The organism is Streptomyces achromogenes subsp. achromogenes (assembly GCF_000720835.1).
In the GTDB taxonomy this organism is placed as follows: Bacteria; Actinomycetota; Actinomycetes; order Streptomycetales; family Streptomycetaceae; genus Streptomyces; species Streptomyces achromogenes.
This window is the reverse complement of the sequence record NZ_JODT01000015.1, coordinates 111,229-218,848: the sequence shown is the minus strand read 5'-3', so window position 1 is coordinate 218,848 and position 107,620 is coordinate 111,229. Positions and strand designations below refer to the sequence as shown.

Genomic DNA, 107,620 nt, shown 5'->3' with positions numbered 1-107,620 from the left:
GGACCCCGTCTACGGCTACCAGGTCACCAACGTCGAAGCCTCCATGTCCTCCCCCTCCTCGCTGCTGCACTGGACCCGCCGGATGATCGAGATCCGCAAGCAGAACCCCGCCTTCGGACTCGGCTCCTACACCGAACTGCCGTCCTCCAACCCGGCGGTGCTCGCCTTCCTGCGGGAGTACGAGGACGACCTGGTGCTGTGCGTGCACAACTTCTCCCGCTTCGCCCAGCCCACGGAGCTGGACCTCAGCCGGTTCGGCGGGCGGCATCCCGTCGAGCTGTTCGGCGGGGTGCGCTTTCCCGCCATCGGCGAACTGCCGTACCTGCTCACCCTCGCGGGGCACGGCTTCTACTGGTTCCGGCTGCGCCGCGAGGCCGCGTAACCCGGCGCCCGGTGGGGCGGTTTCCACCGTCCCACCCGGGGCACCCCTCAGTAACACCCCGACTACTCCCCGGGGAAAGGACGTGACGCCATGGCGGAAACGGTCACCCCCTTAGGCACCGCAGATTCACTCCTCGCCTCGCTCGACCCCCTGCTGCGCACCTGGCTGCCCCGGCAGCGCTGGTTCGCGGGCAAGGGGCGCCCGGTCACCGCCTTCACCCCGGTGACCGTCACCGAACTGCTGCCGTCCGGCGGCCGGCTGGGCCTGTACCACCTGCTGCTGCGGGTCCACCAGCCGTCCGTGCCCGGCGGCGAGCCGCACCCCGGCGACTGCTATCAGCTCCTCGTCGGCGTGCGCCGGGCGCTGCCGCCCCGGCTGGCACCCGCGCTGATCGGTCACGTCACCGAGGGCCCGCTCGCCGGGTGCACCGTGTACGACGCGCTGCACGACCCCCGGCCCGCCGAACTGCTCCTGGAGGCCCTGCGCGGCCGGAGCCGGATCGGCGTGCTGCGCTTCGAGCGGGACGGGCGCCAGGAGATCCGGCCCGGCCTCGTGGCCCGGCTGATGACCGCCGAGCAGTCCAACTCGTCCGTCGTCTATGGAGATACGTTCATTCTCAAGGTGCTGCGCCGGGTGGTGCCCGGCGTCAACCCCGACCTGGAGCTGCCGCTCGCCCTGGCCCGGGAGGGCTGCCCCCGGGTGCCCGCGCCGACGGGCTGGCTGCGGGCCGAGCCGGGCGGGGAGCCGTACGTGCTCGCCGTGCTCCAGCCCTATGTCAGCGGGGCGAGCGACGGCTGGGAGCTGGCGCTGCGCGAGCTGGCCAAGGGCGAGGACTTCGCGGCGGAGGCGCACGCCCTGGGCCGGGCCACCGCCGAGGTGCACACCGCGCTCGCCCGTGCCCTGCCCACCGTCACCCTCGGCCGCCCCCAGCTGGAGCTGCTGGTGGACGGCATGACCGAGCGGCTGGCGGCGGCCGTGCAAGCGGTGCCGGCCCTGACGCCGTACGAACCCGGGCTGCGCTCGGCCTACACCGCGCTGGCCGACCTCGCCGCCGAGGGCCGCACCTGGACCGCCCAGCGGGTGCACGGCGATCTGCACCTGGGGCAGTGCCTGCGGGCGCCGGCCGGCGGCTGGTCGCTGATCGACTTCGAGGGCGAGCCGGCCCGGCCGCTGGCGGAGCGGCGCATGCCGCAGCCGACGGTGCGGGACATCGCGGGGATGCTCCGCTCCTTCGACTACGCGGCCCGCTCGGTCCGCCCGCCCGCCCCCGACTGGGCGCACGCCTGCCGGGCGGCCTACTGCTCCGGGTACGCGGAGGCCTCCGGCCGCGATCCGCGCACCGATCCGGTGCTGCTGCGGGCCTACGAGACCGACAAGGCGGTCTACGAGGTCGTCTACGAGGCCCGGCACCGGCCCGACTGGCTCCCCGTACCGATGTCCGCGATCCGCCGCCTCGCGGTGTCCGACCCGACCTGACCGACCCGTTCCTCGTCCGGGAGACTCGCTCGTGACGTCCAAGAAGCCAGCCGCCGGGAACACCGGCGGACAATCCCGAGCCGCGCGGACCGACGCCGCACGGACGCGGTCCGCGCAGGTGCCCGCACAGTCGGTGCCCGCACAGTCGGTACCCGCGCAGTCGGTGTCCGCGCAGTCGGTGTCCTCCGGGCGGGACGACGCCCCCGCCCCGGTGGCGCCCGCCCCCGCGCCCGTCGTCTCCGCGGCCCCCGCCGCCGTGGACCCCGACGACCGCGCGCGGCTGCTGCACGGCACCCACCACGATCCGCACACCGTCCTCGGCGCCCATCCGGTCCCCGGCGGGGTCGCCTTCCGGGTCCTCCGCCCGTACGCGCGGACCGTCACCGTGGACTGCGGCGAGCTGCGCGCCCGGCTGCACGACGACGGCGACGGCTTCTTCTCCGGCCTGCTGCCGCTCTCCTCGGCCCCCGACTACCGGCTGCTCGTGACGTACGACGGCACGGTCCTGGAGACCGAGGACCCCTACCGCTTCCTGCCCACCCTGGGCGAACTGGACCTGCACCTGATCGGCGAGGGCCGGCACGAGCAGCTGTGGCGGGCGCTCGGTGCCCACGTCCTCACCCACCAGGGCGTCACCGGCACCCGGTTCGCGGTGTGGGCGCCGAACGCGCGGGGCGTCCGGGTCTGCGGCGGCTTCAACTTCTGGGACGGTTCGGGCTTCCCGATGCGCTCGCTGGGCGGCACCGGGGTCTGGGAGCTGTTCGTGCCGGGGGTCGGCGAGGGGGAGCTGTACAAGTTCGAGATCACCCGCCCGGACGGCTCGCGCACCGTGCGCGCCGACCCGATGGCCCGCCGCACCGAGGTCCCGCCCGCGACCTCCTCCCTCGTGGACGTCTCGCACCACGAGTGGGGCGACGCCGAGTGGCTGGCGCACCGCGCGGACACGCCGGTGCACGAGGCCCCCTTCTCCGTCTACGAGGTCCACCTGCCCTCCTGGCGGCCCGGACTGACGTACCGCGAACTGGCGGAGGAACTCACCGCGTACGTACGGGAGATGGGCTTCACGCACGTGGAGCTGATGCCGGTCGCCGAGCATCCCTTCGGCGGCTCGTGGGGCTACCAGGTCACCGGGTACTACGCCCCGACGGCCCGCCTCGGCACGCCCGACGACTTCAAGTACCTGGTGGACCGGCTGCACCAGGCCGGCATCGGGGTGCTGATGGACTGGGTGCCGGCGCACTTCCCACGCGACGAGTGGGCGCTGGCCGCGTTCGACGGGCGCCCGCTGTACGAGCCCCAGGACCCGGCGCGGGCCGCCCATCCGGACTGGGGCACGCTGGAGTTCGACCTCGGCCGGCGGGAGGTGCGCAACTTCCTGGTGGCGAACGCCGTGTACTGGTGCGAGGAGTTCCACATCGACGGGCTGCGGGTGGACGCCGTCGCCTCCATGCTCTATTTGGACTACTCACGCGACTCCGGGCAGTGGACGCCCAACGAGCACGGCGGCCGGGAGAACCTGGACGCCGTGGCCTTCCTCCAGGAGATGAACGCCACCGTCTACCGGCGCTGCCCGGGCGTGGTGACCATCGCCGAGGAGTCCACCGCCTGGGACGGCGTCACCCGCCCCACCCACCACCGGGGCCCGAGCGGCTTCGGCGGTCTCGGCTTCGGCCTGAAGTGGAACATGGGCTGGATGCACGACTCGCTCCAGTACATGAGCCACGACCCCGTGCACCGCAAGCACCACCACCACGAGATGACGTTCTCGATGGTGTACGCCTACAGCGAGAACTACGTCCTGCCGATCTCCCACGACGAGGTGGTGCACGGCAAGGGGTCCCTGGTGTCGAAGATGCCGGGCGACTGGTGGCAGCAGCGCGCCAACCACCGCGCCTACCTGGGCTTCATGTGGTCCCACCCCGGCAAGCAACTGCTGTTCATGGGCCAGGAGTTCGCCCAGGGCGCCGAGTGGTCCGAGGCACGCGGCCCGGACTGGTGGCTGCTGGATCCGGGGTACGGCGCGGCGGCGGACCACCGGGGCGTACAGGACCTCGTCCGGGACCTGAACGCGGTCTACCGGGCGACCCCGGCGCTGTGGCAGCGGGACACCGACCCGGCGGGGTTCGAGTGGATCGCCGGGGACGCGGCGGACGACAACGTCTTCGCGTTCCTGCGCCGCGCCGCCGACGGCACCCCGCTGCTCGCGGTCTGCCACCTGGCACCGGTGGTCCGCTCCGACTACCGCATCGGGGTGCCGGAGGACATCCCGGCCTGGGTGGAGGTCCTGAACACCGACGCGGCCCGCTACGGCGGCAGCGGCACCGTGCACCCCGACCCGGTCAAGCCGGAACCCCACGGCACCCACGGCCGCCCCGCAAGCCTCCGCCTGACCCTCCCTCCACTGGCTACGGTGTGGCTGCGGCCGGCATAGCACCGAACGGCCGGACCAGGCCAGAGCTGGAGTTTTGTGGTCGTGGTCTCTGCCTGGGTGTCGGCTGTCGTGCGTGCGTCGGGCTCCATCTCGGAGCCCGACGCTCTTTCGGTTCCTGCCTGCTCGAGTTCCTGGCTACGCCTCGGTTCCCGCCTCGGTTCCGGTTGCCGGCTCCGTTTCGCCTTCAGCCAGCCCCTCCACCAATTCCGGCAGTTCGCGGAGTACGTGCAGCGCCCTGGAGATATCGCGGACGATCGCGTCGGCCTTCCCACGGGCGAAGACCGTCATGACGCCCTCGTCACGCGCCCGTTTATCCATCCGGCCCAGGAGTTCCTTGGCCAGCCGGGCCTCTTCGAGCAGACGGCCGACCCGTGTCCTCAGCTCTTCGGCCCACTGCTCCAGACCGGAAGCTGTCGAGGCTCCGTGGGGATGGGAAAGCTGCTGAGTCCCGTTGGGCCCAGCGGCTGTGGGCGGAACCTGTCCCTGAGGGCGCGGGCTCGGGATCGGCGCCGGCAGCATGGCAGCGGTCACCTGAGGTGTCGGCAGCTGTGGTGGCTTGGACGTCGAACTCGCGCTCGCCGCAGCAGGGTTGGCCGCCCGGCTGGGGCGCCTTCCAGTCTCCTTGGGGAACTCGCGGTTGAACCATGCTGCTTTCATCGGCACCACATCGGTCTGCCCCGAGCGGTTCACCCTACGTGGCGGCCGGTCCCCCTGGTCCATGGCCTGGGCGAGTTCCCTGAGAACCGCTACCGCCTGCTGCCTGTTGTTGCGCATGGCGTTGAGCGTGTTCCGGACTGTACGCCGCACGCGGGTGGCCTCAGTGCCGTCGTCCTCATCGGCCTTCTGACCGGTCAGCGAGCCCCGGTCCGCGTCGATGATGCCGAAGGCGGCCAGCCAGTGCGCGGCCCGGTAACTGATCAGTTCCTCGAACGCCTCGTCATCCGTGTCGGCCACCGCCAGAAGGGTTCGCAGTGGCCGGCCAGAGATCCGGAGGCCCTCCCGAACGTCTCCCACCTGGAACATCTCACCGATCCGCGGGTTCCAGGCCTTGGGATAACTCTCCGAGGTCAGTGCTGACCAAGCGCGGGCGCGCCGGTTCACCTCACTGGCAGTGAGCTGCGACGGAGGTGACTCGCTCAACACACGGCGGATGACGAAGCGCTTCTCACGGTCGACCGGAAACATTTCGCTCAGGAGCATCATCGACCGCAGGTCTCTTAGCTCGCTGACCGTCGCGTTGCTCGCCGCTCCTGGCAGATCCGTAACCGGAGCCGAACCGGAGAGCACTTCCGCCGTCCGCTCGTCCAGCTTCCCGGCAGCGACGTAGGCGCCGAGAACGCTGCGAGCAAGGGCACGACTTCGATCGTTCTGAGTGAACTCAAGGGGCGGGTGCACATGATCACGCCGATTACTCATCTGCACAATGCGATACAGGCGGTGCGGCGTAGTGCTTCCGATGACCAATTGAGCTTGGACGACCGCGACCTTTACGGCCCGTACAGCACGGGAGTCGCTGTCGGGTTCCCAGCCACCCGCATCCAAGTACTCCTCGTTCAGCGTTTCCGACAGCTTTGTCAGCCAGTCTGCGGGGTGAAACACCAGCTCGTCGCTGTCTCCACCCAGTTTCCTCAGAGGGACGCCAGCCAACACTTCGGCCGATGTCACACCGAAGATTTCCTGGCGTTCCTTGGTCCGGTTGTTTCCCCGGACCGCCATCCAGCCCCAGTGCTCGGCTGGATGCAAGGGTTTGCCGTCCTGATCGACGAGAGGCGGCTCGTCCAGCTGAAAGTTCTGAGCAACGTAGAGACCCGGCTCCTGCTGGCCATTGAGGACAAGATCTTGTTTGAGGTCGTAGGGGCGGTGGCCCACGCGGGCTTTCAGGGCGTCTACGGCCAGATCGACGTTTGCGATGAGTTCTTCGCGGCTGGCGACGGTGCTGTGCAGTGCCGCTTGGACCTCTTTTCGGCCATCGGACAGCACCTCGGTCCAAGGACGTACTTGAGTCAGCGGTCGCCGGTCCTCCGTGATCCCGGAGGGGTCGGCCAACGAGTGCCAGGCGGAGCTGATGCGTTCGTTGTTCTCCCAGACAACCCCGCCCACGCCGTGCATCCGAACGGTGACAATCGTCATGTCACCGGCCTCGGTGTCGATTCGCCGCAGCGTATGCGCCTCCAGCCTGCGCCGCCCGGCAGCGTCGGCTGCGCTCAGCAGCTCTCTGGGCGCGACCAGAAAAGGAGCGATGTTTTGGAGCGCCCCCCGAGGGACATTCACCCCCGGGGTCGCAAGTGCCGCCTCGACCCACTCTTCCTGCTCCACGGCGGAAGCGGGAAGAGGGAATGGACGTTCGATCACGTTCACCACACCCCTCAATTATTCACATGAGTGACAGCATTAGAAGATGACAGCGGATTCCGTGTCCATCCATGCTTGCCAGCATCACCTAAACGAGGGATATAGCTGATGAATAGTAACCGAATATGATCGATAACGATCATTCTTGCTCAAGAGGTTACAGCCTGCATGATGATGTCCAAAAGATCCAACAGATCTGCGAGATCCGGGAGATCAAAGAGGATCGCGAGGCAGCTAATACCGAGACGTCTTCTACGCCTACCCCTCTCCATCGTCTCTATTCGACTCAGCAGCTCCCGTAACAGCGCTTCAGACTGCCCACATCGGCCGTCACGGTCAGACGGGTCATCGTCGCTAGGTCCGGGCATTGCGCTCCTCATGGCCGGGCACCTCAACGCCGGACTCCCATCCGGCAGCCAGCACATTGGCATCCCCAGCGGCCGGTGTCGACCGCTCCCCCAAGCCGATGCTTCCGCCCGCCGCGCCACATCCGGAATAGAACATGCCCGTTCAGGTACTGGTCATGTACTCATTTTGATCACTCGCGCGCGATTCCATCAGATTATCGCGTGAGTTCATCAGCAAAGGCCAAAGCTTAGGATTCCTAAGTCGCCTTGGAAGTCCACCCGGCGCAGTGACTCATAGAACACATGAGCCCGCGGCCGACGAGGTGATTCTGACTGCGCCGACCGCGGGCCCACCATCATCCGGCTGTCTCCGCCAAACCGGCCGGCAGCGACCCCGTGTGCAGGACGCCGAGGCGCTGTGTGGCGCGGGTCAGGGCCACGTACAGGTCGCTCGTGCCGTAGGTGGCGGGTTCCACCACCAGGACCGAGTCGAACTCCAGGCCCTTGGCCTGGCGGGGGTCGAGCAGGACGACCGTGCGGGTGAGGTCGGGTTCCGTGTCCGCCGTGATCCCGTCCAGGCGTGCGGCCAGGGCGCGGTGCAGCGCGCGGGGGGCGATCACCGCCAGCCGGCCCTCGTCGGGGGTGAGTTCGGCGACCGCCTCGGCGACCGCGCCGGGCAGGTCGCCGGAGGCCCGCCGCACCCAGGGCCGTACGCCGGTGGAGCGGACCGAGCTGGGCGGCTCGAAGTCCGGGTGCTCGGCGCGGACCACGGCCGCCGCCAGGTCCATGATCTCCGCCGGGGTGCGGTAGTTGACGCCCAGCCGGGTGTGCTCCCAGCGGTCCTCGACATAGGGGGCGAGGATGTCCGCCCAGGAGCCGACGCCGGCCGCCTCCGCGGTCTGGGCGGGGTCGCCGACCAGGGTCATCGAGCGGGTCGGGCTGCGCCGCATCAGCAGCCGCCAGGCCATCGGTGACAGTTCCTGCGCCTCGTCCACGATGATGTGCCCGAACGCCCAGGTGCGGTCGGCGGCGGCGCGTTCGGCGGCGCTGCGGTGGTCGGCCTCCTCGTGCCGTTCGGCGAACCGCTCGGCGTCGATGATGTCGTGCGCGGACAGCACCTCGCTCGCCTCCGGGTCGCTGTCCTCCTTGTCCTCGAACTCGTAGGTCCGGGAGGCGTACGACACGTCGAGCACGCCCTGCGCGTAGGCCACCTGGGTCTCGCGTTCGCGTTCGGCGCGGGCGCGGGCCTGCCGGTCGTCCTCGCCGAGGAGTTCGGCCGCCTCGTCCAGCAGCGGCACGTCGGCGACGGTCCAGGCGCGGGTCACCGGCCGGCGGATCGCGTCGGCGTCCTCCTTCGGCAGATAGCCGTCGGGCTCGGCGAGGAAGTCGGCGACCAGCCGCTGCGGGGTGATCCGCGGCCACAGCCGGTCGATGGCGTCCCAGACCTCGGGGTTCTCGGCGAGTTCGTCGCGGATCTGGGTGATGTCGGAGGCGTCGAGCAGGCTGCTGCCGTCGTAGGGGTCGGTGCCCACGCGCTCGGCGTACAGCTCGGTGAGCGTGTTGAGGATGTAGCCCTCGAAGTGCTCGCGGGCCGCGTTGTGCGGCAGTCTGGCGGCGCGGGTGCGTTCGCGGGCGACGTTCACCAGGCCGTCGTCCAGCATCAGCACCTCCCGGTCGTGTTCGATCGCGATCACCGGGTCCGGCAGGGCCTGCCGGTCGCGGACGACGGCGGCCAGCACCTCGGCCATGCCGGCGCGGCCCTTGACGGCGGCGGCCTCGGGGGTGTCGGCCGCGGTGGCCTTCACCCCGGGGAACAGTTCGCCGACCGTGGCCAGCAGCACCCCGGTCTCGCCGAGCGAGGGCAGCACCTCGCCGATGTAGCCGAGGAAGGCGGGGTTGGGGCCGACGATGAGGACCGCGCGGCGGGCCAGCAGTTCCCGGTGCTCGTAGAGCAGGTACGCCGCCCGGTGCAGGGCCACCGCGGTCTTGCCGGTGCCGGGGCCGCCCTCCACGACCAGCACCCCGCGGTGCGGCGCCCGGATGATCCGGTCCTGCTCGGCCTGGATGGTCTGCACGATGTCGCTCATCCGGCCGGTGCGCGCCGAGTTCAGCGCGGCCAGCAGCACGGCGTCGCCGTTGTGGTCCTCGTGGCCGGTGCGGGTGGCGTCGCCGAGGTCGAGGATCTCGTCGTGCAGGGAGGTGACCGTCCGGCCCTCGGTGGCGATGTGCCGGCGGCGCCGCAGGCCCATCGGGGTGTGGCCGGTGGCCAGGTAGAAGGGGCGGGCGACATCGGCCCGCCAGTCGATCAGCACGGGGGTGCGCTCGGCGTCGTCCTCGCGCAGCCCGATCCGGCCGATGTGGTGCGTGGTGCCGTCGGCCAGGTCGATCCGGCCGAAGCACAGCGAGCCGTCCACGGCGTTCAGCGCGGCGAGCAGCCCCGAGCGCTCGGCGACCAGGATGTCCCGCTCCAGCCGCGCCTGCATGGGCTTGTCCCCCTGGGCGAGCGCGACCGCGACGGAGGTCTCGGTCTCGCCGCGCAGGACGTCCACGCGCGCGTACAGTCCGTCGATGAATTCCTGCTCGCCGCGCAATTCATCGTCGGGAAATTCGCTGTTCGACAGATCCGCGTTTGACAATTCTGCTCCCGCCCGCATATACTGTGGTCACTGGACTTCTCCGCGATCTCTTGAAATAGCAGTCGCGAACCACCGAATATACGCAGAGAAATCCCCCGAGCGCAATTGCCCGGGGGATTTTTGGTGTCCGGCCGCGCCGCCTCACAGCACGTCGGCGAGCTCCTCCAGCAGTCGCCGCTGCGGGCGCGCCCCCACCATCGCCTTCACCGGCTCACCGCCCCGGAAGACCATGAACGTGGGCATCGACAGCACCTTGTAGGCGTTCGTGGTGTCGGGGTTGTGGTCCACGTCCAGCTGGACGACCTTGAGCCGCTCCCCCTCCTCGGCCGCGAGCCGGCTGAGCACCGGCGCCATCTGCCGGCACGGCGGACACCAGTCGGCCGTGAACTCCACCAGCACCGGCAGCTCCGATGCCAGGACCTCGGTCGCGAAGTCCGCGTCCCCCACTTCCGCCACACCCGCCGCTTTGCTCATCACTGCCGCCCTCCCAGTTCGCACACAGGTTCCGGACCCCCCGGAACCAGCGCCTCGGCGGCCAGCTCGTCGCGGGCCCGCTCGGCCCGCGCCAGCTGCCCCGCGACCGTCTCCCGTACGGCGCTCAGCTGCCCGATGAGCGCGTCCAGCTCGGCCAGCTTGTGCCGGTAGACCACCAGCGAGGCCGGGCAGGAGTCGCCCTCCGGGTGCCCGGCCCGCAGACACTCCACGAACGGCCGGGTCTCCTCCAGGTCGAAGCCGAAGTCCCGCAGGGTGCGGATCTGGGCCAGCAGCCGCAGATCGCCCTCGTCGTACGTCCGGTGTCCCTGGGCGTCGCGCCGGGCCGGCAGCAGCCCGCGGGACTCGTAGTAGCGCAGGGTGCGGGTCGTGGTTCCGGCCCGTGCGGCCAGCTCGCCGATTCGCATGCCCCGACGGTACGGGTTGACGTCGGCGTCAACGCAAGACCGGCCGGGACGTCGGTCCCGGCCGGTCTCGCGCTCCCCCTCGGAGGGTCAGGCGGTCTTGCTGTCCGCCAGCTCCTTCTCCGCGTCCTGCTTGTCCGCGGTCGCGGCTTCCCGGCGCGGCAGCAGGACGGCCACCAGGACCGTGCCGACGCCGAGGATCACCGCGCCGACCAGGCTGGTGTGGGCGACCGCGTCGGAGAAGGCGGAGCCGACCGCGTCGGCCATCTGCCGGGCGCCGGTGGCCAGCTCGCCGGCCTGCTGCTTGAGCTGCGCGGCCTGCTGCGGGTCGGTCGCCTGCTGGGCCCGCGCGGCGGCCTGGTGGGCCTTCTCGCCGATGCCCTGCGCGACGGCGTACCCGGCGCCGACCGAGTCCTGCGCGGTGTCCAGGGCGCTCGCCGGGAGCTTGCTGCCCTTGGTGGCGTCGGACAGGTGGTCGCTGTAGGAGGTGGCCAGCAGGGAGCCGAGGATGGCGATGCCGAGCGAGCCGCCCAGCTCCAGCGAGGTGTCGTTGACGGCGCCGCCGACGCCCAGCTCCGACTCCGGGAACGCGCCCATGATGGCGTCGGTGCAGGGCGAGAGCGCCAGGCCTATCGCGAGGCCCAGGATGATCAGGGGCGCCACGAAGTCGCCGTAGGTGGAGCCCGCGTCGACCCGGGTGAGCAGCGCGAGGGCGATCGTGCCGCCGGCCATGCCCGCGCCGACGGTCCACTTCATGCCGACGCGCGGGGTGAGCAGGGCGGTCAGGGCCGAGCCGACGAAGACCGCGCCGGCCAGCGGCAGCATGCGCACACCGGTCTGCAGGGCGTCGTAGCCGAGGACGAACTGCAGGTGCTGGGTCAGGTAGTAGAAGGCGCCGAAGACGGCCAGGAAGAACAGGGCGACGGCGAGGTTGGAGCCCGCGAAGCGGCGGGCGGTGAAGCGGCGCACGTCCAGGATCGGGCGCGGGTGGCGCAGCTCCCACAGCACGAAGGCGACCAGGCCCACGCCGGCGACGACGGCCGCGCCGATGGCCTTGGCGCCCCAGCCGAAGTGCGGGCCCTCGATGATCATGTAGACGAGCGCTGCGGTCCAGATCACCGACAGCACGCCGCCGACGTAGTCGATGCGGTCGTGGTGGCCCGCCTTGGACGGCGGGACGAGGACGAAGGCGGCGACCAGCGCGACGGCCGCGACGGGCACGTTGATCAGGAAGGTGGAGGACCAGCCGTGGTCGCGCAGCAGGGCGCCGGCCACCACGGGTCCGGCGGCGATGGCGAGGCCGGCGGTCGCGGTCCACAGGGTGATGGCCTTGGCCCGCTCGGCGCGCGGGAAGGTCGCGGCGAGCAGCGAGAGGGTGGCCGGCATGATCAGCGCCGCGCCGACGCCCATCACGGCGCGGGCCGCGATGACGGTCGCCGCGCTGTCGGCGAGGTAGCCGAACACGGCTCCGCCGCCGAACACCACCAGGCCGAGGACGAGGGCGCCGCGCCGGCTGTACTTGTCGCCGATCGCGCCGAGCAGCAGCATCAGCGCCGCGTACGGCACGGTGTAGCCGTCGATCACCCACTGCAGGTCGGCGCTGGAGAGCCCGAGGTCCTTCGTCATGTCGGGCGCGGCGACGGTGAGGGCGGTGTTCGCCATCACGATGATCAGCAGGCTGAGGCAGAGCACCAGCAGCGCCCACCATCGCCGGGCGTAGGGGCGCTCCATCCTCTCGACCGGTTCGGTCATGACGAGTCGCATGGCAGGGATCGCCTTCCTCGGGGTACGCGACGGACTTGCACAGTAACGTGCAATTGCACAACTATGTGCAATGTACGACGTTGCACAGGACTGTGCAAGTCCAGTCCGAAGGGGGTCGGGAAGGCACAATGACCGCCATGACCACGGGTAACACCAGCCGCGCCGACGCAAACCGGCGCCGCATCCTCGACGTCGCCCTCGCGGAGCTGCTGCGCGATCCCGACGCCTCCATGGACCAGATCGCCCGCGCGGCAGGCGTCGTACGACGGACGGTGTACGGCCACTTCCCGAGCCGTGAGGCGCTGATCAGCACGCTCGTGGACGAGGCGGTGCAGGCGCTGGCGGACGCCGACGCGGCGGTGCGGGCCGGGGTGACGGACCCGGCGGAGGCGGTGGCCCGGTCGGTGCTCGCGATCTGGCAGACCGCCGACCGCTACCGGCTGCTGATCGCGCTGGCCCAGCGGACGGTCACCGTCCAGGGCATCCGCGACCGCCTCGCCCCGCTGCGCGAGGCGAAGGTACGGCTGCTCCAGCGCGGGCTGGACACGGGCGTGTTCCACTCGCCGCTGCCCGCGCCGGCGCTGGCGTACGTCCACGAGCAGATGCTGTTCGCGCTGATGGAGGCGGTGAACGACGGGCTCCTGGCGGCGGCGGAGGCGGGCCGCTCGGCCACGGTCGCCGTCCTGACCGCGGCGGGCGTGCCCGCCTCCCGGGCCATGGAGCTGGTGGCCGAGGTGGCCTAGAAGTGCCTTGCGGGCGTCGTACACGTGCCGTGAAAAGGCCGTGGACCAACGGAAAACCGGCCGCCCGGCCCCGGTTCAGGCGGGGCCGGACGGCCGGAGAACAGTGGCCGGCGCTCAGGCCTTGACCAGGTCCTCCGCCCGGGCCTGCGGGGTCTCGCTCACCGAGGGGCGTCCCTCGTCCAGCAGCGTGGTCTCGTCGAACGGCACCTCGCCGGCCAGCACCCTGCGCACCCGGTCCTTGTCGATCTCCTTGGTCCACGTCCCGACCAGGACCGTCGCCACCGCGTTGCCCGCGAAGTTGGTCAGGGCCCGCGCCTCGCTCATGAAGCGGTCGATGCCCACGATCAGGCCGACGCCGTCGACCAGGGCCGGCTTGTGCGACTGCAGGCCGCCGGCCAGCGTGGCGAGGCCCGCGCCGCTGACCCCGGCCGCACCCTTGGACGCCAGCAGTAGGAACAGCAGCAGCGGGATCTGCTCGCCGACCGACATCGGCGTCCCCAGCGCGTCCGCGATGTACAGCGACGCCATGGTCATGTAGATCATCGTGCCGTCGAGGTTGAACGAGTAGCCCGTCGGCACGGTGATGCCGACCACCGGCCGGCTGACGCCCAGGTGCTCCATCTTCGCGATCAGCCGGGGCAGCGCGGACTCCGACGACGACGTGGACAGGATCAGCAGGAACTCGCGGGCGAGGTACTTGAACAGGGAGAAGACGTTCAGCCCCGCGACGATCCGCAGCAGCGCGCCCAGCACCAGGAAGACGAACAGGAAGCAGGTGACGTAGAAGCCGAGCATCAGCACGGCGAGGCTCTTGAGCGCGTCCACGCCGGCGGAGCCGACCACGGCCGCGATCGCGCCGAACGCGCCGACCGGCGCGGCCCACATCACCATCGACAGGATGCGGAAGACGAGCCGCTGGAGGTGCTCGATCCCGCGCAGCACCGGCTGCCCGGCCGGACCCATGGCCTGGAGCGCGAACCCGGCGAGCAGCGCCACCAGCAGCGTCTGGAGCACCTGCCCCTGGGTGAACGCGGACACGAAGGTGTTCGGGATGATCGACAGCACGAAGTCCACCGGCGGCAGCGCGTGGCTCTCCACCTGGGCGTGCCCGCTCTTGCGCAGCGCGTCGGTCAGGTGCAGCCCGTCGCCGGGGTGCAGCACATTGCCGACCACGAGACCGATGGCCAGCGCGACGAGCGACATCACCAGGAAGTAGCCGAGGGCGATGCCGCCGACGGCTCCGACCTTCGCGGCCTTCCGTACCGAACCGATACCGAGCACGATCGTGCAGAAGATGATCGGCGAGATCATCATCTTGATCAGGTTCACAAAGCCGGTGCCCAGCGGCTTCAGCTCCACCGCCGCGTCGGGCCAGATCAGGCCCACGGCGATACCGAGCGCGACCGCCGCGATGACGGCGATGTACAGGTAATGGGTCCGGTCGCGCTGGGCGCGGGGTGCGGCAGGTGCCGTATCGGCGGGGCTGGCGGCCACGACTGCCCTCCTTGACGTCTTCGTCGGCGAACAACCGGCGTGCGGCTCACGTCCGGGCGTTGTTGGGAACGCCGTGACTATCTCCCGGCCTGTGAGGGCGGTCACCCTTCCGTTCATTTAGTTCACGATCGGACGGAGAGGCACACTGCTGGCATGCGTCTGCCCGCCCTCCCCCGACCCCGCAGCCTGGCCGGCCAGCTGTTCGCCATGCAGGCCGTGCTGATCGCGGTGGTCGTGGCCGGGTACGCGCTGTTCACCTACGTCAGCGACCGGCGGCAGGCCGAGGAGTCCGCCGCCCGGCAGGCCACGGCGGTGGCCCGGTCGGTCGCCGACGCCCCCTCGGTCCGCTCGGCGATCCGCGGCCCCGACCCCACGGCCCGGCTGGAGCCGTACGCCCTCCAGGTCACCCGGGACGCCAACGTCGACTTCGTGACGATCATGGACCCGTCCGGCATCCGCTGGACCCACCCGGACCGCGCGCAGATCGGCAGGCGCTTCCTCGGCACCATCGCCCCCGCCCGGCACGGCCGTACCTTCACCGAGACCTACACCGGCACGCTCGGCCCGTCCGTCCGCGCGGTGACCCCGGTCAGGGACGGCGGCCGGGTCGTCGGGCTGGTGAGCGCCGGCATCAAGGTCGAGACGATCAGCGCCCGGCTCCAGGACCAGGTCACGGCGCTGCTCGGGGTGGCCGGCGGGGCGCTGGCGCTGGGCGCGGTCGGCACCTACGTGATCAACGCCAGGCTGCGCCGCCACACCCACGGCATGAACGCCACCGAGCTGAGCCGGATGCACGACTACCACCAGGCGGCGCTGCACGCGGTCCGGGAAGGGCTGCTGATGCTCGACGGCCAGTACCGGGTCGCGCTGGTCAACGACGGCGGCCGGGAACTGCTGGGGCTCGACGGCACCCCGGACGCGGAACTGATCGGCCGCTCGGTGGCCGGTCTCGGCCTGCCGGCCCCGCTGACCGGCGCCCTGCTGTCCTCCGAGCCCCGGGTGGACGAGGTGCACCTGACCGCCTCCCGGGTGCTGGTGGTGAACACCTCGCCGGTGTCCGGGGGCGAGCGCCGGGGCACGGTCGTGACGCTCCGGGACGTGACCGAGCTCCAGTCCCTGATGGGTGAGCTGGACTCCGAGCGCGGGTTCACCCAGGCGCTGCGCTCGCAGGCGCACGAGGCCGCGAACCGGCTGCACACCGTCGTCTCCCTGATCGAGCTGGGCCGGGCGGAGGAGGCGGTGGAGTTCGCCACGGCCGAGCTGGAGCTGGCCCAGGCCCTCACCGACCAGGTGGTGGCGGCGGTGAGCGAGCCGGTGCTGGCCGCGCTGCTGCTGGGCAAGACCGCCCAGGCGCACGAGCGGGGCGTGGAGCTGGTGGTCTCCCCGGACAGCCGCCTGGACGACGGCCTGCTGCCGGCCGAGCTGCCGGCGCGGGACCTGGTCACGATCCTCGGCAACCTGATCGACAACGCGGTGGACGCGGCCCAGGGCAGCGTCCGGGCGCGGGTGACCGTGACCGCGTACGCCGCGGGCGCCGAGCTGGTGCTGCGGGTCGCGGACACCGGCCCCGGTGTCGACCCAGCGCACGCCGGCCTGGTATTCCAGCGGGGGTTCTCCACCAAGCCGGCCGGGCCGGGCGGGCGGGGACTCGGGCTGGCCCTGGCCCGGCAGGCGGTGACCCGCCACGAGGGCACGCTGAGGGTGACGGGGTCCGGCGAGGACGGCGAGGGCGGAGCGGTGTTCGAGGTGCGGTTGCCTTTGCGCAGGTCGCTGGGCGGCGACGGATGCGCGTCGCCGGGCGATGGCGGATGCGCGTCCCCCGGCGGCGACGGAGGGATGTTCCCGGACGGCGACGCATCCAAATCCCCGGGTGCCGACGCATCCACGTCCCCGCGTGCCGACGGGTGTACGTCTCCGGGTGGCGGCCGATGACGGACGAAGAACAGCCCATCCGCGTCCTCGTCGTGGAGGACGACCCGGTGGCCGCCGACGCGCACGTGATGTACGTCGGCCGGGTGCCGGGATTCGTCGCGGTCGGGAAGGCGCACACGGGCGCGGAGGCCCGGCGGATCCTGGACCGCACCCCGGTGGACCTGCTCCTGCTGGACCTGCACCTGCCGGACGTGCACGGTTTGCAGCTGGCCAGGTCGCTGCGGGCGGGCGGGCACCACGCGGACGTGATCGCGGTGACCTCGGCGCGGGACCTGGCGGTGGTGCGGGAGGGCGTCTCGCTGGGCGTCGTCCAGTACGTCCTGAAGCCGTTCACGTTCGCGACGCTCCGGGACCGGCTGGTGCGCTACGCCGAGTTCCACGCGGCGGCGGGCGAGGCGAGCGGCCAGGACGAGGTCGACCGGGCCCTGGCGGCCCTGCGCGCCCCCACCCCGGCGGCCCTGCCGAAGGGCCTGAGCGCACCGACGCTGCGACGGGTGACGGACACGCTCCGGGAGGCGCCGGACGGGCTCACGGCGGCCGGGCTGGCCGAGACGGTGGGCATCTCCCGCATCACGGCCCGCCGCTACCTGGAACACCTGGTGGACACCGGCCGCGCCGCCCGCAGCCCGCTGTACGGGCAGGTGGGGCGGCCGGAGCTGGTGTACCGGTGGGTTCGCCAGGGGCGGTGAGGACGGCCGGCGGCCCGTTCCGCCCGCCGGGCGGGCGCTATCACCCCGCAGACGCATTGACCTGACCGGACCAGCGCTCTTACCTTCACACGGCAGTCATCTCCGCGCCACCCCCACGTGCGCTCAGGAGGTCATGCCCGTGCGCCCCACCGCCGCCCTCTCCGCCCTCCTCACCGCCGCCCTCTCCGTCACCGCGCTCACCTCCTGCGGCAGCGGCAGCGGCCGCGACCCCGACACGGTCAAGGTGTCGTACAAGCAGTCCACCGACAACTCCGTCAAGGTGGCGGACACCTACCTGGCCGGTGTCAAGGAGCAGTTCGAGCGCGAACACCCCGGCAAGAAGGTGGAGTTCGTGCCGATCAAGGCGCCGGACGCGGAGTACTACACCAAGCTCCAGCAGATGCTGCGCTCCCCGCGCACCGCCCCGGACCTGGTCTACGAGGACACCTTCCTCATCAACTCCGACATCACCAGCGGGTACTTGAGGCCGCTCGACGCCTATCTGGCCAAGTGGCCGGACTGGCGGCGGTTCATCGGCAGCGCGAAGGCGGCGGCGAAGGGCCGGGACGGCAAGACGTACGGGGTGCCGGACGGCACCGACACCCGCGGACTCTGGTTCGACAGGCGGGTGTTCAGCAAGGCGGGCCTGCCGCGGGACTGGCAGCCGCGGAACTGGGAGGACGTCCTGGCCGCCGCCCGCACCATCAAGCGCAAGGTCCCCGGGGTGATCCCGCTCAACGTCTACACCGGCAAACCGGCGGGCGAACGGGCCACGATGCAGGGCTTCGAGATGCTCCTGTACGGCACGGGCGACGGCTCCTCCGATCCGCTCTACGACGACACCGCCGGCAAGTGGGTCGTCGGGTCCCGGGGCTTCAAGGACGCGCTGGCGTTCGTGGAGACCGTCTACCGGGAGAAGCTCGGCCCCGACGTCTCCGACGCCCTCGACCCGAACTTCAACACCACCGTCAACGGCGAACTGCTCCCCCAGGGCAAGCTCGGCATCGCCCTCGACGGCTCCTGGCTGCCGCAGACCTGGCAGCCGGGCTCCGGGCACGCGTGGCCCGACTGGTCCCGGCAGCTGGGGCTCGCCGCCATGCCCACCCAGCACGGCCAGGCGCCCGGCAAGGTGAGCATGTCCGGCGGCTGGACCTGGGCCGTCCCGGCGAAGGCGGCCAACCCCGGCCTCGCCTTCGACTTCGTCAAGACGCTCCAGACGAAGGACAACGCCCGCAAGTGGTACCTCGCCAACTCCGGCATCGCCGTACGCCAGGACGTCGCCGCGGACCCCGCCTACACCGGCGCCCAGCCCGGCCTGCGGTTCTTCACCGGCCTGGTGGCCCACACGCACTACCGGCCCGCGTACCCGGCGTACCCGAAGGTGTCGACCGCCGTCCAGGAGGCCATGGAGGGCGTCACGACCGGTGACCTGTCCGTGGCGGAGGCGGCGCGCGGCTACGACGCCACCGTGGAGGACGTCACCGGCGGCCGAGTGGTCCGCAAGTGAGGCGCGCGCACCCGGCCGTCCGGACCCTGCCGCTCGTTCCCGCGCTGGTCGTGCTGCTGCTCTTCCTCGCCGGGCCCATCGCCTACTGCGTCTGGATCGCCTTCACCGACCTCCAGCTGACCGGCCAGGCCCACTCCTCCTTCACCGGCCTCGCCAACTTCCGCCGGGCCTTCCGGGACGACGCGTTCCTGAACGCCGTATGGCTGACCCTGGTGTTCACGGTGCTGTCCTCGCTCGTCGGGCAGAACACCCTCGGGCTCGCGCTGGCCGCCCTGATGAAGCGCGCCTCGAAACCCGTCCGCACCCTCACCGGCGGCGTGGTGATCACCGCGTGGGTACTGCCGGAGGTGGTGGCGGGGTTCCTGCTGTACGCGTTCTTCCGCCGCGAGGGCACGCTGAACGCCGTCCTGGACTGGCTGGGCCTGCCCCGGCAGAACTGGCTGTTCACGCTGCCCATCCTCGCCGTGTCCTTCGCCAACGTCTGGCGCGGGACGGCGTTCTCGATGCTGGTCTACTCCGCCGCGCTGGACGAGATCCCCGCCGAGATCACCGAGGCCGCCGAGGTGGACGGGGCCGGCGGCTGGCGGCGGCTGTGGCACATCACGCTGCCGATGATCCGCCGCTCCATCGGCACCAACCTGATGCTCAACACCCTCCAGACGCTCTCCGTCTTCGGGCTGATCTGGGTGATGACCCGGGGCGGGCCCGGCGGCCGCAGCCAGACCCTGCCGCTGTTCATGTACGAACAGGCCTTCCAGAACAGCATGATCGGGTACGGCACGGCGGTCGCGCTGCTCCTGCTGCTGGTCGGCTCCCTGTTCTCCGTGGTCTATCTGCGGCTGCTGCGGACGGAGGTCTGATGCCCCTCCGGCACGCTTACCGCCGCCGTCCCTCCCGCCGGCGCGCCACCCGGCGGCTCGCCGCCGACCTCGCGCTGCTCGCCATGGCCGCCGCCTTCGCGCTGCCGCTGGCCTGGGTGCTGCTGTCCGCCGTGGACCCGGGCGCCGGCCTGCGGGTACGGATCCCGGACGGGCTCACCCTGGACAACTTCCGCGCGGTCCTCACCCCCGACATCACCTACACGCCGCTGCTCAACAGCCTGCTGCTGTGCGGGGGCGGCACGGCGCTGACCGTCGGCTGCGCGGCCCTCGCCGCGTACCCGCTGTCCCGGTTCCCCTCCCGGCTGAACCGGCCGTTCCTGCTGACCATCCTGTTCGCGACCAGCCTGCCCATCACGGCGATCATGGTGCCGGTGTACGCCCTGTTCGTCCGGGTGAACCTGATCGACACCCTGCAAGGCACCGTCTTCTTCTTCGCCGCCTCCCAACTCCCGTTCGCCATCTGGCTGATGAAGAACTTCATGGACGGCGTGCCGAAGGAGCTGGAGGAGGCGGCCTGGACGGACGGGGCCTCGGCCGCGCAGTCGCTGGTGCGGATCGTGCTGCCGCTGATGGGGCCGGGGCTGGCCGTGGTCACCGTGTTCTCGTTCGTGATGATGTGGGGGAACTTCTTCGTCCCGTTCATGCTGCTGCTCAGCCCGGACCGGATGCCGGCCTCGGTGAGCGTCAACGACTTCTTCGGCAACCGGGGCATGGTCGCCTACGGGCAGCTCGCCGCGTTCTCCGTGCTCTACTCCACGCCCGTGATCCTGCTGTACGTCCTGGTGGCCCGGCGGCTGGGCGGCGGCTTCGCACTGGGCGGGGCGGTGAAGGGATGACGCCGTGCGGGGAGGTGACACCGAGTGCCTGGACATACCCGGTGATCACCCCGTACGTTCCTACGATCCGTGATCTCGGTGGAACCGACCGTGGTCAGAGCCCCTCCGCACCCCTACGTTGTGCGGGGTGCGCCAACCCTCAGCCCAACCGAACCCCCCGGCTCTCCCGTTCGACGCCCCGGCCGCCCGCAGGCTCCGCGCCGCGCTCGGCATGGGGCCCGAGCACGTCGCCCACGGGATGCGTGTCTCGTACGGACTGTCGTACGTCACCCCTGACCTCGTGATCGCCTGGGAGCGCGGCACGGTCTCCCCCGGCAACCCCGAACTCACCGCGCTGGCGGGCGTGTTGTGGTGTTCCCCGGGTGAGCTGATCAGCCGGCCGCGGACCCTGCGCGAGCATCGCATCGCCCGGTCCGTGGCACCCGAGGACGTCGCCCACGCCGTCGGCATGGACCTGCGCGCGTACCTGAAGGCGGAGGAGAGCGGGGTGTGGCGGGGCAACGAGCGCCAGTCGGCCGCGCTCGCGCGGATCCTCCGGCTGGCGCTGCCCGACTTCGTCGCCGTCACCGGCCGCGAGGCGAAGCTGGCGGAGCTGCTGCGCAGCGCGGTGACGACCCGCTGGCAGGCGTATGTGCGGCCGCTGCTGAAGCTGGTGCCGCTGGACAAGGACGTCCTGGAGCCGGTCCTGCAGGAGCTGCACCAAGACTACCAGGGGCACATGGCCGCCACCCTCGGCTGGGGCGGCGGCAGCCGGAGCGCCGGCGAACCGGGGCAGCGGTTCCTGGACGCCATCGTAGAGGCGTTCTGGCGGTCCGTGACGGACCGGACCGCCTGACGGGACGGGACCGCCTGACCGACGGGACCGTGACCGGTTCCGGGCGACCGCGGCCGGTTCCGTTTCCGGTGTCCGCGACCGGTCCTAGAAGACCGACTCGGCCTCGTCCATGCGGTCCTTCGGCACCGTCTTCAGCTCGGTGACGGCCTCCGCGAGCGGCACCATCACGATGTCGGTGCCGCGCAGCGCGGTCATCCTGCCGAACTCGCCGCGGTGCGCGGCCTCGACGGCGTGCCAGCCGAAGCGGGTGGCGAGGACGCGGTCGTAGGGGGTGGGGACGCCGCCGCGCTGGACATGGCCGAGGATGACCGGCTTGGCCTCCTTGCCGAGGCGCCGCTCCAGCTCGTAGGCGAGGGCGGTGCCGATGCCCTGGAAGCGCTCGTGGCCGTACTGGTCGATCTCGCCCTTGCCGTAGTCCATGGTGCCCTCGGCGGGGTGGGCGCCCTCGGCGACGCAGATGACCGCGAACTTCTTGCCGCGGGCGAACCGCTCCTCGACCATCTTGACCAGGTCGGCGGGGTCGAAGGGCCGCTCGGGCAGGCAGATGCCGTGGGCGCCGGCGGCCATGCCGGACTCCAGGGCGATCCAGCCGGCGTGCCGGCCCATGACCTCCACGACCATCACCCGCTGGTGGGACTCGGCGGTGGTCTTCAGGCGGTCCATCGCCTCGGCGGCCACGCCCACGGCCGTGTCGAAGCCGAAGGTGCGGTCGGTGGAGGAGATGTCGTTGTCGATGGTCTTCGGTACGCCGACGACCGGCAGGCCCGCGTCGGAGAGCATGCGGGCCGCGGTGAGGGTGCCCTCGCCGCCGATCGGGATCAGCGCGTCGATGCCGAACTCCTCGACCATGTCCGCGGCGCCCTCGCAGGCCTCGCGCAGCCGGTCGCGCTCCAGCCGGGAGGAGCCGAGGATGGTGCCGCCGCGGGCCAGGATGCCGCTGACCGCGTCCAGGTCGAGAGGCCGGTAATGGCGGTCGAGCAGGCCGCGGTAGCCGTCCTCGAAACCGATGACCTCGTCCCCGTACTGGGCGACCGCCCGGTGCACGACCGAGCGGATCACGGCGTTCAGGCCGGGGCAGTCGCCGCCTGCGGTGAGAACTCCGATGCGCATCGTGCTGTGTCTCCTGCTCGCTGTCGTGTGCCGGTGAGCCAGTGACGATTCTTTCACGTCCGCCGGAGCGGTGAAGTCCTGACGGGCGCCTTATCCGTCAGCAGGGGTATTGTCAAGAGGGTTCGGCTCACCTCGGTGGGCGATTTTTATGCCGAAGAGGCGACAGAAGCGACATGAGGAACGGAGTGGACACGTGACGCGCAGCGTGTACGTGACCGGGATCGACCGCGGTGACGGCCGCCAGGTCGTGGAGCTGGGGGTCATGGAACTCCTCACCCGGCAGGTCGACCGGGTGGGCGTCTTCCGTCCGCTCGTCCACGACGGACCCGATCGGCTGTTCGAGTTGCTGCGGGCCCGGTACCGCCTCGCGCAGGACCCGGCGACGGTCTACGGCATGGACTACCAGGAGGCGTCCGCGCTCCAGGCCGAGCAGGGCGCGGACGAGCTGGTCGCCACCCTCGTCGACCGCTTCCACCGGGTGGCCCGGGACTACGACGTGGTCCTGGTCCTCGGCACCGACTTCGCCGGCACCCAGCTGCCGGACGAGCTGTCCCTGAACGCCCGGCTCGCCAACGAGTTCGGCGCCTCGGTCATCCCCGTGGTGGGCGGCCGCAAGCAGACCGCCGAGTCGGTGCTGGCCGAGACCCGCAACGCCTACCGCGCCTACGACGGGCTCGGCTGCGACGTGCTGGCCATGGTCACCAACCGGGTGGCCCGCGAGGACCGCGACGAGATCGCCGGGCGGCTGGCGAACCGGCTGCCGGTGCCCTGCTACGTGGTCCCGGACGAGCCCGCCCTCTCCGCGCCGACGGTCGCCCAGATCGCCCAGACCCTGGACGCCAGGGTGCTGCTCGGCGACGACTCCGGCCTCGCCCGGGACGCGATGGACTTCGTCTTCGGCGGCGCCATGCTGCCCAACCTGCTGGGCGCCCTGACCCCGGGCTGCCTGGTGGTCACCCCCGGCGACCGGGCCGACCTGGTCGTGGGCTCGCTGGCCGCGCACAGCGCCGGCACCCCGCCGATAGCCGGTGTGCTGCTGACGCTCAACGAGGTGCCGCGCGACGAGATCCTCACCCTGGCCGCCCGGCTCGCTCCCGGGACCCCGGTGCTGTCGGTGTCCGGCAACAGCTTCCCCACCGCCGAGCAGCTGTTCTCCCTGGAGGGCAAGCTGAACGCGGCCACCCCGCGCAAGGCGGAGACCGCCCTCGGCCTGTTCGAGCGCCACGTCGACACCGCCGAGCTGGCCCGCCGGGTCTCGGCGCCGAGCAGCGACCGGGTCACCCCGATGATGTTCGAGCACAAGCTGCTGGAGCAGGCCCGCTCCGACAAGCGGCGGGTGGTGCTCCCGGAGGGCACCGAGGAGCGGGTGCTGCACGCGGCCGAGGTGCTGCTGCGCCGGGGCGTGTGCGACCTGACCCTGCTCGGCCCCGAGGACCGGATCCGCAAGAAGGCCGCGGACCTCGGCATCGACCTCGGCGACACCCAGCTGATCGACCCGGCCACCTCCGCGCTGCGCGACACCTTCGCCGAGAAGTACGCGGCCCTGCGCGCCCACAAGGGCGTCACCGTCGAGCTGGCCTACGACGTCGTCTCCGACGTGAACTACTTCGGCACGCTGATGGTCCAGGAGGGCCTGGCCGACGGCATGGTCTCCGGCTCGGTGCACTCCACGGCCGCCACCATCCGGCCCGCCTTCGAGATCATCAAGACCCGGCCGGACGCCTCCATCGTCTCCTCGGTGTTCTTCATGTGCCTGGCCGACAAGGTGCTGGTCTACGGCGACTGCGCGGTCAACCCGGACCCCAACGCCGAGCAGCTCGCGGACATCGCCATCCAGTCGGCGGCCACCGCCGCCCGGTTCGGCGTGGAGCCGCGGATCGCGATGCTGTCGTACTCCACCGGCACCTCCGGCTCGGGCGCCGACGTGGACAAGGTGCGCGAGGCCACCGAGCTGGCCCGCTCGCGCCGGCCGGACCTGAAGATCGAGGGCCCGATCCAGTACGACGCGGCCGTGGAGCCGTCCGTCGCGGCGACCAAGCTGCCCGACTCGGATGTGGCCGGGCAGGCAACGGTTCTGATCTTCCCGGACCTCAATACAGGCAACAACACCTACAAGGCCGTGCAGCGCTCGGCCGGCGCGATCGCCGTCGGCCCGGTCCTGCAGGGCCTGCGCAAGCCGGTCAACGACCTGTCCCGCGGCGCCCTCGTCCAGGACATCGTCAACACGGTCGCCATCACGGCGATCCAGGCCCAGACCCCCGCCCACACCCCCACCGAGAAGGCGTCCCAGCAGTGACCTCCCCCACCCGTGTCCTCGTCCTCAACTCCGGCTCCTCGTCGCTGAAGTACCAGCTGCTGGACATGCGGGACAGCAGCCGCCTCGCGGTGGGTCTGGTCGAGCGGATCGGCGAGCAGACCTCCCGGATCGAGCACACCTGCCTCACCGGCGGCGACACCCGCGAGCACACCGGCCCCATCGCCGACCACGAGGCCGCCCTCAAGGCCGTCGCCGAGGAGCTGAGCCGTGACGGCCTCGGCCTGGACTCCCCCGAACTGGCCGCCATCGGGCACCGGGTGGTGCACGGCGGGATGTTCTTCACCGAGCCCACCGTCATCGACGACGAGGTGCTCACCGAGATCGAGCGGCTGATCCCGGTCGCCCCGCTGCACAACCCGGCCAACCTCACCGGCATCCGCACCGCCCAGGCGCTCCGCCCGGACCTGCCCCAGGTGGCGGTCTTCGACACCGCGTTCCACACGACGATGCCGGAGTCCTCGGCGCGCTACGCCATCGACCCGAAGATCGCCGACCGCCACCGGATCCGCCGCTACGGCTTCCACGGCACCTCGCACGCCTACGTCTCCCGCGAGACCGCGCGGCTGCTGGGCAAGGACCCGTCCGAGGTCAACGTGATCGTGCTGCACCTGGGCAACGGCGCCTCCGCCTCCGCCGTGGAGAAGGGCCGCTGTGTGGACACCTCCATGGGACTGACGCCCTTGGAGGGGCTGGTGATGGGTACGCGGTCCGGTGATCTGGACCCTGCCGTCATCTTCCATTTGGCCCGGGTTGGCGATATGTCCATGGACGAGATCGACACTCTCCTCAACAAGAGGAGCGGCCTGTTCGGTCTGTGCGGGGACAACGACATGCGGGAGATCCGCCGCCGGATCGACGAGGGCGACGAAGAGGCCGCGCTCGCCTTCGACATTTACATTCACCGGATCAAGAAGTACATCGGCGCCTATTTCGCGGTGCTCGGCACCGTGGACGCGGTGGCCTTCACGGCCGGCGTCGGAGAGAACGCGGCTCCGGTGCGGGAGGCGGCGGTCGCGGGCCTCAAGGGCCTGGGTCTGGCGGTGGACCCGGAGCGCAACGCCGTGCGCGGCGGCGGGGCCCGGCTGATTTCGCCGGAGTCCGCCCGGGTGGCGGTCGCCGTGGTGCCGACGGATGAAGAACTGGAGATCGCGACGCAGACCTACGCACTGGTCGGAAAGAACAACTGAATAGCACCTGAGCGGTGTGGCACTCATTTGTATCTTCCGCCAGACGGAATATTCCGTAGCGAAACAAACCGATAGGATCGCCCCATGCGCCGTTCGAAAATCGTCTGTACTCTCGGCCCCGCGGTCGACTCCCACGAGATGCTCGTCGCCATGATCGAGGCGGGCATGAACGTAGCCCGCTTCAACTTCAGCCACGGCACCCACGCCGAGCACCAGGCGCGGTACGACCGCGTCCGGGCCGCGTCCAAGGAGACCGGCCGCCCCATCGGCGTCCTCGCCGACCTCCAGGGCCCGAAGATCCGTCTGGAGACCTTCGCCGAGGGGCCGGTCGAGCTGGAGCGCGGTGACGAGTTCGTCATCACGACCGAGGACGTGCCGGGCGACAAGCACATCTGCGGTACGACGTACAAGGGGCTGCCGGGCGATGTCTCGCGCGGCGACCAGGTCCTGATCAACGACGGCAACGTCGAGCTGAAGGTCCTGGACGTCGAGGGTCCGCGGGTGCGGACGATCGTCATCGAGGGCGGTGTCGTCTCCGACCACAAGGGCATCAACCTGCCCGGCGCGGCCGTGAACGTCCCCGCGCTGAGCGAGAAGGACGTCGAGGACCTGCGCTTCGCCCTCCGCATGGGCTGCGACATGGTCGCGCTGTCCTTCGTCCGGGACGCCAAGGACATCCAGGACGTGCACCGCGTCATGGACGAGGAGGGCCGCCGCGTCCCCGTCATCGCCAAGGTGGAGAAGCCGCAGGCGGTGGAGAACATGGAGGACGTCGTCGCGGCGTTCGACGCCGTGATGGTCGCCCGCGGTGACCTCGCCGTCGAGTACCCGCTCGAGAAGGTCCCCATGGTGCAGAAGCGCCTGATCGAGCTGTGCCGGCGCAACGCCAAGCCGGTGATCGTCGCGACCCAGATGATGGAGTCGATGATCACCAACTCCCGGCCGACCCGCGCCGAGGCCTCGGACGTGGCCAACGCGATCCTGGACGGAGCCGACGCGGTCATGCTGTCGGCCGAGTCCTCGGTGGGCGCGTACCCGGTCGAGACGGTCAAGACCATGTCGAAGATCGTCACCGCGGCCGAGCAGGAGCTGCTGTCCAAGGGTCTGCAGCCGCTGGTGCCGGGCAAGAAGCCGCGCACCCAGGGCGGTTCGGTGGCCCGCGCGGCCTGCGAGATCGCCGACTTCCTCGGCGGCAAGGGCCTGATCGCGTTCACCAAGTCCGGTGACACCGCGCGCCGGCTGTCCCGCTACCGGGCCACCCAGCCGATCATCGCCTTCACCACGGACGAGGCGACCCGCAACCAGCTCACCCTGAGCTGGGGCGTCGAGTCGCACGTCGTGCCGTTCGTGAACACCACGGACGAGATGGTCGACCTGGTGGACCAGGAGGTCGCCAAGCTGAGCCGGTTCGACGCGGGCGACACCGTGATCATCACCGCCGGTTCGCCCCCCGGCGTCCCCGGCACCACCAACATGCTCCGCGTCCACCACCTGGGCAACCAGAGCAGCTGACCCACCGGTCCGGCGACACACCGAGGGCGCCCCCTGCGACAGGGGGCGCCCTCGGCCTTGTGCGGCTCCCGGACCGGCTTGTGCGACCGTTCAGTCGGTCGTGTACATGTGCATGCCAGGGATGTGCAGATTGCCGCCGAACTGGGCCGCCTGGACCACCTTGACATGGGTGAAGTAGATGATCGGGATGTTCAGCGGCGGCGGGCTGTCGGGGCTGAAGGTCACCGGGAGCAGCCCGAACAGGTTCCCGGAGATGCTCTCGGTGTACATCACCGTGTCGCCTCCGGTGATGGTGGACTTGGAATTCTTGGCGGCCTGGACGTGGTAGGTCTTGTTCGCCTGCTTGTCCTTGACCGTCTGGTGCAGGTCACCGATCTCGGTGCCGTCGGAGATGACGTACTTCAGCACCTTCTTGGTGGTGCCGTCCGCCCGCCTGACCTCCACGACGCCCTGGTAGTCGGCGCCCTTGAGGAGCAGCGAGCTGGCGTCCAGGTACCAGGGGTCGTTCGCCACCGCCACCGTGTTGTCGACGCCGCCCTCGTCGTCCGTGGCCACCGGGCAGTCCTCGACGGAGGCGGACTCGCTCCCGGACGGGCTCGGCGTGCCCGAAGGGCTGGACGACGGGGTGCCGGACGGGGTGGACGAAGGGCTGGACGACGGGGTCGGGGCCGTCTCCCCGGCCGGCTCGGTGGTGTCCTTCTCGTCGGCCTCGGCCCCGGTGCCGGCGGTGTCGCCGGCCGCCTTGACCGTGTCACCGGCCGCCTTGACCGTGTCGCCGGCGGTGTCCTCGGCGGCGCCGCCGCCGGAGCCCGTGCCGGAGTTCTCGGCCTTGGGCGACCGGGACGCCGTAGGAGCCGGGTCCACGGTCTGCGTGGAGGTGCCGGCGCCCTTGTCCCGGCCGCCGGTGAGGATGTCACCGACCGTGTCGCCGATGGTGTCCAGGAGGTTCCCGTCCCGGGTCTCCGCCGGCGCGTCCGTGTCACCGCCGGTGCCCGAACCCGAGCCCGCCGTACCGGAGTCCGACCCGGAGGAGCCGGAACCCGTGCCGGACGAGCCGGAGCCGTCCGCGTCCGGTCCGGCGGGAGCGGGGTCCGAGGTCGCGGTCGGGTCGGGCGTGGCCTTGTCGTCGGAACCTGAATCCGACGAAGAGGTGCCGCCCTCCTCCCGCGTCTTCTCGCTCTCTTTGCCGGTGGTCTTCTTCCGTGCCGGCGCGTCCGACGCCTTGTCCGAGGCGGACGGCGACGGCGACTGAGCGGGGTCCTTGTCCTCGTCCGTGCCCTTTTCCTCGTCCAGCGCCTTGACGCAGGCCTCGTACTCCTCGCGCGTCAGGTCCTTGGCCGACGCGGAGGTGGACGGGTGCGGGGTCGGGGAAGAAGAGGAGTTGCCGTTGTTGTCGGCGAGGGCCAGCGTGGACGTGAGGCCCATGCCCATGAGCACGGCCGTCGGCATCGCCACGGACGCTATGGCCTTGCCGGCCGGCATGTGGAACCTGGTGAACAGTGACTTCCTGGGGGCCGCGTGGCGGGGCCCGGATCTCGCGCGGGACCCGTCCACGTCACTCCCGCGGGTCACCTCGTCAGCCGGCACTGTGCCTCCCGTTCGCCCCGTTGGCCGGGATCGTTCCTGACAGGTCGTTCGATTCCTGCGCCCCGTGGGCCGTCCCTGACCCCCCGTCCTCAGGAGCACCGTCGCCGTCGGCCGGTGCCGCCGCCCGCCCCGCCGACTTGTCCGGCGCCCAGGACACCGCCATGGCACCGCCGAACAGCGAGAGCAGGAAGCCGATGATGAAGCCACCGAAATTGGAGACCGGGAGGGACACCAGTGCCAGCAGGATCGCGGCGACGCCGGCGAAGACCCGCACGTGCTGCTGGAACCACAGGGTCAGACCCAGGACGACGAGGAGCACGCCGATGATCAGGGACCCCGCTCCCGCGGTGGTCGCCATCGCCACCGTGAGCTGACCGAACTTGATGTGCGCGTACGGGAAGTACATGATCGGAAAGCCGCCGAGCATGACGTACAGACCCGCCCAGAACGGGCGGCGGCCCCGCCAGGCGCGGAACTGCAGCCTCCGGCGGGTGAACTGACCGGGTACGGCGGCAGAAGTCTCGGCGCTCATGGACAACAGCTCCCTGGTGCGGCGTTGCTCTGGTGATGTGGTACTGGCTGGGAAGGCCAAGGGGTGAGGGGAGGGCGGGGAAACCGGTGGCTCCCCCGCCCGTCATCGTGTGCCTAGTAGCACTCGATTCCCTCGCCGCTGCCCCAGCTCAGACCCATGTGCAGGTTGGACAGCTTGAACGTGCCGGCGGTGGTCGCCCACGCCGTCTGCTTCACGTCGGTCAAGATGGCCGTGTCGGCCTGCTGCGCGAACCCGAAGGGGCTGGCCTTCTTCTGCTTGTACTCCTCGGGATTGGGCCGAGGGCCCTTGGTGGCACTGCCGGCCGCGACGCCGATGTCCATCCCCTTGAACAGGGCCTCCTTGGCATCGAGGTTGGCGACGTCGATGTAAAGCTGCGACGCCTCCACCTTCTTGCCCTTGTCACCCGCGGTCAGCTTGAGGGTGACTTGCTTGTTCAGGAACGGAATCGGAGTGACCACGGACTGGCACATGTCGGTGATCTCGGCCGTGTTGAAGGCCGAAACCGCCACCGGGTGCGCCTCGTCCTTGCTGCCGTCGAGGGACTTGCCCGTGTCGACCGCGCCGTACTGGGTGAAGCCATGGCCTTCAAGCTGGCCGGCCCGGACCTTGAACTCCTGCCCCGACACACTGAACGAAGCCGCGAGAGCGCCCTGCGCGAGGGCGACACCTATCGCGGCTGTAGCGGCCACGCTGGGCACCATGACCACAGCGAACCGCTTCCATCTGGTCCCGCCACGCACCTGGGACTCCATATTTCCTCCTTCTCGGACGTACATCTCCTGGCCCGGACTCGCCCTCGGTCGGCGGCTCAGCCGGGCAGGGATGGGAGAAGTGCTACGTCCTCGGAAAGGAGAGCGCCCGCACTCGGCGGCGCACTGCGCGCCCGAATCACCGGCGATCACCCCCGAGCGACAACCACTGGGTCGCGCCTGACACACATCACGCACAACCTTGCTGGACAGGCTTCGCCGGGGTGGCGAAGACCCCCCTGCCCTGGACCCGGCGCCACTGCCGCCGGCCCCGCTCGGTGGGGACCCAGATTGCCCCGTGACCCGGCCGGCTGCCGGGGTGCGGGAAGGGACCGAGCGTGGCCGATCGTGGTGCATTCTCGGCCCGGACACAAGGGGGTTCGTTACTGGCTAGTAACGGCGAGATAACCGGAGGACGACCTACCGGTCTCGGAGCGCGACGTACGGTGGCACCGCTGGGCAGAGCAAAGCCGTTGATCCCTGGACGAATCCAGACAGACCAACGGCCTCAGTTTACTCGGAGTAACAGCGGCCACGTTTCCCAAGATTTGGTAAAGCGCGGCCGCCATGTCGCCTTGGCGGAGAATCTTTCACCACGGCATCACAAGCCGTGGCCGGGTACCGCCCCTCAGAAAAGGGCGCGTGCGAGGGCCCGGCGGGCCGCCACGACCCGCGGGTCCTCCGGGCCCACGACCTCGAACAGCTCCAGCAGCCGGCGCCGTACGGCGTCCCGGTCGTCACCCGCCGTGCGCTGCACGGTGTCGATCAGCCGGCTGAAGGCGTCCTCGACATGACCGCCCACCAGATCCAGGTCGGCGGCGGCGATCTGCGCCTGCGCGTCCTTGGGCTTCTCGGCGGCTTCCTGACGGACCTTCTGCGGGTCCATGCCCTGCACCCGCCGGAGCAACTCGGCCTGCGCCAGGCCCAGCTTGGCCTCCGGGTGGGCCGGGTCGTCGGCCAGCACGTTCTGGTACGCCCGCACGGCCCCGTCGAGGTCGCCCGCGTCCAGCGCCTGGGCGGCGGCGTTCAGCGCCGCGTCGTACGGGCCCTCGGCCGGCGCGGCCGTCGGCGCACCGCCCGGCTCGGCCTCCGGGTCGACGGTCAGACCGGTCAGCCCGAAGCGCTGCTCGGCCACCGCCACCAGCTGGTCCAGGGTCTCGCGGATCTGCTGCTCGCCGGCCGCGCCCTGGAACAGCGGGAGCGCCTGGCCCGCGACGACGGCGAAGACGGCCGGGATGCCCTGGATCCCGAACTGCTGCATCAGCATCTGGTTGGCGTCGACGTCGATCTTGGCGAGGAGGAAGCGCCCGTTGTACTCGACGGCCAGCCGCTCCAGGACCGGGCTCAGCTGTTTGCAGGGCTGACACCACTCGGCCCAGAAGTCGATGACGACGGGGACTTCGGCGGAGCGCTGCAGGACGTCCCGCTCGAACCCTGCCTCATCGACGTCGATGACGAGATCGGCCGGGGAGACGGCCCCCGTCCCGCCCTGCCGGGCGGCTTCGGCGCGCGCCTGCTCGGCCTTGGCCTTGGCCTCCTGGGCCGCCTTCACGGCGGCGAGGTCGACGACACCGCTCATGGACATGTTCCGTGGCTGCATGCGTCTATCCTCCCCCGAGCCGGCGCCTGAGTGAAAAAGCGTGGTGTGGCGCCGGGTCCCCACCCGCGCCTTGTGGCCATCGCCCGTGTACGTCCCTCACGAGCTTTCGCTACGAGTCGTAGCGTAATGCCACGAGGGCGTCGCGCGACACCACACCCCGGTGATCTCCCTCACGGCCCCCCGGGACCCGCCGGTTATGGTCGGGGAATGCAGAGCCGCACCCCCGCCAGCCGTACCGGACGCCCGCGCAGCGCCGCCGCGGACACCGCGATCCTGGCCGCGACCCGGGAGGCTCTGGTCGAGCTGGGCTGGTCCAAGCTCACCCTGTCGGACGTCGCGACGCGGGCCGGGGTTGCCAAGACGACCCTGTACCGCCGCTGGGCCGGCAAGAACGAACTGGTCGTGGACGCCGTCGCGGAACTCTTCGACGAGCTGGAGCTCCCCGACCTCGGCAGCCTCGCCGCCGACATCGAGGGCGTGGTCCTGCAGTTCGCGGCCATCCTCGCGCGCCCGGAGGCCCGGAGCGGGCTGATGGCGGTCGTCGCCGAGTCCACCCGCGACGACGCGCTGCGCGAACGCATCCGCGCCTCGATAGTGGACCGGCAGATGCGCCTGGTCCTCCAGGGCCGCGCCCGCGCCCAGCACCGCGGCGAACTCCCCCCGGAGCCGGACCCCGAGCAGGCCGCCCGCACGGTCGACCTGATCTTCGACATGGTCGCGGGCGCGGTGGTCCACCGCACCCTGGTCAGCGGCAAACCGGCCGACGAGGAGTGGGTCCACAGCTTCATCCGGATCCTGCTGCTGGGCCTGGTGGGAGCGGCCCGCACGCCCTAGGGATACCCCCGGCACCAGCGCGCCGCCCGCCGGGACACTCCCCGGCGGGCGGCGCGTCGGTGGTCCGGTCAGAAGCCGGCCGGCTCGGTGTAGACCCCCCACTCGTCCCGCAGCACCCCGCAGATCTCGCCCAGGGTGGCCTCGGCGCGCACGGCGTCCAGCATCGGCTCGATCATGTTGGCCCCGGAGCGGGCCGCCGCCAGCATGCCGTCGAGGGCGGCGCGCACGGCCGCCTCGTCGCGGGCGGCCTTGCGCTCGGCGAGGACCCGCACCTGCTCGCGCTCCACCTCGTGGCTGACCCGCAGGATCTCCAGGTCGCCGGTCACCGACCCGGTGTGGACGTTGACGCCCACCACCCTCTTGTCGCCCTTCTCCAGCGCCTGCTGGTAGCGGAAGGCGGACTCGGCTATCTCGCCGGTGAACCAGCCGTCCTCTATACCGCGCAGAATCCCGGAGGTGATGGGCCCGATCGGGTGACGCCCGTCCGGGTGAGCCCTGAGGCCCCGCTCCTTGATCTGCTCGAATATCTTCTCCGCGTCCGCCTCGATCCGGTCCGTCAGCTGCTCGACGTACCAGGAGCCGCCCAGCGGGTCGGCCACATTGGCGACCCCGGTCTCCTCCATCAGCACCTGCTGGGTGCGCAGCGCGATCTCCGCGGCCTGCTCGCTGGGCAGCGCCAGGGTCTCGTCCAGGGCGTTGGTGTGCAGCGAGTTCGTCCCGCCGAGCACGGCGGCCAGCGCCTCCACGGCCGTACGCACCACGTTGTTGTACGGCTGCTGCGCGGTCAGCGACACACCGGCCGTCTGGGTGTGGAACCGGAGCCACTGCGCCTTGTCGCTCTGCGCCCCGTACACGTCCCGCATCCACCGCGCCCAGATACGCCGGGCCGCGCGGAACTTGGCGATCTCCTCGAAGAAGTCCACGTGCGCGTCGAAGAAGAAGGACAGCCCCGGCGCGAACACGTCCACGTCCAGGCCGCGGCTGAGCCCCAGCTCGACGTACCCGAACCCGTCGGCCAGGGTGTACGCCAGCTCCTGCGCGGCCGTGGCCCCGGCCTCCCGGATGTGGTAGCCGGAGACCGACAGCGGCTTGTACGCGGGGATGCCCGCCGCGCAGTACTCCATCAGGTCGCCGATCAGCCGCAGATGGGGCTCCGGCTGGAAGAGCCACTCCTTCTGCGCGATGTACTCCTTGAAGATGTCCGTCTGCAGGGTTCCGTTGAGCACCCGCGGATCGACGCCCTGCCGCTCGGCGGCGACCAGGTACATGCAGAAGACGGGCACGGCCGGACCGCTGATGGTCATGGAGGTGGTCACCTCCCCCAGCGGGATGTCCTTGAACAGCACCTCCATGTCGGCGGCCGAGTCGATGGCGACCCCGCAGTGGCCGACCTCGCCGAGCGAGCGCGGGTCGTCGGAGTCGCGCCCCATGAGCGTCGGCATGTCGAAGGCGACGGACAGCCCTCCGCCGCCCGCCGCGAGGATCATCTTGTAGCGCTCGTTGGTCTGCTCGGCGTTGCCGAAGCCGGCGAACTGGCGGATGGTCCAGGTGCGTCCCCGGTAGCCGGTCGGATGGAGCCCGCGCGTGAAGGGGTACTCCCCGGGCCAGCCGATCCGCTCGAATCCCTCGTACGTGTCACCCGGCCGGGGACCGTACACCGGTTCCACGGGGTCACCGGAGAGTGTGGTGAAGTCCGCGTCCCGCTTGCGCGCGGCGTCGTAACGGGCCTGCCAGCGGCGGCGGCCCTCCTCGATGGCGTGAGCGTCCATACCCTCGAATTTACTTGGACGTCCTAGTAAATGTCGATGGCAGACCGCCGCACGGCATCCGTACGGCGGTGTCGCTACGCCTCGGCGACGGCCGGCGCCTGCCCGGCGACCTTGGCCTCCAGCTCGCGGCTGATCCTGCGCTCGACGAAGAAAGCGGCCGTGGGAATCGTGCCCGCGATCAGCACCCACAGCTGCTTGCCGACCGGCCACTTCGCCTTGGAGCCCAGGTCGAAGGCGAAGACCAGGTAGACGACGTACAGCCAGCCGTGGGCGATGGCGACGACCCGCGTGAAGTCGGCGGCGCCGTTCATGTCCAGCCCGTACTTCGCGATCATGCTCAGGCACAGCAGCACCAGCAGGACACCGGTGGTGTAGGCCAGGACGCGGTAGCGGGTCAGCACGCTCTTTTTCATGGAGTCGAGCGTAACCACCCGTTCCGGGAGATCTTGTCCCGGGTCACTCCTCCGTGAAGTCGTGTGCGGCGATCCGCAGCGGGCGGAACATCGCGAAGATCTCGCGGCACTCCTCCGCGTCGTACACGCCGAGCCCGAAGTCCATGGCCATCAGGTCCCGGGTGGCCGCGTCGACCACCTCGCGGCCCTTGTCGGTGATGACGGCGAGCGTGCCCCGGCCGTCGTTGGGGTTGGGGCGCTTGGCCACCAGCCCGGACTTCACCAGCCGGTCCACGGTGTTCGTCACGGACGTGGGATGCACCATCAGCCGCTCGCCGATCTTGGACATCGGCAGCTCACCGGCCTTGGAGAAGGTGAGCAGGACGAGCGCCTCGTAGCGGGCGAACGTCAGCCCGTACGGCTTGACCACCGCGTCGACCTCCGCGAGCAGGATCTGCTGGGCCCGCATGATGGAGGTGATCGCGGCCATGGACGGCACGTTTCCCCATCGCTGCTTCCACAGCTCGTCGGCGCGGGCGATGGGGTCGAACGGAAGGCTGAGAGGCTTGGGCACGTCATCAGACCCTACCGGCCGGTCATATGCCGGTCAGCCCTGTCTCGGCTTTCGGTCACCGGCCGTTCGGCCCGGGCGCGCAGGGCGAGCGCACGGCAGCACAGGGTGCCGAGCGCGCCGGTGCCCGTGACGGCGGCCCGCACCCCCACCGCCTGCGCCGCCGGCCCGGCCGGCGCCATGCCCGCGCCCTGGACCGTCATCAGCCCGGTCATGGCCCGCCCGCGCGGTTCCTCGGGCACCGCCCGCACGACCCACTGGTCCAGCCCGGACAGCACCAGGAGCAGCAGGGAGCCGGTGAGCCCGGGGCGCAGGGCGAAGCCGAGGTACGGCAGCAGGGTGAGGCAGAGCAGCGGCAGCACGGCGCGTTCGCGGACCGGGGGACGCAGCCGGGCCCCGGCGAGCGCCGGCGACGGGAGGGTGACGGCCCCGGGACGGGAGGGGCGCGGGCAACCGTCGTGACACGCCCGCCCCCCCCGCCGCACCCCGCCGGCCCCCGCTACTGGGTCCGCCGCCGCAGCTGGTGCCGTACGGCGCGCTGGGCGACCGGGCCCAGGGACTCCACCGCGGCGACCAGGGCCCCCAGCTGCTCCAGCGCGTCCAGCGCCGCCCCGGCCCCGGCCTCGTCCACCCCTTCGTACAGCTCGATCCCGACGAAGGACGCGGCGACCGCGCGCGCCAGCCCCGCCGGGTCGGTGAACTCGCCGAACGGTGTCGCCGCCAGGACCCGGCGGAGCACCTGTTCGATCTCGGTGATCCACAGATCGAGCCCGGCGGCGGTGGCCGGGCCCAGGCCGGGGTGGGTCGGGGCGCCGGCCAGCAGCTGGCCGAGCAGGGCGACATGGCCCCCGGCCCGCTCGCGCTCGTGGATCTCGCGGCCGACGGTCAGGAGCTCGGAGAGCGTGCCGACCTCGGCGAGCCGCTCCCGGTAGCGGGCCACCGCCTGCTCCGCTCCGTACCGGCAGGCCGCGGCGAGCAGTTCGTCCACGGATCCGAAGTGGTAGAAGACCAGCGCCTGGTTGACTCCGGCCGCCGCGGCCACCGTACGGGCCGAGGTCTTGGCGATGCCCTGTTCGGTGAGGGTGCGCAGGGCGCCCTCCAGCAGTCGGGTCTTGGTCTCCTGGGACCTCGCGGTCTCCGGGCTCATGCGCGCGCCTCCTCCCGCACCGGGCGCAGCCCGGGCCGTACGCCGCAGCCGCGGATGCCGGTGTACGAGGCGGTGAAGGAGCCCTCGTAGCCGAAGAGCGGCCCGAAGTACCGGTTGACCACGCGCACCCGGATACGGAAACGGCCGGTGGTGTCGTCGTAGGACTCGCGCACCTCGGCGGTGGCGCCGACGAGGTCGGGGACGCGGAGGTCCACCGGGCCCTCCCGGAACCGGTGTGTTCCGGAGCGGATGAGCAGGGAGCCGTCGGGTTCGGCGTGGAAGTGCAGATCGGTGGCGAGGTGCTGGTGGGTGCCGAGGTAGTCCAGGACGCGGTCGCCGCTGGGGCCGAGGACCATCTGCGCGTCGAAGCGGCGGGGCCGGCCGGGCAGGTCGAAGGTGCGCACGAAGCTCACCGTCTCACGGCCGAAGCCGTCGGTGTACGGCACGTTCTCGATCATGAAGGGGACGTTCCGGCCGGCCCGTGGGACGAGGATGTTACGGGTGCCGCCGAGGGCGAGGAACGGCTTCACGAACGCCGGTCCGTGCCAGATCCGGTCCATCACGCCCCGGCCGGTGCATGCCTCGCCGCTGGTCAGGCCGACGGAGAAGCGGCGGCGCAGGGCGGGGTGGAGGCGGTCGAAGGCGGGGCCCATCGCGGTGCGGAAGATCGAGGTCATCGGTGCTTCACTTCTCCAGGGGCGTCGTGGGTGCGTGTCGGCGTTTGTCCGGGGTGCGCTTCGCGGGGGATGTGATCCGCGCTTCTCCGGGAGCGTGATCCGCGCTTCGCCCGGTGTGTGATCCGTGCTTCTCCGGGGACCTGTCCGTGCTTCGCCGGGCACGGGATCGTGCTTCCGCGGGCGCGGAATCCGTGCCTCTCCGGACGTCGTCGCGGTCTCCGGGGCGCGTCATCCGCGTTTCTCCAGCGCCTTCAGCAGGCTCGGCGTGCGCGTGCGGGTGGTGGGGGCGCGCAGGCAGCGGCGGGCGGCCGGGGTGCCGGCGAGGGGCGCCTTGAACAGGGCGAGGAAGACGCCGGGTACGAGCAGCAGCGGGCACAGGTAGGCCGTCGCGTCGGTGAAGGGGCCGGGCAGGCCGGGGGGCGATCCGTGGGCGAGCACGGTCAGGCAGAGGGCGAGGACCAGGGCCCGGACGGCGAGTTCGGCGAGCCAGTTGCGGCGCGCCCGCTCCGGGGTGATGCCCCGCTCCAGCCAGAGTCGGAGCCGGTCGAAGGACCAGGCGGTCGCCCAGCCCATGAGGGGCCGGAACAGCAGGCGGTCGGCGAGGGCGCCGACGAGACCCCAGCGCGGGCGGTAGTCGTAGCCGGTGAGGAAGCGGACGCCGTGGGCGTCGGGCACGTAGCGCCAGTAGCCGCTGCCCTCGGCGATGAGGGAGAGGGGGTGCGGGGAGGCGAAGCGCAGGGCGGAGGTGCGGGTGCCGTCGGCGCGTTCCTTCTCACCGGCGGCGACACCGGTGCCGGAGACCGTGAGGAACGGCAGCACGCGCGCGGCGTACCGGAAGCGCTGCGGTTCGCCTTCCGCGCGCGGGAGGTAGTCGATCTCGGTGAAGCGCAGGTCCCAGCGTTGGTGCCGGGCGGGGTCCTGGGTGCGCGCCCACAGCTCGTCGAGGTCGGCGCGGATGTGCGTCTCTATGTAGAGACCCATGTGTTCCCCCACGTGGGCGCGGTGTTTGAGCGACTGCTCAAAACGTCTGGCGCGAACGTACACGCCTTTGAGCGATCGCTCAAATATCGGGGACGCGAAAACCCCGGCCCAGCGGGACCGGGGTTTCGCGGAGGCGGGTCGCGCTACTGGGCGAGGTACCGCTCGACGGTCTCCACCTTGCTGGTGAGCCCGTCGGTCACGCCGGGGCGGATGTCGGCCTTGAGGACGAGCGACACGCGCGGGGCGCGGGCCTCCACGGCGGCGACGGCGCGCCTGACGACGTCCATCACCTCGTCCCATTCGCCCTCGATGGAGGTGAACATGGCGTCGGTGCGGTGGGGCAGGCCCGACTCGCGGACCACGCGCACGGCGTCGGCGACGTACTCGCCCACGTCCTCGCCGACGCCGAGGGGCGTCACGGAGAAGGCGACGATCATGCGTTCACGACCCCTTCCTTGCGGGCGCGGGCGGCGATGACGGCGTCCTCGGCCTCGCGGCGCAGCTTGCGCTCGGCGAAGAAGCCGCCGGTGGGCAGCACCGACAGGACGAAGTAGAGGGCGGCCGTCTTCAGGGGCCACTTGGTGCGGTTCCAGGCGTCCGCCCAGAAGATCACGTACAGGACGAAGAGGACGCCGTGGATCGCTCCCATCACGGGGACCGCGTCGAAGTCCGTGGTCCGCTTCAGCACCGAGCACACGAGCAGGATCAGGAAGGACACGGCCTCCGGGGCCGAGACCAGGCGGAGGCGGCGGAGGGCGGTGGCGGTCTTGATGTCCACGGGTCACCTTCGGTGGGAGGGTCGACGACGGTCTGCCGGTTACGGACTGCCGGTTTGTGCGAGCCGGCGCGTGCCGGACCGAGCCGGCGGCGGAACCGGTTTGTGAACGCACGCACAAGCGTTCCCCCATTGTGGCAAACCGCGCCCCTAGGGGTCGGCTCAGGGTGGGTTTCCACCCGTGGGCCCTGTTCCGTCCACCCGCGCCGCCGCTAGTTTCGCACCGTGGCGATGTTCCGACTCCAGGGCAGCAAGGTGCTCGCCGTCGACATGACCGGGGATGCCGTGAAGGCGAAGAACGGCTCGATGGTCGCGTACGACGGGCAGATGGCCTTCAAGAAGCTGAGCGGCGGCGGCGAGGGGCTGCGGGGGATGGTGACCCGGCGGCTCACCGGCGAGCAGATGACGGTGATGGAGGTGAAAGGGCAGGGGACGTGCTGGTTCGCGGACCGGGCGTCCGAGATCAACCTGGTCTCCCTCCAGGGGGACAAGCTCTACGTCGAGGCGGGCAATCTGCTGGCGACGGACGCGGCACTGCGCACGGGCACGACGTTCACCGGGGTGCGCGGCGCCTCCCAGGGCAACGGCCTGTTCACGACGACCGTGGAGGGACACGGGCAGGCGGCGATCCTCTCCGACGGCCCGGCGGTCGTCCTCCGGGTGACCCCGCAGTATCCGCTGACCGTCGACCCGGGCGCCTATGTCGCCCACCAGGGTGATGTCCGGCAGTCCTTCCAGTCCGGTGTGACCTTCCGCACGTTCCTCGGAGAGGGCGGCGGCGAGGCCTTCCAGATCCGCTTCGAGGGCGACGGGCTGGTGTACGTGCAGCCGAGCGAGCGGACCACGATCGCGGGGGACGTGTGATGACCTTCCGGGAGATCAACTCCAAGATGGTGGAGGCGACCGTGGCGCCGGGGCAGCGGCTGTTCAGTCAGCGCGGCGCGATGCTCGCCTACCGCGGGGACGTGTCCTTCACGCCCAACATCCAGGGCGGCCAGGGCGGGCTGATGTCCATGATCGGGCGCCGGGTGGCCGGCGAGGCGACCCCGCTGATGACCGTCGAGGGCAGCGGCACGGTCTTCTTCGGGCACGGCGGCCACCACGTCCATGTGATCACCCTCTCCGGTGACACGCTCTATGTGGAGGCCGACCGGCTGCTCGCCTTCGAGGGCACCCTGCGGCAGGGCACGATGTTCCTGGGCGCCCAGGGCGGGGTGATGGGCCTGGTGCGCGGGCAGGCCACCGGGCAGGGCCTGTTCACGACCACGCTCCAGGGGCACGGCTCGGTGGCGGTGATGGCACACGGCGGCGTCTTCGAGGTCCCGGTCACCCCGCAGCGCCCGGTCCATGTCGACCCGCAGGCGTACGTCGCCCATCACGGCGAGCTCCGCAACAGGCTGTCCACCGCGCTCGGCTGGCGCGACATGGTGGGCCGCGGCTCCGGCGAGGCCTTCCAGCTGGAGCTGAGCGGCAACGGCACGGTGTACGTCCAGGCGTCGGAGGAGAAGCTGTGAGCACCTACGGAACCCCGGGCGCCGGACCGGTCGTGCACGACCCGCTGTCGCTGCCCGCCGACGACAACGTCAACGCGTACACCTTCTGCGTGGAGCTGAAGAGCGCCCAGTGGTTCCTGCAGAAGGGCAAGATGATCGCCTACTACGGGTCGATCGAGTTCAACGGCATCGGGCATGGGCGACTCGACCGGCTTGTCCGTACGTCGTTTCATTCGCCACTGCACGCGAGCGACTGGGTCGTGGCGGAGGGCTCGGGGAAGATGCTGCTGGCCGACCGGGCGTTCGACGTCAACTCCTACGACCTGGACGACGGGAACTTGACCATTCGCGCGGGCAATCTGCTCGCTTTTCAGCCAAGTCTGGCGCTCAAACAGTCGATCGTCCCGGGATTTCTGACCCTTATCGGAACCGGAAAGTTTGTAGCCGCATCAAACGGTCCGGTGGTGTTCGTGGAACCTCCGATCCGGGTGGACCCGCAGGCGCTCGTCGGGTGGGCCGACTGCCCGTCCCCGTGCCATCACTACGACCATGGGTACCTGACGGGTGTACTGGGCGGTCTACGTGCGATGACGGGCTTCGGCGGGGTCTCCGGCGAGGAGCACCAGTTCGAGTTCGTCGGCGCGGGGACGGTCCTGCTGCAGTCGACCGAGACCCTCATGGCCGAGGTGGCGACGGGGGCGGTTCCGCCCGAACCCGGGGTCCCGGGAGGTGGCGGAATGACACCGGGCGGACACGGTCCGCAATCGTCGGGTGCACCGCGCCTTCCCGGACAGCTGGGAGACCTCCAGCGTCGCTTCGGGCTGTGAGCGGTAGTCTGCGGAGTGTGACGTCGAACGCGTGCGCACGTCACACCGCCCAAGTTAGTTCGCCATTCAACTTCTTAGGTAGACTTCATTCATGGAGACCGAGACGGCCACGCGCTGGCTGACCGATGCGGAGCAGTGCGCTTGGCGCACCCACCTGGAGGTCAACAGGCTGTTGACGTACCAGCTCGAAAAGGATCTGCAGCCGTTCGGCCTGACAATGAACGACTACGAGATCCTGGTGAACCTGTCCGAGTCGGAGGACGTACGGATGCGGATGAGCGACCTGGCCTCCGCGACCCTTCAGTCCAAGAGCCGGCTCTCGCACCAGATCACGCGCATGGAGAACGCCCACCTGGTCCGCCGCGAGAACTGTGACACCGACCGGCGGGGGCTGTACGCCGTGCTCACGGACCACGGCATGGAGATGATGCGGAAGGTCGCCCCGCATCACGTGGCCTCGGTGCGCCGGCACTTCATCGACCTGCTGTCGCCGGACGCGCTGATGGAACTGGACAAGGCGCTCAAGCCGGTCGCCGAGCACCTGAGAGGACAGCGGGGACGCCCCTGAGCCCCCACACGCACGGACGGGCGGCGGCAACACCACCCACCGCCGCCCGCGCGAGCCCGCCCGGCACCGGCATAAGCCCGCCCGGCACCGCTCACCGGCGCCCACCCGCACAGCCGACGGCCTCCTGGGGCACCGGCCGGAACGCATCACAACGGCCGGTCACAGGCGACCGCCCACCGGCAGACCGGGGCCGCGCGGAGAGCACCTCGCCCGGCGTCCGCCGCACACTCACACGGCCACCCGCACCACCACCGCCGCCGTCGCCGGAGCCCGGCGGACCGGCGGGCCCCGGTGGCCGGGGGGTGGTGGTGCGCCCGGTCAGCCGTGCTCGCCGGATGCCGGGGCGGGTGTCGGCTCCGGCGTGGGCGTACGGCCCGGTGCCGCCGTGCGGCCGACGGCGGCGGCGGCCGTGGCCAGGGCGGCGGTGCCCGCCAGGGCGAAGCACAGCGGCAGCGGCAGGCGGTCGATCAGCAGCCCGGCCGCCAGTGCCCCGGCCGAACTTCCGGCGTTCACCCCGGTGTTCACCCAGGCCCCGGCCTGGATCCGGGTCTCCTCGGTCGCCGTCTCGTCGGCCAGCAGATACGCGGTCGTCAGCGCCGGGGCGATGAACGCGCCCGCGAGGGCCAGCACGCCGGCCAGGGTCCACAGGCCGGGGGCCAGCCCCGCCGCCGCCAGCACCAGTCCGAAGGCCGCGGCGAACCGGCACAGCCGGGCCCGGGCGGGCGTACGCCAGCGCACCGCCCCGACCGCGAGTCCGCCGAGCGCGCTGCCCACCGACAGGGCGCCCAGGACCCAGGGGACCATCGTGGTGGCGTAGGAGCGCTCCTCGGCGAAGGCCAGCACCAGCAGTTCCACGGCGCTGATGGCCAGCCCGAGGCCCAGTGCGACCACGACCGCCGGCAGCAGCCCCCGCACCGGGACGGACCGTCGCCGGCGGGTGGCGGGGCGCGGGCCGGGCAGGGCCGGGGAGGTGACGAAGGCACAGGTGCCGGCCACGTTCAGGGCCGCGCTCAGCAGGATTCCGGCGGCCGCCGGGGCGACGCCCAGCAGCGCGCCGACCAGCGCCGGACCGGAGACGTACAGCAGCTCTTCGGCGACGGCGTCGAGGCTGTAGGCGCGCCGTGCCATGTCCTCGTCCGGCATCAGCGCGGACCACAGGGCGCGCATGGCCGGGCCCAGCGGCGGCGCGCAGCAGCCCGCGAGCGCGGCCGTGCCGGCGACGGCCGCCGCGGGGGCGCCCGGATGCCAGGTCAGCGCGGCCAGCAGGGCGAGCAGGGCGCCGTACAGCAGCGCCATGGGCAGCAGGACGCGACGCGGGCCGTGGCGGTCGACCAGGGCGGCGCGCAGCGGCATCAGCAGGACCGTGGTGGCGCCGAACAGGGACAGTACGACGCCGGAGACGGCCCAGGAGCCGGTGGCGGCGGTGACGGACAGCGGCATCGCCAGGCCGACGGTGGCGTAGGACAGCCGGGCCGTCAGGGCGGCGGAGAAGGTGCGGCGGGCCTGCGGCACGCGCAGGACGGCGGCGTACGAGGGCCGCGACAGGGGCGTGGACACGCGGAAGTTCCTCTGGAGAGGCGGAAGAAGGGGACACCTGAGGGCGCGGTGGCCGTCTGCGCGGCCCCGCGTGCCGGGTGTGGCCCTACGCCATGATGAGGAACAGCATGCCGGTCACGGTAGCAGGGTGATCACCGCACCGGCCAGGGGTCAGTTCCGGGTCAGTTCCGCGACCAGTTCGTCCGCGGCGCGGTAGGGGTCCAGCTCGCCGGCGACGATGCGTTCGGCGAGGGCGCCGAGCCGGCGGTCGCCGTGCAGGTCGCCGATGCGTTCGCGCAGCGCGGTGACGGCGATGGTCTCCACCTCGCGGGCCGCGCGGGCCGTGCGGCGCTCGGCGAGGACGCCCCGCTCCTCCATCCAGGCGCGGTGCTTCTCCAGGGCCTCCACCACCTCGTCGACGCCCTCGGCGCGGGCCGCGACCGTCTTGACGATGGGCGGGCGCCAGTCGCCGGGGCCGCGGGACTCGCCCAGCCCCAGCATGTGGTTCAGCTCGCGGGCGGTGGCGTCGGCGCCGTCCCGGTCGGCCTTGTTGACCACGTACACGTCGCCGATCTCCAGGATCCCGGCCTTCGCCGCCTGGATGCCGTCGCCCATGCCCGGAGCGAGCAGCACCACGCTGGTGTCGGCCTGGGAGGCGATCTCGACCTCCGACTGGCCGACGCCGACCGTCTCGACCAGGATCACGTCGCAGCCCGCCGCGTCCAGCACCCGGATGGCCTGCGGGGCGGCCCAGGCCAGCCCGCCGAGGTGGCCGCGGGTGGCCATCGAGCGAATGTAGACACCGGGGTCGGAGGCGTGGTCGGACATCCGGACCCGGTCGCCGAGCAGGGCGCCGCCGGAGAACGGGGAGGACGGGTCGACGGCCAGGACGCCGACCCTCCTGCCCTGCTTGCGGTAGGCGGTGACCAGCGCGGAGGTGGAGGTCGACTTGCCGACGCCGGGCGAGCCGGTCAGGCCCACCACATAGGCGTTGCCGGTCAGCGGCGCCAGCGCCGCCATGACCTCCCTGAGCTGCGGGGACGCCCCCTCCACCAGGGAGATCAGCCGGGCCACGGCCCGCGGCCGGCCTTCCCTGGCCTGGGCCACCAGAGAGGAGACGTCCTGCATCACAGCTCCGTTCACTTCACCGACGTACCGGAATCGGACCTACGGGGTTGTCAGGCCTACGGGGTTGTCAGGCCTTCGGCACCCGCACGATCAGCGCGTCGCCCTGGCCGCCGCCACCGCACAGCGCGGCGGCGCCGATCCCGCCGCCCCGGCGCTTGAGCTCCAGCGCCAAGTGCAGCACGAGGCGGGCGCCGGACATGCCGATCGGGTGGCCGAGGGCGATGGCGCCGCCGTTGACGTTCACCTTTTCCGTGGACACCCCGAGGTCCTTCATTGACTGCACGGCGACCGCGGCGAACGCCTCGTTGATCTCGATGAGGTCCAGGTCGGAGACGTCCAGCCCCTCCTTCTTCAGCGCGTGCCGGATGGCGTTGGACGGCTGGGACTGCAGGGAGTTGTCGGGGCCGGCCACATTGCCGTGCGCGCCGATCTCGGCGAGCCACTGAAGGCCCAGTTCCTCGGCCTTGGCCTTGCTCATCACGACCACGGCGGCGGCGCCGTCGGAGATCTGCGAGGAGGTGCCGGCGGTGATCGTGCCGTCCTTGGTGAAGGCCGGGCGCAGCTTGCCCAGGGACTCCACGGTGGTGTCGGCGCGGATGCCCTCGTCCTTGCTGAAGAGCACCGGGTCGCCCTTGCGCTGCGGGATCTCCACCGGGGTGATCTCGGCCTCGAACAGGCCGTTCTTCTGGGCGGCGGCGGCCCGCTGGTGGGACAGGGCGGCGATCTCGTCCTGCTCGGGGCGCTTGATGCCCAGGCGGGTGTTGTGCTTCTCGGTGGACTCGCCCATCGGGATGTTCTCCCACGGGTCGGTCAGGCCGTCGTAGGCCATCGCGTCGAGCATCTCGAGCGCGCCGTACTTGTAGCCCTCGCGGGAGCCGGGCAGCAGGTGCGGGGCGTTGGTCATGGACTCCTGGCCGCCCGCCACGACGATGTCGAACTCTCCGGCGCGGATCAGCTGGTCGGCGAGGGCGATGGCGTCGAGGCCGGAGAGGCACACCTTGTTGACGGTGAGCGCGGGGACGTTCATCGGGATACCGGCCTTGACGGCGGCCTGGCGGGCCGGGATCTGGCCCGCGCCGGCCTGCAGCACCTGGCCCATGATCACGTACTGCACCTGGTCGCCGCCGATCCCCGCACGGTCGAGGGCGGCCTTGATCGCGAAGCCGCCGAGGTCGGCTCCGGAGAAGGACTTCAGGGAGCCCAGCAGTCGCCCCATGGGCGTCCGGGCGCCCGCGACGATCACCGAGCTGGTCGTTCCAGAAGACATGAGGTGCGATCCCCTTCCAGCTGCGCGCAGCCGAGGAGTGAACGAGGGTTTACTTCGAATGTACTGAGCGGTTGGACAGGTCGTCACCGGCCTGTCGGTGTGATCGCGCGCACGTTGCGTAACCACCCCGGGAGCGCTGCACTGAATCCATGCTGACGCGAATCGACCACATCGGGATCGCCTGCCACGACCTCGACGCGACCGTGGAGTTCTACCGGGCCACGTACGGCTTCGAGGTGTTCCACACCGAGGTCAACGAGGAGCAGGGCGTGCGCGAGGCCATGCTCAGGATCAACGGCACCTCCGACGGCGGCGCCTCCTACCTCCAGCTGCTGGAACCGGTCCGCGAGGACTCCACGGTCGCCAAGTGGCTCGCGAAGAACGGGGAGGGCGTCCATCACATCGCCTTCGGCACCGCGGACGTGGACGCCGACTCCGAGGAGATCCGGGACAAGGGCGTGCGCGTGCTCTACGACGAGCCCCGGCGCGGCTCCATGGGCTCGCGGATCACGTTCCTGCACCCCAAGGACTGCCATGGCGTCCTCACAGAACTGGTCACTTCGGCCCCTGTTGAGTCGCCCGAGCACTGACCCCCGTACATAAGGGCCGGTAGGGTTGGGGGCGGTCGTCCCGTCAACCGGGGCGACCGGGTCCTGCCGTTGCCGGCGGGACCCGGCCGGGGTCCGGGTTTCGGGGGACGAGCGTCGGGGCAGCAGCCCGTGCTCCGCCCTCTGTCCGACACCCTTCCCCGGGGGCCCCGTTCGGCGGATGGACGGAGCTCGTTGGAGAAGCTGACCAGGGGACGGATGGGACCGCGCAGTGCGGGGCTACGAGAGCCAGGAGCGAGAGCCGGCGGCTGACGTCGACCACCTCTCTCGGTTCGAGGCCGAGATGAAGCGGCTGAGGACCGAGCGGGAGAAGGCGATCCAGCACGCCGAGGACCTCGGCTACCAGGTCGAGGTGCTGCGCGCCAAGCTGCACGAGGCGCGCCGCACCCTCATGACCCGGCCCGCCTACGACGGCGGTGACATCGGTTACCAGGCCGAGCAGTTGCTCCGTAACGCCCAGATGCAGGCCGAGCAGCTGCGCCAGGACGCCGAGCGGGAGCTGAGCCAGGCCCGGGCGCAGACCCAGCGCATCCTCCAGGAGCACGCCGAGCAGGCCGCCCGGCTCCAGGCGGAGCTGCACCAGGAGGCGGTGACCCGGCGCCAGCAGCTCGACCAGGAGCTGGCCGAGCGCCGCGCCACCGTCGAGTCGCACGTCAACGAGAACGTGGCGTGGGCGGAGCAGTTGCGCGCCCGCACCGAGCAGCAGGCCCGCCGGCTGCTGGAGGAGTCCCGCGCGGAGGCCGAGCAGGCGATGGCCGCCGCCCGCGCGGAGGCCGAGCGGCTGACCCGGGAGGCCCGGGAGCGGCTGCGCGACGAGGCCGAGTCCGCCCGCGCCGAGGCCGACCAGATCCTGCGCCGGGCCCGCGCGGACGCCGAGCGGCTGCTGAACGCGGCCTCCACCCAGGCGCAGGAGGCCACCGAGCACGCCGAGCAGCTGCGTACCGCCACGGTCACCGAGTCGGACGCGGCGCGCCGGCAGGCCGCCGAGCTGAGCCGGGCCGCCGAGGAGCGGATGGCGGCGGCCGAGGAGGCGCTGCGCAAGGCGCAGGCCGAGGCCGAGAAGGTGGTCACCGAGGCGAAGGAGGCCGCCGCCAAGGCGCTGGCGAGCGCCGAGGCCGCCAACGAGACGCGTACGCGCACCGCCAAGGAGCAGGTCGCCCGGCTGGTCGAGGAGGCCACCAAGGAGGCCGAGCACACCCGGTCCGAGGCCGAGCAGTTGGTCGCGGACGCCCGCGCGGAGGCCGAGAAGCTGGTCGCCGAGGCCGCCGAGAAGGCCCGCACGATCACCGCGGAGGAGACGGCCACCCAGCTGTCCAAGGCGGCCAAGACCGCCGAGGACGTGCTCGACAAGGCGTCGGAGGACGCCCGCAAGACCACCCGGGCCGCCGCCGAGGAGGCCGAGCGGATCCGTTCGGAGGCCGAGGCGGAGGCGGACCGGCTGCGTGCCGAGGCGCACGACATCGCCGAGCAGCTCAAGGGCGCGGCCAAGGACGACACCAAGGAGTACCGGGCCAAGACGGTCGAGCTCCAGGAGGAGGCGCGCCGGCTGCGCGGCGAGGCCGAGCAGCTGCGCGCCGACGCGGTCGCCGAGGGCGAGTCGATCCGTGCCGAGGCGCGCCGCGAGGCCGTCGCCAAGATCGAGGAGGCGGCCAGGTCCGCCGAGGAGCTGCTGGGCAAGGCCAAGGCGGACGCCGAGGAGCTGCGGCAGAGCGCGACGGCCGACAGCGAGAAGGTCCGTACCGAGGCCGCCGAGCGCGCCACCGCGCTGCGCCGGCAGGCCGAGGAGGCGCTGGAGCGTGCCCGCGAGGAGGCCGAGCGGCTGCGCGCCGAGGCCGTCGAGCAGGCCGAGGCGGCCCGGGCAAACGCCGAGAAGGCCGCGCGGGAGCTGCGCGAGGAGACCGAGAAGGCCGTCGAGGCCCGCCGGGCCGAGACCGCCGAGGAGCTGTCCCGGCTGCAGACCGAGGCGCAGGAGCGGCTGGCGGCGGCCGAGCGGGCGCTGACCGAGGCCCGCGAGGAGGCCGCCCGGGTCCGCCGGGAGACCGCCGAGGAGAGCGAGCGGCTGCGCGCGGAGTCCGCCGAGCGGATCCGTACGCTCCAGGAGCAGGCCGAGGCCGAGGCCGAACGGCTGCGCACCGAGGCCGCCTCCGACGCGTCCGCCTCCCGTGCCGAGGGCGAGGCCATCGCCGTACGGCTGCGGTCGGAGGCCGCCGCGGAGGCGGAGCGGCTGAAGGCGGAGGCCCAGGACACCGCCGACCGGGTGCGCGCGGAGGCGCAGGCCGCCGCCGAGCGGCTGGGTGCCGAGGCGTCCGAGACGCTGGCCGCCGCGCAGGAGGAGGCCGCCCGGCGCCGCCGCGAGGCCGAGGAGCTGCTCGGTGCCGCCCGCGAGGAGGCCGGCCAGGAGCGGCAGCGGGCCCGGGAGCAGAGCGAGGAGCTGCTGGCCGCCGCCCGCAAGCGGGTCGAGGAGGCACAGGCCGAGGCGACCCGGCTGGTGGAGGAGGCCGACCGGCGGGCCGGCGAGATGGTCGCCGCCGCCGAACAGCACGCCCAGCAGGTACGGGACTCCGTCGCCGGGCTGCACGAGCAGGCGCAGGAGGAGATCGCCGGGCTGCGCTCGGCCGCCGAGCACGCGGCGGACCGTACCCGGCGGGAGGCCGAGGAGGAGGCGGACCGGGTCCGCTCCGACGCCTACGCCGAGCGGGAGCGGGCCGGCGAGGACGCCGCCCGCATCCGGCGCGAGGCGCACGAGGAGTCCGAGGCCGCGAAGGCGCTGGCCGAGCGGACGACGACGGAGGCGATCGCCGAGGCCGAGCGGCTGCGCGCGGACGCGGGCGAGTACGCGCAGCGGGTGCGCACCGAGGCGTCGGACGCGCTCGCCGAGGCCGACCAGGCGGCGGCCCGTACCCGGGCGGACGCCCGCGAGGACGCCAACCGCATCCGCTCCGACGCCGCCGCCCAGGCGGACACCCTCATCACCGAGGCCCGCAAGGAAGCCGAACGGCTCCAGACCGAGACCGCCGCCGAAGCCGAACGCGTGCGCACCGAGGCGGTCACGGAGGCCGAGCGGCTGCGCGGCGAGACCGCGGCCGAGGCGGAGCGGATCCGGACCGAGGCGTCCGAGACGCTCACCGAGGCCAACGAGGCGGCGGCCCGTACCCGGGCGGACGCCCGCGAGGACGCCAACCGCATCCGCTCCGACGCCGCCAACCAGGCGGACACCCTCATCACCGAGGCCCGCAAGGAAGCCGAACGGCTCCAGACCGAGACCGCCGCCGAAGCCGAGCGGGTGCGTACCGAGGCGCTGGCCGAGGCCGACCGGGTGCGTACGGAGGCCGTCGCGAACGCCGAGCAGCTGATCGGGGACGCCACCACCGACGCCGAGCGGCTGCGGGCGGAGGCCGCCGAGACGGTCGGTTCCGCGCAGGCGCACGCCGAGCGGGTGCGGGCGGAGGCCGAGCGGACGAAGGCGGACGCCGAGGCGGAGGCCGAACGGCTCGTCGGTTCCGCGCGCGAGGAGGCGGAGCGGACCCTGGACGAGGCCCGCAAGGACGCCAACAAGCGGCGTTCGGAGGCGGCCGAGCAGGTCGACAAGCTCATCACGGAGACCACGGCGGAGGCCGACAAGCTGCTCGCCGAGGCGCAGGCGCAGGCCCTGAAGACCACGGCGGACGCCGAGTCGCAGGCCGACACGATGGTGGGCGCGGCCCGCAGCGAGGCCGAGCGGATCGTCGCCGAGGCGACCATCGAGGGCAACTCGCTGGTGGAGAAGGCCCGTACGGACGCCGACGAGCTGCTGGTCGGCGCGCGCCGGGACGCCACCGCGATAAGGGAACGCGCCGAGGAGCTGCAGAGCCGGATCACCACCGAGATCGAGGAGCTGCACGAGCGGGCCCGCCGCGAGGCCGCCGAGACGATGAAGTCCACCGGCGACCGCTGCGACGCGCTCATCAAGGCCGCCGAGGAGCAGTTGGCGAAGGCCGAGGCCAAGGCCAAGGAGCTGGTCTCGGAGGCCGACTCCGAAGCGGGCAAGGTGCGGATCGCCGCGGTGAAGAAGGCGGAGGGCCTGCTCAAGGAGGCCGAGCAGAAGAAGGCGCGCCTGGTCAAGGAGGCCGAGGCGCTGAAGGCCGAGGCGGTCCGCGAGGCCCGGCGTACGGTGGAGGAGGCCGAGGCGCTGAAGGCGGAGGCGATCCGCGAGGCGCGGCGCACCGTCGACGAGGGCAAGCGGGAGCTGGAGATCCTGATGCGCCGGCGCGAGGACATCAACGCCGAGATCTCCCGGGTGCAGGACGTCCTGGAGGCGCTGGGGTCCCTCGACGCGCCCGCGTCCGGCAAGGACGGCGGGGTCAAGGCGGGCGCCACCGTGGGCGCCCCCCGATCGGGTGGCAAGTCGTCAGAGAGCTAGCGGGCGGGAGGCGTTGTGGTGTCTTCTGGGTGCTTTGCCCTGCTCCATGGCAAGCGGCCCACCGGCCGGCCACTCGAAAGAGGCGCCATTCTCCAGATCAAAACCGTATCCGCTCGATGACACACCGCTGTGGCCCCTAGGATTCTTGTATCACCTCACTCACCGGTCTCATTCGACAGGAACCCCATGAGCGACACTTCCCCCTACGGCTTCGAGCTTGTGCGGCGTGGATACGACCGCGCTCAGGTGGACGAACGCATCTCCAAGCTCGTCTCCGACCGTGACAGCGCTCTCGCCCGGATCACCGCCCTGGAGAAGCGCATCGAGGAGCTGCACCTCGAGACGCAGAACGCCCAGGCCCAGATCACGGACGCCGAGCCGTCGTACGCGGGTCTCGGCGCGCGGGTCGAGAAGATCCTGCGGCTGGCCGAGGAAGAGGCCAAGGAGCTGCGCGAGGAGGCCCGGCGGGCGGCCGAGCAGCACCGCGACCTCGCCGAGTCGGCGGCCCAGCAGGTCCGCAACGACGCCGAGACGTACGCGGCCGAGCGCAAGGCCAAGGCCGAGGACGAGGGCGTCCGGATCGTCGAGAAGGCCAAGGCCGACGCGGCCCAGCTGCGTGCCGAGGCCCAGAAGGACGCGCAGTCCAAGCGGGAGGAGGCGGACGCCCTCTTCGAGGAGACCCGCGCCAAGGCCGCGCAGGCCGCCGCCGACTTCGAGACCAACCTGGCCAAGCGGCGCGAGCAGTCCGAGCGGGACCTGGCCTCGCGTCAGCAGAAGGCGGAGAAGCGGCTCGCCGAGATCGAGCACCGGGCCGAGCAGCTGCGCCTGGAGGCGGAGAAGCTGCGCACCGACGCCGAGCGCCGGGCCCGGCAGACGGTGGAGACCGCCCAGCGGCAGGCCGAGGACATCGTGGCCGACGCCAACGCCAAGGCGGACCGGATCCGTTCGGAGTCCGAGCGGGAGCTGGCGGCGCTCACCAACCGCCGCGACAGCATCAACGCCCAGCTGACGAACGTCCGCGAGATGCTCGCCACGCTGACCGGCGCCGCGGTGGCCGCGGCCGGCACGTCCGGCGACGACGAGCCGGTCTCCCGGAGCGTTCCGGCGCAGCAGTCCCGGTAGTCGTACGACGCCGGCCGGGTGAAGGGGCGGCGGGACCGGGTCCCGCCGCCCCTTCGCCGTCTTTCCGCCTGCTGGAGCGCCGGGACGCCCGGTGATCTCCGGGCCTGCGGTACCCCGGGTTCCACTCTCCGGCTTTACTCTCTCTTGGGCGGAACCGTCAGCGCCTGGATATCCTCCTAACCCTTACGGGGGCGTGTGCCCCGCCTTCCTGAACCTTTTCGATGGGTGCGGAGCATGATCGAGGCTGTCGGCCTGACCAAGCGCTACGGCGACAAGACCGCCGTGTACAACCTTTCCTTCCAGGTACGGCCAGGAGCCGTGACCGGCTTCCTCGGGCCCAACGGCTCGGGCAAGTCCACGACGATGCGGATGATCCTCGGGCTGGACAACCCCACGTCCGGGTCGGTCACCATCGGCGGCTACCCGTACCGCAAGCTGCCCAACGCACCCCGGCAGGTCGGCGCGCTGCTCGACGCCAAGGCCGTGCACGGCGGCCGGTCCGCCCGCAACCACCTGCTGAGCCTCGCCCAGCTGTCGGGCATCCCGGCCCGCCGCGTGGACGAGGTGCTCGGCGTGGTCGGCCTCCAGGACGTGGCGAAGAAGCGCTCCAAGGGCTTCTCGCTGGGCATGGGCCAGCGCCTCGGCATCGCCGCCGCGCTGCTCGGCGACCCGCAGGTGCTGCTCTTCGACGAGCCGGTCAACGGCCTCGACCCCGAGGGCATCCTCTGGGTCCGCAACTTGATGAAGGCGCTGGCGGCGGAGGGCCGTACGGTCTTCGTCTCCTCCCATCTGATGAGCGAGATGGCGCTGACCGCCGACCACCTCATCGTGATCGGGCGCGGGCAGCTGCTCGCCGACATGAGCGTGACAGACTTCATCTCGGCGAACTCCGCCGACTTCGCGCGCGTGCGCACCCCCGACACCGAGCCGCAGCTGCGGGAGAAGCTCGCCGCCGCGCTCGCCGAGGCGGGCGGGCACGTGCTGCCCGAGCAGGACGGCGCGCTGCGCGTGACCGGGCTGCCGCTGCCCCGCATCAGCGACCTCGCGCACGAGGCGGGCGTCCGGCTGTGGGAGCTGTCTCCGCACCAGGCGTCGCTGGAGGAGGCGTACATGCGGATGACCCAGGCCGCCGTGGACTACCGCTCGACGGTCGACCAGAAGGCGGGCCTCCAGCAGCCGCTGCCGCCCGGCGCCCAGCCGTCCATGCCGGTCCCGGGCCAGGGCCAGCCCGGCTGGTACGCCCCGCCGCCGCCGCAGCAGGGCGGCCAGCCCTTCGCGATGCCCCCGGGCGGCCCGTACGGCGGCGCCCCGGGCAACGGGCAGGGTGCCCCGGCGAACGGGTACGGCACCGCGGGAGCGGCGCCGGCGCGGCCCCGGCCCCCGCCCCGGCCGCCGCCCCCGCCGCCCCCGTCTCCGCCGCCCCGACGACCCAGCCCGAGGACGCCCGATGAGCACCCCCCAGCCCCCGATGCCGCAGGCCCCGGCCGCCGCGCCCGAGTGGCAGGCGCCTGGTGGGTCGTACGCCGGTTACACCTCGCCCATCCCGGTCGTGCGCACCCATCTCGGGCACGCGCTGGCCTCCGAGTGGACGAAGATCAGGTCGGTGCGCTCCACGATGTGGACGCTCGGCGTGTTCGTGCTGCTCGTCGTCGGCATCGGTCTCGCCACCGGCGCGCTGGTCTCGGCCAATTCCAGCTCCGCGGACCTGGACGGCGAGAACCCGTTGACGCTCGGCTTCTTCGGTCTGCTCCTCGGCTCCATCTGCATCATCACGCTCGGCGTGCTGACCACGGCGTCGGAGTACGGCACGGGCATGATCCGCACGACGATGACCGCGTGCCCCAGCCGGGCCCGGGTGCTCGCCGCCAAGTCGATCGTGTTCTTCACCGTCGCCTTCGTGTTCACCCTGGTCGCGTCCGCCTTCGTGGCGATGGTCCAGGTGTCCATGCTGGAGGGCGCCGGCGCCCGCACCCCGAGCGGCTCGGAGTGGTTCAAGGCCACCGTCGGCATCAGCCTCTACATCGCGCTGCTCGGCCTGCTCTCGCTGCTGATCGGCTCGGTCATCCGGCACTCCGCGGGCGGCATCACCATCATGATCGGCGTGGTGCTGGCGCCGCTGGTGATCGCGATGTTCATGGTCGCGGAGTCGATGCACAGGCTGCGCGACTGGCTGTTCGAGTACTCGATCCCGAACCAGCTGAGCGTCTTCTACTCCAACTCCCTGACCGAGTCCGGCCCGTCCGGCTGGGACCCGCTGTGGATCATGCTGGGCGTGACGGCGGCGGTGTACGCGGGCACGTACGCGCTGCTGCGGAGCCGGGACGTGTGAGACGTACGAGGTGTGAGACGTACGACGGCACATAGCCGTCCGGCTCAGAACCTCGGCGCGTTACGGGACCGCTGCACCCGCGTGGTGCGGCGGTCCTTCGCGTTCCAGCAGGCCTTGTGCCAGTGCCGGCGGTCGTCGACGCCCGCGTACTCGGGCCAGGCCACCACGTGCGGGACGCCGGAGGGGATCAGCTGGTCGCAGCCCGGGCAGCGGTAGGTCTTGCCCTGCGCGCTCGCCCCGGCGACGTGCCGCACGCTCCACTCCTCGCCCTGCCAGCTCTCGGTGGACTGCCAGCCGCCGTACCGGCCGGCGGGGTCGTCCTCGGCGCTCCGGCCCGACGATCCGGCTGCCTTCGGTCGGTTGCGACGCGGGGACACGGGACACCTCTCGGGGCTATACAGGAAGCACGGGCGCCATCCAGCCTACGCGGCGCCGAGCGGGGTACGGGTACGGAACCAACCCCCACAAGTCCCCCTCCCAAGCGGCCCATTCTCCAGACAATCGGCAAATCTCCCCGCGGGACCGTGTCCTTGGCACGTGTCAGACGGTTATGCCGGGTGGGGGAGCTCCGGGTCGGAGCCAAGGAAGCGGGAAATGCGATGCGCGTAGGAACTTTTGTGCTGGCCGCCCAGTTCCCCGGTCAGGGTCCGGGAGAGGCGCTGCACCGGGCGGTCCGCTCGGCGGAGGTCGCCGAGCAGGCCGGGCTGGACGCCGTATGGCTGGCCGAGCACCACTTCGTGCCCTACGGCACATGCCCCTCGGCGGTCACCCTGGCCGCGCTGCTGCTGGGCCGCACCCAGCGCATCCGGGTCGGCACGGCGGTCAGCGTCCTGCCCACCGCGCACCCGGTCGCCCTCGGCGAGCAGGCCGCGCTGCTCCACGTCACCAGCGGCGGACGGTTCACGCTGGGCGTCGGGCGCGGCGGCCCGTGGGTGGACCTGGAGGTGTTCGGAGCGGGCCTGGAGGCGTACGAACACGGGTTCCCGGAGTCGCTCGATCTGCTGCTGCGCTGGCTGCGCGAACCGGCGGTGGCGGCCCGTGGCGAGCGGTACGCCTTCCGCGAGGTGCCGGTCGTGCCCCGCCCGTCGGACGCCCTGACCGACACCCCCGGCCCCGAGGTCGTGCTGGCCTGCACCTCGCCGGCGAGCGTGCGGCTGGCCGCCGAGCGCGGGCTGCCGATGCTGCTCGGCATGCACATCGGGGACGAGGAGAAGGCCGAGATGGTCGCCCTGTGGCGGGACCGCGCCCGGGCGGCGGGCCGGCCGGCCGAGGAGATCGCGGGCGCCGCCCATGTCTCGGCCGGCGTCTGCCAGCTCGCCGACCGGCGCACCGACGCGGCCGAAACCCTGCTGAAGGCGATGCCGGGCTGGCTGCGGCAGGGGCTCGGGGCCCATATGACGGTGGACGGACGGCAGCGTGTGATGCGCGACCCGCACGCCTACACGGAGCTGCTGTGCGGGCTGCATCCGGTGGGCACCCCACGGCTCGCCGCCGACCGGCTCGCGGCCACCTCGGAGCGCACCGGGATCTCCCGCTTCGCCCTCATGGTCGAGGGCTCGGGCCAGCTGGCGGCCACCGAGGAGAACCTACGGCGGCTCGGCGCGGAGGTACTGCCCCAGCTGAGCTGACCGCGCCGGCCGCGCCGGGCCGTGGTGCTCTCCCCGGCGCGGGGCCGCCCGGGGGCTTGCCGCCCCGACGACGCATGCACCTCCCCCGGGGTGGAGCGGCAAGCCGACGGCTCTCCGACTCGGTCTCGGCCGTGCCGCGGCCGCGGCCGCGTCAGCAGTCCCGGAGCTCCGGGGACTGGTTCAGCAGCTGGGCACGCACCGACGTGAAGCGGGCCAGCCTCTCGTCCACCGAGGCGTCCAGCGGGAACACCGCCACACGGTGGCAGTTCTGGAAGGCCAGCCGCACACCGAAGTGCCGCTGCAGCGCGCCGCGTATCGCGTCACTCGCGAGCGCACGCAGCAGCTGACCGCGCGCCTGCTCGTCCGGCGGGGGCGTCTGGTTGTCGGCGAAGGGTCCGCCGTCCACCTTCAGCTGGGCCACCAGGGAGCTGATCATCTCCCATGCGTAGGGCAGGGAGGTCCGGACGCAGTCGACGAATGCTGCTTCGTCGACCTCGCCTCGCTCGGCCTGTTCGAGTAGGGCCGGTGAGACGTCGAGCGACATGGGTTCTCCTCTCGCACCCCCGAAGCGCAGGGGTTGGCGGACAGATGGGGGAGTTCGCGATTTCGAACACGCTCGGTACAGGGGCCGCAACCTCCCGTCCCTACGGTAGGCAACGGTCGGTGACCACACCAGCAGAATGCGTATATGGAACGGTCGGCTCATGCTCACTATCGGCCAGGGATGAACAAGAGGTTCCAGGGACAATTGGGGCGATCCACAGGGAGCGGGATGGGCGGATCGCGTGCACCGGCGCGCGTCGAGTAGCGTTGCCGACCATGCGTCTCGTCATTGCCCGATGCTCGGTCGACTACGCCGGCCGGCTCACCGCCCATCTGCCCTCGGCACCTCGACTGATCCTGGTCAAGGCGGACGGCAGCGTCTCCATCCACGCCGACGACCGGGCCTACAAGCCGCTCAACTGGATGTCGCCGCCCTGCACGCTGAAGGAGGGGACCGGCGAGGAGGCGGGCGTGTGGACCGTCGTCAACAAGGCGGGCGAGAAACTGATCATCACGATGGAGGAGATCCTCCACGACTCCTCGCACGAACTCGGGGTGGACCCGGGCCTGATCAAGGACGGCGTGGAAGCGCACCTCCAGGAACTGCTCGCCGACCGCATCGAGACCCTGGGCGACGGGTACACCCTGATCCGCCGCGAGTACATGACCGCGATCGGCCCGGTGGACATCCTGTGCCGGGACGCCGACGGCCGGACGGTCGCGGTGGAGATCAAGCGGCGGGGCGAGATCGACGGCGTCGAACAGCTCACCCGCTACCTGGACCTGCTGAACCGCGACCCGCATCTGGCGCCGGTCCGCGGCGTCTTCGCCGCGCAGGAGATCAAGCCCCAGGCCCGCGTCCTCGCCACCGACCGCGGCATCGACTGCCACATCCTGGACTACGACGCCCTGCGGGGCATCGAGGACGACAAACTCCGCCTGTTCTGACCGCCGCCGTCCCGTCCGCCGCCGCCCCACCCGGCCCCCGCAGCGGGGCCAGGGGGGCGGCGGTTTCCGTCGGGTGCCGTCGGTAGGGCGGGGTCAGATCAGCGAGTTGGACGCGGACGGGGCCGGGTGGGTCGCCGAGGCCGTGGTGGAGCCGGTGGAGCCGGAGGTCGTCGTGCCGGTGGTCTCGCCGGACGTGGTGCCGCCCGTGTCGGTGGTGCCGCCCGTCGTCCCGCCCGTGGACGTACCCTCCGTCGAGCCGCCGGTGGTCTCCCCCGTCGTACCGGTGCTGCCGCCCGTGTCGGTGGTGCCGCCCGTCGTGCCGCCCGTGGACGTACCGCCCGTCGAGCCGCCGGTCGTCGTGCCGTCCGTCGGCGTGCCCCCCGTCGAGCCGGTGGAGCCTGTGCCGCCGCTCCCGGTGGAGCCGCCGGACGTGCCGCCCGTCGTGCCGCCCGTGGACGAACCGCCCGACCCGCCGGGCCTCGGCGAGGCCGACGGCGAGCCGGAGGACGTGCCGGGCAGGGACGGCTCGCCGCTCTCCGAGGGGCGGAACGTGGCCCTCGGCGGCGCGGGGTCGTCCGCCGTGCCGTATGTGCCGTCCGGCCCGGGTGACGCGGGCCGGCCGCCGGCCCCGCCGGTGTCCCCGGTGTCCGTCGGGCCCACGCCCGAGTCCGCTTCGTCCACGCCGGGGCTCGCCGACGGATTGGCGTCGACCTTGCCTCCCGGGTCCTGGCCGGCGCTGCCGGAGGAGGTCATGCCGAGGGTGACGACCGTACCGAGCACGGCCGCGAGCAGGGCACCGGCACCGGCCGCGACCAGGTTGCGCCGGGCCAGCCGCCGCAGACCGCCGCCCCGCGCCCCGGGCCGCGCCGCGGGATCCGTCGCCGGCGCTGCCGCAGACGATGCCACCGGCGCTGCCACCGGCCGGGGCACGGGCTGGGTCAGCTGCCGCGTCAGCTGGGTTTCGCCCGACGGGCCGTAGGGCACCGGCGCCGGCTCGTCCGGCCGTACCTCCGCCGGCTCGTCCGGCCGTACCTCCGCCGGCTCCTCCCGTACCGGGACGGACGGCGTCGGCGCAGGCCCCGGAACCGGCCGCCCCGGCACCTCGCCGGCGCGGTCGGCGAGCAGCGCCAGCGCCCGGCGCCCGGCCACCGCGCCCCGCTTGTCCGCGAGCGCGCCGCGCAGCCCGCTGGATGCCTCCAGCTCCGCACGGGCCCGGCCGAACTGCCCGGAGCACAGCGCGAGGATGCCCAACTCGTGATGGAAATAGGCTTGTTCGGCCACCTCTCCGCTCAGCCGGGCGGCCTCCGCGCCGGACCGCAGGGCCCGCTCCCAGGCGCTCCAGTGCAGCCCCGCGGCGAACGCGGGCGCCGCCGTACGCGCCAGCCGTACCGCGCCGCCCTCCTCGTCCTCGGCGGACGACGCCGCGCGCGGGACGACGGCGGCCAGCGCGGCCAGCACCGCGTCGGCCTCCTGGCACACCCGCTCCGGGGTGACCGAGGGGTGCCCGGCCCACCAGGCGTAGTGCCGGGTCGCGGTGAGGGCGTGCCCGGCCGCGTCGTCGGCGTATCCGGCGGCCTCCAGCTGGGTCCGTACACCGGCAGCGAGCCGGTAGCGGGAGCCGACCGGGGAGACCAGTCCGCAGCTCGCCAACTCGCCGAGGGCGGCGTCGGCGTGGGTGTCGCCGACCAGGGCGGGCAGGTGCGCCTGGTGCGGCAGCTCGCCGCCGAGGGCCACCGCGAAGCGCAGGGCGGCCCGGGCGGAGGGGCTGAGCCGGGAGGCGAGCAGCGGGGCGGGCGCCGCCGCCTCGCCGAGGGAGGGCAGCGGAACCGCGTCCCCCGGCTCTCCCGGCTCCACCGGCGGCTCGGCGGCCCGGCGTACGTCCTCGAAGACCCCGTACTCGTCCACCGCGCCGGTGCTGGCCCGCAGCCGGTCGCGCTGCCGGAGCAGGGCGCCGGCCTGCACGAACCTGAGCGGCAGTCCCTCGGACTCGAACCACAGGTCGCCGGCCCAGTTGACCTCTTCCTCGGTGAGCGGCCGGCCGGCGGTCCGCTCCAGGACCGCCAGCCCGGCGGCCCGGTCGAGACCGCCGAGGAAGACCTCCTCCACGTCCGCCTCGGCGGAGGGCGCGGGCACGTCGGGCGTGACGGCGAACAGGAACGCGCACTCGGGGGTGGCGTCGAGCAGTTCGTCCAGGGCGGCGCCGCCGAACTCCAGGTCGTCCACGACGACGACCGCGCCGATCTCTCCGACGAGGGCGCGCAGTTCGTCCGGATCGGGACGGTAGCCGGGGGCGTCATGGACGGCGTGGAACAGGTCGTGCAGCAGGTCGCCGGGCGCCCGGCGGAAGCCGCTCAGCCGGACCACGCCGTCGGGGGCGAGGTCGCGGCAGTCCTCGGCGACCGCGTCGAGCAGCGCGGTGCGGCCGGAACCGGCCGGTCCGGTGAGGCGGACGGAGCGCCCGCGGGCCAGCAGCCGGGCCAGGCGCTCGCGCTCCTCCCGACGCTCCGGCACCTCGGGCGCGGCGGAGGCGGCGGGGGCGGCGCCGGCCGGGGCGGGCGGACGGGCGGCGAGTTCCACCTCGGCGCGCTCGACGGCGGTGCGCTTGGTGGCCCGGCCGGGGCGCTCGGCCGGCGGGCACGGCTCGATCTCGCTGCCGTCGACCGGATTGACGGTCAGCTGGAGGTCGCCGCAGACCAGCCGGTCCATGCGGGCGGGCGCGGGCGTGGCCGGGGCGAGGTCGGAGGCGAGGGGGTCCCGGGACGGGCGGCGGTGGTGCGCCTGGCCGTGGTCCTCGGGTCCCGGGTTGATCGGGTCCATGGGTTCAAGCTCCCCAAAAGCGTCGTGTGCCCGTGTTGTGGCCCTCCCGGCCTCGTCGCACACCGCGCTGTCGCTTCTGGTCCGGGCCCGCTCGGTCGAGGGTCGCGAGACGGCGGGCGACCGCACCCTAAACCGTCACCGGGTCCCGGCGACAGGCCGGGGTGCCGTGCGGTCCGAGACGTCACGGTCTCGGGAGGATTGCCCCCGTCGTACGGTTCGGCTCTCGTGCCCGGTCCGGCCGGGCCCCGTCCGGTACGCGCCGTGCCCCCGTGGGTGCCTCACACCCGGGGCAGCGACTCCACGCCGATGCCGCCCTCGATGGCGAGGATGCGGTGCAGCCGGGTGGCCACCAGCAGGCGCTGCATCTGCGCGGGCACGCCCCGCAGCACCAGCCGGCGCCCGCAGCGGCCGGCCCGCCGGTGGGCACCCATGATCACGCCGAGTCCGGTGGCGTCCCAGGAATCCAGTTCGGACAGGTCGAGCACCAGGTCGCCGACTCCGGTGTCGACGGCCGAGTGCAGGGCCGTACGGGCGTCCGCCGCGCTGCGGACGTCGAGGCGGCCCCCGACGACCAGCTCGGCGTGGTCGCCCCTGATGTGCATATGCGCTCCCCGTTGAGTGCGGTTGGCGTACTCCGTGACGGATGCTGTGCCCCGTCTGACTGTGCGGGTGGCGGTGCGGTTGCTGCTTGTCAGCGAACCGATACCAATTTCACCCCCGGGAGTGATACTCCCGGGGACTGTGTGGCGGGGTGGGGCTCAGTACCTGTAGAAGCCCTGCCCGCTCTTGCGGCCGATGTCACCGGCGTCCACCATCCGGCGCATCAGCTCCGGCGGGGCGAACTTCTCGTCCTGGGACTCGGTGTAGATGTTGCTCGTGGCGTGCAGCAGGATGTCCACGCCGGTGAGGTCGGCGGTGGCGAGCGGGCCCATGGCGTGGCCGAAGCCCAGCTTGCAGGCGAGGTCGATGTCCTCGGCGGTGGCGACGCCGGACTCGTAGAGCTTGGTCGCCTCCACCACGAGGGCGGAGATCAGCCGGGTGGTGACGAAGCCGGCCACGTCCCGGTTGACGACGATGCAGGTCTTGCCGACGGACTCGGCGAACTCCCGGGCGGTGGCGAGGGTCTCGTCGCTGGTCTTGTAGCCGCGGACCAGCTCCACGAGCCGCATCATCGGCACCGGCGAGAAGAAGTGGACGCCGACGACCCGTTCGGGGTGCTCGGTGGCCGCCGCGATCTTGGTGATCGGGATGGCGGAGGTGTTGGAGGCGAGCACGGTGTCCTCGCGCACGAGCTTGTCGAGCGCGCGGAAGATCTCGTGCTTGACCTCCAGCTTCTCGAAGACGGCCTCCACCACGACGTCCGCGTCGGCGGCGGCGTCGAGGTCGGTGGTGGGGGTGATGCGCGCGAGGGCGGCCTCGGCGTCCTCGGCGGCCAGCTTGCCCTTGCTCACGAACTTGTCGTACGAGGCCTTGATGCCGTCGGTGCCGCGCCCCAGCGCCTCGTCGGTGACGTCTCGCAGCACGACCTCCCAGCCCGCCTGCGCGGCGACCTGAGCGATACCGGATCCCATGAGCCCGGCCCCGATGACGGCAAGCTTCCGTGCCACTCCGACTCCCCTTAGAACGCGCTGAACGTCTGCCTCTCCGGCGGACCATAGCGCTCCGGGAGCGCCGTGTGACCGGTAAGTAACGCGCGTCACGTCTCAATTGACGGACATCACACCGGCCGGGGTCAGGCCCCGCCCCGGACGGCGTAGTTGAGGACCTTTTCGCTCAGCAGGTCCTCGATGTCGTCCATCAGGACGAGTACCTCTCGTGATACTTCGGCCGGTTTGCGCCCGGCGGTCATCTCGCGGCCGATGGTGACGAAGACGGCCTGGTGGACCCAGCAGATCTGACCCGCCATCAGGTCCGGCAGCGGGTCGTCGGCGGCGGCGCCGGTCTCCTCGCGCAGGGTCGCCTCCAGGATGTCGTGGGTCTCCTGTTGCAGGCTCCACAGCCGCGAACGCAGCGCCGGCGCCTCGTGGATGACCCGCATGAAGCGGTCGTAGCCGGCCATCAGGCCGACCCGGGGCGAGACGGCCTCGACCTCGGAGCGCAACTCGCGCAGGACGGCGCGCGCGGCGGACTCCCCCACGTCCCGGCCGCGGACCCAGCGGGCGAGCCGGTCGGCCACACCGGCCGAGCGGTCGAAGAAGAGGTCCTCCTTGGCGGGGAAGTAGTTGTAGACGGTGTTGACGGAGACGTTCGCCGCCTCGGCGATCTCCGCGACGGTCACCGCCTCGAAGCCGCGCTCCAGGAACAGCCCCGTGGCGACATCCGAGATGTACTGCCGGGTCTGCCTCTTCTTCCGCTCCCTGAGCCCCTCAGCCATGCCCTCATCCTAGCTTCGCTGGCCTCACTGAAATTTTGGGGTCATTGCAAATTTTCAGGGACTCTGTTTTTCTGTGGGGCATGGCAGCAGTCATCAGCACGGCGGGCCTGGCCCGCACCTTCGCGACGAAATCCGGCCCCGTCGAGGCCGTCCGCGGCATCGACCTCACCGTCCACGAGGGCGAGATCCTCGGCTTCCTCGGCCCCAACGGCGCCGGCAAGACGACCACCCTGCGGATGCTCACCACCCTGCTGAAACCGACCGGCGGCGCGGCCACGGTGGCCGGCCACGACCTCGTGGCCGATCCCGCCGGGGTGCGCCGGGTCAGCGGCTACGTCGCCCAGTCCGGCGGGGTCGACCCGCAGATCACCGTGCGGGAGGAACTGGTCACCCAGGGCCGGCTGTACCGCCTGCCGAAGGCACGGGCCGTCACCCGCGCCGCCGAGCTGGCCGCCGAGCTGGGCCTCACCGAGTTCCTGGACCGCAAGGCCGGCGCGCTCTCCGGCGGGCAGCGGCGCCGCCTGGACATCGCGATGGCGCTCACCCACCGCCCGGCGGTGCTCTTCCTGGACGAGCCGACGACCGGACTCGACCCCGGCAGCCGCGCCGACCTGTGGGACCTGGTCCGCCGGCTGCGCGACGAGCAGGGCACGACCGTCTTCCTGACCACCCACTACCTGGACGAGGCCGACGCCCTCGCCGACCGCCTGGTGATCGTCGACCGGGGCACGGTCGCCGCCGAGGGCACCCCGGGCGCGCTCCGGCTCCGCTACGGCGGCTCGCTCGACGCCACCCTCCAGGACACCTTCCTCGCCATCACCGGCCGTGGCCCCGCCCCGGCCGACACCACCCCCGTCGCCGTCTAGGAGATCCGGGAAAACGATGCTGCTCCACGACACGGCCCTCGTCTACGGCCGCTATCTGCGCCAGTCCCTGCGCTCCCGCTTCGCCCTGCTCTTCGGCGTGCTGACACCGCTGCTGTACCTGCTCTTCTTCGGCCCGCTGCTGACCGGCCTGCCGCTGGGCGGGCGGGGCGGCTCCTGGCAGGTGCTCGTCCCCGGGCTGCTGCTCCAGCTGGGGCTGTTCGGCGCCCTGTTCGCCGGGTTCACGGTCATCCTGGAGAAGGGGCAGGGGGTGGTGGAGCGGATGCGGGTGACCCCGGTCAGCCGGCTCGCCCTGCTGCTCGGCCGGGTGCTGCGGGACGCCACCGTGTTCGTCTTCCAGGCGGTGCTGCTGGTGCTGGCCGCGCTGGTGATGGGCCTGCGCGCACCGCTGGCCGGCGTCCTGATCGGCTTCGCGTTCGTGGCCCTGCTCACGGTCGCGCTGGCCTCGCTGTCGTACGCGCTCGGCATGAAGGTGCGCAGTCCGCAGGAGTTCGGCCCGCTGATCAACGCGGTGTCGATGCCGTCGATGCTGCTGTCCGGCCTGATGCTCCCGATGACCCTCGCGCCCGCCTGGCTGGACGTGCTGTCGCACTTCGTGCCGTTCCGCTATCTGGTGGACGCGGTCCGGGACGCCTACGTCGGCGATTACACGAGCGCGCACATGCTCTACGGCGTCCTGGTCGCCGTGGGCTTCACCGCGCTGGCCGTGACGGCGGGCACACGGGTGTTCCGGACGGCCGGGGCGTAACTACGCTGGCCGCATGGTCAATCTGACGCGTATCTACACCAGGACCGGCGACCAGGGCACCACCAGCCTCGGCGACATGAGCCGGGTGCCCAAGACCGACCTCAGGATCGCCGCCTACGCCGACGCCAACGAGGCGAACGCGGTGATCGGCACGGCCATCGCGCTGGGCGGGCTGGCGGAGGAGATCGTCACGGTCCTCACCCGCGTCCAGAACGACCTGTTCGACGTGGGCGCGGACCTGTCGACGCCGGTCGTGGAGAACCCGGAGTTCCCGCCGCTGCGGGTGGAGCAGTTCTACATCGACCGGCTGGAGGCGGACTGCGACCGGTTCAACGAGCGGCTGGAGAAGCTGCGCTCCTTCATCCTGCCGGGCGGCACCCCGGGCGCGGCCCTGCTGCACCAGGCCTGCACGGTCGTCCGCCGGGCCGAGCGCTCCACCTGGGCGGCCCTCGAGACGCACGGCGAGACGATGAACCCCCTCACCGCGACCTACCTCAACCGCCTCTCCGACCTCCTGTTCATCCTGGCCCGCAACGCCAACCAGGAGACGGGAGACGTGCTGTGGGTGCCGGGCGGGGAGCGCTAGCCGCCGTGGGACGGGGCGCGGGCGGTGAGCGTCAGCGCCGCCCGGCCGGTTCCCGGTCCTCGGCCCGCTTCGGCTCCCGCTTCGGGAACAGTGTGTAGCTCGCCGCGATGACGACGTTGATGCCGGTCAGCCAGAGCATGGACTGCTGCCAGCCGCGCAGTGAAGCGGTGTCGCCGCTGTCGCCGACGTACCAGATGGCGCCCTGGAGCAGGGCGAGCGCGACGGCCGCGGCCAGGATCCAGCGGCCGGCGACCTTCCACTCGTGGACGGCGCGGGCGGTGCCGTACTGGGGCGGCCGCACCGGGGGCGGGCCGCCGGCGAAGCGGTGGGCCACCCGGGCGTCCACCCACTTGATGGTGGAGTGGCCGAGGCCGACGGTGAAGCCGATGTAGACCGCGGCGAGCCCGTGCCGCCAGTCCGGCTGCGCGCCGTTCCTCAGGTCGATCGCCGTGGCGACGAACAGCACGACCTCCAGCAGCGGCTCGCACAGCAGCAGCGCCAGTCCGGTGCGCGGCATCCGCAGCGCGTACCGGAAGGCCAGTCCGGCCGCCAGCAGCACCCAGAACGCCACCTCGCAGGCGATGACCAGGCCGACGATCACGTTTCGCTCCCCTCGTCCACCCTCCCAGGGTCCCGGCCGGGCCGCGCGGTTTCGTCGTCGGCGCTGAGGAGAGCGCCGTAAGCGAAAGTCGCAGTCCCGCACCCTTCCCGGGGAGCAGGCGGGGCGGGCCGCGGCCGTGTTGGATGGGGGGATGGCCCGCACGTTCCCCCGCCCGCACCGAGACGACTGGTGGATCGCCGTGGGCGGGCTGCTCGGCGGGCTGCTGCTGTGGGCGCTCGGCATCCACCCCCGCGACCACTCGGACAGCCTGGTGCTGTGGCACGCGCCCTGGGCGCCCCTGGTCCCGCTGGCGCTGACCGCAGCCTGCGAACCGCTGCGCCGCGTCCGGCCGCGCACCGGCCTGCTGATCGGCACCCTCATGCTGGCCCTGGACACGGTGACCCTCGGCAGCGTGGTCACGGTCGTGCTGTACACCGACCTGATGTACGCGGCCGTCCTGTACGGCACCCCGGCCTCGGCCCGCCGCATCCCGTGGATCGCCGGGATGCTCACGGTCCTCGGCGGGGTGGTGCCGGCGGGGCTCTGGCACGATCCGCAGGGGCTGCTGATCGGGCTGGGCATCGGGGTGGTGGCGCTGGCCCCGGCCACGACCGGCGCGCTGGTGCGCGGTCACCGGGACGCCGCCGAGGCCGCCCGGCTGCGCGCCGAACAGACCGCGCTGCTGGCCGAGATGGACCGGGCCCAGGCGGTCACCGCGGAACGGGCCCGGGTGGCACGCGAGTTGCACGACATGGTCGCCAACCACCTGTCGGCCATCGCCATCCACTCCACGGCGGCCCTCTCCCTGGACGACGCGAAGACCTCCCGGGAGGCGCTGGCCGTCGTCCGGGAGAACAGCGTGGCGGGGCTGGCCGAGATGCGCCGGCTGATCGGCATCCTGCGGGACCGCTCCGGGGACCGGGAGCCCGCCGCCTCCCCGACCCTGGCGGGCCTCGGCGCGCTGGTCGGCACCGCCCGGGCCAACGGACTGGACGTCACGCTCGACGCCGGACACGGCGAGGTGCCGGCGCCCGTGGAGCTGGCCGCCTACCGGATCGTGCAGGAGTCGCTGACCAACGCCCTGAAGCACGCGGCCGAGGGAAGCGTGCGCGTGGTGCTGCGGCAGCGGGAGGACCTGCTGGACGTCCGGGTGACCAGCCCGTACCGGCCGGGCGACACCCCCCGCGCGCCGGGCTCCGGGGCCGGCCTGACCGGGATGCGGGAGCGGGCGGCGCTGCTCGGCGGCACGTTCGAGGCCGGGCCCCAGGGCGGCCTGTGGACCGTACGGGCCGCGCTTCCGCTCACCGAAGGAGACTCCGCATGATCCGTGTCCTGGTCGCCGAGGACCAGTCCGCCGTCCGCGCCGGGCTGGTGCTGATTCTCGGCAGCGCCCCCGACATCGAGGTGGCCGGGGAGGCGGCGGACGGGGAGCGGGCGGTCGAACTGGCCCGCCGGCTGCGGCCGGACGTGGTGCTGATGGACGTGCAGATGCCGGTGCTGGACGGGGTCTCCGCGACCCGGCGGATCGTGGCCGAGCAACTCGCCGACGTCCTGGTGCTGACCACGTTCGACCTGGACGAGTACGTGTTCGGGGCGCTGCGGGCCGGGGCGGCGGGGTTCCTGCTGAAGCACGCGGAGGCGCGCGAGCTGCTGGAGGCGGTGCGGACGGTGGCGCGCGGGGAGGGAGTGGTGGCACCGGCCGTGACCCGGCGGCTGATCGCCGAGTTCGCCGCGGGCGCGGTCCCGGAGCGGGGTACGGCGGCCGACCCGGCGGTGCTGGAGGACCTGACCCGGCGGGAGCGGGAGGTGCTCGGCTGTGTCGGCGAGGGACTGTCGAACGCGGAGATCGCCGGCCGGCTGGACATGGCGGAGGGCACGGTGAAGACGCACGTCAGCCGCCTGCTGGCCAAGCTGGGGCTGCGCAGCCGGGTGCAAGCGGCGGTGCTGGCCAGGGAGTTGGGGCTGTAGCGGGGCGCCCGCCGGAACACCTCCCAGAATGGTCCAGACCTATTGACCTGTGGTCCAGACCTTTCTACCCTCGCAGCACCGTGGGGCATGAAGGCTCAGTCATGCCCCTGACACCTCTACGACGAGGGAGGCGCTCCATGCGCTTCAGACACAGAGCCGCGGCAGGGTTCGCGTCCCTGCTGCTCCCCCTGGCCGGCGCCGTCGGTCTCGCGAGCCCCGCCCAGGCGGCCGGCAACGCCACGGCCACCTTCACCAAGACCAGCGACTGGGGCACCGGCTTCGGCGGCCAGTGGACCGTCAAGAACACCGGTACCAGCAGCATCAGTTCCTGGACCATCGAGTGGGACTTCCCCTCGGGCACCAAGGTCGCCTCGGCCTGGGACGCCACCGTCACCAACTCCGGTGACCACTGGACGGCCAAGAACGTCGGCTGGAACGGCACCATCGCCCCCGGCGCCTCCGTCTCCTTCGGCTTCAACGGCTCGGGGCCCGGCTCCCCGTCCAACTGCAAGCTGAACGGCGACAGCTGCGACGGCTCGACCCAGCCGGGCGACGCCGCCCCGTCCGCCCCCGGTACCCCGACCGCCTCCTCCGTCACCGACACCTCGGTGAAACTCTCCTGGAGCGCGGCCACCGACGACAAGGGCGTCAAGAACTACGACGTGCTGCGCGACGGCAAGAAGGTCTCCACCGTCACCACCACCTCGTACACGGACACCGGCCTGACCGCCGGCACCGACTACTCCTACAGCGTGCAGGCCCGTGACACGGCCGACCAGACCGGCCCGGTCAGCGGCGCGGTCAAGGTGCACACCACCGGCGGCGGCACCACTCCCCCGCCCACCGGTGACAAGGTGAAGATGGGCTACTTCACCGAGTGGGGCATCTACGGCCGCAACTACAACGTCAAGAACCTGGTGACGTCCGGCTCGGCGGCCAAGATCACGCACATCAACTACGCCTTCGGCAACGTCACCGGCGGCAAGTGCGCGATCGGCGACTCCTACGCCGACTACGACAAGGCGTTCACCGCCGAGAACTCGGTCAGCGGCGTCGCCGACACCTGGGACCAGCCGCTGCGCGGCAACTTCAACCAGCTGCGCCAGCTGAAGGCCAAGTACCCGCACATCAAGGTGCTGTGGTCGTTCGGCGGCTGGACCTGGTCCGGCGGCTTCGGGGACGCGGCCAAGAACCCGGCGGCCTTCGCGCAGTCCTGCTACGACCTGGTGGAGGACCCGCGCTGGGCCGATGTCTTCGACGGCATCGACATCGACTGGGAGTACCCGAACGCCTGCGGTCTGACCTGTGACACCAGCGGCCCGGCGGCCTACAAGAACCTGATGGCCGCGCTGCGCGCCAAGTTCGGCCCGAACTACCTGGTCACCGCCGCGACCACCGCCGACGGCACGGCCGGCGGCAAGATCGACGCCGCGGACTACGCGGGCGCCGCCCAGTACCTCGACTGGTACAACGTGATGACGTACGACTTCTTCGGTGCCTGGGACGCCAAGGGCCCGACCGCCCCGCACTCCCCGCTCACCTCGTACGACGGCATTCCGAAGGCGGGCTACACCACCGCCGACGCGATCGCCAAGTTCAAGGCGATCGGCGTGCCCGCCAAGAAGCTGCTCGTCGGCATCGGCTTCTACGGCCGCGGCTGGACCGGCGTCACCCAGGACGCCCCGGGCGGCACGGCCACCGGCCCGGCGGCCGGCACCTACGAGCAGGGCATCGAGGACTACAAGGTCCTCAAGACGTCCTGCCCGGTGACCGGCACCGTCGCGGGCACCGCGTACGCGCACTGCGGCACCAACTGGTGGTCCTACGACACTCCCGCCACCATCAAGACGAAGATGGCCTGGGCCAACACCCAGGGCCTCGGCGGCGCGTTCTTCTGGGACTTCACCGGTGACACCGCCAACGGCGAACTGGTGAGCGCCATCAGCGACAACCTGTAAGACCCGTAAGAAAAGCTCTTAAGCGACATTGACGCTCCCCCAGACTTCGTCCGGGGGGACCCCCACCCAGCGAGTGAATGTGGCTACGCCACATTCACTCGCTGACCGGGCGGGGCTGCCTCCAGCCACGCGAGGAATCCGGTCAGCGCGTCTTCGCTCATGGCGAGTTCGAGGCGCGTGCCCCGATGCGTACAGGCCAGCACCACCGCGTCGGAGAGCAGCGCCAGCTCCTCCTCGCCCTCGGGCAGCCGGCGTCCGGCCACCTCGATCTGCGCCCGCTCCAGGACGCGGCGGGGACGGACGGCGTAGGAGAAGACCCGGTACCACTCGATGCGGTCGCCGTTGTAGCGGGCGACGCCGTAGGACCAGCCCTTGCCGCCCGTATCCGGTTTCTCCGGGATGTCCCAGCGCAGCGAGCAGTCGAAGGTCCCGCCGGAGCGCTGGATGAGCCGGCGCCGCAGCCCGAACAGGAACAGTCCCACCACCACGAGCGCGACCACGATTCCGCACACAGTCAGAGCGAGGACCATCGGCACCGACCTCCTCGTCTCCTAGTTGGTGGAACTGCTTCTGTATTTGAGTAATGAAACGGAAAAAACACCCACATCTGCCTCAGCCGCGACCGGCACCGGATTGCTCCGGGCCGGCCGCGGCTGAGTGACGTCAACGTACCGCGCGGCTGGTTCAGCGCGCCGTCGCAGCACGCAGTCGGACGTCCGCGCGGCGCTCGGCGGCGGCGTCGCCCTCCGCCTTCGCCCGCTCCAGCTCCCGCTCCGTGCGCTGGACGTCGATCTCGTCCGACAGCTCGGCGATCTCGGCCAGCAGGGACAGCTTGTTGTCCGCGAACGAGATGAAACCGCCGTGCACCGCGGCGACGACCGTTCCACCTTCACTCGTACGGATGGTCACCGGGCCCGACTCCAGCACACCGAGCAGCGGCTGGTGACCGGGCATGACGCCGATGTCGCCGGACGTGGTGCGCGCGACGACCAGGGTGGCCTCGCCGGACCAGACCTGGCGGTCGGCGGCGACCAGCTCGACGTGCAGCTCAGCAGCCAAGAGTGGCTCCTCGGGTCACCACCCGGCAGGGGCGCCGGGTGTTGGGGTCAATTCTAGTGGGCGTGGGTGAGGGAGCGGGACGCGCCCGCCCCCTCGGTTGAGCACGGGGCTCAGGAGACGCCCAGCTCCTTGGCGTTCTTCTTGAGGTCGTCGAGACCACCGCACATGAAGAAGGCCTGCTCGGGGAAGTGGTCGTACTCGCCGTCGCAGATCGCGTTGAACGCGGCGATCGACTCGTCCAGCGGCACGTCCGAACCGTCCACGCCGGTGAACTGCTTGGCGACGTGGGTGTTCTGGGACAGGAAGCGCTCCACCCGACGGGCACGGTGGACGACCAGCTTGTCCTCCTCGCCCAGCTCGTCGATACCGAGGATCGCGATGATGTCCTGGAGGTCCTTGTACTTCTGCAGGATCGTCTTCACGCGCATGGCCGCGTTGTAGTGGTCCTGCGAGATGTAACGCGGGTCCAGGATCCGGGACGTGGAGTCCAGCGGGTCCACGGCCGGGTAGATGCCCTTCTCGGAGATCGGACGGGACAGAACCGTCGTCGCGTCGAGGTGGGCGAAGGTGGTGGCCGGGGCCGGGTCGGTCAGGTCGTCGGCGGGGACGTAGATCGCCTGCATCGAGGTGATCGAGTGACCGCGGGTCGAGGTGATGCGCTCCTGGAGGAGACCCATCTCGTCGGCCAGGTTCGGCTGGTAGCCCACCGCGGACGGCATGCGGCCGAGCAGCGTGGAGACCTCGGAACCGGCCTGCGTGAAGCGGAAGATGTTGTCGATGAAGAACAGCACGTCCTGCTTCTGGACGTCACGGAAGTACTCGGCCATGGTGAGGCCGGCCAGCGCGACGCGCAGACGGGTGCCCGGGGGCTCGTCCATCTGACCGAAGACCAGCGCGGTCTTGTCGATGACGCCCGAGTCGGACATCTCCTCGATCAGGTCGTTGCCCTCACGGGTGCGCTCGCCGACACCGGCGAACACGGAGACACCGTCGTGGTTGTTGGCGACACGGTAGATCATCTCCTGGATGAGCACCGTCTTGCCGACGCCGGCGCCGCCGAACAGACCGATCTTGCCGCCCTTGACGTACGGGGTCAGCAGGTCGATGACCTTGACGCCGGTCTCGAACATCTCGGTCTTCGACTCGAGCTCGTCGAAGTTCGGGGCCTTGCGGTGGATCGGCCAGCGCTCGCCGTCGTAGGACTCGTCGACGTTCAGCACCTCACCGAGGGTGTTGAACACCTTGCCCTTGGTGAAGTCGCCGACCGGGACGGAGATGGCGGAGCCGGTGTCCGTCACCGGGGCCTGGCGGACCAGGCCGTCGGTGGGCTGCATGGAGATGGTGCGGACCAGGCCGTCACCCAGGTGCTGGGCGACCTCCAGGGTCAGGATCTTCTTCTCGCCCTCGTTCGCCGGGTCGGCGACCTCGACGTGCAGGGCGTTGTAGATCTCCGGCATCGCGTCGACGGGGAACTCCACGTCGACGACCGGGCCGATGACCCGGGCGACGCGGCCCGTAGCCGTCGCGGTCTCAACAGTGGTGGTCATTTATCGGTCACTCCCCGCGGTCGCGTCGGCCAGGGCGCTGGCGCCACCGACGATCTCGCTGATTTCCTGGGTGATTTCGGCCTGGCGGGCCGCGTTGGCAAGACGGGAGAGCGTGTTGATCAGCTCGCCCGCGTTGTCGGTGGCCGACTTCATCGCGCGCCGCGTGGCGGCGTGCTTCGAAGCGGCCGACTGGAGCAGCGCGTTGTACACGCGGCTCTCCACATAGCGCGGCAGCAGGGCGTCGAGGACGTCCTCCGCCGAGGGCTCGAAGTCGTACAGCGGGAGGATCTCGCCCTGCGGCTTGACCTCCTCGGCGACCTCGTCGAGGCGCAGCGGCAGCAGCCGGGCGTCGAGCGCCGTCTGCGTCATCATCGAGACGAACTCGGTGAAGACGATGTGGAGCTCGTCCACACCACCCTCGGCCGTGTCCTTCTGGATGGCCTCGATCAGCGGCGCCGCCACCTTCTTGGCGTCCGCGTACGTCGGCTCGTCGGTGAAGCCGCTCCACGACTCCGCGACCTTGCGCTCACGGAAGTTGTAGTGGGCGACACCGCGCCGGCCGACGATGTACGTGTCGACCTGCTTGCCCTCGCGCTCCAAGCGCTCGGTCAGCTGCTCCGCCGCCTTGATGGCGTTGGAGTTGAAGGCGCCGGCCAGGCCGCGGTCGCTCGTGAGGAGCAGGACCGCGGCGCGGGTCGGGTTCTCCGCCTCCGTGGTGAGCGGGTGCTTGGTGTTCGAACCCGTACCGACCGCCGTGACCGCGCGCGTCAGCTCGGTCGCGTACGGCGTGGAGGCCGCCACCTTGCGCTGCGCCTTGACGACGCGCGAGGCGGCGATCATCTCCATCGCCTTCGTGATCTTCTTGGTCGCGGTGACGGATCGGATGCGACGCTTATAGACCCGGAGCTGGGCTCCCATGAGTCAGGTCCCTTCCTTACGTCACTTGGCGGCGGACGGGGCGTCCTCGCCGAGCAGCTTGCCGTCCGAGGTCTCGAACTGCTTCTTGAAGTCCGCGATCGCGTCGGCGACGGCCGTGAGGGTGTCGTCGGACATCTTGCCGCCCTCACGGATGGAGGTCATGAGGCCCTGCTCCTGGCGGTGCAGGTACTCCAGCAGCTCCTTCTCGAAGCGGCGGATGTCGGCGACCGGGACCTCGTCCATCTTGCCGGTGGTGCCGGCCCAGACGGAGACGACCTGGTCCTCGGTGGACATCGGCTGGTACTGGTCCTGCTTCAGCAGCTCGACCATGCGCTGACCGCGCTCCAGCTGGGCCTTGGAGGCGGCGTCCAGGTCGGAACCGAAGGCGGCGAAGGCCTCCAGCTCACGGAACTGGGCGAGGTCGACGCGGAGGCGGCCGGAGACCTGCTTCATCGCCTTGTGCTGGGCGGAACCACCGACTCGGGAGACGGAGATACCGACGTTCAGCGCGGGACGCTGACCGGCGTTGAAGAGGTCCGACTCCAGGAAGCACTGGCCGTCGGTGATGGAGATGACGTTGGTCGGGATGAACGCCGAGACGTCGTTGGCCTTCGTCTCGACGATCGGCAGACCGGTCATCGAACCCGCGCCCATCTCGTCGGAGAGCTTGGCGCAGCGCTCCAGCAGCCGGGAGTGCAGGTAGAAGACGTCACCCGGGTAGGCCTCACGGCCCGGCGGGCGGCGCAGCAGCAGCGACACGGCGCGGTAGGCGTCGGCCTGCTTCGACAGGTCGTCGAAGATGATCAGGACGTGCTTGCCCTGGTACATCCAGTGCTGACCGATGGCCGAACCGGTGTACGGCGCCAGGTACTTGAAGCCGGCCGGGTCGGACGCCGGGGCGGCGACGATGGTCGTGTACTCCAGCGCGCCGTTCTCCTCCAGCGCGCGGCGGACCGACGCGATGGTGGAGCCCTTCTGGCCGATGGCGACGTAGATGCAGCGGACCTGCTTCTTGGGGTCGCCCGAGCGCCAGTTGTCGCGCTGGTTGATGATCGTGTCGACGGCCAGGGCGGTCTTGCCGGTCTGGCGGTCACCGATGATCAGCTGACGCTGACCACGGCCGATCGGGGTCATCGCGTCGACGGCCTTGTAGCCCGTCTCCATCGGCTCGTGCACCGACTTGCGCTGCATGACCGTGGGGGCCTGCAGCTCGAGGGCGCGGCGGCCGTCGGTCTCGATCTCGCCGAGGCCGTCGATCGGGTTGCCGAGCGGGTCGACGACCCGGCCGAGGTAGCCCTCGCCGACCGCGACGGAGAGGACCTCGCCGGTACGGGTGACCGGCTGACCCTCCTCGATGCCGCTGAACTCACCGAGGACGATGGCGCCGATCTCGCGCTCTTCCAGGTTCAGCGCGAGGCCGAGGGTGCCGTCCTCGAACTTCAGCAGTTCGTTGGCCATGGCCGAGGGGAGGCCCTCGACCTTCGCGATGCCGTCGCCGGCAAGGGTGACCGTACCGACCTCCTCGCGCGAGGCCGCGTCCGGCTTGTACGACTGGACGAAGTTCTCCAGCGCGTCCCGGATCTCCTCCGGCCGGATCGTGAGCTCCGCCATCTGGGTTCCCTGCTCTCCTTGTTGGGCCCGAAGTTTCACTTTGGGGGGATGGGGACTCCCCCCAACAGGAGGTGAATCCTCTGCACGGCCCAACCAGGGCCGTAAGTACGTACTACGTCTGTCGGACTTTCCCGAAAGACCGATGTATCGAGTTGCTGCTAGCTCGCCATGCGGCGGGCGGCCTCGTCGAGCCGGTCCGCGAGGGAGCCGTTGATGACCTCGTCGCCGACCTGCACCCGGATGCCTCCGACGACCTCGGGGTCGACGTCCAGGTTGAGGTGCATCCGACGGCCGTAGAGCTTGGTCAGGGCCGCGCCGAGGCGCTGCCTCTGCCCGTCGCTCAGCGGCACCGCCGAGGTGACGACGGCGACCATGCGGTTGCGGCGCTCGGCGGCGAGCTTGGACAGGGACTCCAGTCCCGCTTCCAGGCTACGTCCACGCGGCGCGGTGGCCAGGCGCGTGACCAGTCGCTCGGTGGCCGGCTTGGCCCGTCCGCCCAGCAGCCGGTGCAGCAGCTCGGTCTTGGCCGAGGTGCCGGCGGCGCGGTCGGTGAGCGCGGCGCGCAGCTCGGTGCTGGAGGAGACGATCCGGCCGAACCGGAACAGCTCGTCCTCGACGTCGTCGAGCGTGCCCGTCTTCTCCGCGGCCGTGAGGTCGGCGATGTCCGCCAGCTCCTCCAGCGCGTCCACCAGGTCGCGCGGCTGCGACCAGCGGGACCGGGCCAGCCCGGACAGCAGGTCGGCGGTCGGACCGCTGACCTGGCCGCCGATCAGACGCTGGACCAGCTGGGCCTTCGCCTCTCCGGGCTGCGCCGGGTCGGTGAGGACCCGGCGCAGGCCGGCCTCGCGGTCGAGCAGCGCGGTGACGGCCGCCAGCTCGTCGGCGAGCTGCGCGGCGTCCACGGACGTGGAGTCCGTCAGCGCGTCCAGACGCTCCCGTGCGGCTGCCAGTGCCTCGCGGCTCGCTCCGTTCATCGCGTGGCCTCGGCCTTCTCCTCGAGCTCGTCGAGGAAGCGGTCGATCACACGGCTCTGACGGGCGTGGTCCTCAAGGGACTCGCCGACGAGCTTGCCGGCCAGTTCGGTGGCGAGCCGGCCGACGTCCTGGCGCAGCGCGGACGCGGCGGCCTTGCGGTCGGCCTCGATCTGCGCGTGACCGGCGGCGACGATCTCCTCGCGCTGGCGCTGGCCCTCGGCCCGCATCTCGGCGATGAGCGCGGCACCCTGCTCCTGCGCCTCCTGGCGCAGGCGCGCGGCCTCGTGCCGGGCCTCGGCGAGCTGGGCCTTGTACTGCTCAAGGACGCTCTGGGCCTCGGTCTGCGCGGCCTCGGCCTTTTCGATACCGCCCTCGATGGCTTCCCGGCGCTCTTCCAGAACCTTGTTGATGTTCGGGAGGAGCTTCTTGGCGAGGAAGCCGAAGACGATGACGAAGGCGATCAGGCCGATGACGAGCTCTGGGATCGGCGGGATGAGGGGGTTCTCGGCCTCCTCAGCCGCGAGCTGAACCAGGGGGCTCATATCAGTGCCTTTCGTCTAAAGGGCGACGGTCGGATCAGGAGCTCGGGTAGACGAACGGCATGACCAGACCGATCAGGGCGAGCGCCTCACAGAAGGCGAAGCCCAGGATCTGGTTGGCGCGGATCAGGCCGGCCGCCTCGGGCTGGCGGGCGAGGGCCTGGGTGCCGTTACCGAAGATGATGCCGACGCCGACGCCCGGGCCGATGGCGGCGAGGCCGTAACCGATGGAGCCGAGGTTGCCCTTGATCTCGACGCCGGCGGCAAGGGTCTGGAGAGCGGACATGCCGGTTCTTCCTTCTCTTTCAATGACCGGTGGGGGTTGGCCACCGGATGTCTGGGTGGGTGGTCGGGTCGCTCAGTGGTGCTCGGCGAGCGCGCCCTGGATGAAGCTGCAGGTCAGCAGTACGAAGACGTACGCCTGGACAGCCTGGATGAAGAGCTCGAAGGCGGTCATCACGATGACCATCACGAACGAGACGGCGGAGTAGGCGATGCCGATGCCGTTCAGCATGTACCAGCTGGCGATCGTGAAGAGCAGCAGCAGCGTGTGACCGGCGAACATGTTCGCGAAGAGTCGGACGGCGTGGGTGAAGGGCCGCACGAGGAGGTTCGAGAACAGCTCGATCGTCATCGACAGCGGCAGGACCGCGCCGAGGGACTTGTCGTAGCCGGTGAAGTTCTTGAAGGCGCCCACGAAGCCGTGCCGCTTGAAGGTCAGCCCGACCCAGAGGATGTAGACGATGCCGGCCAGGATGGCGGGGTACGAGATGATCGAGGTCACCGGGAACTGCGCGACCGGGATGACCGACCAGAGGTTCATCATCCAGACGAAGAAGAACAGCGAGACGACCAGCGGGACGTACTTCTCGCCTTCCTTCTTGCCGATGGTCTCGTAGACGACGCCGCGGCGGATGAAGTCGTAACCGGACTCGGCCACCATCTGGAGCTTGCCCGGGACGACCTTCGGCTTGGCGAAGGCGGCCCAGAAGAAGCCCACGATGATGATGGAACCGAGGAGCGCCAGCAGCATCGTCTTGTTGAAGTACAAGTTGCTGTCCGCGTCGCCCCAGAGCGGCTTGAACAGGAACGAGTGCAGGCCCGGAGCCGGGAAGCCGCACCCGTCGAACAGGTGGCAGCTCGTGTCGAAAGCGAGCGTCTGCGTCGGGTCAGCACTCACCGCGGGCTCCTTCATCGTGGCGCATAGGTACGGCAACCTCGTTGTGTCGGCGCGGCGCACGGCCGCGGGTCGGCACGGGACTGGTGTTACGGATGTGGGGGCGGCTGTGGGGCATCTCGCCTCGCGTTCGAGCAGGCGTCAGCTCAGATGCCCGCGCCCGCGATGCCGCAGTTGGCACCGGACGATAGCAGCATCTCTCGTGCGCCTTTATCCCGGCCCTACCTCTCACGACGAATGCCCTGTCTTCTCGGGCTTGTCGCCCTTCGACGAGGCATCGGGATCGACGTAGAGGATCTTGGCCTTCATGTGGGCACGCGTCTGCGCGGCGATCCACGCGAGGGTGGCGACGACGAGCGTGATGGCGAAGGCCCGGGGGTTGAACAGCGTCGTGTTCTTGAACAAGGCGACGAAGATGACCAGCAGCAGCAGTTGGGCCGCGTAGAGCATCAGGCCCATCATCTGGAACAGCTGGGGAAAGGATTTGGCGGTGCGCTGGAGCACGTAGAGGCCGAGCCCCATGAAGACGATCACCACCAGCGTCCCCACGACGGCCCCGATCGCCCCCTTGCCGCCGGCGACCACGGCGCTGACGACGGCGGCGATCACACCGACGGCAGCCGTGGGCACTGCGGCCTGGGCCAGGATCCGGGCGTCATTGGACGGCATGGCGGCAACTCCGCTTTCACAGGGGGCAGGGTGTCGTCATGGACGAGCGTAGTCCCGGACCGAGTGATCGAGATCTCACACCTACGGACCGTCGCACTCAGGTCCTTCGGTCCTATCCGGGGTTCTCGTGAACCGTATCACAAACTATTTGATGAGGTCTTTACCTGTTGGGTGTGCTTGCTGTCACACATGAGAGTGAACCTGCCCGTCTGTGCAAAAACGCCGCCCACTTGTCTGGTATTAGGGCGCTTTGCTCCCCCACGAGTTGGCAATGCTCTAGTCAGATTCTTACCTTGGCCGTATCAGCGGCGGTCGAGGAAACGCGATCGGGCGCCGATCGCGGTCGCTCCGTTGACGCCCGGGGCCCCGGCGGTGACCGGGGACCGCTCCTCGCTCTCCGTGACCTCCGGGGCGGCGGACTCCGCGACGGCCGCGGGCACACGGCGCCTGCGGTAGCGCGGCGGGACGAAGCGCTGGGCCCACAGCGGCACGCGCGGCGTGAAGCGCGGGAGCAGCAGCAGGACCAGGCCGACCGCGCTGAGGAAGACCACGCCGAGCACGATCCACATCGACGCCGAGTTGACCGAGTACGCCAGCGCCCCGAAGCCGATCAGCGCCGACCAGAAGTACATGATCAGCACGGCCCGGCTGTGCGAGTGGCCGATCTCCAGCAGGCGGTGGTGCAGATGGCCGCGGTCGGCGGCGAACGGGGACTGGCCGCGCCAGGTGCGCCGGACGATCGCGAGCACCAGGTCGGCGGCCGGTACGGCGATGATGGTCAGCGGGAGCAGCAGCGGGATGTAGACCGGCACCGTCTGGTGCACCGCCGCCTTCTCCGAACCGGTGAACAGCGCGAGGGCGTCCGGGTCCACCTGGCCGGTGATCGAGATCGCGCCCGCCGACAGCACCAGCCCGATCAGCATCGAACCCGAGTCGCCCATGAAGATCCGCGCCGGGTGCATGTTGTGCGGCAGGAAGCCCAGGCACATGCCCATCAGGATGGCCGCGAACAGGGTGCCGGGGGCGGCGGCCTCGATGCCGTACGAGTACCAGATCCGGTAGGCGTACAGGAAGAACGAGCCCGCCGCGATGCACACCATGCCGGCCGCGAGACCGTCCAGGCCGTCGACGAAGTTCACCGCGTTGATCGTGATGACCACCAGGGCCACCGTCAGCAGCGTGCCCTGCCACTGGGTCAGCGCGACGTTGCCGACGCCCGGGATGGGCAGCCACAGGATGGTCAGACCCTGCATCACCATCACGCCCGCGGCGATCATCTGGCCGCCCAGCTTGATCAGCGCGTCGATCTCGAACTTGTCGTCCAGGACGCCGATCAGCCAGATCAGCGCCGCGCCGGAGAGCAGCGCCCGAGGCTCGTTGGACTTGGCGAAGACCTCACTGAGGTTCGTCAGGTGGTCCGCGACCAGCAGGCCCGCGCACAGTCCGAAGAACATCGCGATACCGCCGAGCCGCGGAGTGGGTTCCCGGTGCACGTCACGGGCCCGGATCTCCGGCATCGCCCCGGCCACGATCGCGAACTTCCGTACCGGCCCCGTCAGCAGATACGTCACCGCGGCCGTGATGCAGAGCGTCAGCAGGTATTCACGCACGGGCTTCCCCACAGGTCTCGCTGGCCATCACAGCCTCACACCCTAGCGACGGATGCATATGGATGAGGACGGCCGGGTAGCGACGAGGGTTGCACTCCGTGCCGTACGCCACGGCCCGGATCCGTCCACACCGGGAGGTACGGGACTGCGTCTGCCCCCGTTCAGCCGGGATACGGCGGAAAGCGACCGGTGAGCGCGCGCACCTCCTCCCTGGCCCGGGCCGGCTCGGTCTCCCCGCGCAGCACGGCCGCGAGCAGCGCCGCGATCCGCACCATCTCCGGCTCCCCCATGCCCTGGGTGGTCACCGCCGCCGTACCCAGCCGCAGGCCGCGGCCGTCGCCGTGTGGCAGCACACAGCAGTCCAGCACCAGCCCGGCCGCGAGCAGCCGGCCGCGCGCGGTGCGGCCGTCCACGCCGAGCGGGGCCGGGTCCGCGGTGATCAGGTGGGTGTCCGTGCCGCCGGTGGTGACGGCCAGCCCCTCCGCGGCCAGGTGACCGGCCAGCACCCGGGCGTTGGCGACCACCCGATGGACGTACCCGGCGAACTCCGGTGTCGCCGCCTCGCCGAACGCGACCGCCTTCGCGGCGATGGTGTGCATCTGGGCGCCGCCCTGGGTGAACGGGAACACGGCCCGGTCCACCCGCCGGGCCAGCTCGGCCCCGCACAGGATCATCCCGCCGCGCGGGCCGCGCAGCACCTTGTGGGTGGTCGCGCAGACGATGTCCGCGTACGGCACCGGGTTGGGCGCCGCTCCCCCGGCGACCAGCCCGATGGGATGGCCGGCGTCCGCGATCAGATAGGCCCCGACCTCGTCGGCGACCTCCCGGAAGAAGGCGTAGTCCGGGTGGCGGGGATAGGCGATGGAGCCGCACACGAGGGCCTTGGGCCGGTGGTTGCGCGCCAGGTGGCGCACCTGGTCGTGGTCGATCAGCCCGGTCTCGGCGTCGACGCCGTAGCCGACGAAGTCGAACCAGCGCCCGGAGAAGTTGGCCGGCGAGCCATGGGTGAGGTGGCCGCCGTAGGGCAGCCCGAGGGCGAGAACGGTGTCGCCGGGGCGCAGCAGGGCCGCGTAGGCGGCCAGGACGGCCGAGGAGCCGGAGTGCGGCTGGACGTTGGCGTGCTCGGCGCCGAACAGGGCCTTGGCGCGGTCGATGGCGGCGCGTTCGGCCACGTCGACGATCTCGCAGCCGCCGTGGTGGCGGGCGCCGGGGTAGCCCTCGGCGTACTTGTTGGCGAACGCGGAGCCGAGGGCGGCGAGGACGGCCGGGGAGCAGAAGTTCTCGGCGGCGATCAGCTGGAGGGTGGTGGACTGCCGTGCCAGTTCGCCGAGCAGGAGTTCGGCCATCGCCGGGTCCTGCCGGCGCAGGACGTCGGTCTCGAGGGTGGGGGTGACCGACATGGCGGGCTCCCGGGCGGTCGGCGGTGACGTAGCTCCAATGTAGGCCGGTCACGCGGGGGTCGCCCGGTGTCGCCCCTTTGGGGGCGCTCGCGCGCCCTAGGTCCGCGCCGGGACCCCCGTCAGCGCCGTCACCACCGGGTCCAGGGCGTCCCGTATCTCGTCGCCGATGGAGCGGAAGAACGTCAGGGGCGCGCCGTAGGGGTCGTACACCTCGTCGGCCTCGGCGTTCGGGGCGAGCAGCCAGCCGCGCAGCGCCGCCGCGGCCCGTACCAGCGCCCGGGCCCGCATGACCACGCCGTCCTCCAGCGGCGGCAGGGTGGCCGGATCTATCGCCCGGACCAGCCGGGTGAACTCCTTCAGGGTGAAGGTGCGCAGGCCCGCCGAATGGCCCATGGAGATGACCTGGGCGCGGTGGTCACGGGTGGCGGTCAGCACCAGGTCGGCCCTGATCACGTGCTCGTCCAGCAGTTCCCGGCCGACGAAGCCGGAGGGGTCCGCGCCGAACTCGGCCAGCACGGTCTCCGCGTGGGACTCCATGGGCGCGCCCTCGTGGCCCCAGGTGCCCGCGCTCTCCACGATCAGGCCGCCGCCGAGCACGCCGAGCCGCTCCGCGACGAAGTGGCGGGTCAGCCGCTCGGTGATGGGCGAGCGGCACACATTGCCGGTGCTGACGTGGAGGATGCGGAAGGTGTCGCGGGGGAACCCGAACGTCGTCGTCTCCTCCGCGCTCCAGCTCCCGCCGCCTATGCCGCGCCCCGTCCCAGGGGCCGTCAATTCGCCACCTCGAGGTCGGGTACCACCTTGCGCAGCTCCTCCGGGGAGAGCGCGCCCTCGCGCAGCAGCACCGGGACCCGGCGGCTGACGTCCACGATGGACGAAGGCACGTTGCCGGGGGTGGGGCCGCCGTCGAGGTAGACGGAGACAGAGTCGCCGAGCATGTCCTGGGCTGCGTCGCAGTCCTCCGGCGCCGGGTGGCCGGTGAGGTTCGCCGAGGAGACGGCCATCGGCCCGAACTCGGTGAGCAGTTCGATGGCGACCGGGTGCAGCGGCATGCGCACGGCGACCGTGCCCCGGGTGTCGCCGAGGTCCCACTGCAGGGACGGCTGGTGCTTGGCGACGAGCGTCAGCGCGCCCGGCCAGAACGCGTCGACCAGTTCCCAGGCCGCCTCGGAGAAGTCCGTGACCAGGCCGTGCAGGGTGTTCGGGGAGCCGATGAGGACGGGGGTGGGCATGTTGCGGCCCCGGCCCTTGGCGTCGAGCAGGTCGGCGACCGCCTGCGAGGAGAACGCGTCGGCGCCGATGCCGTAGACCGTGTCGGTCGGCAGCACCACCAGCTCGCCGCGGCGGACGGCGGACGCGGCCTCGCGCAGACCCGTCACGCGGTCGGTCGCGTCGTTGGTGTCGTATCGCCGTGCCATGGCTAGCGGGCCTCCTCGTACACGTACTGCGGGATGGAAGTCGTCTCAGTGGTCACGGCAGCGCCTTGCGGGCGGTGGCGAACCGCGGCCGGTTGTTGAGGTCGGGGTGGTCGGCCGCGTCGGCCCAGCCCCGCTCCTCGGTGAAGATCCACGGCACCTGGCCGCCCTGGGTGTCGGCGTGCTCGATCACGACGACCCCGCCGGGGCGCAGCAGGCGGTGCGCGGTGCGTTCCAGGCCCCGGATGAGGTCGAGTCCGTCCTCACCGGAGAACAGCGCCAGCTCCGGGTCGTAATCACGGGCCTCCGGGGCGACGTACTCCCATTCGGTGAGCGGGATGTACGGCGGGTTGGAGATGACCAGGTCCACCTGCCCGTCGAGGTCCGGGAAGGCGGTCAGCGCGTCCCCCTGGCGCAGGTCGACACGGGAGCCGGCCACGTTCTTCCGGGTCCACACCAGCGCGTCCTCGGACAGCTCCACCGCGTGCACGCGGGAGCGGGGCACCTCCTGGGCGAGGGCGAGCGCGATGGCGCCGGAGCCGGTGCACAGGTCGACGATGCACGGCTCGACGACGTCCATGGCGCGTACGGCGTCTATGGCCCAGCCGACCACGGACTCGGTCTCCGGCCGGGGCACGAACACGCCCGGCCCGACCTGGAGCTCCAGATAGCGGAAGTAGGCCCGCCCGGTGATGTGCTGCAGCGGCTCGCGCTGCTCGCGCCGGGCGATGACCTCCCAGTACCGGGCGTCGAAGTCGGCGTCCTTCACGGAGTGCAGCTGACCGCGCTTCACGCCGTGCACGAAGGCGGCCAGCTCCTCCGCGTCGTTGCGCGGCGAGGGCACACCGGCGTCGGCCAGCCGCTGGGTGGCCTGGGCCACCTCGGCGAGCAGCAGGTTCACGCGTCTCCTCCGTGTCGTCCTGGTGCGTACGGGTGTTACGCGGCGGCGAGCTTGGCCGCCGAGTCGGCGTCGACGCAGGCCTGGATGACCGCGTCGAGGTCGCCGTCCAGGACCTGGTCCAGGTTGTACGCCTTGAAGCCGACGCGGTGGTCCGAGATGCGGTTCTCCGGGAAGTTGTAGGTGCGGATCTTCTCGGAGCGGTCGACGGTGCGGACCTGGCTGCGGCGCGCGTCGGCGGCCTCCCGCTCCGCCTCCTCCTGGGCGATGGCGAGCAGCCTGGAGCGCAGGATGCGCAGCGCCTGCTCCTTGTTCTGCAGCTGGCTCTTCTCGTTCTGGCAGGAGGCGACGACGCCGGTCGGCAGGTGGGTGATGCGCACGGCGGAGTCGGTGGTGTTCACGGACTGGCCGCCGGGGCCGGAGGACCGGTAGACGTCGATGCGGAGGTCGTTGGGGTTGATCTCCACGTCCACCTCCTCGGCCTCCGGGGTGACGAGCACGCCGGCCGCGGAGGTGTGGATGCGGCCCTGGGACTCGGTGGCCGGGACGCGCTGCACGCGGTGCACGCCGCCCTCGTACTTCAGCCGGGCCCACACGCCCTGGCCGGGCTCGATCTGCCCGCGGGCCTTCACCGCGACCTGGACGTCCTTGTAGCCGCCCAGCTCGGACTCGGTGGCGTCGATGATCTCGGTCTTCCAGCCGACGCGCTCGGCGTAGCGCAGGTACATCCGCAGCAGGTCGCCGGCGAAGAGCGCCGACTCGTCGCCGCCCGCACCCGCCTTGATCTCCAGGATGACGTCCTTGTCGTCGCTCGGGTCGCGCGGGACGAGCAGCAGGCGCAGCTTCTCGGTGAGCTCCTCGCGCTGCTTCTCCAGGTCCTTGACCTCGGCGGCGAAGTCGGGGTCGTCGGCGCCCAGCTCCCGGGCGGTCTCCACGTCGTCACCGGTCTGCTTCCAGGAGCGGTACGTGGCAACGATCGGGGTCAGCTCGGCGTAGCGCTTGTTCAGCTTGCGCGCGTTCGCCTGATCGGCGTGGACCGACGGGTCGGCGAGCTTCTTCTCCAGATCGGCGTGCTCGGCGACGAGTTCCTCGACGGCCTCGAACATCTTGGGCTCCTGTACTGCGGTGAGGGGAAGGGCGGCGACCAAAAACGCCGGTCCCGGGCACACCCGCCGGTGAGCGGGTGTGGCCGTGGACCGGCGAAATGGGGCTCGCTACTTCTTGGAGCCGGCGGCCTTGCCGAAGCGGGCCTCGAAGCGGGCCACACGGCCACCGGTGTCGAGGATCTTCTGCTTGCCCGTGTAGAACGGGTGGCACTCGGAGCAGACCTCGGCCCGGATGGTGCCGGACTCGATGGTGCTGCGGGTGGTGAACGACGCGCCACAGGTGCAGCTGACCTGCGTCTCGACGTACTCGGGGTGGATGTCGCGCTTCAAGGTGTCTCCTAGGTTTCGGGAGGGCGCCGGGTCGCTGCCGCGGGATGCGAAGGCGTGAACCGGAGCCGACGTACCAGTCTGCCAGGACTGGTGCCATCCACCCAAACCGGGGGTGCGGTTGTTCTATTCCTGGGGGCGGGAGTACGGCTCCTGGGGATGGGGGGGTACGGCTCCTGGAGTGGGAGGTACGGCCCCGCGTCCCTACGAGGCGCTGACGACGCCCTTGGCCTCACCGGTGGCCGTGCCCTCCGTGGCCGCCTTCGGGATGTCCTGGTCGTTCCGCAGGGCCTGCCAGACCAGCTGGGCCTTGGCGGTGTCCAGCAGGACCCGGTTGGGGTTGGCCGGGTCGTACTGGACCGGCATCGTGACCATCTTCATGTGGGAGGAGCTGATGCCCTTCAGGCCGCCCGCGAAGTCGATCAGGGAGTTGACCGAGCCGAGGTCGGAGTCGGTCGTGACCGCCTTGGTGGCGGTGTCGGCGAGGTCGTAGAGCTTCTTGGGGTTGGTGAAGACGCCCACGTGCTTGACCTGGTCGATGAGGGCCTTGATGAACGCCTGCTGGAGCTGGATGCGGCCCAGGTCGGAGCCGTCGCCCACGCCGTGCCGGGTGCGGACCAGGCCGAGGGCCTGCTCGCCGTCGAGGGTGTGCGGGCCGGCCTCGAGGTCGAGGTGGCTCTGCTTGTCGTGGATGTCCTTGGTGGTGGTGATCCGCACACCGCCGAGGTCGTCGATGAGCTGCTGGAAGCCCTCGAAATCGACCTCCAGGTAGTGGTCCATGCGGATGCCGGTGATCGACTCGACGGTCTTGACCGCGCAGGCCGCGCCGCCGGTGGAGTACGCCTCGTTGAACATGACGGCGGTTGCGGCCGGGTGGGCGGTGCCCTTGGTGTCGGTGCACTCGGGGCGGTCGACCAGGGTGTCCCGGGGGATCGAGACCACGCTGGCCCGCTTGTGACCCTCGTACACGTGGACGATCATCGCGGTGTCGGAGCGGGCGCTGCCGTCGTCCGTGCCGCCGCCGAGCTTCTTGTTCGTGCCGGCGCGGGTGTCCGAGCCGAGGACCAGGATGTTCTCGGAGCCGTTGTCGATCTTCTCGGGCCGGTCGGTGCCGAGGGCCTGGTTCAGGTCGACGCTGCGCAGGTTGCCGTTGAGCTTGAAGTAGACGAACCCGGCGCCCGCGCCGCCCAGCACGACGACACCCGCCGCCGTCCAGGCCGTCGCGCGCAGGGCCTTGCGGCCGGTGCTGGGGGCCTTGCGGCGGCGCCCCTTGCCCCGGCGGCGGGGTCCGGACGGGCCCGGCTCGGTTATGCCGGGCGTGCTCTCGGCGGCCACATCGCTCCTAGGTCTCGGCGGTCGGGTACCCCCTGCGGTCAGGGTGGGGCGCGGTCGTCACCGCTCCATCGTCGCTCCGCCTGGTCAGACGGAGAAACTCGGGACAGGGTTGCACAACACACAGTGCCCGACCGGTACGGAAACGGACACGCTCCGTGGCCGGGCGGGCGGAGCGGACGGCGCTCACCTGCGGATACGGGGCCACCGGCGGTGCGCCGGGCGACCGGTGGCCGCGGGGAACGCTGTGGCAAAGATCTCGCGCCCGTAAAGCGCGGAGGAGCGGAAAGGGCCGCCTCCCCGGACGGGAGGCGGCCCTTTTCAGCGGTGTCCTGACGCTCAGTCGCCGTTGCCCGGCGTCGGCGTCGTCTTCTGGATCTGCATGAGGAACTCGACGTTCGACTTGGTCTGCTTCATCTTGTCGAGAAGCAGCTCGATCGCCTGCTGCTGGTCCAGCGCGTGCAGCACCCGGCGGAGCTTCCAGACGACGGCCAGCTCCTCGTTGCCGAGCAGGATCTCTTCCTTGCGGGTGCCGGACGCGTCCACGTCCACCGCCGGGAAGATGCGCTTGTCGGCGAGCTTACGGTCGAGCTTGAGCTCCATGTTGCCGGTGCCCTTGAACTCCTCGAAGATCACCTCGTCCATGCGGGACCCGGTGTCCACCAGGGCGGTGGCGAGGATGGTCAGCGAGCCGCCGTCCTCGATGTTGCGCGCGGCGCCGAAGAACCGCTTCGGCGGGTAGAGCGCGGTCGAGTCGACACCACCGGACAGGATGCGGCCGGAGGCCGGCGCCGCCAGGTTGTAGGCACGGCCCAGACGGGTGATGGAGTCGAGCAGCACGACCACGTCGTGACCCAGCTCCACCAGGCGCTTGGCGCGCTCGATGGCCAGCTCGGCGACCGTGGTGTGGTCCTCGGCCGGGCGGTCGAAGGTCGAGGAGATGACCTCGCCCTTGACCGACCGCTGCATGTCGGTGACCTCTTCCGGACGCTCGTCGACCAGGACGACCATCAGGTGGCACTCAGGGTTGTTGTGCGTGATCGCGTTGGCGACCGCCTGCATGATCATGGTCTTGCCGGTCTTCGGCGGGGCCACGATCAGACCGCGCTGGCCCTTGCCGATCGGCGAGACCAGGTCGATGATCCGGGTGGTGAGCACGCCCGGGTCGGTCTCCAGGCGGAGCCGGTCCTGCGGGTAGAGCGGGGTGAGCTTGTTGAACTCCGGGCGGCCGCGACCGTGTTCGGGCGCCATGCCGTTGACGGAGTCGAGGCGGACCAGCGCGTTGAACTTCTCGCGGCGCTCGCCCTCCTTCGGCTGGCGGACCGCGCCCGTGACGTGGTCGCCCTTGCGCAGGCCGTTCTTGCGGACCTGGGCGAGGGAGACGTAGACGTCGTTCGGGCCCGGCAGGTAGCCGGAGGTCCGGATGAAGGCGTAGTTGTCGAGGATGTCCAGGATGCCCGCGACCGGGATCAGGACGTCGTCGTCGGCGACCTGCGGCTCGACGATCTCGTCACGGCCACGGCGGCCACGGCGGTCGCGGTAGCGGCCGCGACGGCCACGGCGGCCGCCCTCGAAGTCGTCGTCGTCCTGCCGGCTGTCCTGCCGGCCGCCCTGCTGCTGGCCCTGCTGCTGACGCTGCTGGCCGCCCTGCTGCTCGTCGCCCTTGTTGCGGCGGTCGCGGTCACGGTCCCGGTCCCGGTCGCGGTCACGGCCGCGCTCGCGGCGGTCCCGGCGGCCACGGCCCTCGCCGTCACCGGCGTCGCCCTTGGCCTCGCCCTGCTGGGACTGGGGCGCGGGCGTCTCGGCCTTGGCCTCGGTACGGGCCTCGGCGGCGACGGTCTCGGCGCCGTTCTGGGCCGGGCTGCCCGCCTCGGCGGTGGCACGGCGGCGACGGCGCTCGGTGGGGGCGTCCTCCGCCCCGCGCTCGGCCGCGCCCGCGCGGCCGGTGTCCCCGGCCGGCTGGCCCGGGATCTCGATCTGCTGCTGGGCCGGGGCCTTCTCGGCAGGGGCCTCGGCGGCCTTGGCCGCCTTCTTCTCGGCGGCCTCCTCGCCGGTGCGCGCGCGGGAGGTGGCCCGGCGCTTCGGCTTGGTCTCGGTGGCGGCGTCGGCCTTGGCGGCGGGGGCTCCCCCGGCGGCCTGCGCCTCCTTGATGACCTCGATCAGCTGGCTCTTGCGCATCCGCGCGGTGCCCCTGATCCCGAGGCCCGAGGCGACCTGCTGCAGCTCGGCCAGCACCATGCCCTCGAGGCCGGTACCGCGGCGCCGCCGGGAGCCGGCACCGGTGGCAGGCGCGGAGGCGTCCGTGGCGGGCGCGGCAGCGGTCTCCTCGACACGTGCGCCCATCAGATCGGTGGTGTCGCTCACGAAGGGTCCTTCCCTGGAGCGGACGTCGGCCTGTCTGGCTCGGCGACCGGTTGTGCTGTCCGGCTACGGTCCTGTCTTCTGTGAACCGTGCCGGGGCGGTGGTCCGCCAAAGCGGCGGAAGAAATGTGCGGTGATGGCGCTTCCGCGAGCCGTGGCACCCAGTGTCACGTGGCGTGGTAGCACCGATTCCGAAGCTCCCCCAGAGGGGGTACCCCTACCGGCGGCCCGCTCAGTGTCCGCATACGTCGTAGTGCCCAGGTACGGCGCACGGAACACGGAGTGGCCCGGGAGGCTCCCGGAAGAATGTCTGTCCCGGACGGGGACACAAGGCACCTCGCCATGGTGGGGTCGGGTGCAGACTTGAGATTAACACTACCGGATCCAACAAACATTCCCCCTCTCCAAATCCGGCAACCGTGTGTCAGGTCGCAAGCGGCAGCACACTCGCTCCCTGGACATCCAGGTCCAGCCGGTTGGCGGCCCAGCCCTCGCCCGCGAGGTGGGAGACCTTGTCGGCGCTGTCGGCGTCGGCGAGAGCCATGACGGTGGGCCCGGCGCCCGAGATGACGGCCGGGATGCCGTCGGCGCGCAGCCGCTCCACGAGCGCGGCGCTGTCGGGCATGGCCGGCGCCCGGTACTCCTGGTGGAGGCGGTCCTCGGTGGCGGGCAGCAGCAGCTCGGGGCGCCTGGTGAGGGCCTCGACCAGCAGGGCGGCGCGGCCCGCGTTGGCGGCGGCGTCCACGTGCGGCACGGTGCGCGGGAGCAGGCCGCGGGCGGTCTCGGTCAGTACCGGCTTTCCGGGCACGAAAACCACCGGAACGATGGAATCGTGCGGCTCCATCCTGATGGCGCGGGCATTGCCGGCCTCCATCCAGGACAGGGTGAAGCCGCCGAGCAGACACGCGGCCACGTTGTCCGGGTGGCCCTCGATCTCGGTGGCCAGTTCCAGCAGCGCGGCGTCGTCCAGGCGGGCCTCGCCGCCTATGGTCACGGCACGGGCGGCCACGATGCCGGCGCAGATGGCGGCGGAGGAGGAGCCGAGGCCCCGGCCGTGCGGGATGCGGTTGGCGCAGACGATCTCCAGCCCGCGGGGCTGGCCGCCCAGCAGGTCGAAGGCGGTCCGCAGGGAGCGGACGAGGAGGTGGCTCTCGTCCCGCGGCAGGGTCTCGCCGCCCTCACCCGCGATGTCGATGTGCAGCCCGGAGTCGGCGACCCTGACGACCACGTCGTCGTAGAGCCCCAGCGCGAGGCCGAGGGCGTCGAAGCCCGGGCCGAGGTTGGCGCTGGTGGCGGGAACGCGCACCCGGACGGCGGCGGCGCGGAACGCTGGACCGGCCATCGCTCGAAGACTCTCCTTGAGCTGCGTTTGCGGCCGAATGACGCTCGATGGATTCGATGGTCACTCGGGTGGACTGCCGATGACTGACGTACGAAGACCCGACGGGCCGCGGAGACGGCGCGGCGCCTGCCATACGCGAGGGCATATGCGGTAGGCGGGTTCGCTACAGCCTATCGAAGGAAGGTTCTGTGGCGACATAGGGCGCACAGGAGGCGCACGATGCGTGTCGTAAGCCCCCTGTGCACCTTGTCAGGGAATCCCCGGCCGGGGGCGCTCAGGCGAGGCCGAGGCGCTCGGCCGCGGTGGCGGCGTCGACCGGGACGGTGACCGGCTGCGGCGCGCCGGCGACGGCCCAGTCCGGGTCCTTCAGGCCGTTGCCGGTGACCGTGCACACGATGCGCTGGCCCGGGTCGACCTTGCCCTGTTCGGCGGCCTTGAGCAGGCCGGCCACCGAGGCGGCGGAGGCGGGCTCCACGAAGACGCCCTCCTGCGCGGCCAACAGGCGGTAGGCGCGCAGGATCTCACGGTCCGTCACCTCGTCGATGGCGCCGCCGGACTCGTCCCGGGCGGCCAGCGCGTGGTGCCAGGAGGCGGGGTTGCCGATGCGGATGGCGGTGGCGATGGTCGACGGGTCCTTGACGACCTCGCCGCGCACGATCGGGGCGCTGCCGGAGGCCTGGAAGCCCCACATCCGGGGGGTGCGGGTGGAGACGCCGTCGGCGGCGTACTCCTTGTACCCCTTCCAGTAGGCGGTGATGTTGCCCGCGTTGCCGACCGGGAGGACGTGGAGGTCGGGCGCGTCGCCGAGCATGTCCACGATCTCGAAAGCGGCGGTCTTCTGGCCCTCGATCCGCACCGGGTTGACCGAATTGACCAGCGCCACGGGGTAGTTCTCGCTGAGCGCGCGGGCAAGGGTGAGACAGTCGTCGAAGTTGCCGTCGACCTGGAGGATCTTCGCGCCGTGCACGAGGGCCTGGCCCATCTTGCCGAGGGCGATCTTGCCCTGCGGCACCAGGACGGCCGAGACCATGCCGGCCCGCACCGCGTACGCCGCGGCGGAGGCGGAGGTGTTGCCGGTGGAGGCGCAGATGACGGCCTTCGCCCCCTCCTCCTTGGCCTTGCTGATCGCCATGGTCATGCCGCGGTCCTTGAAGGACCCGGTGGGGTTGGCCCCCTCCACCTTCAGGTGGACCTCACAGCCCGTGCGCTCGGAGAGCACCTGCGCGGGCACGAGGGGCGTGCCGCCCTCACGGAGCGTCACGACCGGCGTGGTGTCGGAGACGGGCAGCCGGTCCCGGTACTCCTCGATGATTCCGCGCCACTGGTGGGTCATTGCTGGTTACTCTCCTTCAACCCGCATGATGCTGGCGACACCCCGCACGGTGTCGAGCTTGCGCAACGCCTCGACGGTCCCGGACAGGGAGGCGTCAAAGGCCCGGTGGGTGACGACGACGAGGGAGGCCTCGCCGTCCTTGCCCTGCTGCCGAACCGTGTCGATGGACACGCCGTGCTCGGCGAAAACGGTGGCGACCTGGGCGAGGACGCCCGGTTTGTCGGCCACGTCGAGGCTGATGTGGTACCGGGTGACGACGTCGCCCATCGGGGAGACGGTCAGGTCGGCGTAGGCCGACTCGCCGGGGCCGGTGGTGCCGCTGAGCCGGTTGCGGCAGACGGCGACGAGGTCGCCGAGGACGGCGGAGGCCGTGGGCGAGCCGCCGGCGCCGGGGCCGTAGAACATCAGCTGCCCGGCGGCGTCGCTCTCCACGAACACGGCGTTGTACGCGCCGCGCACGGAGGCGAGCGGGTGGCTGAGCGGGATCATGGCGGGGTGCACCCGCGCGGTGACCGACGTGCCGTCCTTGGAGCGCTCGCAGATGGCGAGCAGCTTGATGGTGCAGCCCATCTCCTTGGCGGAGCGGAAGTCGGCGGCGGTGACCTCGGTCATGCCCTCGCGGTAGACGTCGTCCAGGCGGACGCGCGTGTGGAAGGCGATACCGGCGAGGATGGCGGCCTTGGCGGCGGCGTCGAAGCCCTCGACGTCGGCGGTCGGGTCGGCCTCGGCGTACCCCAGGGCGGTGGCCTCGTCCAGGGCCTCCTGGTAGCCGGCGCCGGTCGAGTCCATCTTGTCGAGGATGAAGTTGGTGGTGCCGTTGACGATGCCGAGCACCCGGTTGACCTTGTCGCCGGCGAGCGACTCGCGCAGCGGCCGGATCAGCGGGATGGCACCGGCGACGGCGGCCTCGTAGTAGAGGTCCTTGCCGTGCGCCTCCGCCGCCGCGTGCAGGGCGGCCCCGTCCTGGGCGAGCAGGGCCTTGTTGGCGGAGACGACGGAGGCGCCGTGCTCGAAGGCGGTCGTGATGAGCGTCCGGGCCGGCTCGATCCCGCCGATGACCTCGACCACGACGTCGATGTCCCCGCGTTTGACCAGGGCGGTGGCGTCGGTGGTGACGAGCGCGGGGTCGATGCCCTCGCGGGCCTTGCCGGTACGCCGTACGGCCACGCCGGCGAGCTCGACGGGGGCCCCGATCCGGGCGGCGAGGTCGTCGGCGTGCGTCGTCATGATGCGCGCCACCTCTGAGCCGACCACTCCACAGCCCAGCAGCGCCACCTTCAGCGGACGCGTACGCATCATCCGACCTCGTTTCCTCATACCGTCTACGGTTGAACCAGTCTCACTCACCGGACGGGAGTTTCTACCCTTCGTCCGGATCGTGAGACATCTATTTCATTTGTACGGGGGTGGGAGACCGCAGATCTTGCGCTCTTCCGGCCCCCGTGGTTTCCGGGGCGGGGGTCACCCGACGTCGAGACGCAGGAGGTCCTCCTCCGTCTCGCGCCGGACGATCACCCGGGCCGCGCCGTTCCGTACGGCGACGACGGGCGGCCGCAGGACGTGGTTGTAGTTGCTGGCCATGGACCGGCAGTACGCGCCGGTGGCCGGCACGGCGACGAGGTCGCCCGGTGCCAGGTCGGCCGGCAGGAACGCGTCCCTGACCACGATGTCCCCGCTCTCGCAGTGCTTGCCGACGACCCGGGCGAGCATCGGCTCGGCGTCGGAGGCGCGGGAGACGAGCGCGACGCTGTACTCCGCGTCGTACAGCGCGGTGCGGATGTTGTCCGACATGCCGCCGTCGACGGAGACGTAGGTCCGCAGCCCGTCCAGCGGCTTGACCGTGCCGACCTCGTACAGGGTGAAGGCGGTGGGTCCCACGATGGCCCGCCCCGGCTCGACGGAGATGCGGGGGGTGCGCAGCCGGGCGGCCTCGCACTCGCGGGTGACGATCTCGGTGAGCGCCTTGGCGATCTCGTGCGGCTCGCGGGGGTCGTCGGCGCTGGTGTAGGCGATGCCGAGGCCGCCGCCGAGGTCGATCTCGGGCAGTTCGACGCCGTGCTCGTCGCGGATGTCCTTCAGCAGGCCGACGACCCGGTGGGCGGCGACCTCGAAGCCGGACATGTCGAAGATCTGCGACCCGATGTGCGAGTGGATCCCGATCAGCTCCAGACCGTCGAGCTGGAGCGCCCGCCGCACGGCCTCCGCCGCCTGCCCGCCGGCCAGCGGGATGCCGAACTTCTGGTCCTCGTGGGCGGTGGCGATGAACTCGTGGGTGTGCGCCTCGACGCCCACGGTGATCCGGATCTGGACCCTCTGCCGCTTGCCGAGGGACTGGGCGGTGTGCGCGACCCGCACGATCTCCTGGAAGGAGTCGAGCACGATCCGCCCGACACCGGCCTCGACGGCCCGGCGGATCTCCTCGACGGACTTGTTGTTGCCGTGGAAGGCGATGCGCTCGGCGGGCATCCCGGCGGACAGCGCGGTGGCCAGTTCGCCGCCGGAGCACACGTCCAGGTTCAGCCCCTCCTCGTCCAGCCACCGCACGACGGCCCGGGACAGGAACGCCTTGCCGGCGTAGAACACATCGGCGTCCGGACCGAACGCGGTGCGCCAGGCACGCGCGCGGGCGCGGAAGTCGTCCTCGTCCAGGATATAGGCGGGGGTGCCGAACTCCTCGGCGAGCCGGGTGACCGGGATCCCCGCGACGGCGACCACGCCGTCGTCGCCGCGCGTGACGGTCTGCGCCCACACCTTCCGGTCCAGGGTGTTGAGGTCGGCGGGCGGCGCGGGGTGGTGCCCCTCGGGCAGGACGTCGGCGTGGCGGGGCCCGGCGGGATGGGCGGAACGGCTCATGACGTGATTCTCAGACTCTCTGTCTCTCTCCGGGACGCATCTGCTCACGCGCCTCAGAGATGTTCGGGTGCGTCGATGCCGAGCAGGGACAGGCCGCCGGCCAGCACCGTCCCGGCTGCTTCGGCGAGGGCCAGCCGGGCGCGGTGGGCGGCCGAGGGTTTCTCCTCGCCGACGGGAAGCACGGAAGGCAGCAGGGGCAGCACGGCATCGGCGACGGTGACGAGATGCCGGGCGAGCCGGTCCGGGGCACGGTGGGTGGCGGCCGCGGCGAGGATGCGGGGGTGGTCGGCGAGGGGGGTGAGAAGGGGGGCACCGGCTGCGGTGCGCGGGGGGCCGGGCTCGGCGGCGAAGCCGAGGCGGGCGGCGTTGCGGCCGAGGGAGCGGACGCGGGCGTGGGCGTACCGCACCCGGAACAGCGGATTGCCCTCACGCTGCACCAGGTGGTCGGCGGTGATCCGGGGCCGGTCGTGCGGGGCGGGGTGGAGCAGGGCCCACCGAGCGGCGTCGGGCCCGAGCGGCGCGGGGTCCTCCGGTGCGGGCACGGGCCGCAGATTGACGGGCTCGCCGTGCTCCACGGTGGCCCGGCCGCCCTGGGTCCCCACGATGCGTACGACGGCGTCGGCGACGGTCTCGGCCCGCACCTCGTACGGCACCCGGAGCGCGACGACCTGCCCGGCGAGGGCGTCACCGTGTCCGTACCGGGCGCCCTTCTCCCGGATCTCCGCGACCAGCGCGGCCACGGGGTCGACCCGCTCGGCGAGCCGGATGTTGAGGAACCCCGGCCCGGTGACGACGACCTCCTCGATCCCGTCGGCCCCGACGAGATGTTCCCGCAGGATCCCGGCGACGTGCCGCGGGGGCTGCCCGGCGGCGGGCGCGAGCCGCAGCGCGACGGCGGTGGCGAAGTCCCCGCACCCCCCGGGCCCCGGCTCGGTCACCACGACCCGCTCGGGTACGGCCACGCTCAGTTCCCCGTCACCGACGGCACGGCACACCGCGTCCAACACGGTGCGGGACAGTTCGGCGGGGGTCACGGGACAAGCGTAGGGGAGGAGGGGGGTGGGTGGGCGAGCCGGTTATGCCTTCCACGGCGGCGGGGGCGGTCACCGGGGACCACCAGGCTTGGTGGCGCCATGACGACGCGGCTCGGGGGAACTGACGTGGCTGGACGTGGCTAGGGGTGGATGCCGTCATGGCTGGGCAGGCCGTCGATCTCGTCTGCGGCTTCCCCGGCCGCCTCCCGATCGACCGCCCCTCCATCACCGCCGGCACCAGTGGCGCTCTCGGCACCATCCGGCTCCGCTCCCGGATGCCCCTCTCCCCCGCCGGCCGCGCGAGTGGTCTTCCGCTCGATGAGGTCCATGACGATCCGGACCAGCTCGGCGGGTTCGAAGGGCTTGGCGAGGAAGGCGTCCACGCCGAGGTCGAGGCCCGCCTGGACCTCGAACTGCGTGCAGGCGCTGACGATGGCGACGGGCAGGTGGTGCGTACGGGGATCGGCGCGGAGGCGGGCGGCGGTGCGGATGCCGTCCAGGCGGGGCATGACGACGTCGAGCGTCACGACGTCGGGCCGCACCTCATGCACCACATCCAGACACTCGGCACCATCGGCCGCGGTCACGACCTCTAGCCCTTCCAGCTCGAGGTTGACCCTGATCAGCTGCCGGATGACCTTGTTGTCGTCCACAACAAGCACCCGGCCCGGAGCGCCTGGCACAACTCGAGAGTAGGTGCGGACCGGCCACCGCGTCCGGGTTTTCCCCACTTCCACCCCCTCCAGGGGACCCGCCCACCCCCGCGCCAGGAAGCGGGTTCCTGATCACCCCTCCAGACCTGCTAATGTTCTACCCGTCGCCGCGAGCGAGAAGCTCAGCGCCCGACACGCCCCCGTAGCTCAGGGGATAGAGCAACGGCCTCCGGAGCCGTGTGCGCAGGTTCGAATCCTGCCGGGGGCACCCTTTATGAGGTGCCCAAAGACCCCGTCACCAGCGGAAACGCTGAGGCCGGGGTCTTCGCGTATGTGCAGGCGTATGCAGCACTGAGCGGCCCTATGTCGGGGTCTGTGGACTATTCGTGGACAGGATCTTGGGGCATTGGCCCTGGTCAGCCCTGGAAACGGCGAAGGCCCCCGGACGGATCCAGGGGCCTGAAGCCTCGTACGGCGCGCGTGGGATCACTCGTACTCGCGCAACAGCTCTTCGATCTTGCGGTTGGCGATCTCCTGCCGACCGTCGATGCACTTCGCGTAGCGGCTCAGCAGGACCTCGACGCTGTTGCCTGCACGCTCGGCGACCTCGGTCGCGTCGACGCCGGAGTTGAGCCAGGTCGACAGCGCCGAGTGCCGCAGGTCGTACGGACGGGCGGCGAGCGGCGAGGCAACAACGGCCGGCGGAAGAGCCAGCGCGCGAGCCTCCTGCCACACGCGGTAGTACGTGGACGAGCCGACCACTCCCCCGCGCTCGTTCGTGAACAGCCGCCCGTCCTTGGCAGTTCCGAACGTGTCGAGGTGATCTCGGAGAATCGCCACGAGCTGCGGCGGGATCGGCACGGGCCGGACTTCTTCGACGGGCCGGTTCTTGAGTCCGCGATCGTCGTGCGTCTCACCAGAGTCGGTCCACCGCTTGCCGGCGCTGGGGCGGGTGCGATTCAGCAGAGCCGTTCCCCAGCCCGCTTCAGGCAGTTTCAGGTCTGCCTCTTTGAGGCCGACAGCCTCAGCTGGGCGAAGAGCGCCGTAGTACATGCAGGCGAAGAAGCCGACAAGTCGCCGGCCGCGCGCACGGCCATATCCGCCGACGTACGAGACCGCAGTCAGCAGAGCACGAGCCTGTTCGGGGTTCGCCACTACTCGGGGATCTACTTCCTTGACCACCTTCGGTTTCTTCCAGCGAACCGCAGTGATCGGATTCTCTTTGAACTCGCCGAGGTCCACCGCGTAGTGCATGGCATTGACCAGAGTGCGCCGCTTGCGCCGTACGGTTTCTGCCGCAGCCGCCGTTCCGTCGAGCTTGAGCTTCAGGGAGTCCAGGACGGCCCTGCCGACCGCTGCGTCAGCGAGGTCCGAGAGAGGGCGCGATGCCTTGGCCACCCAATGCAGGGTGTTCGCGATCTCGGTCGGCAACTCGCGACCGTCCGGGCCGGGAAGGACGAAAGCCCAGTTACGAAGCGCCTTCCTGAGGAGGTCATCGGCCGGCCGCCCAGGACGATCGTCGAGGAGCGCCACGGTGACAGCGGTCAACGACTCGTTGATCCCGTCGCGGGTGTTCGGCGCAGCGTGCGGCCATTTCATGGCGAGGTACTTCAAGGCGAAGGCATACCACGTCATCGTGGGGGCCTTTTCGACCATCGAGTCCGGCAGCCCGGTAGCCGCGTCGAACTCCTCGCCGTCGCGCGTTGCACGCAGGAGCTTGGAACGGTAATTGTCCGCGAGTCCCTTGGTGCGGAACTGTTCGGAGAACACGTTCCCGGAGACGATCCACCTCACGTCATAGGACGGCTTCTTGGTGTTCCTTTTCCGGACGCCCCAGACTTTCACGTCGAGTGACTTCACGCCGCTACCCTCTCTCGACTGTTCAGCCACGCCGTGAAGTCGCTGCGCCACACCCGCAGTTCACCATTGGGCAGCTTGAAAGCTCGCGGGGCCTGCCCCAATTCTCGCCAGCGGTAGAAGGTCCGGCGTGATACTCCTTTGAGTTCGGCGAGGATTTCCGGAACGGTCATCAGCTCGTCTTTCACGCCAGTTCTCCTTCCAAGGCTTCGCGTGCGGTTTCGCGGTTGAGTTCGATGTCCCGCCGGATGGTGGCGGCGAGGGCGGATTCGCCGGGGGTGTGGCCGTGGCCGGCGTACTGCCAGTCGGCGAGGACGAGGACGGTGTCCGGCTCGACGTGGTTCAGGCCGAGGGCGGCGCATTCCTGTGCGGCGCGGTAGTCGGCGCGTGTCTGGCGGAGGGAGCCGAGTGTGGTCGAGTAGCGGCGGGACTTGGTCGAGAAGTGTCCGCGGAAGCCGAGCATGTGCGCCCAGGCCCACAGGCGCCGGTCCGGGTACAGCTCATCGAGGTCTCGGCAGGCGGTGATCAGGCGGCGGGCGTGGTCGGGGACGCCGTGGCGGTCGAGTTCGGAGAGTTCGCCGATGCGGCGGTCGAGGGTGCCGGTGTTCTCGGCGGCCTTGGTGGCGTACTTGGCCACGTAGGAGGCGACTGCCTGTTCGGTGAGGTCGGAGCCGTCGCCGAACGCCTTGATGGGCCGTACGTCGAGCTGTCGGCCCCATTGGAAGGTGCGGGCGGGTTGCTCGCCGGCGGCGAGAACACTGACGCGGCTGTACGGGTGCGCGGCGGCGGCGCGGATGGCGTCGGTGAGCAGGTCGGTGGTGGCCCAGGACGGCGGGGCGGAGTCGGCTCCGTCGGGACCGTCGAGGCGGATCACGGCATGGAAGTGGACGGCTCCGCGCTTCTGGAACTCAGCGACCTTGCCGTAGGACAGTCGGCAGGTCTCAGCGAGTTCGCGCTGTGTCAGCCCGGCACGCTTGGCGATCTCGCGGCGGAGCCGGTTGATGGTGCGCATCCACAGCTCACCGGCGTGGTTGTTGAAGAGCACGGCGCCGGCGTAGTCGTACGTAGCCGGATCGAGTGCTGTACCGAGGGCGGGGTCGTCGGCGGGGTGGCGGGTGCCGCAGCGGCAGGCGCCACGGTCGGGCCGGTTGTGGACCGGGCCGAACGAGGGCGCGGTGAAGGTGGCGAACACCCGCGGGTGATCCCGGACAGTGTCAGGAATGTCCTTGTCCGGGTCGCCGGCGAGTCCGGCACGGATCAGGTGGTAGGTGTCACCGGCGTAGGTCCAGGCGCAGGCGGGGCAGCGGGAGGCCCGGCGGTTGCCGCAGGCGACACGGAGCCGTCCGCCCGGCTCGTTCTCAGTGCTGTAGCGGTGCAGGGTCTCCCCGGTGACCTTGTCCTTGTGGACGACCCAGCCGCGCAGGTGGATCGGATCGGCGCAGCCGCCGGTGCGCTTGATCTGGTCCTGCCAGCGGTCGAAGCCGGGGAGCCCGGCCACCCGGAGGAGGTCCCCCAGGGTGACCGGATCCAGGCCCGCGAAGGTCGCGGTGTCGCTCACGCAGCCACCTCCAGCGCGGCCGGGACGAGGGACCTCAGGAGCGCGGTGGCGAGCGGCGGGGGGACGGCGTTGCCGATCTGCTCGAACTGCTTGGTGCGCGAGCCGGCCCACGGGTAGGGGGCGGGGAAGCCCTGGAGGATGGCAGCCTCATGGACGGCGAGGCGGCGGATGGGGGTGCCCTCGGAGTCGATCCAGGACACGTCGTTCAGGGCCTTGCCGAACAGCAGCGTCGGGGCGGGCTGGTCGAGGCGGCGGCGGGTGGCGGCCGGGCGGTTGCCGACCTTGAGCAGCCAGGACCGGGCGCGGCCGGTGACCGCCCAGGACGGGCCGGTCGTGGGGAAGGTGCTGCCGCCGGTGGTGTGGTTCCCGCGAGTGACGACGAGAGCGGGCGGGCAGCCCAGGACATCGAGCATGGTCCGCCAGGGCGGGAGCCCGTCGCCGAAGAGGTCAGCAGGGGTGCCGCCGTCAGCGTGGGTGGGCTCCGGGAGCGTGGCGGGGCGGGTACGGGAGGCGACCAGGAAGGCGCGTCGGCGGGTCTGGGCAAGGCCGAAGTCAGCGGCGTTGAGGACGCCGGTCCACGTCGAGTAGCCAATGCCCGCCAGGAGGCGGGCGGTGTGCTCGAACAGCGGCAGCACTGCGGGGACTTCCTCCAGGGTGATCCAGTCGGGGCGCAGGTCGAGGGCGTAGCGCAGCGGCTCGACGACCAGCAGGGAGCGCGGGTCGACGCAGGCGGCACGGAGCACGGCGCGGGTGTCCCTCCCGCGGGCGAGGTCGTCAAGGGCCTGGTGGCACAGGGGCAGGTCGGTGTTCCCGGCGCGCAGGCCGGCGGCGCTGAAGGTCTGGCAGGGCGGGGAGCCGATCAGCCCCGTCACCTTCCCGCGGAGAGGAGCGGTGGGGTAGGCGGCGACGTCGGCGCGGATGGTGGTATGTCCGGCGGCGGCGCGCGTGGTGCAGACGGCAGGGTCGATCTCGATACCGATGTCGGTCAGGCCGAGGGCGCGCAGTCCCTCGGACCAGCCGCCGGGGCCGGCGAAGAGGTCAAGGACGGTCACTCGGGTCACCTCCCGACGCGGACGAGGGAGGCGCGGAGGGTGTGGCCAGTGCCCTTGCAGGTCGGGCAGTCGACGCGGAGGGTGACGCGGGTGCCGTCGGCGTGACGGGTGCCGGTGTCGATGGCGACGGAGGCGAAGCCGTCGCAGTCGCGGCAGATCGGCAGGTTCGGGCTGCTCTGGGGCATGATGGGCCGTGCCTTTCTGGTCCGTTGGATCGGGAAGGGGAGGCGCCCGGAGCGGCGGAAACTTGGCGGTTGAGGCCGCTCCGGGAGCCGGTCAGCGCCGCTTTGTCTCGGAGGCGAGCAGCGAGCGCAGGACGACGGCGACGACGGCGACCGAGGCGCCGGTGATGGCGACCGCCAGGAGCATGGAGACGAGGACGGCGCCGACGACCAGGACGACGGCGGTGCCGCCGCCGACGAGGGCGAGCACGGTGCCGGGGGTGAGCTGGACCACCGGACGGGACGGCGCCGGGGCCATGGGGGCGGCCGGCGGGGTCTGGACGCTGGGAAGGACGGCGGTCGGCTCGACGGAGGCCGGCGGGGTGACGTGCCCGGTCGGGGTGGGCATGGTCGGGATCTTCGGGCGGAGCATGTTGGGACTCCCTTCCGGGGGCGTTACTTGATCAGGCCATTGATGGCCGGGGCCAGGACGCTGTCAGCGAGGAGGAAGCCGCCGAGCAGGAGGACGGCGATGAGCCAGGCCGGCGGGCGGATGAGCTTGACGCCGAGGTAGCCGACGACGAGCAGCGCGAACCAGAGGGGAACCTGCACGGGGAGCCTCCTAGCGGACGCGGCAGCGGTGGGTGCGGGCGGCGAGCTGGGCGGCGGACTGGCTGGAGTAGTCGGCGGACCAGCCGCAGTCGTCGGAGGTGCACACGGCGGCGTGCTTGGTCTGGCCGTGGCGGTCGCGGTGGGTGCCGATCTGGACCGGACCGATCTGCATCACGGAGTGGAAGAAGTCGCGCATGGGCATGGCTGAACTCCTTGTCTGTCAGGCGAGTTGGGCGGCGATGGCGTCGGCCATGGGCGCGGGGACGCCGAGGCGGGCGCGGAGGGTGTCGGCGTCGATCGGGGAGCCGGTACGGGCTTCGTGGTCGGCGGCGACCTTGCGCGCGTGAGCGACCAGCGGAGCCGGGACCGCTACCTCGGGCGCGGGCGCGGGTGCGGGAGCCGAAGCGGGCGCGGGGGCCGGGTCGGCGGCAAGTAGCGCCGGGGTGTCGTCGGCAGCGGTGACCGGCTCCGGAGCGGACTCCGGTTCGGCGTCATGCTCGGGGGCCGGGTCGGTGGCCGGCGCAGGAGCCGCCGTTACCGGTGCCGGGTCGCTGGCCGAGTGGGCGAGCAGGGTGCCGCCGAGGAAAGCGAGCGCGGGCCATCCGGCGATGCCGAGGCGGAGCAGCGCGGGCGGGTTGGCCAGGTCGAGGAAGCCGGCGGTGGCGACGTTGGCGCCGAGCGAGGCGAACAGCGCGATCAGGAACCAGCACCAGGCCAGCCGGGACGGGCCGCTGTTGCGCAGACGACGCCAGGCGGCGACCAGCAACAGGTCAACCGAGATCGGGTAGGCCCACGCCTTCCAGCCAGACTGTCCGGCGGCGGCAGCCAGGTCGTGAAGGTGGGCGAAGGACAGAGCGCCGGCGATCACGGCCTGTACGAGGACGGCGTCCGGGCGGATCGAGCGGGTCATGTCGTCACCTCCCTTTGCGGGTTGGGCCAGGGGCGGGGCGGGGATCGAGGTCCGGCCGCCCCACCCCGGCAGGGGTTCAGTCGGTTGTGGCTTCGCCGGATCCCCAGCAGGTCAGGCACAGGCCGGTCTGCCGGTCGTCGGTGGCACGGCCCTTACGGGCGCCGACCCGGACGGTTTCGGTGATCTCACCGATGCCGTTGCAGTCAGGGCACTTCTTCGGCCGGGGCTTGCGGCGGGCGGCGGGCTTCTTCGCGGTCGGCACGGTCACCACCCCTCGCCGGGGTACTCGGGGCCCTCGTTCGGGTCGTAGCCGGGCGGGAAGGTGCCGGGCGGCGGCTCGGGCAGCGACGCCGCCAGGGACGGGCCCACGGTGTCGATGAAGTCCTGGTCAGCGCCGGTCCTGTCGGCGTACAGGGCCAGGTCGCCGAGCATCACCACGGTGCGGGTGAAGTCCTCGCAGTCGGGGCACATGGCAGGCGATCTCCCTTCTTCGGGCATGGCTCGGGTAGGGACCTGGCGCGATGCGGTCGCGCCAACCGTGGAGCGGGAGGGATCAGGCCGTAGCCGGGATGGACTCGACGGCCGGGGCGTCGAGCGGCGTCGGGATGGCGAGCGCCGGCCGGAAGGGGGCCAGGGCGGGCAGGTCCGGGGCCAGGGCGGCGTACCGGTTGCAGGTGTTCACGGCTTGGCGCAGGGAGGTGTGCGGGGCGCGGATGCGGGCCCAGCCGCCGGTCGAGTCGCCGGTGATAGCGACGCCGGGCATGTCGGTGGGGATCTGGATCGCGGCGAGGACGGCGTCCGGGGCGATGTCGCCGAAGGCCATGTTCGCGCTGGACTCGTCGTTGACGCGGTGGGCGGTGCGGCCGGTGAGCTGGGCGCGGAGCATGGTGATGCCCTTGCCGAGTTCGGAGCCGAAGCGCTGGCCGCAGATCTCCAGGTAGATGCCGGCGGCGCGGCCGAGCTGGGCGAGCCGGGCGAGCGCGGTGATGATCCGGTCCCGGCGCTTCTCTTCTTCTTTGGTGGCGAACAGGGCGAGTTCGGCGACTTCATCGACCAGGACCACGATGGGCACCGGGCGGAGGTCTTCTGGCAGGTCCCAGATGTCGGCGGCTATCTCGGCGTCCGGCACATCGGCGGTGATCCGCTGTTCGGCGCGGATGAGCTGGTAGACGTCCTCCATGTGGGACACCAGGGCCTCGAGGAGTTCGGCGGCTGAGTCCTGGTTGTCGGCCAGCGCGGAGAACCGGCGAGCCAGCGGGAACAGCTCCACACCCTGCTTGCAGTCGATCCCGACCAGGGCGACCCGCTGCGGGGCGAGTGCTGCCACGAGGTTGCGCTGATAGACGGACTTGCCGGACTCCGTGGCACCGAGCGTCAGCGCGTGCGGCACGGCTCGATAGTCGCGGTAGTGGACCGTGCCGTCTTCCCGGAGGGCGACCGGGACTCGCATCGGGCGGGTGTCGACCTTGGCCGGCATCTGCACCCGCTTGAGCACGTCGTAGCCGGTCATCCGCACTTCCACGACGCCGGAACGCAGTTCCCGCGAGGTCACGCCGTACATGGCGAACGAGTGCCGTAACCGGTCACACGAGGCTGCCACGTCGAAGGCGTCCTGACCGGGACGGAGCTTGAGCCGCAGCACCAGTCCGGTTCGGGTCGGTCGCAGACGCAGGATGCGCGGGGCGCGGGGACCGGGAACCGATCGGTTCGTGGCCCGAGCCAGGGTGAGGCGCCAGCGCGAGGGCGGGACCGTCAGCCCGCAGGCGTCCATGACGGACGCGTACCGGACCAGGACCCGCAGGCTCGCCAGGGCAACACCGAAGGTGAGCCAGTACCAGGCGGGGCGCCGCCACCGCAGGAGACCCGCAGCGGCGACGACCAGCACCAGGGCCACGGTCAGCCACGTCATGACTCAGGCCGCCTTCACGGAGGTGTCGACCAGCGAGGTGACCGCGACCGCGCGGAACGAGATCCCGTGCCGCTTCTGGCCGTTGAACTCGTTCTCCCACGGCCGCGCGATCAGGCCGGTCAGCCCGACCGGGGTGCCCATGGTGAGTTCACCGGTAATGCCCGACTCACCCACGGACACGGTGATGACCTCGGCGTTGCCGTTCATGACGAACAGCAGGTCCAGCGTCATCAGGAATTCGCCGGTCTGGGTGTCGACGGCGCGTGTCTGGGTCTTCCGGTCGGAGTACTTGGGCTGCGGGGGCTGGGCAACCATCAGGGTCGCGCCGTTCGTGTCGACGGGGATCTGACGCATCGTCTGTCTCCTGATTTTCGGGAGTCGGAACCGCCTTGTTCGGCAGTGAGATCAGGAGACCGCGAAAGGTGGTGGACACATCACGGTCCGTATGGACGTTTAGGGACGTCTGAGGTATCGTCAAAACGTCCCCAGCGCGTCCCAGAGAAGGGCACGTTATGGCGAACGAGCGTCTGCGCGCGACGATTTCGGCGAAGGGCGAGACGATCCAGTCGGTTGCTCAGCACGTCGGCGTAGACCCGAAGAGTGTTGAGCGGTGGATCACCACCGGCCGTACACCACACCGAGGACACCGATGGAAGGCCGCTGGCTTCCTGGGCGTTGACGAGGTGTACCTCTGGCCCTCCGTTGAGAAGCAGACTGAGACGGCCAGCACTTCCGAGCTGATCACGTACTACCCGCACCGAGGCGCGGTTCCCGCGCCGCTGTGGTCATCGCTCATCGAGAAGGCGACAGACCAAGTCGGGATCCTGGTCTATGCAGGCTTGTTCCTCTTCGACAACCACCCGGACCTGCCCGACCTGTTGGCGGAGAAGGCGAAGGCCGGCGCCCAAGTGCGCATCCTGCTGGGCGACCCAGAATCAGAAGCCGTCCGGCAGCGGGGCGAGGAGGAAGGCATCGGCGGTGATCTGGCGGCACGCGCACGGATCACCCGTCGCTACCTCGAACCGGCGATGACCACGCCAGGTGTTGAGGTTCGACTGCACGACACGATCCTCTACAACTCGGTCTATCGGTTCGACGATGACGTGTTGGTGAACCCACACGTCCTCGGTGCGCCGGCGGGACAGAACCCGGTCCTGCACTTCCGCTACCTCCCCGGTGCCCGCACCTTCCGGCACTACATGCGGAGCTTCGACTACGCATGGGAGCGAGGACGGCCCGCGTAGCCCATCACTTCAGCACCGAGGCATGCGACGCTAGGTGCATGGCACGAGTCGACTACTTCAACGATCCGAACGCCCCGAAGGCGAACAGCATCGTTCCCTCGGTCACGGCGGTGGTCACGAACGATGCTGGTGAAGTCCTCTTGATCCACAAGACGGACAACGACCTTTGGGCGCTACCTGGAGGCGGCGTTGATGTTGGCGAGTCAGCGCCCGACGCAGCCGTGCGCGAGACGAAGGAAGAGACCGGGATCGACGTGGAGGTGACCGGCCTAGTCGGCATCTACACGAATCCGGCGCACGTCATGGCATACGACGACGGCGAAGTCCGGCAGCAGTTCTCCATCTGCTTCCGGGCGCGAATCACGGGCGGCGAAGTACGGACGAGCAGCGAGAGCAAGGAAGTGGCGTTCGTCGCTCCGAGCAAGCTGGACGAGCTGAACATCCACCCGTCCATGCGCATGCGGATCGATCACGGCTTGGCTGGCCAGCCCGAGCCCTACATCGGCTGATCCGCAAGACGCGCGCGCGTACGGTCAACAGCGGCGCCAAGGTACGGCCGAGCTTTGCTGATCGCGGTGTGCACTTCGCTGCCCGGCTCGTACCGAACCAAGATCTCGCCAATACGCCGGTCAAAGTCGAACGACTGCCCCGCTGGACCAGTGGTCATGTCGGCGAAGATCAACGCGTCCAGGACCGGCGAGTCCTCCCGGTCGTACACGGCCAGTTCAGCAGTCAGACCGCGCTGCTCAGCCTCATACACGGCGCCTGAGTGGTGGGCGACCAACCGCACGAGGCGTGAAGGCGCACCGAGTGTTTCCAGGTAGCGCGCACCGTCGAGCGGATGGAAACCGGTGTCCCGCACTTCCGGCGCGTAACCGATGTCGTGGAGCCATGCTGCAGCGACCAGGAGGTCACGGTCATCTTCGGCCACGGCCGGCGAAGCCTCGCGAGCGCGTTGGGCGACAGCTTGGGTGTGCAACCAGCGGTTTCCGAGCGGAGGCAACAGGGACTCAGCCAGTTCGGCCGCCCTCTGGGGCGTGTCCAAAGCAGATGACATGGAACGCACGGTAGCGGACCAGACGGACAGACGGACAGCCCTGGTCAGACGCTCTGGATCGTGGCGCGGTGGAAGTTTCTCTACATCATCAAGGCTCGCTTCGCTCGCGGTCGTGCCCGGCCTCCTGGAACTGCAACCAGTTCGATCGGGAGATCGAAGGTGCCGCGCACAGCGCGGCGGCGCCGGACGGTCGCCGCCGCGCCGCCCCTCCTTGCCTTCGTCACCGGGGCCGCGCGCCGTCGCCCGCCCGCGCCCAAGGGGGCGAAGACCAGGCCGGGGCTGGACTGAGAGGGCGACGCCAAGGTCAGAACCACGTCGTGGCTGGGGCGGCCGGCTCCACGGCTTTAGGCAGCCACTTTGGGGCGAGCCTCTAAGATCATGGCCCCAACGTCGTGCTTTAACGGGCAGGTCAACAGACTGCCCGACTCGCCGGAAGCTTACGGGGCCATGATCACTCGCCCCAAAGCAGCTCCAGCCCAAAGCCGCTCCACCGACCTCATGAGCAGACGCCGAGCCTCTGCCCCAGCCAAGAGAGCGAGCCGAGGCCGCAAGTCGGACAGACCATTCGGATCGGCCATCTCTAGCCACTCCGCTCCTCAAGGGCGGTTGCGAGCAAGTTCCCTCAACAGGGTCACATCAAAACGAACCACCACTGCGTCATCCGCCAGTTCGAACCAACCTCCCAATCGGCCAGAGACCGAAGTGCCGAGCGACTCATGCACGTCGACAGCGAGCGGCATCACGAACGACGTCGTGAGAAATCCAACTCTGACCCCGCCCGCAGAGTATGCGCTACGAACACGCATTTCGGCGAGTTCCAGAGACTCGACAGGACCAAAGTCTTCCGGACTGCGGTCTACGAAATCTGGGAAATCAGTCAGATCATGGTGAGCCACCACTTGCTCGACAATCGAGAGCAGAACATCTTCCGGGAACGATGCTGAGGTGATAGAAACCTGAGTCCGGGCACACAGCTCCTCAATCACCGAATTGATGCTGGTGTGATAATGGAAATCTTCAGCGCGGCCACCCAATTCTCCAAGGAGATCGGGATGAAGAGACGGGTCCCCCTTCTTCGTGCCGAAGTCACCCGTGTTATTCGAAGCAAAATGGGTAGCATGCGCTCCCGCAAGATGCCTCCTCTTAATACACAACCATATAGCAGAATCGCGGGCTCCTGTCCCGTCCGCCTTGGCCGGCTTCCGTCTCGCCGCTTCTCGGAGTAACGCCTCTTTAGCATCCTCGCCATCGAGCTCCAGAACGACAAAGGTTTCTTCTAGATCGTCCTTCCATTCTTGAACGATCGAATCGAGCGATGGAACGTAGTAGGAATCGATCTGGCAGTACTTTGACAGATCCGATACAGCCTTGGCGTGCCGATCCAAAGCCTCTTCAGCATCGTGACGTCTTGCATTGACCGATTCTGAGAGAACCGTACTCGTGATGGCGACGGTTGAACTCAACGTACCAGCGACCCGGAGCAGCGTAGAAATGGAGACGTTACGAAGTTTCCCCTGGCGAGGAAGAAGGTTCGTATCCAAGACAATTAGCATGAGTTACCTGCCTGCGACTTCATCAGCTCGTTCGGAGATCTCGTTGGCAAGAGAACTAAAAAGATGAATCGCATTGCGCGCGCGTGTGTAATGCGCGCCGCGTGCCTCACTCCCGTTCAGCTCAAACACTGCCTTATGCGTCCTTTGAGCGATGGGCACCAGACTTGAGAGGTTCGGCACCTCCCCGATAGAAGTACCAGAAGCAGGAGGGAGAGAGCCTGCGCCTTCCAATGCCTCCACGATGCCGGTCTGGTA

At 71.0% G+C, this 107,620-nt stretch carries 102 protein-coding genes, 1 tRNA gene and 3 pseudogenes (1 of these 106 cut by a window edge); 35 read left to right on the top strand and 71 right to left on the bottom strand.

The genetic code is table 11. The features are described 5' to 3' along the window. The 3 genes from IH25_RS0117105 to glgB all read left to right on the top strand — a co-directional run. Positions 1–382 (top strand): alpha-glucosidase C-terminal domain-containing protein (locus IH25_RS0117105; RefSeq protein ID WP_030610288.1); only part of this gene is annotated, 382 nt, incomplete at its 5' end. A gap of 90 nt (positions 383–472) precedes the next feature. After that, the gene (locus IH25_RS0117100; protein ID WP_030610284.1) at positions 473–1,858 is read left to right on the top strand and encodes a maltokinase N-terminal cap-like domain-containing protein; all 1,386 of its coding nucleotides are present in this window, start codon (positions 473–475) and stop codon (positions 1,856–1,858) included. 31 nt (positions 1,859–1,889) lie between these two features. Next, entirely contained in the window at positions 1,890–4,289 is a 2,400-nt protein-coding gene (gene glgB, locus IH25_RS0117095) for a 1,4-alpha-glucan branching enzyme (protein WP_078844278.1), read from the top strand. Positions 4,290–4,424: 135 nt separating this feature from the next. Here the strand turns inward: glgB and IH25_RS0117090 are convergent, their stop codons facing one another. The 5 genes from IH25_RS0117090 to IH25_RS0117070 all read right to left on the bottom strand — a co-directional run bounded on the left by IH25_RS0117090 (position 4,425) and on the right by IH25_RS0117070 (position 12,284). Beyond that, positions 4,425–6,650, bottom strand: coding sequence for a hypothetical protein (locus tag IH25_RS0117090; protein ID WP_030610279.1), 2,226 nt, complete (start codon positions 6,648–6,650; stop codon positions 4,425–4,427). 694 nt (positions 6,651–7,344) lie between these two features. Then, on the bottom strand, positions 7,345–9,642 hold the full coding sequence (locus tag IH25_RS0117085; RefSeq protein WP_107058394.1) for a HelD family protein: 2,298 nt from the start codon (positions 9,640–9,642) through the stop codon (positions 7,345–7,347). 123 nt (positions 9,643–9,765) lie between these two features. Continuing rightward, positions 9,766–10,098 carry a thioredoxin family protein gene (locus IH25_RS0117080; protein ID WP_030610271.1) on the bottom strand — a complete coding sequence of 111 codons (333 nt, stop codon included), beginning with the start codon at positions 10,096–10,098 and terminating at the stop codon, positions 9,766–9,768. Beyond that, entirely contained in the window at positions 10,098–10,523 is a 426-nt protein-coding gene (locus IH25_RS0117075; RefSeq protein WP_030610268.1) for a MerR family transcriptional regulator, read from the bottom strand. Before IH25_RS0117075 ends, IH25_RS0117080 begins: the two co-directional genes overlap by 1 nt. 87 nt (positions 10,524–10,610) lie before the next feature. After that, entirely contained in the window at positions 10,611–12,284 is a 1,674-nt protein-coding gene (locus IH25_RS0117070) for an MFS transporter (RefSeq protein ID WP_030610265.1), read from the bottom strand. A gap of 128 nt (positions 12,285–12,412) precedes the next feature. Here IH25_RS0117070 and IH25_RS0117065 point away from each other — a divergent pair, with 128 nt between their 5' ends. After that, positions 12,413–13,027 (top strand): TetR/AcrR family transcriptional regulator, encoded by a 615-nt coding sequence (locus IH25_RS0117065; RefSeq protein ID WP_030610262.1) that lies wholly within the window; start codon positions 12,413–12,415, stop codon positions 13,025–13,027. Between the two features lie 114 nt (positions 13,028–13,141). Here IH25_RS0117065 and IH25_RS0117060 read toward each other — a convergent pair whose 3' ends face one another. Then, a complete protein-coding gene (locus IH25_RS0117060) occupies positions 13,142–14,521 on the bottom strand; it encodes a cation:dicarboxylate symporter family transporter (RefSeq protein WP_030610259.1) in 1,380 nt (459 codons plus the stop codon). Between the two features lie 153 nt (positions 14,522–14,674). Between IH25_RS0117060 and IH25_RS0117055 the strand changes: the two genes are divergently transcribed. From IH25_RS0117055 to IH25_RS0117030, 6 genes are all read left to right on the top strand, one after another. Continuing rightward, the gene (locus IH25_RS0117055; RefSeq protein ID WP_051753967.1) at positions 14,675–16,453 is read left to right on the top strand and encodes a sensor histidine kinase; all 1,779 of its coding nucleotides are present in this window, start codon (positions 14,675–14,677) and stop codon (positions 16,451–16,453) included. Continuing rightward, positions 16,450–17,142 (top strand): response regulator, encoded by a 693-nt coding sequence (locus IH25_RS0117050; protein WP_030610253.1) that lies wholly within the window; start codon positions 16,450–16,452, stop codon positions 17,140–17,142. The genes IH25_RS0117055 and IH25_RS0117050 overlap by 4 nt, the downstream gene beginning before the upstream one ends. A gap of 133 nt (positions 17,143–17,275) precedes the next feature. Then, complete coding sequence (locus IH25_RS0117045; protein ID WP_030610250.1) at positions 17,276–18,649, top strand: extracellular solute-binding protein; 1,374 nt, start codon at positions 17,276–17,278, stop codon at positions 18,647–18,649. Continuing rightward, entirely contained in the window at positions 18,646–19,509 is an 864-nt protein-coding gene (locus IH25_RS0117040) for a carbohydrate ABC transporter permease (RefSeq protein WP_030610249.1), read from the top strand. Before IH25_RS0117045 ends, IH25_RS0117040 begins: the two co-directional genes overlap by 4 nt. Continuing rightward, positions 19,509–20,366 carry a carbohydrate ABC transporter permease gene (locus tag IH25_RS0117035; RefSeq protein ID WP_030610245.1) on the top strand — a complete coding sequence of 286 codons (858 nt, stop codon included), beginning with the start codon at positions 19,509–19,511 and terminating at the stop codon, positions 20,364–20,366. The genes IH25_RS0117040 and IH25_RS0117035 overlap by 1 nt, the downstream gene beginning before the upstream one ends. A 127-nt stretch (positions 20,367–20,493) precedes the next feature. Next, positions 20,494–21,201, top strand: a complete 708-nt coding sequence (locus IH25_RS0117030) for a hypothetical protein (RefSeq protein ID WP_030610242.1) — start codon at positions 20,494–20,496, stop codon at positions 21,199–21,201. A gap of 84 nt (positions 21,202–21,285) precedes the next feature. Here the strand turns inward: IH25_RS0117030 and IH25_RS0117025 are convergent, their stop codons facing one another. Next, positions 21,286–22,311, bottom strand: a complete 1,026-nt coding sequence (locus tag IH25_RS0117025) for an ATP-dependent 6-phosphofructokinase (RefSeq protein WP_030610238.1) — start codon at positions 22,309–22,311, stop codon at positions 21,286–21,288. Between the two features lie 193 nt (positions 22,312–22,504). Between IH25_RS0117025 and pta the strand changes: the two genes are divergently transcribed. The 3 genes from pta to pyk all read left to right on the top strand — a co-directional run bounded on the left by pta (position 22,505) and on the right by pyk (position 27,327). After that, complete coding sequence (pta, locus tag IH25_RS0117020; protein WP_030610235.1) at positions 22,505–24,607, top strand: phosphate acetyltransferase; 2,103 nt, start codon at positions 22,505–22,507, stop codon at positions 24,605–24,607. Then, positions 24,604–25,815 (top strand): acetate kinase, encoded by a 1,212-nt coding sequence (locus tag IH25_RS0117015; RefSeq protein ID WP_030610232.1) that lies wholly within the window; start codon positions 24,604–24,606, stop codon positions 25,813–25,815. Before pta ends, IH25_RS0117015 begins: the two co-directional genes overlap by 4 nt. Before the next feature lie 84 nt (positions 25,816–25,899). Continuing rightward, a complete protein-coding gene (gene pyk / locus IH25_RS0117010; protein ID WP_030610229.1) occupies positions 25,900–27,327 on the top strand; it encodes a pyruvate kinase in 1,428 nt (475 codons plus the stop codon). Positions 27,328–27,417: 90 nt separating this feature from the next. On the opposite strand, the gene IH25_RS0117005 is transcribed toward pyk, so the two are convergent. The 4 genes from IH25_RS0117005 to IH25_RS0116990 form a co-directional block, all read right to left on the bottom strand. Then, on the bottom strand, positions 27,418–28,809 hold the full coding sequence (locus IH25_RS0117005; RefSeq protein WP_037655063.1) for a hypothetical protein: 1,392 nt from the start codon (positions 28,807–28,809) through the stop codon (positions 27,418–27,420). A gap of 94 nt (positions 28,810–28,903) precedes the next feature. Next, positions 28,904–29,446 carry a DUF6114 domain-containing protein gene (locus IH25_RS0117000; RefSeq protein WP_030610222.1) on the bottom strand — a complete coding sequence of 181 codons (543 nt, stop codon included), beginning with the start codon at positions 29,444–29,446 and terminating at the stop codon, positions 28,904–28,906. Positions 29,447–29,559: 113 nt separating this feature from the next. Beyond that, positions 29,560–30,219, bottom strand: coding sequence for a DUF6230 family protein (locus IH25_RS0116995; protein ID WP_030610221.1), 660 nt, complete (start codon positions 30,217–30,219; stop codon positions 29,560–29,562). 625 nt (positions 30,220–30,844) lie between these two features. Next, positions 30,845–31,816: a tetratricopeptide repeat protein gene (locus IH25_RS0116990; RefSeq protein ID WP_030610218.1), complete on the bottom strand. Its 972-nt coding sequence runs from the start codon at positions 31,814–31,816 to the stop codon at positions 30,845–30,847. Positions 31,817–32,023: 207 nt separating this feature from the next. Between IH25_RS0116990 and IH25_RS0116985 the strand changes: the two genes are divergently transcribed. Further along, complete coding sequence (locus IH25_RS0116985; protein ID WP_030610215.1) at positions 32,024–32,650, top strand: TetR/AcrR family transcriptional regulator; 627 nt, start codon at positions 32,024–32,026, stop codon at positions 32,648–32,650. A 68-nt stretch (positions 32,651–32,718) separates the two neighbouring features. Here IH25_RS0116985 and IH25_RS0116980 read toward each other — a convergent pair whose 3' ends face one another. The 9 genes from IH25_RS0116980 to IH25_RS0116940 form a co-directional block, all read right to left on the bottom strand. Beyond that, entirely contained in the window at positions 32,719–34,419 is a 1,701-nt protein-coding gene (locus tag IH25_RS0116980) for an acyl-CoA mutase large subunit family protein (protein WP_030610212.1), read from the bottom strand. A gap of 74 nt (positions 34,420–34,493) precedes the next feature. Further along, positions 34,494–34,832, bottom strand: coding sequence for a DUF3817 domain-containing protein (locus IH25_RS0116975; RefSeq protein WP_030610209.1), 339 nt, complete (start codon positions 34,830–34,832; stop codon positions 34,494–34,496). Positions 34,833–34,875: 43 nt separating this feature from the next. Then, positions 34,876–35,385, bottom strand: a complete 510-nt coding sequence (locus tag IH25_RS0116970; protein ID WP_030610206.1) for a MarR family winged helix-turn-helix transcriptional regulator — start codon at positions 35,383–35,385, stop codon at positions 34,876–34,878. Between the two features lie 11 nt (positions 35,386–35,396). Next, a complete protein-coding gene (locus tag IH25_RS37570) occupies positions 35,397–35,744 on the bottom strand; it encodes a hypothetical protein (RefSeq protein ID WP_051753966.1) in 348 nt (115 codons plus the stop codon). A 137-nt stretch (positions 35,745–35,881) separates the two neighbouring features. Continuing rightward, positions 35,882–36,529 (bottom strand): TetR/AcrR family transcriptional regulator, encoded by a 648-nt coding sequence (locus tag IH25_RS0116960; protein ID WP_030610203.1) that lies wholly within the window; start codon positions 36,527–36,529, stop codon positions 35,882–35,884. Next, positions 36,526–37,206 (bottom strand): DUF4166 domain-containing protein, encoded by a 681-nt coding sequence (locus tag IH25_RS0116955; RefSeq protein WP_030610200.1) that lies wholly within the window; start codon positions 37,204–37,206, stop codon positions 36,526–36,528. Before IH25_RS0116955 ends, IH25_RS0116960 begins: the two co-directional genes overlap by 4 nt. 228 nt (positions 37,207–37,434) lie before the next feature. After that, on the bottom strand, positions 37,435–38,187 hold the full coding sequence (locus IH25_RS0116950) for a hypothetical protein (protein WP_030610197.1): 753 nt from the start codon (positions 38,185–38,187) through the stop codon (positions 37,435–37,437). Positions 38,188–38,330: 143 nt separating this feature from the next. Then, positions 38,331–38,624: an MTH1187 family thiamine-binding protein gene (locus tag IH25_RS0116945; RefSeq protein ID WP_030610195.1), complete on the bottom strand. Its 294-nt coding sequence runs from the start codon at positions 38,622–38,624 to the stop codon at positions 38,331–38,333. Beyond that, positions 38,621–38,965 (bottom strand): DUF3817 domain-containing protein, encoded by a 345-nt coding sequence (locus tag IH25_RS0116940; RefSeq protein ID WP_030610192.1) that lies wholly within the window; start codon positions 38,963–38,965, stop codon positions 38,621–38,623. The genes IH25_RS0116945 and IH25_RS0116940 overlap by 4 nt, the downstream gene beginning before the upstream one ends. A gap of 228 nt (positions 38,966–39,193) precedes the next feature. Here IH25_RS0116940 and IH25_RS0116935 point away from each other — a divergent pair, with 228 nt between their 5' ends. From IH25_RS0116935 to IH25_RS0116920, 4 genes are all read left to right on the top strand, one after another. Next, a complete protein-coding gene (locus IH25_RS0116935; protein ID WP_030610188.1) occupies positions 39,194–39,826 on the top strand; it encodes an AIM24 family protein in 633 nt (210 codons plus the stop codon). Further along, positions 39,826–40,476: an AIM24 family protein gene (locus tag IH25_RS0116930; RefSeq protein ID WP_030610186.1), complete on the top strand. Its 651-nt coding sequence runs from the start codon at positions 39,826–39,828 to the stop codon at positions 40,474–40,476. The genes IH25_RS0116935 and IH25_RS0116930 overlap by 1 nt, the downstream gene beginning before the upstream one ends. Further along, positions 40,473–41,282, top strand: a complete 810-nt coding sequence (locus IH25_RS0116925) for an AIM24 family protein (protein ID WP_030610183.1) — start codon at positions 40,473–40,475, stop codon at positions 41,280–41,282. Before IH25_RS0116930 ends, IH25_RS0116925 begins: the two co-directional genes overlap by 4 nt. 91 nt (positions 41,283–41,373) lie before the next feature. Continuing rightward, positions 41,374–41,850, top strand: coding sequence for a MarR family winged helix-turn-helix transcriptional regulator (locus tag IH25_RS0116920; protein WP_030610180.1), 477 nt, complete (start codon positions 41,374–41,376; stop codon positions 41,848–41,850). A gap of 318 nt (positions 41,851–42,168) precedes the next feature. On the opposite strand, the gene IH25_RS0116915 is transcribed toward IH25_RS0116920, so the two are convergent. The 3 genes from IH25_RS0116915 to IH25_RS0116905 all read right to left on the bottom strand — a co-directional run bounded on the left by IH25_RS0116915 (position 42,169) and on the right by IH25_RS0116905 (position 45,781). After that, positions 42,169–43,407 (bottom strand): MFS transporter, encoded by a 1,239-nt coding sequence (locus IH25_RS0116915; RefSeq protein ID WP_037655061.1) that lies wholly within the window; start codon positions 43,405–43,407, stop codon positions 42,169–42,171. Between the two features lie 150 nt (positions 43,408–43,557). Continuing rightward, complete coding sequence (gene meaB, locus IH25_RS0116910; protein WP_030610174.1) at positions 43,558–44,514, bottom strand: methylmalonyl Co-A mutase-associated GTPase MeaB; 957 nt, start codon at positions 44,512–44,514, stop codon at positions 43,558–43,560. A 67-nt stretch (positions 44,515–44,581) separates the two neighbouring features. Beyond that, positions 44,582–45,781 (bottom strand): acetyl-CoA C-acetyltransferase, encoded by a 1,200-nt coding sequence (locus IH25_RS0116905; RefSeq protein ID WP_030610171.1) that lies wholly within the window; start codon positions 45,779–45,781, stop codon positions 44,582–44,584. A 149-nt stretch (positions 45,782–45,930) separates the two neighbouring features. Here IH25_RS0116905 and mce point away from each other — a divergent pair, with 149 nt between their 5' ends. The 6 genes and pseudogenes from mce to IH25_RS40695 all read left to right on the top strand — a co-directional run bounded on the left by mce (position 45,931) and on the right by IH25_RS40695 (position 54,239). Then, positions 45,931–46,371 (top strand): methylmalonyl-CoA epimerase, encoded by a 441-nt coding sequence (mce, locus tag IH25_RS0116900; protein WP_030610169.1) that lies wholly within the window; start codon positions 45,931–45,933, stop codon positions 46,369–46,371. A gap of 229 nt (positions 46,372–46,600) precedes the next feature. Then, positions 46,601–49,489, top strand: a pseudogene (gene scy / locus IH25_RS0116895) (polarized growth protein Scy); the annotation flags it as partial. 165 nt (positions 49,490–49,654) lie between these two features. Beyond that, positions 49,655–50,788: pseudogene (locus IH25_RS43290) on the top strand (hypothetical protein); the annotation flags it as partial. 186 nt (positions 50,789–50,974) lie between these two features. Next, positions 50,975–51,910: a coiled-coil domain-containing protein gene (locus IH25_RS0116890; RefSeq protein WP_030610163.1), complete on the top strand. Its 936-nt coding sequence runs from the start codon at positions 50,975–50,977 to the stop codon at positions 51,908–51,910. A gap of 234 nt (positions 51,911–52,144) precedes the next feature. After that, a pseudogene (locus IH25_RS40700) lies at positions 52,145–53,383 on the top strand (ABC transporter ATP-binding protein); the annotation flags it as partial. Next, positions 53,358–54,239, top strand: coding sequence for an ABC transporter permease (locus IH25_RS40695; protein ID WP_030610157.1), 882 nt, complete (start codon positions 53,358–53,360; stop codon positions 54,237–54,239). The pseudogene IH25_RS40700 and the gene IH25_RS40695, both read left to right, overlap by 26 nt. Positions 54,240–54,283: 44 nt before the next feature. Here IH25_RS40695 and IH25_RS0116870 read toward each other — a convergent pair whose 3' ends face one another. Next, positions 54,284–54,616 carry a hypothetical protein gene (locus IH25_RS0116870; protein ID WP_030610153.1) on the bottom strand — a complete coding sequence of 111 codons (333 nt, stop codon included), beginning with the start codon at positions 54,614–54,616 and terminating at the stop codon, positions 54,284–54,286. A 222-nt stretch (positions 54,617–54,838) separates the two neighbouring features. Between IH25_RS0116870 and IH25_RS0116865 the strand changes: the two genes are divergently transcribed. Beyond that, entirely contained in the window at positions 54,839–55,867 is a 1,029-nt protein-coding gene (locus IH25_RS0116865; RefSeq protein WP_030610150.1) for an LLM class flavin-dependent oxidoreductase, read from the top strand. Positions 55,868–56,018: 151 nt separating this feature from the next. On the opposite strand, the gene IH25_RS0116860 is transcribed toward IH25_RS0116865, so the two are convergent. Next, positions 56,019–56,411, bottom strand: a complete 393-nt coding sequence (locus tag IH25_RS0116860) for an SCO5389 family protein (protein WP_030610147.1) — start codon at positions 56,409–56,411, stop codon at positions 56,019–56,021. Between the two features lie 275 nt (positions 56,412–56,686). Between IH25_RS0116860 and nucS the strand changes: the two genes are divergently transcribed. Then, positions 56,687–57,358, top strand: a complete 672-nt coding sequence (nucS, locus tag IH25_RS0116855; RefSeq protein ID WP_030610144.1) for an endonuclease NucS — start codon at positions 56,687–56,689, stop codon at positions 57,356–57,358. A 93-nt stretch (positions 57,359–57,451) separates the two neighbouring features. Here nucS and IH25_RS0116850 read toward each other — a convergent pair whose 3' ends face one another. From IH25_RS0116850 to IH25_RS0116835, 4 genes are all read right to left on the bottom strand, one after another. Further along, on the bottom strand, positions 57,452–60,175 hold the full coding sequence (locus tag IH25_RS0116850; RefSeq protein WP_030610141.1) for an ATP-binding protein: 2,724 nt from the start codon (positions 60,173–60,175) through the stop codon (positions 57,452–57,454). 278 nt (positions 60,176–60,453) lie between these two features. Beyond that, positions 60,454–60,777, bottom strand: coding sequence for an STAS domain-containing protein (locus IH25_RS0116845; RefSeq protein WP_030610139.1), 324 nt, complete (start codon positions 60,775–60,777; stop codon positions 60,454–60,456). Between the two features lie 156 nt (positions 60,778–60,933). After that, positions 60,934–61,782: a 3-hydroxyacyl-CoA dehydrogenase family protein gene (locus IH25_RS0116840; protein WP_030610137.1), complete on the bottom strand. Its 849-nt coding sequence runs from the start codon at positions 61,780–61,782 to the stop codon at positions 60,934–60,936. A 125-nt stretch (positions 61,783–61,907) separates the two neighbouring features. After that, positions 61,908–62,549, bottom strand: coding sequence for a TetR/AcrR family transcriptional regulator (locus IH25_RS0116835; protein ID WP_030610134.1), 642 nt, complete (start codon positions 62,547–62,549; stop codon positions 61,908–61,910). 80 nt (positions 62,550–62,629) lie between these two features. Between IH25_RS0116835 and IH25_RS0116830 the strand changes: the two genes are divergently transcribed. Genes IH25_RS0116830 through IH25_RS0116820 form a run of 3 tightly spaced genes read left to right on the top strand, consistent with a single transcriptional unit; the run spans position 62,630 to position 64,767 of the window. Further along, entirely contained in the window at positions 62,630–63,415 is a 786-nt protein-coding gene (locus IH25_RS0116830) for an ABC transporter ATP-binding protein (RefSeq protein WP_030610131.1), read from the top strand. A gap of 16 nt (positions 63,416–63,431) precedes the next feature. Next, entirely contained in the window at positions 63,432–64,181 is a 750-nt protein-coding gene (locus tag IH25_RS0116825) for an ABC transporter permease (RefSeq protein WP_030610128.1), read from the top strand. A gap of 13 nt (positions 64,182–64,194) precedes the next feature. Beyond that, positions 64,195–64,767 carry a cob(I)yrinic acid a,c-diamide adenosyltransferase gene (locus IH25_RS0116820; protein WP_030610124.1) on the top strand — a complete coding sequence of 191 codons (573 nt, stop codon included), beginning with the start codon at positions 64,195–64,197 and terminating at the stop codon, positions 64,765–64,767. Between the two features lie 31 nt (positions 64,768–64,798). Here the strand turns inward: IH25_RS0116820 and IH25_RS0116815 are convergent, their stop codons facing one another. After that, positions 64,799–65,368, bottom strand: coding sequence for a hypothetical protein (locus IH25_RS0116815; protein WP_030610120.1), 570 nt, complete (start codon positions 65,366–65,368; stop codon positions 64,799–64,801). A 151-nt stretch (positions 65,369–65,519) separates the two neighbouring features. Here IH25_RS0116815 and IH25_RS0116810 point away from each other — a divergent pair, with 151 nt between their 5' ends. From IH25_RS0116810 to IH25_RS0116800, 3 genes are all read left to right on the top strand, one after another. Further along, positions 65,520–66,692, top strand: a complete 1,173-nt coding sequence (locus IH25_RS0116810; protein ID WP_030610114.1) for a sensor histidine kinase — start codon at positions 65,520–65,522, stop codon at positions 66,690–66,692. Continuing rightward, positions 66,689–67,336 carry a response regulator gene (locus IH25_RS0116805; protein ID WP_030610112.1) on the top strand — a complete coding sequence of 216 codons (648 nt, stop codon included), beginning with the start codon at positions 66,689–66,691 and terminating at the stop codon, positions 67,334–67,336. The genes IH25_RS0116810 and IH25_RS0116805 overlap by 4 nt, the downstream gene beginning before the upstream one ends. Positions 67,337–67,473: 137 nt before the next feature. Further along, a complete protein-coding gene (locus IH25_RS0116800) occupies positions 67,474–69,294 on the top strand; it encodes a glycoside hydrolase family 18 chitinase (protein WP_030610109.1) in 1,821 nt (606 codons plus the stop codon). Positions 69,295–69,377: 83 nt separating this feature from the next. Here IH25_RS0116800 and IH25_RS0116795 read toward each other — a convergent pair whose 3' ends face one another. The 25 genes from IH25_RS0116795 to IH25_RS0116675 form a co-directional block, all read right to left on the bottom strand. Beyond that, the gene (locus IH25_RS0116795; protein WP_030610107.1) at positions 69,378–69,824 is read right to left on the bottom strand and encodes a DUF2550 domain-containing protein; all 447 of its coding nucleotides are present in this window, start codon (positions 69,822–69,824) and stop codon (positions 69,378–69,380) included. A 154-nt stretch (positions 69,825–69,978) separates the two neighbouring features. Beyond that, positions 69,979–70,353 carry a F0F1 ATP synthase subunit epsilon gene (locus IH25_RS0116790; RefSeq protein ID WP_030610105.1) on the bottom strand — a complete coding sequence of 125 codons (375 nt, stop codon included), beginning with the start codon at positions 70,351–70,353 and terminating at the stop codon, positions 69,979–69,981. Between the two features lie 110 nt (positions 70,354–70,463). Then, complete coding sequence (gene atpD / locus IH25_RS0116785) at positions 70,464–71,900, bottom strand: F0F1 ATP synthase subunit beta (protein ID WP_030610103.1); 1,437 nt, start codon at positions 71,898–71,900, stop codon at positions 70,464–70,466. Beyond that, positions 71,901–72,818, bottom strand: a complete 918-nt coding sequence (locus tag IH25_RS0116780) for a F0F1 ATP synthase subunit gamma (RefSeq protein WP_030610100.1) — start codon at positions 72,816–72,818, stop codon at positions 71,901–71,903. Between the two features lie 21 nt (positions 72,819–72,839). Beyond that, positions 72,840–74,429: a F0F1 ATP synthase subunit alpha gene (gene atpA / locus IH25_RS0116775; RefSeq protein WP_030610097.1), complete on the bottom strand. Its 1,590-nt coding sequence runs from the start codon at positions 74,427–74,429 to the stop codon at positions 72,840–72,842. A 158-nt stretch (positions 74,430–74,587) separates the two neighbouring features. Continuing rightward, positions 74,588–75,403, bottom strand: a complete 816-nt coding sequence (locus tag IH25_RS0116770) for a F0F1 ATP synthase subunit delta (RefSeq protein WP_030610094.1) — start codon at positions 75,401–75,403, stop codon at positions 74,588–74,590. Beyond that, on the bottom strand, positions 75,400–75,945 hold the full coding sequence (locus IH25_RS0116765; RefSeq protein WP_030610091.1) for a F0F1 ATP synthase subunit B: 546 nt from the start codon (positions 75,943–75,945) through the stop codon (positions 75,400–75,402). The genes IH25_RS0116770 and IH25_RS0116765 overlap by 4 nt, the downstream gene beginning before the upstream one ends. 34 nt (positions 75,946–75,979) lie before the next feature. Further along, positions 75,980–76,228: an ATP synthase subunit c family protein gene (locus tag IH25_RS0116760; protein ID WP_030610088.1), complete on the bottom strand. Its 249-nt coding sequence runs from the start codon at positions 76,226–76,228 to the stop codon at positions 75,980–75,982. A gap of 72 nt (positions 76,229–76,300) precedes the next feature. After that, positions 76,301–77,137 carry a F0F1 ATP synthase subunit A gene (gene atpB, locus IH25_RS0116755; RefSeq protein WP_030790036.1) on the bottom strand — a complete coding sequence of 279 codons (837 nt, stop codon included), beginning with the start codon at positions 77,135–77,137 and terminating at the stop codon, positions 76,301–76,303. A gap of 210 nt (positions 77,138–77,347) precedes the next feature. Next, entirely contained in the window at positions 77,348–77,788 is a 441-nt protein-coding gene (locus IH25_RS0116750; protein ID WP_030610083.1) for a hypothetical protein, read from the bottom strand. 302 nt (positions 77,789–78,090) lie between these two features. After that, positions 78,091–79,398, bottom strand: coding sequence for an MraY family glycosyltransferase (locus tag IH25_RS0116745; protein ID WP_030610081.1), 1,308 nt, complete (start codon positions 79,396–79,398; stop codon positions 78,091–78,093). A 161-nt stretch (positions 79,399–79,559) separates the two neighbouring features. Then, positions 79,560–80,798, bottom strand: a complete 1,239-nt coding sequence (locus tag IH25_RS0116740; protein ID WP_030610079.1) for a serine hydroxymethyltransferase — start codon at positions 80,796–80,798, stop codon at positions 79,560–79,562. Positions 80,799–80,894: 96 nt separating this feature from the next. Continuing rightward, complete coding sequence (locus IH25_RS0116735; protein ID WP_030610078.1) at positions 80,895–81,572, bottom strand: arsenate reductase/protein-tyrosine-phosphatase family protein; 678 nt, start codon at positions 81,570–81,572, stop codon at positions 80,895–80,897. Next, on the bottom strand, positions 81,569–82,216 hold the full coding sequence (locus tag IH25_RS0116730; protein WP_030610077.1) for an L-threonylcarbamoyladenylate synthase: 648 nt from the start codon (positions 82,214–82,216) through the stop codon (positions 81,569–81,571). Before IH25_RS0116730 ends, IH25_RS0116735 begins: the two co-directional genes overlap by 4 nt. A gap of 52 nt (positions 82,217–82,268) precedes the next feature. Next, positions 82,269–83,114, bottom strand: coding sequence for a peptide chain release factor N(5)-glutamine methyltransferase (gene prmC / locus IH25_RS0116725; protein ID WP_030610076.1), 846 nt, complete (start codon positions 83,112–83,114; stop codon positions 82,269–82,271). A gap of 35 nt (positions 83,115–83,149) precedes the next feature. Further along, the gene (gene prfA, locus IH25_RS0116720; protein ID WP_030610075.1) at positions 83,150–84,217 is read right to left on the bottom strand and encodes a peptide chain release factor 1; all 1,068 of its coding nucleotides are present in this window, start codon (positions 84,215–84,217) and stop codon (positions 83,150–83,152) included. A gap of 108 nt (positions 84,218–84,325) precedes the next feature. Further along, positions 84,326–84,547 carry a 50S ribosomal protein L31 gene (rpmE, locus tag IH25_RS0116715; protein WP_015657814.1) on the bottom strand — a complete coding sequence of 74 codons (222 nt, stop codon included), beginning with the start codon at positions 84,545–84,547 and terminating at the stop codon, positions 84,326–84,328. Between the two features lie 201 nt (positions 84,548–84,748). Then, positions 84,749–85,879, bottom strand: coding sequence for an LCP family protein (locus IH25_RS0116710; protein WP_030610068.1), 1,131 nt, complete (start codon positions 85,877–85,879; stop codon positions 84,749–84,751). Positions 85,880–86,215: 336 nt separating this feature from the next. Continuing rightward, complete coding sequence (gene rho / locus IH25_RS0116705) at positions 86,216–88,240, bottom strand: transcription termination factor Rho (protein ID WP_030610065.1); 2,025 nt, start codon at positions 88,238–88,240, stop codon at positions 86,216–86,218. A 421-nt stretch (positions 88,241–88,661) separates the two neighbouring features. Beyond that, the gene (thrB, locus tag IH25_RS0116700; RefSeq protein ID WP_030610062.1) at positions 88,662–89,579 is read right to left on the bottom strand and encodes a homoserine kinase; all 918 of its coding nucleotides are present in this window, start codon (positions 89,577–89,579) and stop codon (positions 88,662–88,664) included. A 274-nt stretch (positions 89,580–89,853) separates the two neighbouring features. Then, positions 89,854–90,912 (bottom strand): threonine synthase, encoded by a 1,059-nt coding sequence (gene thrC / locus IH25_RS0116695; RefSeq protein ID WP_030610059.1) that lies wholly within the window; start codon positions 90,910–90,912, stop codon positions 89,854–89,856. Positions 90,913–90,918: 6 nt separating this feature from the next. Further along, positions 90,919–92,208, bottom strand: coding sequence for a homoserine dehydrogenase (locus IH25_RS0116690; protein WP_030610056.1), 1,290 nt, complete (start codon positions 92,206–92,208; stop codon positions 90,919–90,921). Positions 92,209–92,373: 165 nt separating this feature from the next. Further along, positions 92,374–93,765 carry a diaminopimelate decarboxylase gene (lysA, locus tag IH25_RS0116685; RefSeq protein WP_030610053.1) on the bottom strand — a complete coding sequence of 464 codons (1,392 nt, stop codon included), beginning with the start codon at positions 93,763–93,765 and terminating at the stop codon, positions 92,374–92,376. A 53-nt stretch (positions 93,766–93,818) separates the two neighbouring features. Then, positions 93,819–94,799, bottom strand: coding sequence for an ArgS-related anticodon-binding protein NrtL (gene nrtL, locus IH25_RS0116680; protein WP_030610050.1), 981 nt, complete (start codon positions 94,797–94,799; stop codon positions 93,819–93,821). Positions 94,800–94,939: 140 nt separating this feature from the next. Next, a complete protein-coding gene (locus IH25_RS0116675) occupies positions 94,940–95,536 on the bottom strand; it encodes a response regulator (RefSeq protein ID WP_078844276.1) in 597 nt (198 codons plus the stop codon). A gap of 112 nt (positions 95,537–95,648) precedes the next feature. On the opposite strand from IH25_RS0116675, the gene IH25_RS0116670 reads away from it, so the two are divergent. After that, positions 95,649–95,720: transfer RNA gene (locus IH25_RS0116670), tRNA-Arg, on the top strand. Positions 95,721–95,938: 218 nt separating this feature from the next. Here the strand turns inward: IH25_RS0116670 and IH25_RS0116665 are convergent. The 13 genes from IH25_RS0116665 to IH25_RS0116610 all read right to left on the bottom strand — a co-directional run bounded on the left by IH25_RS0116665 (position 95,939) and on the right by IH25_RS0116610 (position 103,865). Beyond that, positions 95,939–97,312: a tyrosine-type recombinase/integrase gene (locus IH25_RS0116665; protein ID WP_030610044.1), complete on the bottom strand. Its 1,374-nt coding sequence runs from the start codon at positions 97,310–97,312 to the stop codon at positions 95,939–95,941. Then, a complete protein-coding gene (locus IH25_RS39485) occupies positions 97,309–97,482 on the bottom strand; it encodes a helix-turn-helix transcriptional regulator (protein ID WP_078844280.1) in 174 nt (57 codons plus the stop codon). Before IH25_RS39485 ends, IH25_RS0116665 begins: the two co-directional genes overlap by 4 nt. An 11-nt stretch (positions 97,483–97,493) precedes the next feature. Beyond that, positions 97,494–98,867, bottom strand: coding sequence for a replication initiator protein RepSA (repSA, locus tag IH25_RS0116660; RefSeq protein WP_030610040.1), 1,374 nt, complete (start codon positions 98,865–98,867; stop codon positions 97,494–97,496). Continuing rightward, a complete protein-coding gene (locus IH25_RS0116655) occupies positions 98,864–99,919 on the bottom strand; it encodes a DNA cytosine methyltransferase (protein ID WP_037655057.1) in 1,056 nt (351 codons plus the stop codon). Before IH25_RS0116655 ends, repSA begins: the two co-directional genes overlap by 4 nt. A gap of 5 nt (positions 99,920–99,924) precedes the next feature. Further along, positions 99,925–100,104 (bottom strand): hypothetical protein, encoded by a 180-nt coding sequence (locus tag IH25_RS0116650; protein ID WP_030610034.1) that lies wholly within the window; start codon positions 100,102–100,104, stop codon positions 99,925–99,927. 91 nt (positions 100,105–100,195) lie between these two features. Continuing rightward, a complete protein-coding gene (locus IH25_RS0116645) occupies positions 100,196–100,513 on the bottom strand; it encodes a hypothetical protein (protein ID WP_030610031.1) in 318 nt (105 codons plus the stop codon). Positions 100,514–100,536: 23 nt separating this feature from the next. Beyond that, on the bottom strand, positions 100,537–100,692 hold the full coding sequence (locus IH25_RS40690; protein WP_103838579.1) for a hypothetical protein: 156 nt from the start codon (positions 100,690–100,692) through the stop codon (positions 100,537–100,539). 10 nt (positions 100,693–100,702) lie between these two features. Next, a complete protein-coding gene (locus IH25_RS0116635; protein WP_030610028.1) occupies positions 100,703–100,894 on the bottom strand; it encodes a mobile element transfer protein in 192 nt (63 codons plus the stop codon). A gap of 18 nt (positions 100,895–100,912) precedes the next feature. Then, complete coding sequence (locus IH25_RS0116630; protein WP_030610024.1) at positions 100,913–101,602, bottom strand: DUF2637 domain-containing protein; 690 nt, start codon at positions 101,600–101,602, stop codon at positions 100,913–100,915. 76 nt (positions 101,603–101,678) lie between these two features. Beyond that, on the bottom strand, positions 101,679–101,864 hold the full coding sequence (locus IH25_RS0116625; RefSeq protein WP_030610022.1) for a hypothetical protein: 186 nt from the start codon (positions 101,862–101,864) through the stop codon (positions 101,679–101,681). 2 nt (positions 101,865–101,866) lie between these two features. After that, complete coding sequence (locus IH25_RS0116620) at positions 101,867–102,073, bottom strand: hypothetical protein (protein WP_030610018.1); 207 nt, start codon at positions 102,071–102,073, stop codon at positions 101,867–101,869. 82 nt (positions 102,074–102,155) lie between these two features. Beyond that, positions 102,156–103,511, bottom strand: a complete 1,356-nt coding sequence (locus IH25_RS0116615; RefSeq protein ID WP_030610015.1) for an FtsK/SpoIIIE domain-containing protein — start codon at positions 103,509–103,511, stop codon at positions 102,156–102,158. 3 nt (positions 103,512–103,514) lie between these two features. Beyond that, entirely contained in the window at positions 103,515–103,865 is a 351-nt protein-coding gene (locus IH25_RS0116610) for an SCO3933 family regulatory protein (protein WP_030610000.1), read from the bottom strand. A 158-nt stretch (positions 103,866–104,023) separates the two neighbouring features. On the opposite strand from IH25_RS0116610, the gene IH25_RS0116605 reads away from it, so the two are divergent. Further along, complete coding sequence (locus IH25_RS0116605) at positions 104,024–104,755, top strand: XRE family transcriptional regulator (RefSeq protein ID WP_030609998.1); 732 nt, start codon at positions 104,024–104,026, stop codon at positions 104,753–104,755. A 38-nt stretch (positions 104,756–104,793) separates the two neighbouring features. After that, entirely contained in the window at positions 104,794–105,264 is a 471-nt protein-coding gene (locus IH25_RS0116600; protein WP_030609997.1) for an NUDIX hydrolase, read from the top strand. Here IH25_RS0116600 and IH25_RS0116595 read toward each other — a convergent pair. The 3 genes from IH25_RS0116595 to IH25_RS39480 all read right to left on the bottom strand — a co-directional run. Next, positions 105,252–105,812, bottom strand: a complete 561-nt coding sequence (locus IH25_RS0116595) for an HD domain-containing protein (protein WP_030609996.1) — start codon at positions 105,810–105,812, stop codon at positions 105,252–105,254. The two genes, IH25_RS0116600 and IH25_RS0116595, sit on opposite strands and share 13 nt — an antisense overlap. 596 nt (positions 105,813–106,408) lie before the next feature. Then, a complete protein-coding gene (locus IH25_RS40685) occupies positions 106,409–107,353 on the bottom strand; it encodes a PIN domain-containing protein (RefSeq protein ID WP_157846978.1) in 945 nt (314 codons plus the stop codon). Between the two features lie 15 nt (positions 107,354–107,368). Then, on the bottom strand, positions 107,369–107,620 hold the 3' portion of the coding sequence (locus IH25_RS39480; protein ID WP_078844275.1) for a ParA family protein. The gene runs 738 nt beyond the window's last position; the window shows 252 of its 990 coding nt (coding positions 739–990); the start codon falls outside the window, past its right edge — the gene reads right to left on this strand; it ends in the stop codon at positions 107,369–107,371.

Bases quoted from the DNA above. Each gene is read 5' to 3' on its own strand.
- IH25_RS0117100 (WP_030610284.1), top strand. From the start codon at position 473: ATGGCGGAAACGGTCACCCCCTTAGGCACCGCAGATTCACTCCTCGCC.
- IH25_RS0117085 (WP_107058394.1), bottom strand. From the start codon at position 9,642: ATGCGGGCGGGAGCAGAATTGTCAAACGCGGATCTGTCGAACAGCGAA.
- IH25_RS0117080 (WP_030610271.1), bottom strand. From the start codon at position 10,098: ATGAGCAAAGCGGCGGGTGTGGCGGAAGTGGGGGACGCGGACTTCGCG.
- IH25_RS0117075 (WP_030610268.1), bottom strand. From the start codon at position 10,523: ATGCGAATCGGCGAGCTGGCCGCACGGGCCGGAACCACGACCCGCACC.
- IH25_RS0117070 (WP_030610265.1), bottom strand. From the start codon at position 12,284: ATGCGACTCGTCATGACCGAACCGGTCGAGAGGATGGAGCGCCCCTAC.
- IH25_RS0117065 (WP_030610262.1), top strand. From the start codon at position 12,413: ATGACCGCCATGACCACGGGTAACACCAGCCGCGCCGACGCAAACCGG.
- IH25_RS0117055 (WP_051753967.1), top strand. From the start codon at position 14,675: ATGCGTCTGCCCGCCCTCCCCCGACCCCGCAGCCTGGCCGGCCAGCTG.
- IH25_RS0117050 (WP_030610253.1), top strand. From the start codon at position 16,450: ATGACGGACGAAGAACAGCCCATCCGCGTCCTCGTCGTGGAGGACGAC.
- IH25_RS0117045 (WP_030610250.1), top strand. From the start codon at position 17,276: ATGCCCGTGCGCCCCACCGCCGCCCTCTCCGCCCTCCTCACCGCCGCC.
- IH25_RS0117035 (WP_030610245.1), top strand. From the start codon at position 19,509: ATGCCCCTCCGGCACGCTTACCGCCGCCGTCCCTCCCGCCGGCGCGCC.
- IH25_RS0117025 (WP_030610238.1), bottom strand. From the start codon at position 22,311: ATGCGCATCGGAGTTCTCACCGCAGGCGGCGACTGCCCCGGCCTGAAC.
- pyk (WP_030610229.1), top strand. From the start codon at position 25,900: ATGCGCCGTTCGAAAATCGTCTGTACTCTCGGCCCCGCGGTCGACTCC.
- IH25_RS0117005 (WP_037655063.1), bottom strand. From the start codon at position 28,809: ATGCCGGCCGGCAAGGCCATAGCGTCCGTGGCGATGCCGACGGCCGTG.
- IH25_RS0117000 (WP_030610222.1), bottom strand. From the start codon at position 29,446: ATGAGCGCCGAGACTTCTGCCGCCGTACCCGGTCAGTTCACCCGCCGG.
- IH25_RS0116995 (WP_030610221.1), bottom strand. From the start codon at position 30,219: ATGGAGTCCCAGGTGCGTGGCGGGACCAGATGGAAGCGGTTCGCTGTG.
- IH25_RS0116990 (WP_030610218.1), bottom strand. From the start codon at position 31,816: ATGCAGCCACGGAACATGTCCATGAGCGGTGTCGTCGACCTCGCCGCC.
- IH25_RS0116985 (WP_030610215.1), top strand. From the start codon at position 32,024: ATGCAGAGCCGCACCCCCGCCAGCCGTACCGGACGCCCGCGCAGCGCC.
- IH25_RS0116980 (WP_030610212.1), bottom strand. From the start codon at position 34,419: ATGGACGCTCACGCCATCGAGGAGGGCCGCCGCCGCTGGCAGGCCCGT.
- IH25_RS0116975 (WP_030610209.1), bottom strand. From the start codon at position 34,832: ATGAAAAAGAGCGTGCTGACCCGCTACCGCGTCCTGGCCTACACCACC.
- IH25_RS0116960 (WP_030610203.1), bottom strand. From the start codon at position 36,529: ATGAGCCCGGAGACCGCGAGGTCCCAGGAGACCAAGACCCGACTGCTG.
- IH25_RS0116955 (WP_030610200.1), bottom strand. From the start codon at position 37,206: ATGACCTCGATCTTCCGCACCGCGATGGGCCCCGCCTTCGACCGCCTC.
- IH25_RS0116950 (WP_030610197.1), bottom strand. From the start codon at position 38,187: ATGGGTCTCTACATAGAGACGCACATCCGCGCCGACCTCGACGAGCTG.
- IH25_RS0116945 (WP_030610195.1), bottom strand. From the start codon at position 38,624: ATGATCGTCGCCTTCTCCGTGACGCCCCTCGGCGTCGGCGAGGACGTG.
- IH25_RS0116935 (WP_030610188.1), top strand. From the start codon at position 39,194: ATGTTCCGACTCCAGGGCAGCAAGGTGCTCGCCGTCGACATGACCGGG.
- IH25_RS0116930 (WP_030610186.1), top strand. From the start codon at position 39,826: ATGACCTTCCGGGAGATCAACTCCAAGATGGTGGAGGCGACCGTGGCG.
- IH25_RS0116920 (WP_030610180.1), top strand. From the start codon at position 41,374: ATGGAGACCGAGACGGCCACGCGCTGGCTGACCGATGCGGAGCAGTGC.
- meaB (WP_030610174.1), bottom strand. From the start codon at position 44,514: ATGCAGGACGTCTCCTCTCTGGTGGCCCAGGCCAGGGAAGGCCGGCCG.
- IH25_RS0116905 (WP_030610171.1), bottom strand. From the start codon at position 45,781: ATGTCTTCTGGAACGACCAGCTCGGTGATCGTCGCGGGCGCCCGGACG.
- mce (WP_030610169.1), top strand. From the start codon at position 45,931: ATGCTGACGCGAATCGACCACATCGGGATCGCCTGCCACGACCTCGAC.
- IH25_RS0116890 (WP_030610163.1), top strand. From the start codon at position 50,975: ATGAGCGACACTTCCCCCTACGGCTTCGAGCTTGTGCGGCGTGGATAC.
- IH25_RS40695 (WP_030610157.1), top strand. From the start codon at position 53,358: ATGAGCACCCCCCAGCCCCCGATGCCGCAGGCCCCGGCCGCCGCGCCC.
- IH25_RS0116865 (WP_030610150.1), top strand. From the start codon at position 54,839: ATGCGCGTAGGAACTTTTGTGCTGGCCGCCCAGTTCCCCGGTCAGGGT.
- IH25_RS0116860 (WP_030610147.1), bottom strand. From the start codon at position 56,411: ATGTCGCTCGACGTCTCACCGGCCCTACTCGAACAGGCCGAGCGAGGC.
- nucS (WP_030610144.1), top strand. From the start codon at position 56,687: ATGCGTCTCGTCATTGCCCGATGCTCGGTCGACTACGCCGGCCGGCTC.
- IH25_RS0116850 (WP_030610141.1), bottom strand. From the start codon at position 60,175: ATGGACCCGATCAACCCGGGACCCGAGGACCACGGCCAGGCGCACCAC.
- IH25_RS0116845 (WP_030610139.1), bottom strand. From the start codon at position 60,777: ATGCACATCAGGGGCGACCACGCCGAGCTGGTCGTCGGGGGCCGCCTC.
- IH25_RS0116835 (WP_030610134.1), bottom strand. From the start codon at position 62,549: ATGGCTGAGGGGCTCAGGGAGCGGAAGAAGAGGCAGACCCGGCAGTAC.
- IH25_RS0116830 (WP_030610131.1), top strand. From the start codon at position 62,630: ATGGCAGCAGTCATCAGCACGGCGGGCCTGGCCCGCACCTTCGCGACG.
- IH25_RS0116825 (WP_030610128.1), top strand. From the start codon at position 63,432: ATGCTGCTCCACGACACGGCCCTCGTCTACGGCCGCTATCTGCGCCAG.
- IH25_RS0116820 (WP_030610124.1), top strand. From the start codon at position 64,195: ATGGTCAATCTGACGCGTATCTACACCAGGACCGGCGACCAGGGCACC.
- IH25_RS0116810 (WP_030610114.1), top strand. From the start codon at position 65,520: ATGGCCCGCACGTTCCCCCGCCCGCACCGAGACGACTGGTGGATCGCC.
- IH25_RS0116805 (WP_030610112.1), top strand. From the start codon at position 66,689: ATGATCCGTGTCCTGGTCGCCGAGGACCAGTCCGCCGTCCGCGCCGGG.
- IH25_RS0116800 (WP_030610109.1), top strand. From the start codon at position 67,474: ATGCGCTTCAGACACAGAGCCGCGGCAGGGTTCGCGTCCCTGCTGCTC.
- IH25_RS0116795 (WP_030610107.1), bottom strand. From the start codon at position 69,824: ATGGTCCTCGCTCTGACTGTGTGCGGAATCGTGGTCGCGCTCGTGGTG.
- atpD (WP_030610103.1), bottom strand. From the start codon at position 71,900: ATGACCACCACTGTTGAGACCGCGACGGCTACGGGCCGCGTCGCCCGG.
- IH25_RS0116780 (WP_030610100.1), bottom strand. From the start codon at position 72,818: ATGGGAGCCCAGCTCCGGGTCTATAAGCGTCGCATCCGATCCGTCACC.
- atpA (WP_030610097.1), bottom strand. From the start codon at position 74,429: ATGGCGGAGCTCACGATCCGGCCGGAGGAGATCCGGGACGCGCTGGAG.
- IH25_RS0116770 (WP_030610094.1), bottom strand. From the start codon at position 75,403: ATGAACGGAGCGAGCCGCGAGGCACTGGCAGCCGCACGGGAGCGTCTG.
- IH25_RS0116765 (WP_030610091.1), bottom strand. From the start codon at position 75,945: ATGAGCCCCCTGGTTCAGCTCGCGGCTGAGGAGGCCGAGAACCCCCTC.
- IH25_RS0116760 (WP_030610088.1), bottom strand. From the start codon at position 76,228: ATGTCCGCTCTCCAGACCCTTGCCGCCGGCGTCGAGATCAAGGGCAAC.
- atpB (WP_030790036.1), bottom strand. From the start codon at position 77,137: ATGAAGGAGCCCGCGGTGAGTGCTGACCCGACGCAGACGCTCGCTTTC.
- IH25_RS0116750 (WP_030610083.1), bottom strand. From the start codon at position 77,788: ATGCCGTCCAATGACGCCCGGATCCTGGCCCAGGCCGCAGTGCCCACG.
- IH25_RS0116740 (WP_030610079.1), bottom strand. From the start codon at position 80,798: ATGTCGGTCACCCCCACCCTCGAGACCGACGTCCTGCGCCGGCAGGAC.
- IH25_RS0116730 (WP_030610077.1), bottom strand. From the start codon at position 82,216: ATGGCACGGCGATACGACACCAACGACGCGACCGACCGCGTGACGGGT.
- prfA (WP_030610075.1), bottom strand. From the start codon at position 84,217: ATGTTCGAGGCCGTCGAGGAACTCGTCGCCGAGCACGCCGATCTGGAG.
- thrB (WP_030610062.1), bottom strand. From the start codon at position 89,579: ATGGCCGGTCCAGCGTTCCGCGCCGCCGCCGTCCGGGTGCGCGTTCCC.
- thrC (WP_030610059.1), bottom strand. From the start codon at position 90,912: ATGACCCACCAGTGGCGCGGAATCATCGAGGAGTACCGGGACCGGCTG.
- IH25_RS0116690 (WP_030610056.1), bottom strand. From the start codon at position 92,208: ATGCGTACGCGTCCGCTGAAGGTGGCGCTGCTGGGCTGTGGAGTGGTC.
- lysA (WP_030610053.1), bottom strand. From the start codon at position 93,765: ATGAGCCGTTCCGCCCATCCCGCCGGGCCCCGCCACGCCGACGTCCTG.
- IH25_RS39485 (WP_078844280.1), bottom strand. From the start codon at position 97,482: ATGACCGTTCCGGAAATCCTCGCCGAACTCAAAGGAGTATCACGCCGG.
- IH25_RS0116650 (WP_030610034.1), bottom strand. From the start codon at position 100,104: ATGCCCCAGAGCAGCCCGAACCTGCCGATCTGCCGCGACTGCGACGGC.
- IH25_RS0116645 (WP_030610031.1), bottom strand. From the start codon at position 100,513: ATGCTCCGCCCGAAGATCCCGACCATGCCCACCCCGACCGGGCACGTC.
- IH25_RS0116635 (WP_030610028.1), bottom strand. From the start codon at position 100,894: ATGCCCATGCGCGACTTCTTCCACTCCGTGATGCAGATCGGTCCGGTC.
- IH25_RS0116630 (WP_030610024.1), bottom strand. From the start codon at position 101,602: ATGACCCGCTCGATCCGCCCGGACGCCGTCCTCGTACAGGCCGTGATC.
- IH25_RS0116620 (WP_030610018.1), bottom strand. From the start codon at position 102,073: ATGTGCCCCGACTGCGAGGACTTCACCCGCACCGTGGTGATGCTCGGC.
- IH25_RS0116615 (WP_030610015.1), bottom strand. From the start codon at position 103,511: ATGACGTGGCTGACCGTGGCCCTGGTGCTGGTCGTCGCCGCTGCGGGT.
- IH25_RS0116610 (WP_030610000.1), bottom strand. From the start codon at position 103,865: ATGCGTCAGATCCCCGTCGACACGAACGGCGCGACCCTGATGGTTGCC.
- IH25_RS0116605 (WP_030609998.1), top strand. From the start codon at position 104,024: ATGGCGAACGAGCGTCTGCGCGCGACGATTTCGGCGAAGGGCGAGACG.
- IH25_RS0116600 (WP_030609997.1), top strand. From the start codon at position 104,794: ATGGCACGAGTCGACTACTTCAACGATCCGAACGCCCCGAAGGCGAAC.
- IH25_RS0116595 (WP_030609996.1), bottom strand. From the start codon at position 105,812: ATGTCATCTGCTTTGGACACGCCCCAGAGGGCGGCCGAACTGGCTGAG.